This window comes from Wolbachia endosymbiont (group B) of Eupithecia inturbata (genome assembly GCF_964030915.1).
In the GTDB taxonomy this organism is placed as follows: Bacteria; Pseudomonadota; Alphaproteobacteria; order Rickettsiales; family Anaplasmataceae; genus Wolbachia.
In genome coordinates, this window is the sequence record NZ_OZ034987.1 from 1,440,661 (window position 1) to 1,556,003 (window position 115,343).

The 115,343-nt window shown below is 34.1% G+C and carries 88 protein-coding genes, 3 tRNA genes and 14 pseudogenes (1 of these 105 running past the window's edge); 37 read left to right on the top strand and 68 right to left on the bottom strand.

Going from position 1 to position 115,343, the window contains the following annotated elements; genetic code table 11:
- Positions 1-64: 64 nt before the first annotated feature.
- From ACQH21_RS06990 to ACQH21_RS07005, 4 genes and pseudogenes are all read right to left on the bottom strand, one after another.
- Positions 65-169, bottom strand: a pseudogene (locus ACQH21_RS06990) (threonine aldolase family protein); the annotation flags it as partial.
- A gap of 1 nt (position 170) precedes the next feature.
- Positions 171-1,865 carry an ABC transporter ATP-binding protein gene (locus ACQH21_RS06995; protein ID WP_425384134.1) on the bottom strand — a complete coding sequence of 565 codons (1,695 nt, stop codon included), beginning with the start codon at positions 1,863-1,865 and terminating at the stop codon, positions 171-173.
- Complete coding sequence (locus ACQH21_RS07000; RefSeq protein ID WP_425383942.1) at positions 1,858-2,730, bottom strand: IS982 family transposase; 873 nt, start codon at positions 2,728-2,730, stop codon at positions 1,858-1,860. The genes ACQH21_RS06995 and ACQH21_RS07000 overlap by 8 nt, the downstream gene beginning before the upstream one ends.
- A gap of 194 nt (positions 2,731-2,924) precedes the next feature.
- The gene (locus tag ACQH21_RS07005) at positions 2,925-3,089 is read right to left on the bottom strand and encodes a hypothetical protein (protein WP_425384135.1); all 165 of its coding nucleotides are present in this window, start codon (positions 3,087-3,089) and stop codon (positions 2,925-2,927) included.
- A 65-nt stretch (positions 3,090-3,154) separates the two neighbouring features.
- Between ACQH21_RS07005 and ACQH21_RS07010 the strand changes: the two genes are divergently transcribed.
- Positions 3,155-4,609, top strand: a complete 1,455-nt coding sequence (locus tag ACQH21_RS07010) for an IS4 family transposase (RefSeq protein WP_425384012.1) — start codon at positions 3,155-3,157, stop codon at positions 4,607-4,609.
- On the opposite strand, the gene ACQH21_RS07015 is transcribed toward ACQH21_RS07010, so the two are convergent.
- From ACQH21_RS07015 to ACQH21_RS07025, 3 genes and pseudogenes are all read right to left on the bottom strand, one after another.
- A complete protein-coding gene (locus ACQH21_RS07015) occupies positions 4,535-5,455 on the bottom strand; it encodes a phytanoyl-CoA dioxygenase family protein (RefSeq protein WP_425384136.1) in 921 nt (306 codons plus the stop codon). The genes ACQH21_RS07010 and ACQH21_RS07015 overlap by 75 nt on opposite strands.
- Positions 5,456-5,459: 4 nt before the next feature.
- The gene (locus ACQH21_RS07020; RefSeq protein ID WP_425384137.1) at positions 5,460-7,136 is read right to left on the bottom strand and encodes a WG repeat-containing protein; all 1,677 of its coding nucleotides are present in this window, start codon (positions 7,134-7,136) and stop codon (positions 5,460-5,462) included.
- A pseudogene (locus ACQH21_RS07025) lies at positions 7,097-7,936 on the bottom strand (radical SAM/SPASM domain-containing protein); the annotation flags it as partial. The gene ACQH21_RS07020 and the pseudogene ACQH21_RS07025, both read right to left, overlap by 40 nt.
- Before the next feature lie 87 nt (positions 7,937-8,023).
- Here ACQH21_RS07025 and ACQH21_RS07030 point away from each other — a divergent pair.
- Positions 8,024-8,896 (top strand): IS982 family transposase, encoded by an 873-nt coding sequence (locus ACQH21_RS07030; protein ID WP_425383942.1) that lies wholly within the window; start codon positions 8,024-8,026, stop codon positions 8,894-8,896.
- A gap of 15 nt (positions 8,897-8,911) precedes the next feature.
- On the opposite strand, the pseudogene ACQH21_RS07035 reads toward ACQH21_RS07030, so the two are convergent.
- The 8 genes and pseudogenes from ACQH21_RS07035 to ACQH21_RS07070 form a co-directional block, all read right to left on the bottom strand.
- A pseudogene (locus tag ACQH21_RS07035) lies at positions 8,912-10,404 on the bottom strand (glycosyltransferase); the annotation flags it as partial.
- Entirely contained in the window at positions 10,361-11,314 is a 954-nt protein-coding gene (locus ACQH21_RS07040; RefSeq protein ID WP_425384138.1) for an NAD-dependent epimerase/dehydratase family protein, read from the bottom strand. The pseudogene ACQH21_RS07035 and the gene ACQH21_RS07040, both read right to left, overlap by 44 nt.
- A 125-nt stretch (positions 11,315-11,439) precedes the next feature.
- Positions 11,440-12,189, bottom strand: a complete 750-nt coding sequence (locus tag ACQH21_RS07045; RefSeq protein ID WP_425384139.1) for an NTP transferase domain-containing protein — start codon at positions 12,187-12,189, stop codon at positions 11,440-11,442.
- 121 nt (positions 12,190-12,310) lie between these two features.
- Entirely contained in the window at positions 12,311-19,735 is a 7,425-nt protein-coding gene (locus ACQH21_RS07050; protein ID WP_425384140.1) for an ankyrin repeat domain-containing protein, read from the bottom strand.
- A 372-nt stretch (positions 19,736-20,107) separates the two neighbouring features.
- Positions 20,108-21,112, bottom strand: a complete 1,005-nt coding sequence (locus ACQH21_RS07055) for an ankyrin repeat domain-containing protein (RefSeq protein ID WP_425384141.1) — start codon at positions 21,110-21,112, stop codon at positions 20,108-20,110.
- A gap of 170 nt (positions 21,113-21,282) precedes the next feature.
- Entirely contained in the window at positions 21,283-23,883 is a 2,601-nt protein-coding gene (locus ACQH21_RS07060; protein ID WP_425384142.1) for an ankyrin repeat domain-containing protein, read from the bottom strand.
- A gap of 871 nt (positions 23,884-24,754) precedes the next feature.
- Positions 24,755-25,705 (bottom strand): patatin-like phospholipase family protein, encoded by a 951-nt coding sequence (locus ACQH21_RS07065; RefSeq protein ID WP_425384143.1) that lies wholly within the window; start codon positions 25,703-25,705, stop codon positions 24,755-24,757.
- Positions 25,680-25,898 carry a hypothetical protein gene (locus tag ACQH21_RS07070; protein WP_191110950.1) on the bottom strand — a complete coding sequence of 73 codons (219 nt, stop codon included), beginning with the start codon at positions 25,896-25,898 and terminating at the stop codon, positions 25,680-25,682. The genes ACQH21_RS07065 and ACQH21_RS07070 overlap by 26 nt, the downstream gene beginning before the upstream one ends.
- A gap of 148 nt (positions 25,899-26,046) precedes the next feature.
- On the opposite strand from ACQH21_RS07070, the gene ACQH21_RS07075 reads away from it, so the two are divergent.
- On the top strand, positions 26,047-26,553 hold the full coding sequence (locus ACQH21_RS07075) for an ankyrin repeat domain-containing protein (RefSeq protein WP_425384144.1): 507 nt from the start codon (positions 26,047-26,049) through the stop codon (positions 26,551-26,553).
- On the opposite strand, the gene ACQH21_RS07080 is transcribed toward ACQH21_RS07075, so the two are convergent.
- The 12 genes and pseudogenes from ACQH21_RS07080 to ACQH21_RS07135 form a co-directional block, all read right to left on the bottom strand.
- The gene (locus tag ACQH21_RS07080; protein WP_425384145.1) at positions 26,530-27,498 is read right to left on the bottom strand and encodes a phage late control D family protein; all 969 of its coding nucleotides are present in this window, start codon (positions 27,496-27,498) and stop codon (positions 26,530-26,532) included. The genes ACQH21_RS07075 and ACQH21_RS07080 overlap by 24 nt on opposite strands.
- Position 27,499: 1 nt before the next feature.
- Positions 27,500-27,673: a tail protein X gene (locus ACQH21_RS07085; RefSeq protein WP_255586148.1), complete on the bottom strand. Its 174-nt coding sequence runs from the start codon at positions 27,671-27,673 to the stop codon at positions 27,500-27,502.
- A gap of 10 nt (positions 27,674-27,683) precedes the next feature.
- Positions 27,684-28,100, bottom strand: coding sequence for a phage tail protein (locus ACQH21_RS07090; protein ID WP_191110947.1), 417 nt, complete (start codon positions 28,098-28,100; stop codon positions 27,684-27,686).
- Positions 28,101-28,103: 3 nt separating this feature from the next.
- A complete protein-coding gene (locus tag ACQH21_RS07095; protein ID WP_353271015.1) occupies positions 28,104-30,275 on the bottom strand; it encodes a phage tail tape measure protein in 2,172 nt (723 codons plus the stop codon).
- A 112-nt stretch (positions 30,276-30,387) separates the two neighbouring features.
- Entirely contained in the window at positions 30,388-30,639 is a 252-nt protein-coding gene (locus tag ACQH21_RS07100) for a phage tail assembly protein (RefSeq protein ID WP_015588509.1), read from the bottom strand.
- Positions 30,640-30,655: 16 nt separating this feature from the next.
- Complete coding sequence (locus ACQH21_RS07105; RefSeq protein WP_065094343.1) at positions 30,656-31,156, bottom strand: phage major tail tube protein; 501 nt, start codon at positions 31,154-31,156, stop codon at positions 30,656-30,658.
- Between the two features lie 14 nt (positions 31,157-31,170).
- Positions 31,171-32,328 carry a phage tail sheath subtilisin-like domain-containing protein gene (locus tag ACQH21_RS07110; protein ID WP_425384146.1) on the bottom strand — a complete coding sequence of 386 codons (1,158 nt, stop codon included), beginning with the start codon at positions 32,326-32,328 and terminating at the stop codon, positions 31,171-31,173.
- A 15-nt stretch (positions 32,329-32,343) separates the two neighbouring features.
- Entirely contained in the window at positions 32,344-32,901 is a 558-nt protein-coding gene (locus ACQH21_RS07115) for a hypothetical protein (RefSeq protein WP_191110944.1), read from the bottom strand.
- 6 nt (positions 32,902-32,907) lie between these two features.
- Positions 32,908-34,366: pseudogene (locus ACQH21_RS07120) on the bottom strand (hypothetical protein).
- Entirely contained in the window at positions 34,363-34,548 is a 186-nt protein-coding gene (locus ACQH21_RS07125; protein ID WP_425384147.1) for a hypothetical protein, read from the bottom strand. Before ACQH21_RS07125 ends, ACQH21_RS07120 begins: the two are co-directional and overlap by 4 nt.
- Before the next feature lie 2 nt (positions 34,549-34,550).
- The gene (locus ACQH21_RS07130; protein WP_425384148.1) at positions 34,551-35,735 is read right to left on the bottom strand and encodes a hypothetical protein; all 1,185 of its coding nucleotides are present in this window, start codon (positions 35,733-35,735) and stop codon (positions 34,551-34,553) included.
- A gap of 11 nt (positions 35,736-35,746) precedes the next feature.
- A pseudogene (locus ACQH21_RS07135) lies at positions 35,747-36,661 on the bottom strand (DUF4815 domain-containing protein); the annotation flags it as partial.
- 69 nt (positions 36,662-36,730) lie between these two features.
- Here ACQH21_RS07135 and ACQH21_RS07140 point away from each other — a divergent pair.
- The 3 genes and pseudogenes from ACQH21_RS07140 to ACQH21_RS07150 all read left to right on the top strand — a co-directional run bounded on the left by ACQH21_RS07140 (position 36,731) and on the right by ACQH21_RS07150 (position 42,170).
- Positions 36,731-37,884 (top strand): annotated as a pseudogene (locus tag ACQH21_RS07140) (IS3 family transposase).
- A gap of 714 nt (positions 37,885-38,598) precedes the next feature.
- The gene (locus ACQH21_RS07145; RefSeq protein ID WP_077188281.1) at positions 38,599-40,071 is read left to right on the top strand and encodes a hypothetical protein; all 1,473 of its coding nucleotides are present in this window, start codon (positions 38,599-38,601) and stop codon (positions 40,069-40,071) included.
- 8 nt (positions 40,072-40,079) lie between these two features.
- A complete protein-coding gene (locus ACQH21_RS07150; protein ID WP_425384149.1) occupies positions 40,080-42,170 on the top strand; it encodes a hypothetical protein in 2,091 nt (696 codons plus the stop codon).
- Positions 42,171-42,837: 667 nt separating this feature from the next.
- On the opposite strand, the pseudogene ACQH21_RS07155 reads toward ACQH21_RS07150, so the two are convergent.
- The 6 genes and pseudogenes from ACQH21_RS07155 to ACQH21_RS07180 form a co-directional block, all read right to left on the bottom strand.
- A pseudogene (locus ACQH21_RS07155) lies at positions 42,838-43,945 on the bottom strand (IS3 family transposase).
- A gap of 84 nt (positions 43,946-44,029) precedes the next feature.
- Positions 44,030-44,257, bottom strand: coding sequence for an ankyrin repeat domain-containing protein (locus ACQH21_RS07160; RefSeq protein WP_082246108.1), 228 nt, complete (start codon positions 44,255-44,257; stop codon positions 44,030-44,032).
- Positions 44,258-44,260: 3 nt separating this feature from the next.
- A complete protein-coding gene (locus ACQH21_RS07165) occupies positions 44,261-44,392 on the bottom strand; it encodes an ankyrin repeat domain-containing protein (protein ID WP_007551899.1) in 132 nt (43 codons plus the stop codon).
- Positions 44,393-44,689: 297 nt separating this feature from the next.
- Positions 44,690-45,064 (bottom strand): helix-turn-helix domain-containing protein, encoded by a 375-nt coding sequence (locus ACQH21_RS07170; protein WP_007549999.1) that lies wholly within the window; start codon positions 45,062-45,064, stop codon positions 44,690-44,692.
- 22 nt (positions 45,065-45,086) lie between these two features.
- A complete protein-coding gene (locus tag ACQH21_RS07175; RefSeq protein ID WP_425384150.1) occupies positions 45,087-45,416 on the bottom strand; it encodes a helix-turn-helix domain-containing protein in 330 nt (109 codons plus the stop codon).
- A 43-nt stretch (positions 45,417-45,459) separates the two neighbouring features.
- The gene (locus tag ACQH21_RS07180) at positions 45,460-46,383 is read right to left on the bottom strand and encodes a hypothetical protein (protein WP_425384551.1); all 924 of its coding nucleotides are present in this window, start codon (positions 46,381-46,383) and stop codon (positions 45,460-45,462) included.
- A gap of 198 nt (positions 46,384-46,581) precedes the next feature.
- Here ACQH21_RS07180 and ACQH21_RS07185 point away from each other — a divergent pair, with 198 nt between their 5' ends.
- The 3 genes from ACQH21_RS07185 to ACQH21_RS07195 all read left to right on the top strand — a co-directional run bounded on the left by ACQH21_RS07185 (position 46,582) and on the right by ACQH21_RS07195 (position 49,619).
- Positions 46,582-47,385, top strand: a complete 804-nt coding sequence (locus ACQH21_RS07185; protein WP_425384151.1) for a hypothetical protein — start codon at positions 46,582-46,584, stop codon at positions 47,383-47,385.
- A gap of 289 nt (positions 47,386-47,674) precedes the next feature.
- Entirely contained in the window at positions 47,675-49,339 is a 1,665-nt protein-coding gene (locus tag ACQH21_RS07190; RefSeq protein WP_264377312.1) for a recombinase family protein, read from the top strand.
- A 19-nt stretch (positions 49,340-49,358) separates the two neighbouring features.
- Positions 49,359-49,619 carry a hypothetical protein gene (locus ACQH21_RS07195; RefSeq protein ID WP_425384152.1) on the top strand — a complete coding sequence of 87 codons (261 nt, stop codon included), beginning with the start codon at positions 49,359-49,361 and terminating at the stop codon, positions 49,617-49,619.
- A 183-nt stretch (positions 49,620-49,802) separates the two neighbouring features.
- Here ACQH21_RS07195 and ACQH21_RS07200 read toward each other — a convergent pair.
- The 4 genes and pseudogenes from ACQH21_RS07200 to ACQH21_RS07215 form a co-directional block, all read right to left on the bottom strand.
- Positions 49,803-51,033 (bottom strand): annotated as a pseudogene (locus ACQH21_RS07200) (IS256 family transposase).
- A complete protein-coding gene (locus ACQH21_RS07205; protein WP_425384153.1) occupies positions 50,945-51,472 on the bottom strand; it encodes a helix-turn-helix domain-containing protein in 528 nt (175 codons plus the stop codon). Before ACQH21_RS07205 ends, ACQH21_RS07200 begins: the two are co-directional and overlap by 89 nt.
- A 34-nt stretch (positions 51,473-51,506) precedes the next feature.
- The gene (locus tag ACQH21_RS07210) at positions 51,507-51,839 is read right to left on the bottom strand and encodes a helix-turn-helix domain-containing protein (protein ID WP_041582615.1); all 333 of its coding nucleotides are present in this window, start codon (positions 51,837-51,839) and stop codon (positions 51,507-51,509) included.
- 103 nt (positions 51,840-51,942) lie between these two features.
- Positions 51,943-52,602, bottom strand: a complete 660-nt coding sequence (locus ACQH21_RS07215) for a JAB domain-containing protein (protein ID WP_012673223.1) — start codon at positions 52,600-52,602, stop codon at positions 51,943-51,945.
- Positions 52,603-52,929: 327 nt separating this feature from the next.
- Here ACQH21_RS07215 and ACQH21_RS07220 point away from each other — a divergent pair, with 327 nt between their 5' ends.
- The gene (locus ACQH21_RS07220) at positions 52,930-53,700 is read left to right on the top strand and encodes a polysaccharide deacetylase family protein (RefSeq protein WP_425384154.1); all 771 of its coding nucleotides are present in this window, start codon (positions 52,930-52,932) and stop codon (positions 53,698-53,700) included.
- A 20-nt stretch (positions 53,701-53,720) separates the two neighbouring features.
- Positions 53,721-55,277 carry a penicillin-binding transpeptidase domain-containing protein gene (locus tag ACQH21_RS07225; RefSeq protein WP_425384155.1) on the top strand — a complete coding sequence of 519 codons (1,557 nt, stop codon included), beginning with the start codon at positions 53,721-53,723 and terminating at the stop codon, positions 55,275-55,277.
- 99 nt (positions 55,278-55,376) lie between these two features.
- On the opposite strand, the gene lon is transcribed toward ACQH21_RS07225, so the two are convergent.
- From lon to ACQH21_RS07250, 5 genes are all read right to left on the bottom strand, one after another.
- Positions 55,377-57,833, bottom strand: coding sequence for an endopeptidase La (gene lon, locus ACQH21_RS07230; RefSeq protein WP_425384156.1), 2,457 nt, complete (start codon positions 57,831-57,833; stop codon positions 55,377-55,379).
- A gap of 15 nt (positions 57,834-57,848) precedes the next feature.
- Entirely contained in the window at positions 57,849-59,126 is a 1,278-nt protein-coding gene (gene clpX / locus ACQH21_RS07235; protein WP_010406852.1) for an ATP-dependent Clp protease ATP-binding subunit ClpX, read from the bottom strand.
- Positions 59,126-59,752: an ATP-dependent Clp endopeptidase proteolytic subunit ClpP gene (clpP, locus tag ACQH21_RS07240; protein WP_139686893.1), complete on the bottom strand. Its 627-nt coding sequence runs from the start codon at positions 59,750-59,752 to the stop codon at positions 59,126-59,128. Before clpP ends, clpX begins: the two co-directional genes overlap by 1 nt.
- A gap of 11 nt (positions 59,753-59,763) precedes the next feature.
- Positions 59,764-61,107, bottom strand: a complete 1,344-nt coding sequence (gene tig / locus ACQH21_RS07245; protein WP_139686894.1) for a trigger factor — start codon at positions 61,105-61,107, stop codon at positions 59,764-59,766.
- Positions 61,108-61,262: 155 nt separating this feature from the next.
- Positions 61,263-61,344: transfer RNA gene (locus ACQH21_RS07250), tRNA-Leu, on the bottom strand.
- A gap of 256 nt (positions 61,345-61,600) precedes the next feature.
- On the opposite strand from ACQH21_RS07250, the gene ACQH21_RS07255 reads away from it, so the two are divergent.
- A complete protein-coding gene (locus ACQH21_RS07255; protein WP_010406846.1) occupies positions 61,601-62,200 on the top strand; it encodes a BON domain-containing protein in 600 nt (199 codons plus the stop codon).
- Between the two features lie 284 nt (positions 62,201-62,484).
- Here the strand turns inward: ACQH21_RS07255 and ACQH21_RS07260 are convergent.
- The 4 genes and pseudogenes from ACQH21_RS07260 to prmC form a co-directional block, all read right to left on the bottom strand.
- A pseudogene (locus ACQH21_RS07260) lies at positions 62,485-63,715 on the bottom strand (IS256 family transposase).
- A 35-nt stretch (positions 63,716-63,750) separates the two neighbouring features.
- Complete coding sequence (locus ACQH21_RS07265) at positions 63,751-63,924, bottom strand: hypothetical protein (RefSeq protein ID WP_425384157.1); 174 nt, start codon at positions 63,922-63,924, stop codon at positions 63,751-63,753.
- Between the two features lie 30 nt (positions 63,925-63,954).
- The gene (locus ACQH21_RS07270) at positions 63,955-64,110 is read right to left on the bottom strand and encodes an IS5 family transposase (RefSeq protein WP_007301996.1); all 156 of its coding nucleotides are present in this window, start codon (positions 64,108-64,110) and stop codon (positions 63,955-63,957) included.
- A gap of 151 nt (positions 64,111-64,261) precedes the next feature.
- Positions 64,262-65,113, bottom strand: a complete 852-nt coding sequence (gene prmC / locus ACQH21_RS07275) for a peptide chain release factor N(5)-glutamine methyltransferase (protein WP_017532120.1) — start codon at positions 65,111-65,113, stop codon at positions 64,262-64,264.
- Positions 65,114-65,555: 442 nt separating this feature from the next.
- Between prmC and rpsL the strand changes: the two genes are divergently transcribed.
- From rpsL to ACQH21_RS07335, 12 genes are all read left to right on the top strand, one after another.
- Entirely contained in the window at positions 65,556-65,930 is a 375-nt protein-coding gene (rpsL, locus tag ACQH21_RS07280; RefSeq protein ID WP_010406837.1) for a 30S ribosomal protein S12, read from the top strand.
- A 5-nt stretch (positions 65,931-65,935) separates the two neighbouring features.
- Entirely contained in the window at positions 65,936-66,412 is a 477-nt protein-coding gene (rpsG, locus tag ACQH21_RS07285; protein ID WP_006014699.1) for a 30S ribosomal protein S7, read from the top strand.
- Positions 66,413-66,433: 21 nt separating this feature from the next.
- Positions 66,434-68,509, top strand: coding sequence for an elongation factor G (gene fusA, locus ACQH21_RS07290; protein ID WP_425384158.1), 2,076 nt, complete (start codon positions 66,434-66,436; stop codon positions 68,507-68,509).
- A 12-nt stretch (positions 68,510-68,521) separates the two neighbouring features.
- Entirely contained in the window at positions 68,522-69,694 is a 1,173-nt protein-coding gene (tuf, locus tag ACQH21_RS07295; protein ID WP_425384121.1) for an elongation factor Tu, read from the top strand.
- A gap of 12 nt (positions 69,695-69,706) precedes the next feature.
- A tRNA-Trp gene (locus ACQH21_RS07300) sits at positions 69,707-69,779 on the top strand.
- Positions 69,780-69,798: 19 nt separating this feature from the next.
- Positions 69,799-69,999, top strand: a complete 201-nt coding sequence (gene secE / locus ACQH21_RS07305) for a preprotein translocase subunit SecE (protein ID WP_007301991.1) — start codon at positions 69,799-69,801, stop codon at positions 69,997-69,999.
- A complete protein-coding gene (gene nusG / locus ACQH21_RS07310; RefSeq protein ID WP_425384159.1) occupies positions 69,989-70,825 on the top strand; it encodes a transcription termination/antitermination protein NusG in 837 nt (278 codons plus the stop codon). Before secE ends, nusG begins: the two co-directional genes overlap by 11 nt.
- A gap of 2 nt (positions 70,826-70,827) precedes the next feature.
- Positions 70,828-71,268 (top strand): 50S ribosomal protein L11, encoded by a 441-nt coding sequence (locus ACQH21_RS07315; protein WP_010406829.1) that lies wholly within the window; start codon positions 70,828-70,830, stop codon positions 71,266-71,268.
- Positions 71,269-71,272: 4 nt separating this feature from the next.
- Positions 71,273-71,926, top strand: a complete 654-nt coding sequence (gene rplA / locus ACQH21_RS07320) for a 50S ribosomal protein L1 (RefSeq protein WP_019236646.1) — start codon at positions 71,273-71,275, stop codon at positions 71,924-71,926.
- A 12-nt stretch (positions 71,927-71,938) separates the two neighbouring features.
- Positions 71,939-72,457 carry a 50S ribosomal protein L10 gene (rplJ, locus tag ACQH21_RS07325; protein ID WP_007301987.1) on the top strand — a complete coding sequence of 173 codons (519 nt, stop codon included), beginning with the start codon at positions 71,939-71,941 and terminating at the stop codon, positions 72,455-72,457.
- Between the two features lie 26 nt (positions 72,458-72,483).
- Positions 72,484-72,885 carry a 50S ribosomal protein L7/L12 gene (gene rplL / locus ACQH21_RS07330; protein ID WP_007301986.1) on the top strand — a complete coding sequence of 134 codons (402 nt, stop codon included), beginning with the start codon at positions 72,484-72,486 and terminating at the stop codon, positions 72,883-72,885.
- A 58-nt stretch (positions 72,886-72,943) separates the two neighbouring features.
- Positions 72,944-81,463 carry a DNA-directed RNA polymerase subunit beta/beta' gene (locus tag ACQH21_RS07335; RefSeq protein WP_425384160.1) on the top strand — a complete coding sequence of 2,840 codons (8,520 nt, stop codon included), beginning with the start codon at positions 72,944-72,946 and terminating at the stop codon, positions 81,461-81,463.
- Positions 81,464-81,497: 34 nt separating this feature from the next.
- Here ACQH21_RS07335 and dusB read toward each other — a convergent pair whose 3' ends face one another.
- Together dusB and ACQH21_RS07345 are read right to left on the bottom strand one after the other, a co-directional pair.
- The gene (gene dusB, locus ACQH21_RS07340) at positions 81,498-82,448 is read right to left on the bottom strand and encodes a tRNA dihydrouridine synthase DusB (protein ID WP_425384161.1); all 951 of its coding nucleotides are present in this window, start codon (positions 82,446-82,448) and stop codon (positions 81,498-81,500) included.
- Between the two features lie 12 nt (positions 82,449-82,460).
- Complete coding sequence (locus ACQH21_RS07345) at positions 82,461-83,948, bottom strand: hypothetical protein (protein WP_425384162.1); 1,488 nt, start codon at positions 83,946-83,948, stop codon at positions 82,461-82,463.
- Positions 83,949-84,075: 127 nt separating this feature from the next.
- Between ACQH21_RS07345 and serS the strand changes: the two genes are divergently transcribed.
- From serS to ACQH21_RS07360, 3 genes and pseudogenes are all read left to right on the top strand, one after another.
- Positions 84,076-85,356: a serine--tRNA ligase gene (gene serS, locus ACQH21_RS07350; RefSeq protein ID WP_425384552.1), complete on the top strand. Its 1,281-nt coding sequence runs from the start codon at positions 84,076-84,078 to the stop codon at positions 85,354-85,356.
- Positions 85,357-85,387: 31 nt separating this feature from the next.
- Positions 85,388-86,659 carry a phosphoribosylamine--glycine ligase gene (gene purD, locus ACQH21_RS07355; RefSeq protein WP_425384163.1) on the top strand — a complete coding sequence of 424 codons (1,272 nt, stop codon included), beginning with the start codon at positions 85,388-85,390 and terminating at the stop codon, positions 86,657-86,659.
- Positions 86,660-86,842: 183 nt separating this feature from the next.
- Positions 86,843-86,908: pseudogene (locus ACQH21_RS07360) on the top strand (WPE palindromic element domain-containing protein); the annotation flags it as partial.
- Positions 86,909-86,982: 74 nt separating this feature from the next.
- Here ACQH21_RS07360 and ACQH21_RS07365 read toward each other — a convergent pair.
- Complete coding sequence (locus ACQH21_RS07365; RefSeq protein WP_425384164.1) at positions 86,983-87,474, bottom strand: RDD family protein; 492 nt, start codon at positions 87,472-87,474, stop codon at positions 86,983-86,985.
- Between the two features lie 137 nt (positions 87,475-87,611).
- Between ACQH21_RS07365 and icd the strand changes: the two genes are divergently transcribed.
- The 6 genes and pseudogenes from icd to ACQH21_RS07395 all read left to right on the top strand — a co-directional run bounded on the left by icd (position 87,612) and on the right by ACQH21_RS07395 (position 94,020).
- Positions 87,612-89,039: an isocitrate dehydrogenase gene (gene icd / locus ACQH21_RS07370; RefSeq protein WP_425384165.1), complete on the top strand. Its 1,428-nt coding sequence runs from the start codon at positions 87,612-87,614 to the stop codon at positions 89,037-89,039.
- 66 nt (positions 89,040-89,105) lie between these two features.
- Positions 89,106-90,407, top strand: a complete 1,302-nt coding sequence (locus tag ACQH21_RS07375; protein ID WP_010402333.1) for a molecular chaperone DnaJ — start codon at positions 89,106-89,108, stop codon at positions 90,405-90,407.
- A gap of 21 nt (positions 90,408-90,428) precedes the next feature.
- Positions 90,429-91,075 (top strand): annotated as a pseudogene (gene nth / locus ACQH21_RS07380) (endonuclease III).
- 349 nt (positions 91,076-91,424) lie between these two features.
- Positions 91,425-91,622, top strand: a complete 198-nt coding sequence (locus ACQH21_RS07385; protein ID WP_063630617.1) for a hypothetical protein — start codon at positions 91,425-91,427, stop codon at positions 91,620-91,622.
- Between the two features lie 304 nt (positions 91,623-91,926).
- The gene (locus ACQH21_RS07390) at positions 91,927-92,826 is read left to right on the top strand and encodes a DMT family transporter (RefSeq protein ID WP_425384166.1); all 900 of its coding nucleotides are present in this window, start codon (positions 91,927-91,929) and stop codon (positions 92,824-92,826) included.
- A 39-nt stretch (positions 92,827-92,865) separates the two neighbouring features.
- Positions 92,866-94,020, top strand: a complete 1,155-nt coding sequence (locus ACQH21_RS07395; protein ID WP_425384167.1) for a UDP-glucose dehydrogenase family protein — start codon at positions 92,866-92,868, stop codon at positions 94,018-94,020.
- 170 nt (positions 94,021-94,190) lie between these two features.
- Here ACQH21_RS07395 and ACQH21_RS07400 read toward each other — a convergent pair whose 3' ends face one another.
- The 7 genes and pseudogenes from ACQH21_RS07400 to ACQH21_RS07430 form a co-directional block, all read right to left on the bottom strand.
- Entirely contained in the window at positions 94,191-95,393 is a 1,203-nt protein-coding gene (locus ACQH21_RS07400) for an MFS transporter (RefSeq protein WP_425384168.1), read from the bottom strand.
- An 83-nt stretch (positions 95,394-95,476) separates the two neighbouring features.
- Positions 95,477-96,520, bottom strand: a complete 1,044-nt coding sequence (locus ACQH21_RS07405; RefSeq protein WP_264704244.1) for a threonine aldolase family protein — start codon at positions 96,518-96,520, stop codon at positions 95,477-95,479.
- Positions 96,517-97,467 (bottom strand): annotated as a pseudogene (locus tag ACQH21_RS07410) (threonine aldolase family protein); the annotation flags it as partial. The gene ACQH21_RS07405 and the pseudogene ACQH21_RS07410, both read right to left, overlap by 4 nt.
- 46 nt (positions 97,468-97,513) lie before the next feature.
- A pseudogene (locus ACQH21_RS07415) lies at positions 97,514-98,667 on the bottom strand (IS3 family transposase).
- Positions 98,668-98,742: 75 nt separating this feature from the next.
- Positions 98,743-98,847 (bottom strand): annotated as a pseudogene (locus ACQH21_RS07420) (threonine aldolase family protein); the annotation flags it as partial.
- 1 nt (position 98,848) lies between these two features.
- A complete protein-coding gene (locus ACQH21_RS07425) occupies positions 98,849-100,624 on the bottom strand; it encodes an ABC transporter ATP-binding protein (RefSeq protein ID WP_425384169.1) in 1,776 nt (591 codons plus the stop codon).
- The gene (locus ACQH21_RS07430) at positions 100,625-100,789 is read right to left on the bottom strand and encodes a hypothetical protein (protein ID WP_425384135.1); all 165 of its coding nucleotides are present in this window, start codon (positions 100,787-100,789) and stop codon (positions 100,625-100,627) included.
- Between the two features lie 65 nt (positions 100,790-100,854).
- Between ACQH21_RS07430 and ACQH21_RS07435 the strand changes: the two genes are divergently transcribed.
- Positions 100,855-101,211: an IS4/Tn5 family transposase DNA-binding protein gene (locus tag ACQH21_RS07435; RefSeq protein WP_425384170.1), complete on the top strand. Its 357-nt coding sequence runs from the start codon at positions 100,855-100,857 to the stop codon at positions 101,209-101,211.
- Here ACQH21_RS07435 and ACQH21_RS07440 read toward each other — a convergent pair.
- The 3 genes from ACQH21_RS07440 to secB form a co-directional block, all read right to left on the bottom strand.
- Positions 101,189-102,157, bottom strand: a complete 969-nt coding sequence (locus ACQH21_RS07440) for an IS110 family transposase (protein WP_425384089.1) — start codon at positions 102,155-102,157, stop codon at positions 101,189-101,191. The two genes, ACQH21_RS07435 and ACQH21_RS07440, sit on opposite strands and share 23 nt — an antisense overlap.
- 228 nt (positions 102,158-102,385) lie before the next feature.
- Entirely contained in the window at positions 102,386-105,007 is a 2,622-nt protein-coding gene (acnA, locus tag ACQH21_RS07445) for an aconitate hydratase AcnA (RefSeq protein ID WP_425384171.1), read from the bottom strand.
- A 6-nt stretch (positions 105,008-105,013) separates the two neighbouring features.
- Positions 105,014-105,517: a protein-export chaperone SecB gene (secB, locus tag ACQH21_RS07450; protein ID WP_064085710.1), complete on the bottom strand. Its 504-nt coding sequence runs from the start codon at positions 105,515-105,517 to the stop codon at positions 105,014-105,016.
- Between the two features lie 164 nt (positions 105,518-105,681).
- On the opposite strand from secB, the gene ACQH21_RS07455 reads away from it, so the two are divergent.
- Genes ACQH21_RS07455 through ACQH21_RS07465 form a run of 3 tightly spaced genes read left to right on the top strand, consistent with a single transcriptional unit; the run spans position 105,682 to position 107,695 of the window.
- Positions 105,682-106,341, top strand: coding sequence for a Tim44/TimA family putative adaptor protein (locus ACQH21_RS07455; protein WP_425384172.1), 660 nt, complete (start codon positions 105,682-105,684; stop codon positions 106,339-106,341).
- Positions 106,342-106,355: 14 nt separating this feature from the next.
- Positions 106,356-107,060 (top strand): DNA polymerase III subunit epsilon, encoded by a 705-nt coding sequence (dnaQ, locus tag ACQH21_RS07460; protein WP_010404360.1) that lies wholly within the window; start codon positions 106,356-106,358, stop codon positions 107,058-107,060.
- A gap of 35 nt (positions 107,061-107,095) precedes the next feature.
- Positions 107,096-107,695, top strand: coding sequence for an SCO family protein (locus ACQH21_RS07465; RefSeq protein ID WP_010404358.1), 600 nt, complete (start codon positions 107,096-107,098; stop codon positions 107,693-107,695).
- A gap of 52 nt (positions 107,696-107,747) precedes the next feature.
- On the opposite strand, the gene rnc is transcribed toward ACQH21_RS07465, so the two are convergent.
- The 9 genes from rnc to ACQH21_RS07510 form a co-directional block, all read right to left on the bottom strand.
- Positions 107,748-108,440 (bottom strand): ribonuclease III, encoded by a 693-nt coding sequence (rnc, locus tag ACQH21_RS07470; RefSeq protein WP_029237654.1) that lies wholly within the window; start codon positions 108,438-108,440, stop codon positions 107,748-107,750.
- A gap of 92 nt (positions 108,441-108,532) precedes the next feature.
- A complete protein-coding gene (locus ACQH21_RS07475; protein ID WP_265022872.1) occupies positions 108,533-109,600 on the bottom strand; it encodes a quinone-dependent dihydroorotate dehydrogenase in 1,068 nt (355 codons plus the stop codon).
- A gap of 72 nt (positions 109,601-109,672) precedes the next feature.
- Positions 109,673-110,470, bottom strand: a complete 798-nt coding sequence (locus ACQH21_RS07480; RefSeq protein WP_006015735.1) for a hypothetical protein — start codon at positions 110,468-110,470, stop codon at positions 109,673-109,675.
- A 107-nt stretch (positions 110,471-110,577) separates the two neighbouring features.
- Positions 110,578-110,649 (bottom strand) — tRNA-Cys (locus ACQH21_RS07485).
- Positions 110,650-110,654: 5 nt separating this feature from the next.
- A complete protein-coding gene (locus tag ACQH21_RS07490; RefSeq protein ID WP_010404347.1) occupies positions 110,655-111,551 on the bottom strand; it encodes a class I fructose-bisphosphate aldolase in 897 nt (298 codons plus the stop codon).
- A 58-nt stretch (positions 111,552-111,609) separates the two neighbouring features.
- Positions 111,610-112,311, bottom strand: coding sequence for a hypothetical protein (locus ACQH21_RS07495; RefSeq protein WP_425384173.1), 702 nt, complete (start codon positions 112,309-112,311; stop codon positions 111,610-111,612).
- Between the two features lie 150 nt (positions 112,312-112,461).
- Positions 112,462-113,334 (bottom strand): IS982 family transposase, encoded by an 873-nt coding sequence (locus tag ACQH21_RS07500; RefSeq protein ID WP_425383942.1) that lies wholly within the window; start codon positions 113,332-113,334, stop codon positions 112,462-112,464.
- A gap of 36 nt (positions 113,335-113,370) precedes the next feature.
- On the bottom strand, positions 113,371-113,586 hold the full coding sequence (locus ACQH21_RS07505; protein WP_425384174.1) for a hypothetical protein: 216 nt from the start codon (positions 113,584-113,586) through the stop codon (positions 113,371-113,373).
- Between the two features lie 56 nt (positions 113,587-113,642).
- Positions 113,643-115,343: the 3' portion of an AAA family ATPase gene (locus ACQH21_RS07510; protein ID WP_425384175.1), read on the bottom strand. Its footprint extends 579 nt past the window's final position; 1,701 of the gene's 2,280 nt are visible here — the last part of the coding sequence; its start codon lies beyond the right edge, outside the window — the gene reads right to left on this strand; it ends in the stop codon at positions 113,643-113,645.

Below are 115,343 nucleotides of genomic sequence, written 5' to 3' on the forward strand. Positions count from 1 at the left end.
TTGAAAAAACGTTTTATTTTACTTCAAAAACGTCTTAACTTTCTGTCTACTTTTTCTGGGTAAGGTCACCATAAGCAAAATCTCCAACAGTTGCATTACTTATTGCATGTATAACGTTGGAGCTCTGCAGAGTTGTAGTGTCACTTCTCAGATCAATAATTTTTTCCATCTTATTTTTTGCCATTCAAACAACCAATTTGAGCATTCCAAAGTTCTTTATAAAGACCGTGCTTAGAAACTAGTTCAGCGTGTTTACCATCTTGGACAATTTTTCCTTTGTTAAATACTAGAATTCGGTCCATGTGTAAAAGTGTAGAAATACGGTGTGCTATAGTAATCGTAGTTTTATTTTTCATCAGTTTAAATAAACTCATTTGAATTGTTTTTTCTGTTATAGAATCTAACTGACTAGTTGGTTCATCGAGAAATAATATTGGAGCGTTTTTTAAAAATGCCCTGGCTATTATTATTCTTTGTCTTTCTCCTCCAGATAGCTTGATGCCTTTTTCTCCAACTGTAGTTCCATATTGATCTGGTAGAGTCATAATGAAATCGTGAATACCAGCCAGCTTTGCAGCTCTCATTATTTCTTCTATAGTAGATTGAAGTTTACCATATATGATGTTTGCTAAAATAGTATCATGAAATAACAATGGGTCTTGAGGTATTACAGATATTTGTTGCCTCAAAGAACTCTGTGTAACTTCTGATACTATTTGATTATCAATCTGTATATTACCTTTTTTAACATCAAATAGCCTTAGAATTAAGTTTATAAAAGTAGATTTACCACCTCCAGAATAACCAACTAGACCTACCTTTTCGCAAGGATTAATGGTAACTGAGAAATCTTGAAATAATGGCTCCTGACCTTCATAAGAAAAAGAAACATTGTTAAACGTTATTCTTCCACTTAATAAATTTAATTCTTTAGCATTTTCCTTATCTTGAATTTCTGGTACGGTAGTCAAGATTGGCAATGCATCTGAAACTTTGCCGAAATGAGTAGAAAATTGGGTAAGATTCCTAGTTAGATGGTTAAGAAACTCTATAATCGATATATTAATTCCAAGTACAAGAACAATATCTCCTATTGCGATTTTGTTCAATTGATAATCATGAATTAAAAAATACAAGTTTACTGCTTGGAGTATATCGAATGAATAGCCATATATAAACCAAAGACAAAAGTATGCCCATTGTAATTTTCTCTCTGCAATAGTTCTTTTCTTGCATATTTGAAAAAATTTGTGTCTCTCATGTGCTTGCTGAGAAAATAACCTTACTGATATAACATTTAAAATACTATCTGCTATACTAGCTATTACTTGTGAATTTTGTTTAGAGTAATTATCAGCTAGTTCAGTAAGTACACGAAAGCTGAAAATCGATACTAAAATAAAAATGCTTACCCAAGTGAATGTAGCGATTGCAAATTTTATGTTTACTAATGATAAGGTATAAATAGCTAAGACTAATGCTATGCTGTAACCGAAAAAACAATCTATAAGCAATCTTATTAACTCTATCACACTATCCATTAAGTTACTGACCTTATGTACTAAGCTTCCAGATAAATTGTTCTGATAATAGGAATGGTCGTGTTGGAGTAGCCTACAAAAAGACATATCAGCTATCTTTTGACGCATTAAGGTAAACATTCGAATGTCAACAAAATAGCCATAGAATCTAAAAGCAGTAGTGATAAGTAATGCCATACCAAGATAAGCGCTTACAGGTAATAAAAGATTTTCAATTACATTACCTTCCTGATATTTTACAGCTGTATCTAGAATATTTTTTACTAAATACTTTCTAAAAGACAAATCAACAGCTACCACCAACCTCAGTTGCGGATTAGCCAACGAAGTAAAGCTTAGAAATGCAGGGCTTTTTCGGCTGCATGGAATATGAAACAAGCGTAGAAAAAATGTGTACCAAAAAATTTATCGGTGATCTATGTCTTGTATGCTCAATCTCAAAGTTGTTTTTCAGAGAGCCAAAAACTGTCTCAATAATCGATCTTTTTCTTAACAAAATCTTCTCATTTAGCGCCATTAATGAGTTTTTCATACCCTTTTTTATACTGGTTACAAGCTTTAACCCTCTATCGAATAATTCGTGAAAAAGATCTTTTTTGATATATCCTTTATCTCCAAACAATAATCCAGTCAATTTCTGAGTTAAATTTGGCACAGGTTTTCTATCATCAATGTTGCCTTTTGTCACCGTAACCCCTTGAATTTCGCCAGCTTCGTTGATTACTAGATGTAGTTTAAAACCGAAAAACCACCCATAGGTAGTCTTTCCAATCTTTGCCAACCCTTTGAAAACTTTATTTCTCGAGGTCCTTTTTGGATGGCAAACAGCGATAGATGTTGCATCTATGTACGAAATCCCTGTCACTTTTGACTGTTCGCAAAACCATTGCATTAAGAGCACTAAATACCATAAAACCCTAGATTTTAGCCTAATAAACCTACTATAGGATGGCAATTTTGGAAACGCTGATTCGTATAATAATTTCAAATAATGCACATAGAAAATTTTAAAATTGTCGCACTTGGATTGGTGATATAGCAATATTATGGTAAGAATCTCTGAATGCGTAATCTCTGGCGTCCTGGTTGGTTTTTTGCTACTTGGTAGAAGTTTTTCTGCAAAATTCTTGTCAACTGAATTGCAAAAATCGTCGATCAGGCAAAATAATTCTGTTATATTTTCATTCATTGGTAACCTCTCTATTTTGTAAATAATTTTCCGAGGTTACCCTATTTTCCTGGCTTTTTCACTGATTTCTAATCCGCAACTGGGGTCACCAGGGCAACTAAAGACATTATAAGTACATTAAGTTTGAATTTAGATACTATATTCAGGATGAACATCAATACACATTTGAAGCTATCAACTCTACTTCTGTTCATTTATAATGCTAGCTCCACTACGTTGACTTTTTTATTGAGAAATACAAGTAGTGAAAACCATAAATTTTTGTATATTTTTCCTGAGATGTCTCCAGCATCATGTAGTGCTGATGCTTGATTGAGAATAAGTAGCTTATATAAATCTCGCTTAGCCTTAGTACTCACTTTTACCCACAAGTATAAAAAGCAAGTAAGATAGAGAAAAATATACTGAGTAAGATGAGGTAAAAATGTGTGAAGTAAATAGAAATGTACAATGTGCTGATGGCTTAGGAGATAAATGGCTAGAAAAAGAGTTGAGACATGTTAATCTGGGAGATGTAAGGCTTAATAAAAGACTTATTAAAACAAGCTATTTAATAGAGAATAAGGCGTCTGGGTCAATTAATCAAAGCTGTGTAGGATGGAAAGAAGCTAAAGGTGCATACAGATTATTTAGCAATGAAAAGCTTGAAGCTAAGGAAATTTATTCTTCCCATTATAAAGAAACTATAGAAAGGATAAAAGGAGATGAGATTGTATTTTCAGTTCAAGATACAAGTTATTTGGATTTTGACTCTCATATAAAGACTAAGGGTCTAGGTAGTATTTCTAAAGCCTATACAAAACATAAAAAGGGTTTGTTATTGCACAGTGCCTTAATAGTTAACAAAGACGGATTACCTTTAGGGCTATCTTCTCAACAGTGTTGGGCACGTTCTATCAGGGAAGAAACAGCGCAAGAAAAAGCAAACAGGAAATACCGTACTGCTATAAAGGAGAAAGAAAGCTATAAATGGATAGCGGCACTAAAAGAAACCCTAAATAACCTCGCAGAAGGTGCACAGCTTGTTACTATTGGTGATAGGGAAGCAGATATTTTTAAGTTTTTATGGACTATTGAATCATTGGATAGTTTTTATGTAATCCGCAACCGAACTAATAGGAAATTCATCTGTATTGAAGGGGGAAAAACGGATTTGCAAACACGTATAACTCAACTGCCTGTAAAAAGGGAAATTGTTTTGAATGTTGCTGAAAATAAATACCAAATCTCAAGAAAAGCTAACATTGAAGTCAGGTATATGAAAGGCTATATACCTATCAGATCTTCTTACATTTATGGATCGAAAGATACAGAGCATAAAATAAGTGATAAAATCGCTATATATGTAGTAAGTGCCAAAGAAACAAATCCTCCTGAAAGAGTAGAAGCTATTGATTGGACTTTGCTGACTAATGTACCAGTTAATAGCACTTTAGATGCTATAGAAAGGATCAATTGGTATAAGCTAAGATGGAAAATCGAGGAGTATTTTAGGATTTTAAAATCAGGATGTAAGGTAGAAAGCTCTCGTTTAGCTACAAAAGAAAGATTAGAGAAATTAATCGCTATAAAGAGCATTATTGCATTTAAAATTTTATATTTAACAAAAGTCGCTTTATCGAATCCCATGGAGGTTTGTACCAAGGTTTTAAGTAATGAAGAGTGGAAAACCCTTTACATACGTGAGCATAAAGTAGCCAAATTGCCAGAAGAACCTCCAAACATAAAACAAGCTATTATTTGGTTAGGAAAATTAGGTGGATTTATGAATAGAAAAAGTGATAATTTACCAGGAACTATGACTCTATGGCGTGGTTATGAAAACCTCAGGGAAAGCATGGTTATGCTTCGCATAATGACCTCTCAAAGTTGTGGGTAAAAGTGAGGCCTTAGTAGTGTCGATCTCAGAAATATTTGTAGTTGTGTCTGTAATAAAGGCTAACCAGCTCTTGATAAGTTCTTCCATGTTTTTTGCTTTTATACTTTCCTGGTAGCCAAATAATGACAAGCATTCTCTCAGTATAGATTCTGTTAACTCACCACAATTGAGTATACCAAAAACTGAAGGCTGAGGTTTTGGCACATAGGGAAGGTTTTGATCTTTTACAATCCACCTTGTTACATAAGCAAATCTATCTTTAGCATCTGTATTCTTATCACTACCATGCCATAACCGTGAATCAAAAATTATTGCATCTCCTGCTGAAATAGGTAGTGACTTAATTTTGTAATTTTCTCGGTTATTTGAGTACTGATCAAAAAAATATGGGTACCAAAAATCAACTAAAGGCTGTATTTTCCATTTATGACTGTTTTCTATAATTTGTAGTGCACCTGAAGTTTCACTGACATTATTCAAAGCTAACCAAACGGAAAAGTGGTAAGGATCATCGAAACTATAGGAGATGTCTTGATGGAAGGGAACTGCATCTATTAAATCAGCAGTTTTACATATAACATTTGATTTTTTCTGCAGTATCTGACACTGAAGTGACTTTTCAAGGTAATTTTTAATAATTTTATCTAATGCTTGAGAGATAATTCTAGTTACTTGAGATAACATGCCCCATCTGCCGGTACAGTTTAAGTAGTCAGAAGTTGAAACACTTAATTCTTGGGATAGCTTTGATATTTTATTTGTTATATCACTTAAAGACTGAGTTATTAGCTTTAAAGGAACCAGATTTTTGATAATAAAAAAACCATTTTTTTGTAATGTTTCCATGTGATTAACATCTGACATCAATAACTGATAAGTAATCTGTTAAAGGTAAAACAGCAAAAATTTTGAATCCTTTTACTTGTTTGAGTATTTTTTCCCAATCGTTTAATGTTCTTAGTTTACCTCCTGTTTCAACCATGACATTAATATCTACAGAGCCTCCAGTTGGAGAGCGGTAATCTAAAATAGTTTCTATCAATAAAATACGAGATATTCCTTTGACCAATTTTAAATAAGACAATACTTTATCATCATCATAGTGCTGTAGAAAGCGGCAAAAGACACCTAATTCATAATTTGTAACTGATAGTTCTTCCTGAGTTATAAGTTTGACTTTTAAATTTTCTACTAACTGTCTTGGTACTTTATGTTCGTTATATAGGCCTATAGAACCTTTATTGTGTATATCAGAATAAGCAAGAAATAAAGAGTGTACACCAAATAGCAATATATTCTTAGCATCATCTATATTAATTCTAGAATTAAACTCTTTAGTATCAAACCTAGAATATCCTAGCAATGCTTGGTAAAACGCTATTTTCTTATTTTCTGATGCTTCTCTTTCCTTAAAAGATTCAAATGAAGAGATTGACTTCTGTTTTAGTATATCGGCAATATTTAACCAATTCTTTTCAGCGGCAACTCTTGCCCACATCGTTGCTGCTTTTGGCAAAAATGGTATTCCCTTAAAACACTTACCTTTTGATGATAGTTGCCATAAGTCCTTGTCCTTATCGTAATCAATAAACCCTATTTCCCACAACGCCCTTAACAGCCTTTCTAGATTTGGTACGATAATGTTTAACTTTTTAGATAAAACTGGCGTAGTTGCAGGTAAAATATTTAACAAATCAAGTTCAATAGCAACGCTTGTTAGGTAAGTTTTCCAAAAGGCTGAAAGTTCTGCAGAAATCCTATGCACTTGAGATTCTTTACCTAAATCAAAAATACTAAACTTTACATTTCCGGTAATATCGATTTGTCCTAACACACCTTCAAAAGTTTCAACTTTTGCCATCCCATTATAAAATGCTTCTACCATTTTAAATCTCTGCTGGTAAACAGGATCACCATTAATATCTATATGAAACCAACCATGTTGATCTTCTGCAATAGAATACCCTTTATGAAAAACATTAAGTTTTTTATACCATTTATTATGTACTAACTTTCCATGATGATTAATATGTGTAGCTTTACCATCCTTATAGACTACAGCGATACCATCCTTAAAATCTCCAACATAATCATATTCCTCCTGATAAATCCTGTTGCCATTTAAATTAATATGAAAACATTTATCATGTCTTCTAACTACACAAGCATCTTCCTGATAATTTCCAATCCATTGATACGACTGTTTGTATACTCTACATCCAGATGAATCAATATGGTAACACCCTGTATCATCTTCTACGGCCGCTCTATTAAAGTAGAATCCAAAAGTTTTTAGAAATCTATGATGATAAACTGCTTCTCCTCTCACATTGATATGATAAGCGCCTATCTGATCATAAACCGGTGCAAGACCGGGCTCATGAAATTTACCAACCTTTATAAACCTATTTTCATACAAAGGATTTCCTAGCAACTCGTGAAACCTCTCACACGGTGAAATTTTAATAGATCTAAGATTATCTTTGATTAATTGATCAAAGGTTTTCTCATGTTGCATGTTTTGCATAATTTGTAATTTAAATAATTCTTTTGTAAGCTTAGGTACTCACTACTCTGCCATATTTCCTCGAGTTTAACCTCATTAACATTACCAAAATTTCCTAATGTCTTACGGAGTTCATCTGGAGCACAGCAAGGACTAAACTTTCCTTCATTGTTTATCCATGCTTCTTTACCTAAAAATGGGCATTGACCACCTGGAGCCAAATCCTTAATACCTTCTTGAGAAAGGATTGTGAAATTTTCTAATTTTATCTTTTTACCATTTGGCAATAGAATATTATCTCTAAGTTCGTATAACCTTCTCACCTCCGTGTTCCATCTACTAATTGCTAATTCATCTCTTCTCATAGATAGATCCTTAATTTCCTCAAAATGTGCCCAAAGATGATGTCCTTTAACTCTATCTATGCCATTTTTTATGGCCATCTTAACTATGTCATAGAGTTCATGTAAATTACTTTCCAAAAATGTTAATTGTAAAGTAACGGTACACCTTTCACCTGTATCGCTAAAGTATTTATCTCTAACTTCAAGGAAAGTTTTTAAATTTTCTGTCACTACTTCCCATTTTGAACCTTTCATGATTCTTTCATGAGTTTCTTTAGTTGCCCCATTCCAGGAAATCTTAACATCAGATAAAATTGGTACCAATAGTTCAGCCCATTTTCTAGCTCCTTTAATAGGAAAAGAACCATTGGTTGTGAGGTTAAGCTTAAGGCTGAACTCATGGCACAAATTGATTATTTCATCAAAGCTTTTATACATTAAAGGCTCACCCATAGTAGAAGGAATGATTTCCCTTAAAACCCCAGTTGCGGATTAGAAATCAGTGAAAAAGCCAGGAAAATAGGGTAACCTCGGAAAATTATTTACAAAATAGAGAGGTTACCAATGAATGAAAATATAACAGAATTATTTTGCCTGATCGACGATTTTTGCAATTCAGTTGACAAGAATTTTGCAGAAAAACTTCTACCAAGTAGCAAAAAACCAACCAGGACGCCAGAGATTACGCATTCAGAGATTCTTACCATAATATTGCTATATCACCAATCCAAGTGCGACAATTTTAAAATTTTCTATGTGCATTATTTGAAATTATTATACGAATCAGCGTTTCCAAAATTGCCATCCTATAGTAGGTTTATTAGGCTAAAATCTAGGGTTTTATGGTATTTAGTGCTCTTAATGCAATGGTTTTGCGAACAGTCAAAAGTGACAGGGATTTCGTACATAGATGCAACATCTATCGCTGTTTGCCATCCAAAAAGGACCTCGAGAAATAAAGTTTTCAAAGGGTTGGCAAAGATTGGAAAGACTACCTATGGGTGGTTTTTCGGTTTTAAACTACATCTAGTAATCAACGAAGCTGGCGAAATTCAAGGGGTTACGGTGACAAAAGGCAACATTGATGATAGAAAACCTGTGCCAAATTTAACTCAGAAATTGACTGGATTATTGTTTGGAGATAAAGGATATATCAAAAAAGATCTTTTTCACGAATTATTCGATAGAGGGTTAAAGCTTGTAACCAGTATAAAAAAGGGTATGAAAAACTCATTAATGGCGCTAAATGAGAAGATTTTGTTAAGAAAAAGATCGATTATTGAGACAGTTTTTGGCTCTCTGAAAAACAACTTTGAGATTGAGCATACAAGACATAGATCACCGATAAATTTTTTGGTACACATTTTTTCTACGCTTGTTTCATATTCCATGCAGCCGAAAAAGCCCTGCATTTCTAAGCTTTACTTCGTTGGCTAATCCGCAACTGAGGTTTAAAGGTGTGCCAGCTGCTTCCTTAATTACTTTTCTGATAGTTTCTATCGACAGTATCTTAGGTTTTATTCCTTTAGCTTTCTTTTCTTCTTTAACTTTGCTGTATGGTGAAAAACATTCGCACATTATACAAGCAAAATTACAGTAATCTGGATTAGTATCAAAAGTAATTCTCCAAGGACCGGGTTTAACAGCTACTGATTTGCCTTTCTTTTCAATAGCATTACGGTAAATCTTGTTAAGTTTTTCAGTATGCTCACTTATAGAAGGTATATTTCCATTTTCAGTATAAGGATAGCCTTTTTGGGTAAGTTTATTGTATAACTCCTGATTTGTAGATAGGACTTGCATTTTTTCTGACAAACTACTTGCATCTCTGTGCTTAAATAATAGTCCATCTCTTACATATTCTGCCATACCACCATAATCGGCTGTTATAACTGGTATTCTCTAAGTTGCTGTGCTTCATGTATTACTAACGGTGAATTTTCACCCCAAATTGAAGGAACGACTATTGCATCAACTTTATTAAATACGTCAGTAACTATATTCTTATTATCATAACTTCCCATCCACTCTATTCTTTCTTTAACAACAGGTGAAAACTGATCGGCAATTGCTTTTAAAGCTTTAGTTTCTTCTCTTGCTGCTCCCCAAATTCTAAGTTTTGCTTTAGATGGTAAGTGAGAAAAAGCCTTTAGTAATAGGTCAACACCTTTTTCGGGAGTATGAGTACCAATATAACCGAAAATAAACTCTTTTTCTTGTACTCTATTTCTATTCTTAAGACGATTGAGATCAAAACCATAATCAAGATAAGAAATTTTGTTTATCGGAACATTAAAATCCTGAGTAAATTTATCCATCAAGAATTTCGATGGGGAAATAAAGTAATCTATATAGTCTATTATTTTCCTTGTGTACTTCATTCTAGTTGCAACCCATTGTTCCCAATAATTTAGGTCTAAATTCAGGAATTCTTCATCTCCTGTAAAATATCCCTTGTAACATTGGGTTGCACATTTTTGATCCTTTTGTCCATCACAAAGCCGTAATAAATCTTCAGAATTGCGTTGAATAAACCTTCCTCTTGGACACATTAACCAAAAGTCATGTAGCGTAAAAATTGTAGGTATATTTTCTTTAAAAGCAATTTCTGGTAAAGTAATTGATAGATGATTAAGATGACCAAAATGTATAAGATCTGGCTGAAAGTTATCTATTACTCTTTTAAATTTTATATCTACTTCTTCATTAATAAATTTGTAACGATATTTAGTTATGGGTATATTAATTAAATGCAGTAAGATTCGTGAATCACTACGATCTAGTACTGTAGTGTAATAAAAATCAGGTAAAAAGCTATTTTCATACCTAGTAAATACTTGTACCTCATTGTTATTTGCTAGTTCATGAGCAAGAGTTTGGCTATAAACCTCTGAACCAGCACTATAATAAGGAGGGTAACCATGAATAACTTTTAATATTTTCATATATTACCATATCTATATTGTTAGGATATTCTTGTGTATTGTTTTGTAGACTTTTTATAAAATTGCTTAATCCTACTTCTAATGAATGCTTTGGAGACCAACCAAGTAGCTCTTTAGCTCTAGTAAAATCACCATGGAACTTAGTTACATCAAAATTTCTTGGAGGATAAAAATCAATTCTAGAATCACTTTTTGTGACTTTTAATATTGTTTTTGCTAAGTTTTCTAAAGTACATGGGCTATTAGTAGTAAGATGAATAGCAGGAAGAGAAGATTTTTCACTTTGTAAATATTTAACAGTTAAGCATATACCCTCTATAACATCATCCAAGTAGGTAAAATCAAAAACACATTCTTTACCTTCTATTTTAATTGGATCACCTCTTAATGCATTAATACAGAGTGCAGGAATTACTCTACTGTTATGATCTAGTAAACCACCGTATACATTTGAAAAGCGTAATATTGCTACATTAAAATCTTTTAAACTTGTTATTTGCTTCTCAATAAATGCTTTACCTTTGGCATAATTATTTATTGGATTGATACTAGCAGATTCTGTAACCGGCAGTTCCTTCTGCTCTCCATAGACTTCCCTACTACTTGCATATATAAACCACGGTTTATTTGGAAGTGAATTACATAACCCTAAAAACTGCATTGTACCATCAACATTAATTTTTTGACACAGTTGAGGATAAAGTTCACCATGTATAACTCGAGAAATTGCAGCCAGATGAATAATTCCTGTACACTTAGCAAGTAGTGGTACTACATCTTCTAAAAAAAAACTGAGTGGATTATCGCGAAACCTAATATCGCAGCTTATTACTTCATGGCCTTGGTTTTCTAACTTTTTCACCAAGGTCGACCCTATCAAACCTGCAGCACCTGTTATTAATATCCCCATGTATACCCTCTCACTACAACTAGGAAAATTTGTCGTACCAATTATCTTACAAGTAAGAATTAAAAGGTATTATAAAACCAGTATAAAACAAATGTCAACTTAAATTAATGAATAAAAAAATGTAGTTATGAAAGAAAAGTTGGCTGCCTTTTTTTTTGAAAATAGTGTTCGGCTTTAATCAAATCCTCTTTATTATTTACTCCCATTGCTTCTCTTTCATCAGAAACTACATAACCTACACTCAAGTTATTGGTTGCTGCAATGGGCACTATATCATTAAGACAATATTCATTGGTCGAATTATTAAATTTTATTTCTTTTACTAAGGTAAAGAGATCTTTAGCATATAAAGCCATTATTCCAGAGTTTGCAAGAAGCATTTTATCTCCATTTTTTAGGATTTTTTGAACATTTCCATAATTATCAATTACTAATCTTCCATATTGTTCATCTTGACTATTGAATCCAAGAAGAACTAAATTATTATACTTTAAACAATCAGTCATTTTCATAACTGTATCGCTAGATATAAAAGGAGTGTCTCCGTACTGTATTAAAACTATGTCTTGATCAGATAACTCCTCCAGATTTTCTAGAGCAATTTTAACTGCAGTGCCAGTGCCTGTAATATCTTCTTGAATTATTAGTTTTATATTGTATTGATCGATTATACTTTTTAGAGTATCAAAGTTTTCTAAATCTTTTAGAAGGGAGTTGTTAACAACAATTGATAAGCTTTTTAGACTCAGCGATTTTGCATTAGAAATTATATGTTCTAAAAGAGTAAGATTTCCCACTTGGTGCAACGCTTTTGAATATTCAGAATTCATTCTACTGCTCTTTCCTGCTGCTAATATTATCAAAATTTTACTCATACATAACTCAGGAATTGATTAGGTAGTAAGTTAATTTATAATTAGTAAGATGTAAAGTCCACTGTAATTTTTATATATTTTCTAGATCTTGGCACCCTCATTAGAGTTTCATTTAAGAGAGCTATAACTTTAAACTCTTTACTCGATTTTCTACGCTGACATCTTGTAAACTCTGATCTGGACTTTTTAATATTTCTAATAATCTACTTGCAAGGTTTGAGTGTTTATTGATTACTGCAACCTGGACTAATGACTTGTCTTGATCATTACGAGCATTTGTTACAGCTACGCGCTCATCAGGTTTTATTGCTTTCAGCTTACTGATAATTTCAACATTACCATTTTTTGCATTCTCAAACAGCTCTTCTACTAATTTCAATAGGTTAGTAATATTTTGGTCTCGAGAAAGATCAAGTGGTGCTTTACCTTCTTTATTCTTGATGTTATAAATTGCACCATGTTTTAATAAAGATTTTACAACTTCCAAGGAGCCACCTTTAGCTGCAACATGAAGTGATGTAGTACCACTAGAAGTAGTTTTAGCATTAACAAAGTCATTTAATTTATCACGACTGATATGTTGTAACAGAACCTCAACAATTTCTTTGTAACATTTGGAAGTAGCAGTGTGTAATGGTGTATTACCTTTATTAGTAACTTGACTAACATTAGCTCCATTTGTTAGTAAGATGTTTACTATATCTATGTGTCCATTGCTAACAGCGTAATGCAACGGTGTTCTTCCATCAATATCTTTATCGTTGGCATCAGCTCCATCTTTTAACAGACGCTGAACAGTTCGTATATCACCTTTACTAGCAGCAATGTTGATATCTTTCTGCAGATGCTGGAGAACCTCTGATGCTTCGCTACCCTCAAGCTTAAATCTAAAATTAATCATCTCTATCTTTTTTAAAATATCTAAAACACTCGGATGACTTGGTCCAAAAACAGCTTTTCTTTGATCAAAACTTTCTCTGTAGACTTTAAGTGCGCTGATCCATTTCCCTTGAGCAAAAAGTACATTTGCTATGTTGTATTGAGTATTCAAGGTTTCTGGGTGATTTTGTTGTAAAGCTTTTTTCTGGATATTTAAAACCTCTTGAAAAGCTTTCAAGGCTTCATGATGTTTATTTTGATTGAAGAGTACCCCAGCAATGTTATGTAACGTTCTCAAGGTATCAGCATGATTAATACCTAAAATTATTTTCTTCTTTTCAAAAACCTCTTTATAGATTTTTAAGGACTCTTCGTATTTACCTTGGTTAGCTAGTACCATTGCTATATTATTTTTGGCACTCACAGTGGCTAGATCATGTGTACCTAGTGTTTCTTTCCTCTTTTCAAAAACTGCCCTATTGATATTTAACGCTTCTTCATATTTTCCCTGTTTATCTAATACTAATGCCATGTGAAACTGAGTATTTAAGGTATCTGAATGATTTGACCCTAGTATTTCCTTTTGTCTCTGATAGACTTCTTGATAAATATTAAAAGCTTCTTCATCTTTCCCCTGTCTATGCAGCACTAAAGCGATTGTACTTCTTGTACTTAAAGTATCCTTATCGTTTAAACCCAGCATTTCTTTTTGTTTCTGAAAAATCTCTTCAAGCATATTTAAAGCTTCTTGGTAAATTCCTTGCTTATATAGCACTTTGGCTATATATGTCTGAATATCTAAAGTACCAGGATTGTCTGGTCCTAGTATTTCTTTTCTTCTTTCAAATGCGCTTCTGAAAATACTTAAGGCTTTTTGGTAATTGCCTTGATTCAAGAGCACTAAAGCTGTATCAATCTGAGCGGATACGTCACTTTGCGATATCTGCTTCAACTGCTCGACTTTTGAAAAGTTACTATGTACTGCAGCAACTACTAACGTTTTGTTCTCTCTATTACGAGCACTCATCACTGCTTTTACTGTATCAATATCCTTTATCTTATTTAGGTCATTAATAACTTGAGCATTACCATCTTTAACCTTTTTAAATGATTCACTGACTAGTTTAAATAAGCTAGTTATACTTTTATCCACAGTAAAATCTGATGGTGTTTTCCCACTGTCAGAGACAGCATTGTATACTGCACCATTAGACAATAGGGCCTTTACAACTTTTAAGTGAGAGAACTTAGCAGCATAATGCAGAGGAGTAAACCCCTTGTTACCAACCACATTAGGATTAGCTTTATTTTGTAATAGAATATTGACAACTCCATCATAGCCCTTCCATGCAGCATAATATAATGGTGTTACACTATCAGCATTTTTGGCATTAACAAACGCTCCTGCTTGAATGTAATTCTCAACCTCTGAAGAGCTATTACGTTTTACAGCCTCAAATAATTTCTCAGTTGATGCTAATAGATTGATAACGTCTTTATCGTTAGTCATTTCTAATGGTCTTCTACAAAGCTTGTCAACAGCGTTATAAACTGCACCATTTTTTAATAAAACTTCAATAACGTCTTTATAACCAAAATTAGCAGCAATATGCATAGGGGTTAAGCCATTAGTATCTTTAGCATTAACGTCAGCACCTTGTGCTATCAAATACTTTACAACTTCTAACCGACCTTTCATTGCAGCATAGTGTAGTAATGTCTGGTTAGCTGCACCAAGCTCATTAATACTCAACCCCTTGCTAAGGAAAAACTCTACGGTATTTTTATAACCTTCTCTAGCTGCAATGTGTATAGGCTTTGATCCAGAGGCATTTTTAGCATTAATATTAGACCCTTCATCTACTAGACATTTTACCATTTCCAAGTTACTTTCCTGTGAAGCAATGTGCAGTATAGTCCAATCATCATTGCCTTTAGCATTCATATCTACTTTTTTATACTGCAGTAACATTTTAACCACTTGCAAATGACCATGTGACACTGCTAATTCTAAAGATGTTCTACTCTTATTGTCTTTAACATTAATTTTTGCTCCATTACTTAATAGGACTTCAACAACATTATCATGGCCGTGTCCTGCAGCTATATGTAGCGGAGCACCTTCAACATTTACAATGTTAACATTAGCCCTATTTGCTATCAAAGTTTCAGCAATTTCCCCATGACCTTCTTGTGCTGCAAGATATAACGGTGTTGTACCATTAATAGTCATAGCATCAACATTAGCTCCTTTTGTTATCAGAGCATTTACTATCTCCTTATCACCTCTTTTAGCAGCCAAATGCAATAGTGTAGTATTTTCAGGACCTTTTGTGTTAACATAAGCTTTATTTCTTAGCAAAATCTCTACAATATCTCTGTAGCCAGCAAGAACTGCGAGTAATAAAGGTTCACCACCTTCTACATTAACACTAGCTCCATTTGCTATAAGAACTTCGACGATTTCCTTATGATTATATTTAATAGCAGAAAGCAATGGTGTTAGGTTATTGCTCTTAACATTAACATTGGCTCCATTTGCTACCAGAATCTCAACGATTTCCTTATGACCTGCTTCCACAGCTACATGTAATGGTGTACTGCCTGCAATACCTTCCGCGTTAACTTTAGCTTTATTTTTTATTAAAAGATTAACAACGTCTTTATGGTCTTCTACAACAGCTGCATGTAACGGTGTAAGACCATAATTAGCTTTAGCATTTACTTCAGCTTTATTTTTTATTAGGAAAACAACAGCATCTCCACGGCCATTTAGAGCAGCTGAATGTAATGGTGTCATACCATCATTAGTTCTAGCATCGACTTCAGCTTTATTTTTTATCAAGAGATCAATAACATCTTTGCTACCGTTCATAGCAGCTGCATGTAATGGTGTACTACCCTTAATGTCTTGAGCTCTAACTTCAGCTTTATTTCTTATTAGGAGTTCAATAATATCTTTGTGACCTTTCAGAGCAGCTACATGTAATGGTGTTAGATTATTATTGGCTTTATCATTGATTTCTACTCCATTTTTTATTAAAAGCTCAGCAACTGCCTTATGACCACTCTCTGCTGCATAGTGTAATGGCGTAGCATTATTTTTATCTTTAGCGCGAATGTTAACCCCATGCTCAAGAAGAGCAACAACTATCTTCAAGTGGCCACTCTGCACTGCAAAATGTAGTGGGGTTATACCTTCCACAGTGGCAATACTAGCATTTGCCTTATTTGTCAGTAAAGCCTTAACAATTTTCTCATGTCCATCTTTTGCTGCGTAGTGCAAAGGTGTGTTATTATAGGTTTTGTCAACAACATTAACATTAGCTCCATGCTTCAATAAAATATTAGCTATCTTTTCATGACCGTTTTCTATTGCATAGTGTAATGGTGTACAACCATTTATGACACTAGCATTAACATTTGCCCCTTTCAGAATTAAAGCGTTTACTATTTCCAGATGGCCATTAAACGCCGCTGCATGTAATGGTGTCCAATCTCTGTCATTTCTAGCATTAACATTTGCCTCATTTTTCAGTAAAAAATTAACTAGCCCTAGATAACCACTTTCTGCAGCTATATGTAGTGAAGTAAAGCCACCCATAGTTTCGTTGATGTCAACATTCGCTTCTTTTTCCAGCATAATCTTAGCAACATCAATATGATTGTTTTTTATTGCATAGTGTAAAGGTGAAAAACCAGCTATATCTTTGGTATTAGTATTAGCATTATTTTTTAGTAGAATTTCAACAGCATCTTTGTGACCATTTTTAGCTGCAATATGTAGTGATGTTTTGCCACTATTATCTAGATCATCAACATATACACCTGTTTTTCCTATAAAAAATTCCACAATATTTTTCCTTCCATATGCAGCAGCAATATGTAGTGGGCTTTGACCATTAATATCTTTAACATTAACGTCTAAGTTTTGATTAAGAACAAATTTTATAATTTCAAGACTAGGTCCCTTAGCAGCAAAATGTAATGTAGTCCATGAGTTAATACTTCTAGCATTGATGTCTGCTCCTTTTTTGAGATAACTCTTTAAGTCTTCAAGATTTCCTTCTTCCAACGCAGCAAACATTTTTTCCTGATTAGTAATAGTGATAAGGTTTTGATCGTATTTATCTTTCAGCTTGGAAGGATCATCTTTTACCGACTTGCCAATTTTCTTCTTACTTTTTATTACATTTTCTGAAATAAGTTTTTTAGCGTTCAAGATAACTGCTATTGAGGGATCAGATAGCAATACATCAACTAAGGTATTATCGTGTGCTAAATGATTACGCAAACATTTTCCAGTTAATAAAGGAGTGTTATCATCTAAAAAAAGTAGATTGTTTTCTAGATGCTTCTCTGATCTACCTAAAATTGACATTATATCCAGAACAAGCATTTCTACTACTGCTTGCAACTTTTTATTCCTCTTGTAGGAAGGAAGCTTTTCAGTTAACTTGCCACTTAATGCGTTATTCCTCAAAATACTTTTCAGTTCAGATAACTTCAGTTCAAGCTGGTTATTGTATTTTTCTTCTGTTATGTTGTAAGCCTTCCTTTGTTTATGTATAGGAATAAACGAACCTTTCTCATTCAACTTGTTTCTTAATTCCTCAATCCATTTAAGGTCACCTGTTCCAAGTTCAGCAATGTAAAAAATCTCACAAGTTAATCTATTTACTTTATCAAGGTTGTCATCCTGTATTCTTGACCTAACACTATGAGAAATTTTCATTGATAGTTCGGCTATTTCTTTAAGATTGTGAGACTCTATTTGGGAAGGAATATTCTCTAGTGTTTTATTAGCAAAGAATTTTATTCCTCTAATAACATTATGGTCAATCTTATTGTCATTCAAACCAACATCTAAGCTCTTTAATGATATAAACGCCGTAACATAATCAGTTCTGATATTTTTTGATTTAGTTTTTGCAAAATTGATTATGTTATCAATTTTATTAAACAGCTCCTTTTCATAATTCGTCTTTTCAGTTATATTATTGCTTAATTCTTTTATGAGTTTTTCAAGCTTATCATGTTCCATCACTTTAAAACTCTCTGTAATCATTTCATCTAATTCAACGTTACTAAATATTCCAGCAACTTCTTTTATCTCGTCTAAGTTTTCACTACTGGTAATTTTCTTTAGCAACATTATGACTATTTTAATCTTGTTATTGTAAAGAATATCAGTAATTACATTATCGATTCTTTTAGTATCATTTTGAACACCAATAAAAAAGTTAACATCTGTATTTTCCTCAATCTCTGTTCTTTTAGAGAGCGAGTAAGCATGTGACAGTGAATTACGTAAATCTATAATGACTTCTCTTGTGTTCTTTGGTAATGATAGTAGAAGAAGCTCGCTTGTAGTGCTAGATAACTTGGGAGATTCTAGAGTGTTTTTTAAATATTCACCAATAACCTGTAAAACCCTTGTAATAATTAACTGTCCTTCCCTTTCTTTAGGATTAGCTGATAATGCCAACTTTATATAATCACTTATTTTCTCTAAAGAATGAATATCCCTAATTTGTTGATAATCGCTATACAACTCTCCAAATTGAGGATAATTGCTAACGATCTCTGCAACAACCCTCTCACGTTTTAACTTCGGGAGATCAGCAAATTTACCAATGTCCACACCTTCTATAATATCTTTTTCTTCTTTAAGTTTCTTTGCAAAATTTTCCAAGTGGTCTAGTATTTTACTTTTATTCAATGTGGCATTATAGAATAGATTCATTTCCTGTCGTTTTATGTGAGAAGAAACAAAACTGATCAAACAAAATTCCATTTCTTCCCAAGGTAGTCTATCGTAGGTTGATTTCAACTGCCGCTTTAATATATGAATATTTTGTGCAATAAATTTTGCTATGAATAAAAACTTTTCATCTACTTTTTCTGTGTTTGAATACTCTGCCTTTAACAGGCTAATATTTTGAAGTACTAACTCAATCCGCTCTCTTATGTTATTAAGATAACTCTTCACATTCTGATCTTGTCCAGAAGCACTAGAGAAAAAACGGAGGTTTATCAATTTATTTTCAACAAAAATTTCTATCTCTTCTGATAATAATACGTTCTTTAGCTTTAATTCCTCATAAGCTCGTGAAAGAATTTCATCTAATTCCCTGAAATGAACAGCAAAATAATTACCTGGCCATTTATTAATGAGTGTATCAAGAAGTTCAACATTACCTGAACGTATAGCATAATAAAACGCATTATGGCATGTTTCATCCTCATCATCTGGTAATATAGTAGTTTCTCTGATGCCAACAGATAAATTACTGAGAATTTTACTATTATTGCCAAGTAGGTATTCTAAAATCTTTACCTTATTGTGTTTACAAGCTAAGATAACTAAGTTAGTACTCTTAACAGGATTGTTAGCATTATCATAATAGTCTCTCAAAGTTACTTGATCTTCTGAATCACTTATGTAATCAATAAAATTGCTTAATTTTTTTAAGCTGTCGACATTACCATCTGATATTGCCTCTTCAAGTTCAGTTAAAACCAGGAGATAAAGTTCTTCAGCTTTTGCTTTTCTGCGGTAGAGCTTTTTATATTCTCTAATAAACTCCTCTTTTGATGTGTAAGAACGTGATAAAAACTGTTTATCTTCTTGATAAAAACTGGTTTGTTGTTTAGGTACATGCATAAACCCTCTCTGAGATATATTTACACCAGTATTAGAATAGCAAAGTTTACTTAATATGGCAAAAATTAAAATAGCATCTTTTGTTAATAAAATATTTTTGAGAGAATATCTACTAATCCTGCAATTTCAGGACGAAAAGCCTTCACAACATTTGATTTTGGGTGTGGGAAATGTGTTGGTTGTTTAAATTTTTAGTAACACCTACTAATAATAACCCGTTTGAAAACAACAAAGAGAAATGATGATCAACTTACATAAAAAAGCACTAAGTTTAGTGTTTTGGCATTATAGCAATCTCTTATGTATCACCTCTCTGGAACCATACGACTAATTGTTGTTCATAAAAAACTCTAGTACTGACAAAAAATGTATTTATTCTAATCTTGCACGTTTGGTATCATTACTTATAGAAGTTTCATAAAGTCTTGTACCAGGCTCTACGAGATTATTTAAGGAACTTAAAGATTGAAAAGTACGTTTATTGGAATCATCAAACGCTACTATAAAGTTTAACAAGTTATCATTAGATAGATATTCAGTTATATTATATGTAGAATCATGATCCAGAATAATTTTCTTTTCTTTGGCATCTTGATCTGCCACATCTAATTTAGTATAAAATTGTATCTTACTTAACTTATTTAACAAATCTGCTCTTTCTAAAAAAGGTTTTACCTTATCTAATATGATATCATTATATATAGGATAGCGTATGGAATAATCAATTTTTGCTAGTCTTACAGATAATTGATTATTATATAGTACATGTATGTTGAAGTTATTTGTAACAAATTCATATAGTGGAAGGCTATCTTTTATTTCATCTGTTTTCATTTGAAGAATTTCACAAACACAGTCATCTAGATAACTTGATAATTTACTGTAATTACTGCATCCTTTATAAGGAGATAAGTCAATAATTTTTCCGTAATCCTTATTGAAGTTCCTTACTAAAGTAAATTTAATCAACAATTTAGCGCATGCTAGATCACTTACAGCGTTATCTAAAGATGTGGAACAATTATCATAAAGCCGTCGTTCACGATTTCTTATATTAATATCAGCTCCATATTCTAATAGTTCTTTAACTACTTCCAGATTTTTACCACTTTTTTTTACAGCATGGTTCAGTGCAGTATTGCCTTTACGGTTTGTTGCATTTACATCAGCACCATGTTTCAGAAGTTCTCTAACTAATTCTAATTCCTTCCCCAGTGTTATAGCAGAATGTAGTGGAGTTTCACTATACATGTTTCTTGAATTGACTTCGGCACCACCTAACAAAAGCTCTTTAGTAATTTCTACACTACTAGTAGTATGAAGTAACGTATCTCTATTCCTTTCTACTCTAAGGTTAGCATTAGCACCTGCAGACAAAAGAGCTTTAACTTTTTCTAAGTTTCATTCATAGACTGCTTTTTCTAATTCTTTGTTAATATTATTATTTAGCATATTTTTAAAATCCTCCTAAATTTCACTATTTTGTAACAAAATTTTTGTATATTTTCTAGATCTTGGCACCCTCATTAGAGTTTCATTTAAGAGAGCTATAACTTTAAACTCTTTACTCGATTTTCTACGCTGACATCTTGTAAACTCTGATCTGGACTTTTTAATATTTCTAATAATCTACTTGCAAGGTTTGAGTGTTTATTGATTACTGCAACCTGGACTAATGACTTGCCTTGATCATCACGAGCATTTGTTACAGCTACGCGCTCATCAGGTTTTATTGCTTTCAGCTTACTGATAATTTCAACATTACCATTTTTTGCATTCTCAAACAGCTCTTCTACTAATTTCAATAGGTTAGTAATATTTTGGTCTCGAGAAAGATCAAGTGGTGCTTTACCTTCTTTATTCTTGATGTTATAAATTGCACCATGTTTCAACAAAGACTTTACAGCTTCAAAAAAGCTATTTTCAGTAGCAACATGCAACGATGCAGTGCCTTTAACTATTGTTTTAGCATTAATAAAATCACTCAATTTATTGTGGCTTACACGTTGTAACAAAGCTTCAATAATTTCTTTATGACCTTTGGAAGCAGCAGTGTGTAATGGTGTATTACCTTTGTTAGTAACTTTAGTAGCATCAGCTCCATTTGCTAGCAAGATATTTACAACTTTTATGTGCCCATTATTAACAGCATAATGTAATGGCGTTCTTCCATCCACGTTTTTCGAATCAATGATTGCTCCATCTCTAATGGAACTCTCAATTCCTAAATAATTATTATCTTCTATAGCCTTAAATAACTTCTCAACCAATTTTAGTAATTTTATTACTTCTGGGTTTCCTCTTCTTTCCGCAAAGTGTAATGGTAAAACATATCTACCTCCTTCAGCTCTAGCATTAAAGTATGCTCCGCTCATAAGTAGAGACCTAACTATATCTAAATTACCAATTTGTGCCCCTAAGTGTAAAGGCGTAGCATTTTTATCCATTTTTGCATTAACATCCGCTCCATTTATAATAAGAGTTTTAACTACCTTAGGATGACCATATTGAGCTGCAAGATGTAGGGCTGTGCCTTTATTTTGATTTTCTTTCACATTTACATCAGCACCATGTTTCAATAGAACGGTTGCTATCTGATCATAACCTTTTTCTGCTGCAAAATGTAAAGGAGTCCAATTTGTGTGATCTAAAGCATTAATATCTGCTTCCTTTTCTAAGAGCAATTCAACCACCTCTAAATGATCATGGTCTACTGCAAAGTGTAGAGGTGTAGTACTTTTAACTGTTTTAGCATTAATGTCTGCTCCTTTATCAAGCAAAGATTTAGCAACTTCTAAATTACCATCATATGCTGCACAATGTAGAGGAGTCCAACTTCTGTTATCTAGAGCATTAATATCTGCTCCATTTTCAATCAAGAAATTCATTATTTCCAAGCGATTATGTTCTGCTGCCAAATGTAGAGCTCTTCTACCATCATCCATCTTTGCATTTATATTTGCTCCTTTTGCAATTAAGCTCTCTACTATTTTTAAAGAAAAACCATTATATGCTGCATTATGTAAAGGAGTCCAATTCTGATCATCCACGGTGTTAATGTTTGCTCCATTTTTAATTAAAAAATCACTCACCTCGAAATGACTTTGCTGAATTGCTAGATGCAAAGGTGTAAAACCTTCGTTTTTTTTAGCATTAACATTGGCTTTTTTCTCTATTAGTAGCTTCACTACTTCTAAGTGACCATTCTGAGATCCTATATGTAAAGCTGTGGAATTATCGTGGTCCTTAGCATTAACATCAATTCCCCTTACGAGAAGAAGAGACTTAACTACTCCAAAGTGATTACGTTCTGCTGCTAAATGTAGAGGTGTAAGATTCTCATAATCCTTAGCATTAACATTAGATTTTGCTTTTAGTAAAATGTCTACTAACTCTAAAAAGCCATTTTGAGACGCTAAATGTAGAGGTGTAATCTTATCATCTGTTTTTGCATTAACGTTTGCTCCCGCTTCAAGCAGAACTTTAACTATATCTAACCTACCAGTTTGTGTTCCCAGATGTAAGGGTGTAATGTTTGCATCAACTTTATGATTACCTATGCCTGAAGATCCAGCGTTAATATTAGACCCTTGTGAAATAAGAGCTTTAACTACTTCGAGGTTACCATTTTGTACTGCAGAATGCAAAGGTCTTGCTCGATCATTATTTACAGCATTAACATCTAATCCCTTTTCAATAAAAACATTTACTATATCTAGATGACCATTCTCTGCTGCTAGGTGTAAAGGTGTATTAAGTTTATCTGTTTTAGTACTAAGATCTGCTCCATTTGCAATCAAGGTGTTGACTATATCTAAATATCCTTGCTGGGATGCAAAACTTAAAGGTGTAAAGCCTAGAATGGTCTTATGGTTTACATCTGCTCCATGAGTAATAAGAAAGTTAACCATCTCTAAGCGATTTTTTGCAATTGAAAAATACAGTGGCGTAAAGGCATCGTACTTAATCTCTGAGTTAATATCTAAACCCTCTCCTAATAAAGTGTTGACTAAATCCAACTGACCATTTCCTGCTGCTAAATGTAGCGGCGTAAGACTAAGATGTTTCTGAGTTTCATAGTTTTCATTTAAAAACTCTACAAAAAATTGCAGCTGATCCAGATTATTAGATATTCTATTAGTAAACATAAAGGCCTCGCATGAAGAATTTATGTAAAATATAGTATCTACAAGTTTTTAAGCAAGATAAATCTTCTTCTTAAAAAAGATACTGTGATCCAATCTGTGTGCTTATAACTTTTTTATTTGATCATGAGTGATCAGCTGTCTCAGCTGCAATAGAGACACCTGCCTTAAGTAGTTACATCAATTTTCTCTGTTTTTGCCCCTTTTTTTTCTGATGAAGATGTCTTCATTCTTCTCAGTAGCCAACATTCTTTTTAAAGTATAATCGTTACGTGCACCAAAGCATTAATAATTATACACAATTGTGAAGAAATATTCAATCTTTTTATTGTTTTGAATGTGTTGATGAAAAAAACGTCTGTCAGAGATCATCTGAGAATTGCATTTTAGGCTTTAGATGTAGAAGGGGTCTTATCGTCTTTTTATAAATACTCTAAAAATAGGCTTAAATCGCCAAGAGATGGATATCATGAATTTAGTAGCGTAAAAACATCAAAGATACCTCATATCATAAAGTTTAATGTCAACATTTGGTGCAACATTCCTGATTTACAAAGCAGAGTCAATAAAGGTTGCAAATAATCTACTTATGTTGGACGTTTCTGTTAATGCTATTTCTAAAATAACAGATTTATCTATTGAGGAACTTGAAAATCATGCTTCCAAAACTTAACCTGAATTAAAAGCAACATTAGTTTACTGATTTCTACACAATATATTAAAATACCAATAAAGGTGATTACATAATTAATTATCTGCATTACTGGATGAAATTCTTGTGCTTCTGTATTCAATATATAATATTAAAAAAATATTTTAGTAAATTTATTAAAGTAGATACTAGAAACTCGCTTATTTTGTTTTTCTAGCTCAGTTATAGTTTTCGATTTTGCTTGCAGAATTTGTCTATCACTTTCTGGTTATCCTCTATCATTTTACTTGCCTCTTGCTGAAGAAATTTGATATTTTTGAGTGTAATATTGTCCATCTCAGTCGATGCTACTTTCAATTGCGATTGTATTCTTATGTATTTATCATCTATTACTTGTTCTAGTTGATAATCAACGCAATCCAATCCAGAAGCGAACATCACATTCAGTAGTGGCTTGATCCACCCTATTTTGCCAAATTTCCTTGAGTTAGCATACTTTATACTTCTATCTGTTCCACCAGTGCCTATTGATAGCAGTATAATCTCATCATTTGGAAATAATCTCTTGCCACTTGCATATGCACAAGCTGCTGGATTATTAGCAAACACTCCGCCATCTATCAACACTCTCTCTGTTTGGCTAATTTTCAGACGTTTTGGTGTGAAGTACGTTGGAGCAGCTGTTGTAGCTCTGAGTGCATCTTTCAACTTAATGTTTTTTTCTTTCCAACTTTTGAAGAAAAATTCACAACTATTGTGAATGTCATAACTGGTGAGCAGTAGATTACTTGCAACATCGGCCATAGTACTTTCACCAAAGTATTTGTTGAGAATAAATTCCATATTTCTATACGAGTACTGAGAACCACTCAGCCAAGAAGCAATTGATTTTCTCCAAAATGATGATTGAAAGATATAAGCTCCATACTCTTGGTAAAGTCCAACTAAATCATTGGCAGAGTATTGAGGTTTATTGCTTTTACAAAGTCCAGCAACAATAATCCCACCGGTTGAGGTTCCTGCCATTAAGTCAAAAATCTGGGAAATTGGCTTTCTTGTTCTAGATTCAATTTCTGCTAGAATAATGGCAGGAATGATTCCTCTAATTCCACCTCCATCAACGGATAAAATATACTTTGCTACTTTTTTATTTGTGTTTCTGCTCAAGTTCATTAACTTCTTCAGCAAGATTTTTAACTCTTTCTTCAAGGCGATAGATGATTTCTGTAGTCCTTTGATTTTGCTCTATAAATTTATCATGCATATGCACTCTTAAGTCGAGCTTAGCTAGCCACCAGATCAATGCTATTGTTTGTATCACCATAGTAGCAATTACTGCCATAGGAATCTTTCCTGTGTTTGTCATCTTTTTTAAAGGAAAAGTTGTATATATACATATACAAGATTCATCAAAAATACGTCCAAAAAATCTTTTCTAAAATAAAGTTAATTAGTTGCACTAAACAAGCGATGTAAATAATATAATCAACATGAAATCTAGCCTTTTTTGGAAATTGTTAACAAGTTCAATAATACCGATGATATGCGTTATTGTTCTGTATCAGCACTTTAGTACAGACCAATTATCAAAAGATGTGCCAATAAAAAGTAAGGCAAGTGGCAATGATCTGGAAACATTATCTACTGCAGCTGAAAAATGTAATTTAGATACTGTAAGATCCTTAATAAAAAATGTAGTAGATATCAATGCTACTCATCATTTTGGTGCAACATCATTACACTATGCTACAAGCGGAGGCTGTTTGGAAGTTGTAAAATTTCTAATTGAAGAAGGCATTAATGTAAACACTACTGATGCTTTTGGCTGGACAGCTTTGCACTATGCTGCACAGGAAGGACGCTTGGAAATTGTTAAATTTCTACTGAAAAATGGAGCAAATCCTCTTGCTAAAAACAAAGATAAAAAAACTCCTTTAGATCTTGCTGTAGAGGAATTAAACAATAATAAAGAAGATATTTATGAGGAAATTATCAATTTATTTTCCCATAACTACTGTTAATATAGTACGATAGCCAAGGTTATCAATTACATGCTCAGCCCTATTTATTATCCATTTACCATAAACTCCTTTGCGAAATCCAGAAAGATTAATCTTTGCTTCAGCAAATAATTCAGGATTTCCTGGCATTGTGACATTGAGTGTTGCTGCATTACTCATCAGCTGATTCAACTTCGCAGATGCTGCACTTTGTGCCAAATCACTACTTGCATAAATATCTCGCAAAATATAGCTTGGTTCTTGATCACCTACTTTTTCCGTTATTGTCTCTGCTTTTTCATAATCATACCAGTAAGCAATAACCGAGCCATATTGATTACGCTCATTAAATTTTACTTTCCAATTTGTAATATCTCTAGGTGTTAAAGTAATAGTGCTTAAAGTTTTTCCGGTAACTGACTTTGCTTTTCCTTTTGAAACAAACAGTAAATACCCTCCAGCAGGTTTTGCTATTGCTCCATAAATTTGAGCAAGCCTGGTTAAAAAATGCATATCGCTCTCTGCAGTCTGATCAATATGTGATATCATGATATTTGCAAACTCTGCAGCAACCTTAGCTTGATAGCCATGTTTGTCTGCAATCTTTTTTACCAAATCATTTAAGGTGATTTGATGCCACTCATTAAACACTTGTTCCTTTAATGACTCTTTTAGATCCGCTGCATGACTTTTAATCTTTAGTGATTGTGGCGGGCCTTGTAGCGTAATTTCATTCACTATGTAATCTCCCATCGGCACAATGCCAGTTTCTTTATACCCAAGTAAAATATTTAGCTTTGCCCCAGTTCTAGGAATTTCAAATAATGAATCACGGTCATCAAGATGAATTACAGCAGTATCACTTATTACTCCAGCTTCATCAGTAATATGCATTGATACTAACCGACTTTTTATCAACTCAGTGATTAAAATTCCCTCTACTGAAATACTAAAGTCTGGTGTCATTTTAATCCCATAGTTTTACTACTTGCTTTTGTGTCTCTTTTTGAATAACAGGAAGTTTAATGATTAATCCTGCAGGAAGAAGTTCGTACTCTGAAAGCCCAGGATTAGCTCTTAACACAATCTCAACTGCTCCTGAGCTGAATCCATAGTAGTTCCAGCAGATTAAATCTAACATATCATTTTCCTTAGTTTTGTAATATATCATTATCAAGTTGTATATCATCAACTGGATTATTTAGTGATCCGTCTGACAACACGTTATCATAGTGCTTCAAACTTAAGTGAAACTCAATCTTTCTTGCTTCACCATTTGGAAAAAAATATCTCTGCGTTTCTTCTATTTTCACAATAACAAAATGGCCTAAAATGTTACCTTGGCCATCAATGAGTAAAAGAGGTTTCGATAAATTTCGCATATTATTTATTTGCCCCAGTCCTCCTGAATAGATTACTCCCGCAAGCTCAATAACGTCCTCTCCAGGACCAATACTTTGAAGTAATGGCTTTTCTCCAATACGCTCAAGTGCAGGCCAGCGATATTCATTCCTGCGTGTGAAACCTCGCTCAGTTAATGAAAATCTATATGGACCAAGAGACAGCATAATTTAATTTATATCATAAAGTGCGCCACTAAATTGCTCTCTAATTCGCTCCATTACTTCATCAGCAATACTACGTACGTCTTGTCCAGAGCTTGGGTGAATATTAACATTAAAGTGATTATTGTGTGTTTTATTCTCTATAGTCTTATTGTGCGCTGCAATTGGGTGCTTAAGGGCGTCGCTTATAGTATTACTTACAGATCTAACTTCTAGTTTAGCCTCATTTTTTTTGCTCCATAGATTATTGATTGTTTTAAAAGGCTGAGTAATATTATTCCAAAACTTTCCTACCCAATCAGAAAAAGATTTCCATACAATTTTTACCGATTCCCAGATAGTAACAAAAAAGTTCTTTACCACTTGCCATTTGGTAATTATCAAAGTTGCAGCAACAGCAAGACCACCAATAATCAGCCCCATAGGGTTGCTCATTACGGCAATTGTCAATGCTTTAAATCCAGCAATTATTGCTGGAAAAACTGCAGAAAGACCTATTTTTACCAAAGTAACAACAGATCCAAACATTTTCCAAGTAGATAAAAGAGCAAATAAGGAACCTTTTACAAAAGTCCAAGCATATCCAAGAGATATGGCTGCTATTTTAATACTAATCAATGTTGCAATCGTACTTATGATCACTGTAGTCAGTACTGGATATTCCTTGGCACAAAGTGCTACTTGTGTAGTTGCTGACCTCAGAAGATTAACAGTAAAATTTAAAGGTGGTAATAGTACAGAACCAAGATTCATTCCTACTTCTGCTATTGAGTTTTTAAGTAACTGAAGGTTGTTTGCTGTAGTATTTGCTCTATTTTCAAACTCCCTTTGCATTGAGCCCTTATATTCCCCGTTTATTAATCGTAAAGATTTTTTGTATTCATCAAGACTACCAATAAGTAGTGCTATATCATCTTGATATTCAAGGCCAAAGAGATCAAAGAGAACGCTAGAACGTTCTTGCTTATCTAGTTTTGCAATTGTTTCTAAAAACTTAACTAATGTGCCTTGTGCATTCTTGCCAATTGCTTTCTCAAATTCCTTAGCATTTATTTTTAGCTGCTGAAAAGCTTTTTGAAAGTTTCCACCCTGTTTACTTGCTGTTTGCAGCTTGCTAAGCATTGCATTGATTGCCGTACCTGCTTTTTCAGGAGTTTTGCCAAGACTAATGAAGCTACTTGCCAGAGCTCCTGCTTCCGCTACAGTTAAGCCAAATTGCCTTGCCGTACCACCAATTCTGTTTAGTGCAGGAACAATGTCCTTAGCTTTTGCGGCAGTGTTATCAGAGATATGATTTATCGCATCACCAACGCTTTTCATTTCACCAATTTTAATTTGGTAAATATTAGAGAGCTTAGCAATAGCATCTCCTGCCTCTTCTGCTGACATATCAAATGCAGTTGCCATCTTGGCCACAGTGTCTGTGAAAACCGTAAGATCCTTAGCTTCAATACCAAGCTGCCCACCACTTGCAGTAATTTGCGCAAGTTCTGCTGCAGATAGCGGAATTGTTCGTGACATCCCCTTTAATGTTTCACCAAGTTTTGTCAAGCCATTTACATCTGTATCTTCAAACTTTACAACTTTCTTTACATCAGCCATGGCACTCTCAAAACTAATTGCAGCCTTAAGTGGTGCTGCAAGGGTGAGGCCAAGTGCCACAGCATCCATCATTTGAGCTTTGAAATTTGCTCTTTGCGCTAAAACTCCTTTACGTTTTTGCATTACGGAATTTAAAGCTGTATAGTTATTTTTAAGCTTTTCAATAGAAGAGCCAAGTTTAACTTGATCTCCAATAAGAGATTTTATATCTCTACCACTTTTACTGAACTCAGTGCGTAGTAGGTGGAGAGCACTTCTTTTTTGTAAATAAGCCGTTTTAGCTTTCAGTGCTGCAGCTTTGGATCTTGTAAATTCATTTTGCAGGCTCTTACTTGGTGCTTCTACATTTTTTATCTGTTTAGCCAGAGATTTTGTTTTTATTTCCAGTTCATTCCAAGAACGCCTAGCAAGCAGAGCATCGTGGCTTAATTGTTTAAACTTGAATACTGATTTACTTGATGATTCAAGTTGTTTTATCGTACTACCAATACGAGAAAGTTGCTTCGTGCTACCTGCTATCGTACTATTAAAACTGCTTTGCAGTGTTGCTCCAATTACTATAGAAATTGCCTTCATTTGTATAATTTTCCGCTACTTTCAAACCAAGTAATAAATTCTTCAATATCCATATCAAGCCACTGATTGATTCCACCACCAACCATTGAGCTAAGTGATAATATGCTCAACCTCAATTCTTCTGCTGAGACAAAAAACCTTGTAACGTTTCTTGAATCTTATTGTAGTCTGCTAAATCAAATTCTTCTACTGCTTCTCTTGAAATACTTGCAAGATTTGCAATCAGTGCTACTTCTTTCTCTGCATCGCTATTACCCATACGTTCAACAGCTAAACGATCTCGAACTTTTGGACGGCGTAGAGTTAGCTCTGAAACTAAAATTCCATCGATTTTTATTGGTTCAGTTAATTTAATTTTTTGCATTGTTTTACCCTTTTAGTTAAATTCCTAAAGCTGTGCGCATAGAAGTCATTTGATCAACACCATCGATCTTGCGAATCATATTCTCAGCGTCAATTTCAATCAATTCTCTGCCATCAATGGTAAGCTTATAATAGTTGGCAGCAATTATACATTTTAGTGTTGCTTTTTCAGCAGCCTTCCAGTTACCAAAATCAAGTTCCTTAAAGAGCCCTCTTAAGTTAATTACTACTGATTCGGCATCACTACTTCCCTGCAAACCTCCTCTTAAAGTAAGAGAAACAGCATTATTGTTTATCAATCCGAAAAGTCTAAAGAGCTCAGAGTCATATTCAGAAAAAGTGAAATCTGCTTCAAGCTTTTCCATGCCCATATCAATATTTATTGGAATATCCATACCACCAGCTCTGTATTCTTCTGTTTTTATGGTAAGTTTTGGCAAGGTTACTTCATCTATTTTTCCTGCATAGCCACGACCATCAACAAATACGTTAAAATTCTTTAGGATCTTTGGTAACATCTCTCTTTCTCCTTTTACAATATTGCGCCACTCACAAGGTGTGACCTGAAAGTAATCTGTTCAGCTGGATATGGTGGCGTGAACTCAAAATCAAAAGACACTTTTCCGCTTGCAATATTTGTTGGTGTATTGAGCTCTGGAGTTGCATAACATTTTCCGCTAATAATCGCCCCTTGCGCTTTTAAATTTGCAAGATAAGAATTTACCCCCTCAATCACATCATCTATATAAGTTTTGGTAATATTGCGATCAACTGCCCATAAATGAGCTCGAAGTAGACTATCGTTGATTAAATCTGCAGTCCTTCTCACTGACAAAAAAGCCCATTTTGAGTCATTTGAACATGTTCTATTTCCCCAAAGCCTATAGCCATTTTGATGAATTATCGTTGTTACTTCATTTTCATTCAAGTGGTTTGCTCTACAATTTATGTTACCGAGCGTAAAATCAATAGGCCTGCTTGTTCCAACAATACCATTTATCTCTTTATTTGAAGGTGAGTGCCAGAAGCCTTGCTCGCTATCTATCTTAGCTATTAAACCAGCTACAAATGAACTTGGAGGGAGAATTTCTTCTTTTCCTTCAATAAAAACCTTAACCCACGGATCAACAACATAAACTCTTGAGCTGCCTACACTTTTTCTCCATTTTATTGCTTCTTCATCATTGGTATTTGGTCCATCTGCTACTATTATTGCTCTTAGCTTTTCTGCTATAGGAATTAAAGCGCTAACCACTGGATTTCCAGCATCTCCAGATAATTGATGAGTAAACTGAGGTGCAATTAGTATTCTTGGCGCAACATGAACTATGCTTTCACTGCTTAAGAACGCTTGAATTCCCTGATATTCTCCAGTTTCTTCGTTAACTCCACCAATGACATTGCTGAGCGTCTCTTCTACTTTCTCCTCAACTCGAATAACTACTACTGTTGCACCAATTTGGGAAAAAATTGCATTAATAGCTGAAGGCAAAGTCCCAGATTGACCAAGTTTTGCTGCTTCTTTTAAGCTTCCTGCAACTAACACTGGTTTATTTAGTGGAAATTTTTGCTCGTCAGCATCAGGTGCAGTACCAATTACTCCAATTACCGATGATTTAGCTGTTCGTACTGTCCTCGCTCCTGAGGTAACCTCGATAACATTTACTCCATGTAGAAACTGTTCTGTCATTTCTTTTTCCCCTTTTCAACTTTCTTGCATTTTTTGTTTACAATCATCTAGCAAAGTTTGCAGCTCTTCCTTACTTTTAGCTTCACCGATTTCCCTTTCAGCTATATCCACCAATTCTTCGCACTTGATTATTGCTTTTTTCGCTCTTTTTGCTTTTTCCTGAATTATTCTTGCCATTTCTACTACTGAAATTCCTCGGACTTTTGCTAATGGCTCTATAATTTCTGCATCTTTTTTGTCTATAGATTCTGGTGCTGCTAAAATGTTCTCTGCGGCTTTTGCTTGTATTTCGTACGACTTAGACTTCTGATGAGAATATCCTGCGTATTGGTGAGTATAGTTATCATAATAAGCATGAAGGTTAGAAAGTGCAGAAAACTTCGCATTTTGTAGTAACTCCAATTCAATATCTTCTTGATTCCGCTGAGCAATTTTGCCTCCTTCTGTTAAACAATAGCTTTTTTGCCAATCAAAATCTTCTGGTGCTTCATACCAATCATTTTCAGTTGGCTTGCTTTCAAGTGTTGTTGTTTCTACTTGTTTATCATTTTCAAATCTAACGTAGATAGACATTGTTTGTTACCTCCAAATCTCATACGTGTTAGATAATCCTGGACATTGCCAAGCTTTTAGCGTTCTCTCCACATCTACTTCAAGTCCTGTAGTTAGAACATTGCTACGTATGTTATAAATCCCCCACTGAATAAATTGACCATAGTTGTGTACATAATTTGATGCAAGCATACCTTGACTAACTTGTGTTCTGGAATACAGGTAAGATGATGTGTAAAGTAATATTGCAACTGTTTTTCCTGCTGGAATCTCCACATTACCAGATCCAGCTAATTTGCTATCAGAACTCGTGTATTGGTAAACATTTTTCCATATTATTCTTGAAATTCTTGATTTATTAGAATTGGTATTATCTGGTGTTCCCACAAATAATCCTGCTCCCCCATACTCCGTACTCGAATACGATGATCCAACAAATTCCATTGTCTTATTTATGTTCACATTGGTTGTATTTTTTACAAATACTACTCCAAGTGCAGCATACGGGTAATAGTATATCTCATCATAACTACCCGAAAAACTTTTTGTGCATAACTCTCCGTAAATAAATGTTCCTTTACTTCCCTCTATAAAACTTAGTTGTCTTGGCCGATAAAAACTAACGTAATCTGTATTGTACGTATGGCTACCTGCTAGTAGTTGTAACATATAGTCAGTTTTTGTTATATCACTACTCCACTTTCCAAGCTCTGTCGTAAAAGTTCCGTGGCCAAAATAATTATTTTTTCTGCCAAGTACACCAAATAAGAAAGGTAATGACCCTGGTTCAACCATGTTGCGCTTTCTTATTTCTTGTGTAAGCGACACTTTCAGCTCATCATCTCTAGTTTTTATCTCGTTTATAAGGGATGTTTTTAATTCGAGTTTCTATTTCTCCTATAATTGATGAGCCAGGTGGTACATTATTAACAGCACGAAAATCTTCTACTAAACCTTTAAGACCATCTTTATGACTGTTACTAATGCTATTTATTGCTGCAATATTGGCATTCTTTCTCGTATCAAGTAGCGATATATGAGAATCTGATGATGCTTTTAAAGTATTTAAAGAATTATCCCTAAGCTTGTTAATTTCATTGACAGAATCTGTTTTCGCTTCAGTTATTGCAGATATTGAATTTTCCTTATTGCTATTTATGTCACTTAAGTGCGTCCTTGCAGCGCTCAAGAGTTCTTTTAACTTACCATCTGTCATCTGTACAATTTCAGAAACCGCACTTTTGTCGATTATTGATTCCAGTGCTTTAGCAAGATATGCTAGTTGATCTGGTGTACTACTTCCTGCTAAATCTTTAAGCCTTCTCTGTAGTGCATCAATTATCTCTTTTACTTCAGTTATTTGTACAATGTCAGCAATAGCTTTTTTATCTGCTATCAATTCCAGCGATTTTGCAAGATATGCCAGTTGATCAGCCGTGCTATTTGCTGCTAAATCCTTTATCCTTTGGTATATTGCTTCTTTCATTCCCAAAAATTCAAAAAAGTTTCAAATCTAAATCGTTCAAAATTATTTTTAAGTTCATCTTCTCTTTCACTCATATCTTCATCTATTTTTTCTATGCTTGTGCGGATACGCACTACATCTTGTGCAGCTATGTTCTCTGGATGTGGCAAAGGATATCCTCTTTTGGTTTGGTCATCTGGCATTTCTACGTTACAATAACTCGTAGATTTTTGACTTTTGGCCGATAGACAACTGTTCCACTTAAAACCAATTTTATCCTTGTCTCATTGGCGTTAAAGTTTGATAGCACATGAGTTCTCTCTACCCAATTTTCCCCTATTGGTTTTCCTGATGTTAAATTTACTAATTGCCAATCACTGTTGCTTTTTTGTACATAAGCTTTAACATCTGCAGTGCCAGGTATCAGCGCATCGTACGTTATGGTGATTTTAGTATTAGCTCCTGCTGTAATACTTCTTGTAACATAATCTCCTTTTTCCCCTATATTACCCATAACTAGCTGTAACCCAGGATATAGCACTGGACTTTTTTCTCGCCCTCCTTTTAGGCTTGCCTTTACTGTTAGCTCTCCAGATAGTCTTTCACGCAGTGCAAGTGGCAAGTTATCAGATAGAAAATTTTCTTTTCCCTCTTCATCTATTAAGATAAATTCTACATTGGTATCAAATGCTACTTTTTCGACGTTTGTCAAAACAATTAAATCTGAAGTATTGGTTGCTGTAACTTTGCCAAGATCAATAACGTAAGAATTTTCGCTAAATTTTGTAGCTAGTAGTCGAAACGTTAAATCTAAATTTTGATGTGGAGTCCAGGTGCTTGCATTGCTAGATGAAAGTAATACTCCTACTTGATATGGCTGACTTGTTACCCAACGGCTATTTACTGCATCATATTTGCCAAGCTCTGCTACCTTTATTTCAGTACAAGGATCATCAGTAAGCAGTACTATTGCATACTCTTGTCCTGCATGGCAAAACACTGGTGGCCATTCTATACGTGTTGCTGTGCCATCTACTTTTATATCTTTCGGCTCAATATAACTTTCAGCAATGACAGTCTGCGAGGGCATTCCCACTGCTGTTTCTCTAATCTGCACAACAACACGTTTTTTGCCTTTATTTACAAACCATAGCTCCACGCCTCCTATGTGCCTACTTTCATTTAGAGTAAATGTTTGCGCTAAAGGATCAACTCTTCTTGCTGCGATAACTCTTCTTCTTTCCTCTATGGTAATTGTTTTTTTACCAGTATAAGTTGCTTCTCCATAACTGCCTTTATCACCGAAGAACTGTACTAATTTAGTACCTGCTGGAATATTTGCTGGTACTTTCACCTTTCCCTTTAATTTTCCCTGGTTGTTAGCTTCCACTTTTTTTCCCCCTATGCCACGGGTTGAATGACGATGCCATCGAATTTTATCTCTTTAAGCTTCTCATTTGGCTCAAAACCTTCAATTTCAAAATTCTGTACTGCTTCTCTCATAAATTCAGCTTCGTATGAAGTACTTGACAGCAGCTCTGTTGTTTCTTTAACATTAAATACTCTAGTTACTGGACTTTTCCAATTCGTGGTAACCTCTGTCCAGTGGTCAATGTTTTTATTTAGAGTAATTTGCGCCGGGACTGGATCAAAAGCTTGATATGGATTGATCTTTTCTCCTTTAGTCTGTAAAAGCTGCTCCAGTACCGGTTCAAGTTTATAAGGCAAAAGATATCTTTCCCCACCTTTTTCAATATCTGCAACTTCTACATCTATTGGCAGAACTAGCTCTCTATTTACTATTGCTGCAGACTGCGAAATTCCTTGATCACGCATATCATCATCAAAGAACGAATCAACAAATACTCCTTTTTTGGTGGTAGGTTCTCTTGAATTTGCATCATTGCGTAAACGTTCCTGTGCAACTAGAGCATAAAGATCATTTATTCCTTTTTTCATTGCTTCAAGCTCATTCATCGGTACAGCATGAATAGCATTATTCACTATTTTTACCCCTTCTTTTTCTCCGTTTTTCCACGTCTGATGAATGTAGCAGAGCAAAAGTTGTCCAGAGGGCGCTTTAGGCATCGATGGTCGCCAAGGGTGAGCTATACCTTTTATTCTCCTTACTGCTCCTTTGCTATCGATAGTAATTAAATCATAGCGGGGCATTTTCCAGGTGTAATCAATCAGAACCAAGCTGTTATCAACTGCTCCTTTTACTTTGCATCCCTGTTCACTTATATCTTCAGGGCTTACATGAGTACGACAGCGGTAAGTTATTTGATAACTACTTCCAGGAGCTGTGACCTTACCCAGAAAAAGTAGACAGAAAGTTAAGACGTTTTTGAAGTAAAATAAAACGTTTTTTCAAAGAGGTGTGGTATGACAAAAAGAAAAGAATATACAGCAGAATTCAAAATTGAAGCTATAAGACTAGTAAAAGAAACAGGTCAATCATCAGCAAAAATAGCAAGAGATTTGGGTATTAGCGGTGATTCATTAAGCAGATGGGTAAAAACATACAATGATAGAATGTCTGGAGTAGATGCGTTTCCAGGAAAAGGGAAAGTAGCTCATTGTGACAAAGAAAAGTTTGATTTAAAGAAAGAGCTGGCAAGAGTAACGAGGGAAAGAGACATTTTAAAAAAAGCCCTGGGATATTTTGCAAACCAAAAAGAGTAAAATATTCTTTTATAAAAGAACATGAAAACTGCTATAAAATACGGGAATTATGCAGATTTTTGAACGTATCTGCTTGTGGTTATTATAAATGGATTACTAAGGAAAAAAACAACAAAAAATCAATAAGAGAAGAGCTCATACAAGATATTCAGAAGGTATATCGAGCATCACAATGCAGATACGGAGCTCCTAAAATTCACGCTGAATTAAAGGCTTTAGGTAAAAATTATAACATCAAAACAGTGCAAAATGTTATGCAGAAAAATGGCATTCAAGCTAAGCTTAGACGAAAGTTTAAAAGTAAAAAACCACAAATAGACAATAGAGTTATAACTCCTAACATATTAAATCAGAATTTCATCGCTGATCAACCTAACAAGATATGGGTAACTGATATTACGTACATAAAAACTAATGAAGGATGGTTATATTTGGCAGCAATAATAGATTTATATTCACGCATGGTGATTGGCTGGTCAATGAGTAATGCAGTAAATAGGCAATTAGTTATAGATGCGTTATTCATGGCTATTGGTAGGCGCAAATCTGCTAAAAATCTACTATTTCATAGCGATCAAGGATCGCAATACACCTCTAAAAATTATCAATTTTTACTAAGTACAAAAAATATTACTTCTAGTATGAGTCACAAAGGTTGTTGTTATGATAATGCTGTTTCAGAGAGCTTTTTTAGTTCACTTAAGAGAGAGTTACTCATTGATACTTCACAACACTCTGCACAACAAGCTAAAACCGCAATATTTGAATATATAGAAATTTTTTATAATAAACAGCGTAGACATTCTACTATTAACTATTGCATTCCTGAGCTTTTTGATTCATCATTCTCATAGCAAAAACGTCTTAACTTTCTGTCTACTTTTTCTGGGTAAGGTCAGTCATAAGAACATTCCACAAAACAACAATGCACCTCTAGTTATTTGAATAGATATTTGACTTGTTTTAAAAGCTTCCATTCCATAGTAAAACATAAAAGGTACAAGGGTAATAGTGGTAAACAGAAAGCGGAAAAAAATTATTTCAAAACTCTGAAGATGTAAACTTAGATATTTTGATATAGTATCATTAGCTACACTACTAAGTAAGCTAAGTATAAACCAGATAACCCCAAACAAATAAGCTCTCAATCTGTAATCCATAAAGCTTCTGATTTAATAGATACGATGTACTCATATAATTTTACTACAAAACTAATAATATAAAAGTTTTCTGATGTACGTCCCCAGAATGTGATCGTAAGGGTTCATTATAAATAATTCGGGAAATTTCGTCTCTTTAGACATATTAAGAGCTATGTAACGAACGTTTATATTTGTGAGTAATAGTAAGGCTCAAGGTAAGGAAAATGCTAGTGAGGTAAAGTAGAATAACGTTAATTTGATAATTTAAGCTCATTCCCTCTTGCTACATCTCTCTTTAATATCTCCTCTTTTGCAGCAGGTCTATAATTACTGCTTAAATTTAGGTGCACACTAATTTTTCGATTTATATATTATTCTAATGCTTGTATAATACCTTCATTGAATATTTGATTTTGAGGTAATTAGATGCCAAAAAGTAAAACTAAACGTGGAACGGAAGATTTGAAGGGTAATGCAGGCCCAAGCAAAAGATCTCGTCTCAGTTCTGATCCTAAAAAAAATAAAGAGATTATCTCTAGCAAAGTAATAAGTAAGCTGAAGGATGTTGTTAAAGGTGATAGAACTTCAGCTATTGAGGAATGGGTCAAGGCTCACCCTGTAACAGTAGAGGGTCTAACCGTTGAGCAATCGGACCTCTTATGTAATGCGTTTCGTGATGAATCTTGTTGGTCAGGTGCGACACTAGATGTTGCTAAATTGGTAGGAGAATTAGCTAAATCAGGTGTGTTGAATCCATTTGCTATATATAAAATAGCATGTATTGAGTGTGTAGAGAGTGAAATTAAGCAATTATTTGACAAGGCGTTAGAGTCTTTTAGATCTGACTTATCTCATAAAGGTGCATGTGAGGAAGATAGGAATTTAGCTTGCAGTGATAAGCTTGCAAGAGTTGAATTGTTAAGTTCCATGGGAAGACGTGATCCTGTTTTCAATTTCTGGATTGATCAAGAATCAGGTAACCTTAGAGAAAATATAGAAGCAGAAGATGGATTTAATAAGGCTGTAGATTTCAAGTGGAGTAAGGGAGTGGAACACTTCTATAATCGTCTGTGTTCTGAAGAAAAATTAGTGAAAGAAGAGAGAGAAAAATTGCTAGTTTCTGCTATTGCAAAATTATCTCCATTGCAATCTAGCTATAAACTTGCTTCTACCTTAAGTTCCCTTCTAGGTAAAGTCATAAGCGCAAAAGTAGATCATAAGTCACTACTTGGGCTACCGAATAAGAAAGATAGGGGTGTGATCTATCGTCCTCTTAGTTACTTAGTAGAGCACGGTTTTCTTTGCACAACTAAGTATGTTATCCAGTACTTGAGCGAGGGATGTTCAAGATCTGAAGTAGAGAAAATGCTTTCACCTAGAGGATATGCACATCTTCTCTCATCGCTTTCATTTGTTGTAGTTTCTAAAGATTATGACTTGGATAACAGGAATGAAGCAAGGTCAGCTATTAGCAGTCTTTGGGAATCTAGTGTATTTAACCAAAATAAAATAAATGTTGTCGATCCTTTTAAAGATAGGATTGCTTTTGTTGCAATGGAAAATGCAATTTCAAATTTGATTGTAGATCAGGAGAACAGCAAGGATACTCAAAGTGCTGGCGATGGTGAAAAAGTTGATTTGGTCTTGAGTATTTTAAAGTTTGCTAAAGATTGTTGTTCAGACAAAAGCTTTAAATCATTAAAAGAGAGGATAGCAAATAGTTTAGATAAAACAAGGAATTCTAAGATGATAGATGCAACTAGCTCCTGCAATTTAATAGAAGAGTTGTGTAAGTCAGCGAGAAATTTGAATTTATTCTCTGCTAGCACTGAAGGTCCTCAATCTACGTTAGTGGGTACTAATGTTAGTATTTCGCCTGCTGCAGTTGTTAACAAATAGGAGTATTTATGCATGGTAATAATGAAGATCGTGAATTAGTTAGGGCTTTATTAAGTGGAGGTTGTGATGAGTTTAGTAGACAATTTGTAGGTTTTTTAAACAACTGTCCATCTTTTTTGCATTCGGCTAATAAGCCTGGCTTTTTTCCTACATTCTTTTTTGGTATGTTTTCTACTGCACATGATGCAGGTATATTAGTTGAAGATGAAAGAGTCTATTTTCGTTTTGACAATTATGGAAATCTAAAAGTTGCTGTTCTCACTAATAAAGAAAATAGAAGAATAGTCAGGTGTTATACTGTTGCTGATAATGAGAACAGCCCTGGGTCAAGGTTTAGTGCAGAAGAGAAGCAGCAGGTAGAAGAGAATCTTCCACAAGAATTACAGGAAGATGAGGATCTGGATTGGGAAGAGTATAAAATATTTCGGTTTGGAGAAGAATGTAGGTTTATTCATGAAATAGATAGATTTCCTCAACGTGATGAACCTGGAGCTCCAATTTTTCATGAAATTAACCCAATCAGAGAACAAGGTGAATTGTTAGACCTGATGAGTGAGTTGGCAAATGATGATACAGGAGAAGTGCGTACTAATGTTAAAAGAATTTTGGAATATGTTATTGATATCCATGATGAACATGAAGATAGCTTAGTGTTTCGTGCAGAGTCTGATTACCACGGTTTTCTGTGTGGGTTTTTAGTAAATTTTAGATACCGAGCTGTGGCTGATTTCTACCCAGAGCTACTTATAGGAAAAGGTTATGCAGATGTTGTTTTGCTTGTTCGTGGTGTTGATCAGACAAATGATTCGGTTCCAATTATAATTGAGTTGAAGGTTGGTGATGAGGAAGGATTAGAGCAAGCTAAAGATTATGCTAAAAGTTGTTCTGTTTCGTCTTTGCCTATTCATACCTCATCACCAAGTGCTGTTTGTGTAGCGTTAAATTTTCAATTACGTGGAGGTGCTGGTCTCCGAACTTCTGTGCAGGCCTTTTCAGAAGGTGGTCTTTCCTTAATACCGGGTTTACTACATCCTCATGGAAATGGAGTTAGGGGAAATGTAAAACGTTTTTTACAACCCATAGCATCAGAGTTCACTCAATCGCCTCATTGTAACACTTTTTCCTGTACGTCATCGTTTGTTTTTGGAAATGTTTTATCTACAAGGAGGGACTTAGAAACAAATGATGGGCGGGAGGTAAGGGTTACCAAGTATCTATTTAACCACTCTCAGGGAGAGAAAATGAAACGTACAGGTGGTAGGGGAGATGCAGCAGATATTGTAAGCCATGCGTTAACTTTAGCTCTATTTTTATCAAATATTGGTTTTGTTGTGCTTCACATTTTTCGTCGTTTAAAGTGGCAGACTTTACCAGACAAGGCATTGAACCTGTCGTTACTGCCTCAAGCCACAGATGATGCTAAGGTGCGTCAAGTACTTTGTGAAGTAGATGTCCAGGGTCATCTGGAAGTGGCTTCTGCAAAGAAATTCGAATCACTACGTGCTTACTCACGTTCTCATAGTGAAGGTTATTTCGAGGGAAGGTTTTCAGAACAAATGGGTAATGTTAGGAATTTACATCAACTTGCAGATCAGTTGATGAGTGCTGAGCCTAATTTTGGTAATGATGGTAATGTTAATGGTGAGTACAGGGCTAGGTATGAAGTTTTATTTAATGAGATTTCTCGTCTGTTGTCTCCGTTATTAAATGGAAACCGTCTACTCGTGAACAATGAAGCTAAATTTCAGGCTTTGTTGCGTGGGATATTTCAAAGTTGCGATAATCCTGCCAAGGTAATTATTGAGTTCCAGCTACAGAGAGGAAGGAAAATAGACCTAGTATTATCAAAATCTGCGGAAAATGATGATACTCATCCAATTGGAATAGAGTTGAAGTATGCTAACACCGCAGAACAAGTTGAACGAAAAAGGGTGGAGGCAAATCGACAGTTAAGTGAATACGAATTTTGTGGAGGATGCAAGCGTATTACTGGGGGAGATGCGATGGTTTTGTTATACGCTATATTAAATGCTGTAGGACAAAAGCAGGATCTGATATTGATTGGTGGGCTTCGTAGAGCATCTGGGTTTTCTAGATGACTTGTAACTAATAAAAGTACCAAAGATAAGGTTGTTTATGGGTAAAATTATGCATTAAGCTAGAGTACGTTTGAGTAAGGTTGGAGAAAAAGCAAGGTCTTTGAGCAAGAAAATTTGATTTATGTTTTCTTAAGTTAAAGTTAACCTGATGAAGTTTGTATAATTTATTGTTGGAGTTTTTTTGTTCTATTTTTACTGTAAGTTCAATCTGCTCTATCTTTGGTCTTTTTTTCTTAGTTTTGCGGCAAGTCTAATATTTTTACTACTTAATGGAATAACTTGCAGAAAGTGGAGATATAATGCTAAGGCAGAGGAGCTCAGACAGTTATCTTAAACAATAAAGAAATACTAAAGGCAAAAGATACGCTTGCGTAGTTCGAAAGCTTTCTATAGGATAAGCCTCACCTGATTTACAAATAGAATTGTTATGTTAGATGTTTGCTATTTATTCTTAAGCTCATTTTAACAGCATTTTGCTTTTTTTAGTATGTAGGGGTTTTCTAGGAATTATCCTACTGAATTCTATGATATTATTTTTTGTAACATTATTATACATTATAATGCACCCATTTGTCTAGACCATTTTTTTCAAAGTGATCCGATTTTTAAAATGAATATGTTGATAAATACGTCGACACATATTTAAAGTATTTATGAATATATTCATTTACTGTTTATGATAATAGAGATCAGCAGGAACTTTATAATGTAGAGTCTGATGTCGCCTTCTATAGTTATACCAAGCAACAAAATCGTTTATTATAAGATTCAAATCTCTGATACTATTTGGTCTATAATAATATATAGCTTCTTGCTTTAAAGTTCTCCATAAGCGCTCAACAAATATATTGTCGAAGCAACGTCCTTTATGGTCCATACTGATTTTAATATTAGCACGCTCTAATTCCATAATAAAGTTGTAGCTAGTAAACTGCACCCCTTGATCACTATTAAAAATCTCAGGTTTACCTTGTTTTAGAGCTTCTTTGAGAGTATAAAGGCAAAATCCAGCATCGAGATATGGTGATAATGAATGAGCAATAATATAGCGACTATACAAGTCCATTATTGCCACAAAATAGACAAACTTACCTTCTACCATAATATATGTTATATCAGTAGCCCATACCTGATTAACTCTACAAATAATCAAATCTTTGAGTAAATAAGGATATATTTTATGCTTTTTTTCTTTAATACTTGTATTACATCTTTTTCTACAATACAGCCCACTAATCTTCATTTTTTTCATAATTCTTAAGATTTTTTTGTGATTGACTACTACTCCACTCGCTATGATTTCAGCAGTAATTTTACGATATCCATAACGGCAATCAGAAGCCAAATATACTTCTTGAATCAAATTTCACTTTCGTTATTAATTATAGGCCTATAATATAGGCTAGATCTGCAAATCCCCAGTAAATCAGCCTGTTTCCTAATTGACAGATCAGAATCTTTTTCTATAAATCTTACTCTATCTTTTTTGCTTATTTCAGTAATTTTTTTTTCAAATAGCTATTTTCCACTGTCAATTCTCCTATTACTTTATGTAAACTTTCTATTTCTTGCGCTAAGATTCTTTGTTTTCTCGCACTTTCACTTTCTTCAACAAATAGGTCTTTTAACCTTGCCAATACTCTATCACGCCAATCATATAGATTTGTTGATGGTATTTTATATTCACTACATATCTCAGCTGTGCTTCTTTGATTTTTTATTGCTTCCAAAGCTATCTTTGCTTTTAACTCTGGTTCATATTTTTTTGTTGCCATACTTTTACCCCTTTACTTTCCTACTCGGATCAACCATTTTTTTTTGGTCTAGTTTATGGGGTGCATTATATTCTATGAGAAATTCTACAGATGGTAAATGGCCTTCCTTGGCAGCATAGTAGACTGATCTGTAGTTTTAGAATTATTAATATTAGAATTATTAATAAATGATTCTTGTTGTTGCTTTTCTATTAGAAGCTTTACAATTCCTAGATATCCTTTATTGGTAGCATAATGCAAAGGAGTCCAATTGTTTTTACCTTTTGTACCAACTTCTACTCCCTTATTAAGAGAAAATTTTACAATATCGATATTTCAAAAATCAGCTGCAATATGAATAGGCTTGTTTTCGTCATTAGTTTTAGCGTTAAAACTTACACCTTTATTATTTACTAAAAATTTTGTTACTTCTAAGCTATCAAACTTAGCTGGATGGTGCACAGCCACCTTGACCAAAAAATCATCCCCCTATCGCGTTCTTATCATTATGCCTTATACGCTGTATTACACCTTCAGATATAGTCATTGCTAACCTCCAACATCCTTGCTAATAAACCCTCGCTAAAACTGCCGAAAAGACTTTATAAGTTAATATTCTAAATCTCAATATTTTATGGTGCAGGTTTTTATTTTTAAAACATTATACTTTGTGTAGGGTATAACTACACGCATCAAAGTGAAAGAAAAGCAAAATGATGAAGAAAATGAAAGTTTAAGTTTTCTTCAACGACTCAAGGAGAGAATTTATGCTTTAAAGCCTGTATTAGCAAGAGCCTTAATCACTAAATGAACAATGTCACGCAGAGTTTCATCCTCAATTTTTCTATATTCCCTCACTAGCCTTGATATTTCTTCGCTGCCTACATCGCTATGGAAGGCCTTATCATGTAAGTCTTCAGAGGCTTTGGTAAAAAAATACGACATATCAACCGATAGTACTTCTGCTAATTTATATAACCTATCAACTACAAGCCTAATCTCTCCGCTTTCATATCCTTGTACATGCTGAAATGAAATTTCAAGCTTTTTTCCTAAGTCTCTTTGACTAAAACCACACATTAGCCTTCTTTTCCTTATTCTTTCACCTATTTGTTTATCGATAGGATGTTGTATAGTCATTTTACGTATCAGGTAATATTAACTATGTATTATCACTCTGAGAAAAAGATTTTACCAATATATAAACTGCACTACGTAACCTTTTGCTCTTAATTTCGTTATATCCTTTGACTAACTTTAGTATTTCTTCATCATAAGCTTCATGTGAGTCAGTATGCATATCAGTAAAAAAGTTAGCAACATCTATCGATAGTACTTTTGCTAAATCATATAGTCTACTGGCCAAAACACAATTTGAACCATTTTCGTACTTTTGTATCTGTCTATACGAAACACCTATTCTCTTTCCCAATTCGGTCTGTGTCAAAGCACGATCTAACCTAAGTTGTTTTATTTTTTTACCTAAGTGCACTTTTCACCTCTTATTCAAATTTACAACAAATTTTATGAAAAAGCTAGCAAAGTAATTGCTTTAATAATTTCTGCCTCTCGCTAATTAAATCGCTTGGTCTTATGTATTTTTTCTCAATCTCCCTCATCTCTTTTTCTCGTTCTGCAATGCTATTTCGTATTACTTCAGCCGAATATCTGCTTTTGCCACATGCAAACTCTGATCTTAATCTTCTGACCTTATATTCAAGCTCAGCAAATCTTTCATGCTGCTCAAGAAGCTCTATCATGTGTTTGATTTCAGAATTTAGCTTTTTTTCCTCAACATCTCTCACAATAAAAGAAAGCAGAAGCTTATCTATTTGGTAATCAATATTTGGTTGAGCAGCAAATAGATCAATCATGGCTTTTACATAAGTGGGATTTGCAACTAATAAGCTAAAATTACTACATAAAAAACTATAGAACTTTATCGTCTTCTCAAGATAATTTTTCATATCTTGTGATAATTGTAATTCTTTGTGAATTCCTGACAGCAATATTTTTAATTCTTCCAAGTATTTCGTGTCAAAATTACTTACTTCTTCAGGTAGAAGAATCATGAGCAGCTTTTTTACGAGCTCAACATCATTTGATTTTACTGCATTATAAAGAGCTTTATCCTTATCTTCTTTTAAATCATAAAGCTCTGACGAGTTATCTATGCTGAATAGATATTCAGTATTTCCTTGAGGAGAGTAGATTAAAATGTCCACTTCTCTTAGCGGGTGGTCATCATTAAACTTTTCTAGTAACTGCTTATCGGTGGTTTCCTCTATTGCTACAGCAGCTTTACTGATCTTTTTCAGTTCAGAAACATTATCTCCTGAATTTTCAAGTATGTCTTTAGCCTTGTCTAGCAGCTGCTCATATAAAATTATTTTTTCTTCATTATCAAGTAGCTGACAATGCTTCTTCAACTTTTCAGTGGAGTAAGACAAGAGATCCATTTCTTTCAGTTTTACAATCACAATACCCAACTTTGATTGAAATTGAAATAATTTTTACAAGATGTGTTTTTCTAGTGTAAATGCCCGTAAAACTTGTTATTATAATATACAGTAAATTAATAAGTCGTACAATATTAACAATTAAATAATATTTATCACGATATGATCGAATAGTAATTAGATTAAGTGAGGGTTACAATGAAAAAAATAAATGGTAAAAAATTGTCCAGTAAAATGTTAAAAGCGGTAGAGCGAATAGCAAAAGAAGGGTTATTACCTAATTTTATAAAAGCTGCTCCAACAGCAAATAAAAAGATTAGTAAATTACCTGTCTTAACATATCCTGAGGAGCTCAATCCATTTCAATCAGCTTTATGCAAGATAAGGCTAAGTGAATATGAAAATATGAAACTAAATGAATTTTTGGAAAAAGCTATTGCAGCTAAAAATATAGATGAGTTAAGTAAAGTTGTCGATGAAGTTTTGAACTTAGGAATAAGAATAAATGCTCCCAATGAAGATGGCTTTAGTTTCGCTAACGTTACAATGTTTAAGATGCATCGTGATGAATTCAAAGGAAATAAACAAGAAGATATAATCAGAAAGTTAGCCTTACATGGAGCAGATTTTAATGTACAAGTTGATAAGAAAATAACTGAAAAAGTGCAAAAAGAAATTGAGCCACAAATATATAGTAGGCTCAAGAAACTTAGGGAAGTTGGAGAAGACGCTACTATAGAAGGAACTGTTGAAGATGTAGAAATTGATAATAAGACCTTCTATATTGAATTTTCACATAGCTGCATAGTTGATGTTGCCAAAGTTGTAGAAGGTGCAAAAAGTTTAGGCTTAAGTAAAGGAGACTTAAACCTTGGTGGCAATATCATAAAAATAGGTGATGGTGAAGTTGAAGTTAAAACTGGGAAGGACGGCAAAAGAAATTACGTGGATATATCCGATAACAGCGCTTTTACACTACCGACAATGTTGCAAAAAACATAAAAATAAAACTAGAGAAAACCATTTCTCGAAAACTTCTGTGTCCAGAACCAAGAGTCCGATTTACTTATAGCGCTAATAATCAATTAACCATCGGCTTTAAGGAATGATATGAACATATTATTTCAAGGAAAAGTCATGAGAAACAAGAGATTAGCTATCCAAATTAGCTGTAGCTATGAACCTAATCGGTTAGCAGAACAATGCTTATCAGATGCTTATGAAAAGGTAGTGTCAAAGGAAATAAGTCAAAAAAACTTAAAACATAAAAATGGGATTCAAGGAGGGTCAAATGGTAACAGTATGTTTATATGCGAGAGTTTCTTCGGGGAAACAAGTAGAAGGAAATACGATAGAAAGTCAAATTGCAGCTTTAGAGAAGCAAATTAATCTGGACGGATACAGATTGTTAAGTGAGTATAAATTTATTGATAACGGCTACAGTGGATCTCATTTAGTCCGCCCTGATTTAGAAAAATTACGTGATAAAGTAACAGAAGGTAAAATTGATAAGATTTACATTCATTCTCCTGATCGTTTATCTAGAAAATATGCATATCAAATGGTGCTGATTGAAGAATTTGAAAAAGCAGGAGCAAAAGTGGTTTTTTTAAATTATGAGATTAACGGTAACCCAGAATCTCAATTACTGTTACAAATGCAAGGTATGATAGCAGAATATGAACGTGCGAAAATTATGGAACGAAGTCGTCGTGGTAAAATCTATGCAGCTAACAAAGGCTATGTAAATGTAATGGGAGGAGCTCCTTATGGTTATCGTTATATAGATAAGCATATGGGAGGAGGACAAGCTTTATTTGAGATTAACGAAAAAGAAGCTGATGTCGTTCGTAAAGTATTTTTGTGGATAGGCAGAGAAAGAACAAGTATTGGGGAAGTATGTCGTCGGCTAAATACTATGTCCATTAAGACACAAAAAGGAAAAGAACGCTGGAATAAAGGTACAATTTGGAGTATGTTGAAAAACCCTGCTTACAAAGGACAAGCAGCTTTTGGTAGAAGAAGGTTAGGAGTAAGATTAAAGCAAGTAAGACCACAGAAAGGCTCTTGTGAGCAGCCAAAAAGTAACCACTCTGTCTATCCTGTTGAAAAAGCAAATTGGATTTATATTAAAGTGCCAAATATAGTAGATGAAGATATATTTGATATTGTTCAAGAACAATTAGCTGAAAATAGAAAAGTAGCAAGGACAAGAAAAAGAGGAGCAAAGTACTTACTACAAGGTTTAGTCATATGTAAGCGTTGTAATTACGGATGTTACGGAACTTGCATGAGAAGTAGACGAGAAGAAGAAGGTGGTCATTATGCATATTACCGTTGTAGTGGTAAAGATTCTTACCGTTTTGGTGGTAATAAGATTTGTGACAATAAACCCATTCGCTCAGATGCATTAGAAACAGCTGTGTGGGAAGAGGTTAAGCAGTTATTGAAAAATCCAAACAGGATTTTAGAAGAATACAAGCGTAGGCTTTCAGAACTAAAAAAATCATCATTGGATCAAAAAAGTGACCTGCTAGAGAAACAAGAAAATAAATTAAAACGTGGTATTGCTAGACTTATCGATAGTTATGCTCAAGAATATATCAATCAAGAGGAATTTGAACCACGAATTAAAGCAATGAAACAAAGCTTAAAAACAATTAAAGAAGAGAAGAAAAAGATATTTTATCAAAAGGAATTAGAACAGGAGGTAACTCTGGTTGTGGCCAATTTAGAAGACTTTTCTTCCAATATTACGTTAAACCTTGATAACGCAGACTGGTTAACTAAACGTGATATTATCAGAACATTGGTCAAGAGAATTGAAATTAACCTTGAGGACGTAAATGTGGTATTTCGCGTAAAAGAGCTACCGAACTCTTCTGGACATAATGGAAAGGAAAATAAAAATTTGCAACATTGTCGTAGGTGTATTTACAGTAACACTTTGCACTAGCCTAGGAGAGCTAAATTTAATGGTATATCATGACACAGAAGACTATCATCAAGTACAAATTGAGGTAGAAAACGAAGAAAGGTGGGATGAGTTACAAAAAATAGGAGAAATCGTAGGAAAGGGTTGTTTATTTGGTGGAATGTCTGTTAAAGAAGCAGTAGAAAAAGGTGGTTTTACTAGATGTGGGAGGTGGGGTGATCAAAATTCTAAAAGTAGTGAGACCTTTTCTTGGGTGAGCAAATTAAAAGATACCAAAACGACATCTGTAGGACGTTCTTGATTGGTGGCTATGTTTTTACATAGCCATAATTATTGCAAAGTAAAGTAGTTCTTGAAATTTAATCAAAATTACCATAAAAAATTTACCTTAACTAGCATTGCTTGTAGAAGTGGATTGAAGATATATTCAGGCAATATTATTTATTGGCAGGGAATGTTCAAAAAAGTGTGTCAAAGCGAATTTTTAGTTCAACTCAATTTTTAACCTATCAGGAAAAAAGATATCAAGTTGAGATATAGTTAGAGCCCAATTAGGCAAAGCCATAGCCCATTTTTGCTCTATCTTTTTTATAGCACAATATACCAATTTGTACAAGGCATTTGTACTGGTAAATGAACCTTTGGTTTTAGTAAATTTTCTGATTTGTCTGTGCAACCCCTCAATTGGATTGGTGGTATAAATTAGCCTTCTAACAGGGCCAGAATACTTAAAATAACTAGACAAATTTTCCCAATTGTTTTGCCACGATTTTATGACTAAAGGATATTTTTCACCCCATTTTTCCTCCAGTTCAAGTAAATAATTTTCGGCGATTTCTCTACTTGTAGCACGGTATATTTTTTTCAAATCATTCATAAAAACTTTTATATCTTTGCTGGATACGTATTTTAGTGAATTTCTTATTTGGTGCACAATGCATAACTGTACCTCAGCATTGGGAAATACGCTATTTATAGCTGTAGGGAAGCTTTTCAGACCGTCAACACAAGCTATCAAAATGTCTTCTACTCCTCTCTCTTTTAAGTCATTTAATACGCCTAGCCAGAAGTTAGCTCCCTCACTTTCTGCTAAGTAAAAACCCAGTACTTCTTTTCTGCCATTTTGGTCTATTCCTAATATATTGTACATGCATTTACTTATGCAATGTCCATTCTCTTTGACCTTAAAAAACATCCCATCCATAAATACTATCGGGTATACTGATTGTAGGGGACGACTCCTCCATTCATTGATTATAGGCAGTAATTTATCTGTAATTCCAGATATCTCTGCTGCAGATATTTTATGGTCATAGATTTCTTCCACATAGGATGCTATATCCCTGTATCCCACACCGCTTGCAAACATGTTCAAGACCTTTGTTTCAAGTTCTGGATGTAAGCTTGTTTGCCTTTTTTTCACTATCTGTGGTTCGAAACTTCCCTCTCTATCTCTTGGTGTCAATAGTTCAAATACTCGTCTTCAAAGTTTTGCCATTCTTTCCGTTTCTTCGATTCTTTTCTTCTCTTTCATTGGATAAATGATGCTCTATTTCACCTTCTAGACTTGCTTCCAGCAGCCTTTTTACAAATGGTGTTAATGCTCCATCTCTCCCCATCAATGGTTTACCTTCCCTTATTGATGACAGTATATTTGCTTCCAGCTCTTTGTAATCTACCAGGCCAGTCGTTCCATTTTCTATTTTGTAACTCATATATCAAACCTCTATTTTTTGTTTCTATTTTATTTTTATTTCTCGGTTTGACACACTTTTTTGAACATTCCCTATTGGCAAGCGCTTTTATCACTGAATGCACAATATCACGCAACGTTTCATCCTTAATTTTCCTGTATTCCCTCACTAGCCTTGATATTTCTTCACTACCCACATCGCTACAAAAGGCCTTATCGTGTAAGTCTTCAGAAGCTTTGGTAAAAAAATATGACATATCAACGGACAAAGCTTCTGCCAAATTATACAATCTATCAATTACAAGCCTTACCTCTCCAGTTTCATATCCTTGTATATGCTGAAATGAAATTCCGAGCTTTTTTCCTAAGTCTCTTTGGCTAAAACCGCATATTAACCTTCTCTTCCTTATTCTTTCACCTATTTGTTTATCAATAGGATGTTGTTCATCTTGTACAATCATTTATTAATATATTAACTGAGGTATTGAAGCAATACTAACTCTCATTGTAACTTTGAGAAAAAGATTTTACCAATATATAAACTACGCTACGTAACCTTTTGCTTTTAATTTCATTATATCCTTTGACTAATTTTAGTATTTCTTCATCATAAGTTTCATGTGAGTCGACATGCACATCAGTAAAAAAATCAGCCACATTAATCGATAGTGCTTTTGCTAAGTCGTATAGCCTACTGGCCAAAATTTGGTTTGAACTATTTTCGTACCTTTGTATTTGTCTATACGAAACGCCTATTTTCTTTCCCAACTCAGTTTGTGTTAAACCACAGTATAATCTAAGTTCTTTTATTTTTTTGCCTAATTCCACCTTTCATTACTAATTTTAGCTGCTCAAGCTTATATTGAATTTTTTAATTTATGAAGTGAAAAAAAAGAAGGAGAGCTAGAGAACTCTCCTTCCAGTCTACAGATTACAATAAACCACTGTCATAAAAACTAAAGTGGCTCTTCTGTGTTACGATTATATGATCTATCAATTTCATCCCTACATTTTCACAGGTTGCAGCTAATGTAAGTGTGTTATCCTCATCCTCCTTTGATGGTTCTGTATCTCCACTTGGATGATTATGTGAAATTGCAATAGATGATGCATCGATCAGTAATCCCTGTTTGATTATTTCTCTCACATATAGAGGTACTCTGTCTATAGTTCCACAGTCTTGAATATACTCGTATATCAAATGACCACTTCGATCTAAGTATATTACTCGCAAGCTTTCCTTTCGTGACTGCCCTATTGCTGTTTTAAAGTATTTTAGTAGCTCTTCTCTGTTATCAAGAATCGACAGCTTTTTTAACTTACCTTTCAGTATCCTATCGAAAATCTCTTTCAGACAAAAGATACTTGCTATTGCTCCATCATTCATTCCTGTAACATTTTTTAGCTCATGAAAGTCAGCGTTAATTACCCTTCCTAAACTACTAAAGAGCTCTATTAGCTTTTTGGCCACTTCTCTTCCTTCTTCACATTCAGATAGAGTACGTTCCAGTAGCTCATGGTCAAGTAAAGACCTGCCTCTACTTGATAAAATGCGAGTTTCCAATTTTTCTTTTCTCTCACTATTATTCATAAAAACCTCCAAGGTCAACATTATATACAAATTCAACGCCAGCTTTCTGACGCAGTAGTTCTCGAGGAATAACCCTTTTGAACTCTAAATTTGCAATGTTGTCCTTGTTGCTTTAAAAGCTGGAATACCATTTGCCATGTGAATTTGTGCATTAACATTTACTGTGCTGGTTCCCTGAAGAGCAACGGTATTTATATTTGCAATCATACTATATTATATAAAGTTATTAATATAATATATTGACAAAGTAACGAAGTAAACAGTAGCTGTTAAAAGTGGTTTAATTTAGCAAAAAAGTGTAGTACTCTATCACTTTGCTGATTATATATGTTTATAAGAATAATCGCTTTTCTTTTGCTATATTCAAGCGCAGTTTTCTGTAGTGATTGTAACTTTAACTTACCGTATCGTGGGCTCAGTTGTGATTTGGATCTATCATATAGAAATTTAAGTAATATAAAGAAATTATTGAATAACAAAGATAAGTTTGTTGCACTTACGTTTGATGATGGTCCATCTTATAATAGATCAGGAGATATTATTAATATCCTGGAGAGCAATAAAACAAAAGCGACATTTTTTTTGCTTGGTGAACGCATAAATAAAAAAACATATGAGATAGTAAAGAAAATCCATGAAGCAGGTCATGAATTAGGTAATCATTCTTGGTCGCATAGGAAGTTGACATCACTTTCAAGTGAGGAGCAATTGCAAGAACTGGAAAAGACAAATGTGGCAATTAAAAATGCAACAGAACAGAATGTAAAATGGTTTCGCCCACCATATGGATGTCATAACGATAATTTGATCGAAAATACTAATCGATTAAATATTTATTCCATATTATGGACAGTCGATTCTCTGGATTGGCAAGGTGATAAATCAGAGATTTTGGTTGAAAGAGTTTTAAGCAATGTACATAATGGAGCGATTATATTGTTCCATGATCACGATAACAAATCAAATACAGTTGAAGCTTTACCTCAGATTATTGAAATACTAAAAAAATCGGGTTACAAACTTGTTACCTTAAGTGAGTGGGAAGAAAGGGTTTGTGATGTAGTGAAAGCTAGAAATGTGCCAATAAAAGGAGGATGAGTGCGTTCTAAAGGAATTCTATGTGGACAAAAAACAAGGTCTTCAACCGTAGGTCATTCATATTAGGTGGTATTCAGCTTACTATTTCTGCTATTTTTAGTTGTAGGTTGTATACTTTACAAGTACGAGATAGACAAAAATATGAAGTGCTATCCAATAATAATAGGATAAAAGTTGTTACTATTGTGCCTAAACGAGGCAGGATTTTGGATAGGAATAGCGTTGAACTCGCAGTAAACAAAATTTCGTATATTGTTTTATTTGATGGGCAGAAAACCTTTACTAGGGAAGTTGACTTGCAGATGTTATCAGAAATTAAACCTGATGCGATAAAATCATCAGAAAGAAGAATAACTGCTCTTTATAAACGTTACTACCCATTTGGTTCGATATGTTCTCATATAATCGGATACACGAAAAGACAGCAAGGCATAAACGAAGCAGGGGTTAGTGGCATTGAATATACATATGATGATATATTAAAAGGCAGGACAGGCAAGTCTGAGCAGGAAATAAATTCTAAGAAGCGTATCATGAGAGAGTTGTCTAGCATACCTCAACAAGACGGACAAGATGTACAGCTGACAATTGATGTTGATTTACAGAAAAAAATCGCAGAGATATTTAAAGACCACCAAGGTTCCACAGTGGTAATTGATGTAAATAACGGAGAAATTTTAGCATTGTATAACTCACCTTCTTACGATAATAATCTTTTCACTAGCAGATTATCAAATGAAACTTGGGAAAGTTTAAATATTCCTTCGTTACCGCTTGTAAACCGTGCATTATCATATCAAATTCCACCTGGTTCAATATTTAAAATAATAGATGCGCTTGCGGGTTTAAAAGATGGAATAATAACACCAGAAGAAAAATTCTCGTGTAGGGGATATATGAAGATAGGTGAGCGGAAATTTCGTTGCATGAAAAGCAAAGTTCATGGATATGTATCTTTAAATGAGGCAATGGCTCTCTCATGCAACACTTACTTTTATAATATAGGAAAAAAAATAAATGTAGATTCTCTACTAGAAATGGCTAGCAAATTTGGTATAGGAAGTGGACCATTAATTGGAATGTTTAAGGAAGAAGCTCCGGGATTGTTGCCTGACATGAATTGGCGTGCACGCAAGCTATATTCAGAGTGGTATTTAGGTGATACCATTAACTTAGTTATAGGACAAGGGTATTTACTTACAACGCCATTACAGCTTGCGGTTCTTGCAGCGAGGGTTGCAACAGGAAAGGAGGTAATTCCCCACATTGAGATGAGTAAATCAGGGCAAGACTTTCTTGATATTGATGTGAATCATGAGCATCTTAGTGTGGTTCGAAAAGCTATGTTTGACGTGGTGAATTCTAACTATAGAAAAGGACTAGGCAGTATACAAATTGCTGGCAAAACCGGAACACCAGAGATAAACTCTAAAGGTGAAAGTCATAAATTGTTTATCGCTTATGGCCCCTACCATGATCCGCGCTATGCAATCTCAGTGTTTATAGAACATGGTAAAATTCCACGCCAAGATGTTGCAATTGCTAGTGAGATATTGCAATATATGCTTGAAAAATGAACTTATGAAATTGCCATATATGTTACTTGTAATTTATATATTCAAATCAGAGCTTTGAGGTTAAAAAAAAGAAACGAAAATTGCATAAACCTTTTCAATTTAGTGCTTTAATGTTTCTGATGAAGGGAAGGTATTATCCTTATTTTCTATGGAGCTAGACACACTAATTTCGTTATTATCATCAATTGAAGTAATAGGGTGCATCAAAGCAACTTTTATAACTTCATCAATATTCTCAGCAAAAATTACATTGATTTCTTCTTTTATATTTGCAGGAATCTCTTGCATATCTTTCTCATTTTCACTTGGTATAATCACAGTTTTGATTGATCCTCTTAGCGCAGCAAGCAATTTTTCTCTCAAACCCCCAATAGCCAACACTCTACCACGCAATGTTACTTCACCTGTCATAGCAACACTTTTGTTAACTGGTATATTTGTCATAAGAGAAACAATAGATGTACATACTGCACTGCCAGCAGAGGGACCATCTTTTGGCACAGCACCCTCAGGTACATGCAAATGTATATCATTATTTTGAAATTTTTCGGGTTTTATACCGAAAAATAAACAATTTGATCGCACATAACTATACGCAGCTTTTATAGACTCTTGCATAACCTCTCCAAGCTTTCCTGTGTATTTTATTTCCCCCTTGCCCGGAATTAGGACTGACTCTATCATTAAAATATCACCACCTGTTTCAGTATAGGCGAGACCAGTTACTACCCCTACCAAACTCTCATTTTCTGCAATGCCAAAGGTATACTTACGTACCCCTAGGTAATCTTGTAAATTACCAACCTCTACGGATATTTTCTTATTTTTATCAGTTAATATTGCTTTAACTGCTTTTCTCATGAGCTTTGCAAGTTCCCTTTCCATGCTTCGCACGCCGCTCTCACGTGTATATAAACGTATCAACTCGTATAATGCTTCATTAGTTATTTTCCACTCCTTCTGATGCAAACCATGCTCTTTTTTTAATTTTGGAATAAGGTGATGCGTAGCAATACTGATCTTCTCATCTTCGCTATATCCAGATAATTGTATAATTTCCATCCTATCACGCAAAGGATGTGGCAAATTTAAGCTGTTTGCCGTAGCTACAAACATTACACTTGAAAGATCAAATTCAACTTCCAAGTAATGATCCGTAAAGTGTTTATTGTGCTCAGTATCCAAAACCTCAAGTAATGCAGATGCAGGATCACCACGCGAATCAGAACCCATCTTATCTATTTCATCAAGCAGAAAAAGCGGGTTGCATGAATTAGCTTTTTTCATGTGTTGAATGATTTTACCAGGCATTGAGCCAATATAAGTTTTTCTGTGTCCTCGTATTTCAGACTCATCACGTATACCACCAAGAGATATGCGAACAAAATCTCTTCCTACTGCTTTTGCCATAGACTTAGCTAAAGAAGTTTTACCAACACCAGGTGGTCCAACTAAGCAAAGTATAGGACCCTTTATCTCTTTTACTCTCTTTAATACTGCTAAAAATTCTATTATTCTATCTTTTACTTTCTCTATGCCATAATGATTTTCATCTAAGATTTTTTTAGCCGCATTTAAGTTAATTTTTGCATCTTTGTACTTTCCCCATGGCAAATCAAGCAACCAATGCAAGTAACTAGATATAACTGTTGCTTCAGGAGAAATGGGATTCATTTTCTTATATCTCTTTAAGTCAGTTATGGCTTTCTCTTTTGCTTCCTCAGAAAGCTTTGTTTCATTTATCTTTTTTTCAAATTCATTGAGTATATTCCCTTCATCTCCATTTTCAAACTCACCTAATTCTTTCTGTATAGCTTTTAATTGCTCATTAAGGTAGTAAACTTTTTGAGTACTTTCAACCTGTGATTTAATTGTCTTATACAAGCGGTTTTGTGCACTCAAAATACTTATTTCTCTCTCAATAAGAGCAAAAACTTTTTTTAAACGCTCTTTTGGGTTATAAACTTCAAGTATGTTTTGCTTATCTGATACCTTTATATTTAAGTGCGAAGCTATCATATCTACAATTTGATTAACCTCTTTAACTTGATCAATGGGGTCAATAATAATCTCGGGTCGACTTTTCTTGCTTAGTTTACACCAATTGTCGAATGCATCTATAACAGAACGCCTTAAAGCTTCTAAATCAATATTATCTTCATTTTCTCCATACTCATAATGACCATCTAACTCTACTCTGGCCTGTAACAAAGTGTGAGAGCTAATATATTCTATAACTCTTCCCCTTCTTACCCCATGAATCATGACTTTTACTGCATTGTCAGGCAGTTTTATTAATGGTTGTATAATGTTTGCTAACACGCCTACTTCATAAAGATTCTCTGGCTCTGGATTATCAATAGAACCATCTTTTTGTGCTATGAGAAAAATCTCGTTTTGGTGACTACTGCTACTTATTGCATATTCTAGTGCATGAACAGATTTTTCTCTACCTACGAATAAAGGCAACATTATATTTGGAAAAATTACTACATCTCTTAGAGGTAATACTGGTAATACAGTAGAATTAAAGTTTACAGCACGTCCAATACTCATAATATATGCCTCAAATTAATCATTAACCGTTATAACACTACCCTTATTATTATGATTAATCGTCGCTTTGCCTAATTCTACCATTTTCTTAGTAACCGTTATAGTGCTACCTTCAAAACCTCCATTGCCGGATATATACATAACATCAAGCAAAAGTGACTCTAAGATAGCACGTAACATCCTTGCACCTGTTTTATAGCTTATAGCTTTTTTAGCAATAGCTGATATTGCTTCATCTGAAAACTCAAGGTTTACTTTACTAAATGCAAGCAATGCTTTATATTGTTTTACTAGCGCATTTCTTGGCTCTGTCAACACATGTATTAAATCCTCGTGATCCAGCTCATCTAGAACAGCAGTTATTGGAACCCGTCCTACAAATTCGGGTATCAAACCGAATTTGATTAAGTCCTCAGGTTGAGCATCGCGTAAAGCATTTTTTTTCTTTTGTGCTTTAGACTGACTTATATCTGCTCCAAAGCCAACTGATGTTCCCTTTTTTCTTGCCTCAATAATTTTATTTAGGCCTTCAAAAGCTCCTCCACAAATAAATAGTATGTTACTAGTGTCTACTTGTATAAACTCTTGTTGCGGGTGTTTTCGCCCTCCTTGTGGAGGAACATAAGCAACCGTACCTTCCATGATTTTTAGTAGAGCTTGTTGGACCCCTTCACCTGAAACATCACGGGTTATTGAAGCGCTTTCAGACTTTCTTGTGATCTTGTCTATTTCATCGATAAACACTATACCATGCTGTGCCTTTGCAACATCATAATTTGCAGCTTGTAATAGACGTGACAACACGCTTTCTACATCATCACCTACATAACCTGCCTCAGTCAAAGTTGTCGCATCGGCCATAGCAAATGGCACATCTGAAACTTTAGCAAGTGTTTTTGCTAGCAAAGTCTTACCAGAACCAGTAGGGCCAATAAGCATTATATTTGACTTCTCAATTTCAATATCACTTATAGAATGAAGTTGCACCATGGATTGACAATGGTTATACATAGCCACAGATAAAACGTGTTGCGCATGTTCCTGACCTACAACATGCTTACTAAGAAAATTTTTTATATCTTCAGGTTTCTTTAGTAATAGCTTCATATCAGATATATGATCTGAATTAAAAGCTCTCTCTTTCTTTTGACTTATTGCTTTATGGGATAACTCTATGCATTCATTACAAATGAACACCTTTAAACCATCTGAAGAGTTAGTAATCAATTTATCTACTTCGTTTTGTGCCTTGTTACAAAAAGAACAGTAGTGTAAATCATTATTGTTATCCATTAAACTACCTTTTGTTTAACTTTAATATTTTCAATCTTCATATCTTTACGCTCAGCTATTACTTTATCAATCAAGCCAAGTTTCATTGCTTCTATAGGATCCAAAAATTTATCTCTTTCCATCATTCCTTCAATCTTCTTGAGTGAATGCCCAGTATGTTTTTCATAAATTTGATTTAGCTTTTTCTTAATTCGCAAAATTTCCTTAGCATGTATTTCTATATCAGTTGCTTGACCTTGATAACCACCAGATGGTTGATGTATCATAATTCTTGAATGAGGTAGAGAGTGGCGCTTACCTTTCGCACCAGCTGCAAGCAACAAAGAACCCATAGATGCAGCTTGACCTATACATAAAGTTGAAACGTCTGGACTTATGTACTGCATTGTATCGTAGATTGATAAACCAGCAGTTACAACACCGCCTGGCGAATTAATATACATATGAATGTCTTTATCAGGATTTTCCGATTCTAAAAATAAAAGCTGTGCTACTATTACGCTGGCCATGTTGTCTTCAATAGGGCCAGTTACGAAAATTATTCTTTCTTTTACTAGCCTTGAATATATGTCATAAGCCCGCTCACCGCGACTAGTTTGTTCAACTACAATTGGTATAAGAGTCATACCTTTTCCTATCAAATATTATCAAATAATTCCTTTAATTCTTTCACAGAAACAATCTGTTCTTCTTTACTAGCTTTTTCTATCATATAATCTGTCACTTTATACTCAAGCGCTTGCCCTCTAACTAATTCCTGAAATTGTCCGTCTGATTTAAAATGTTTAAATACTCTGTCAAATGATACATCTTTACTGACATATTGATTTACAATAACATTCATAATATCACTTTGAGTTAATGATATTTCATGTTCTTTACTGAACTCCATAAATAGCATTGCAAGCTTTACACGTCTTTCAGCTTCTTTACAAGAATCATCTTTAGCATTCAACTCTCTTTCCACTCTCTGCTGTTCCTGTTTTACTACTTCTATAGGCAAATCAAAACTATAACTAGCATCCAAACAATCAAATAGCTCTTTCTTAATTAAGAGATCTCCCATTTCTTTACACTGATTATCAATTACTTCTTTTACATGATTTATTAGCGAAGAATGATCTTCAAAACCAATTCTCCTAGCTATTTCATTATCACTTTGCAAATCTTCGGCAATCTGAATATCATTAACTCGAACAGAAAAAGCAGCCTCCTGCCCCGCAAGGGAAATTACCTGGTAATCTTCAGGAAATCTCAACTTAAAGCTTTTTGTTTCCCCTTTTTTCATGCCAATTAATTGATCTTCAAAACCATTTATAAATGTTCCAGATCCTAAATTAACAGTAAAATTTTTGCCACTTCCACCTTGAAAGAGCTTATTTCTAATTCGCCCTTCAAAGTCAATTATCAGTTTATCCTCGTTTTTTGCTTGATAAGAAGCATCATCAACAGAGACAAAGTTAGGAAATTTTGTTTTTATAGAATCAATAAATTCTTTTATGTCTCCCTCTTTGATTTTTGCCTTAACTTTCTTCAAATTTATTTTATCAAGATCTATTACTGGCACTTTTGGCATCGATTCAAAAGATAATTTGTACAGAAAGTCGCCTTTTTCATCCTTTTTATCCAGGTTTGGTAATGACATAATATCAACCTTAGGATGGATGTGAGACTTAACTTCGATTTTTTTCATTAAATCACTTGAGCAATAGTCAATCGTATCTTTTATCACATATTCCAAAGCTTCGTTTTTATAATTTGTAACAACAAGATCGTAAGGCATCTTTCCGGATCTAAATCCAGGCAATTTTGCATCCTTCGCTATTTCTTGTAATCTAGAGTTTATCTTTTGTTCTATATAATCACTACTAACTGTGATTTCATACTCATACTTTAGTTTATCTACACTAAGTTCCTTATAGGTATATATATTACTTAATGTATCTGCTTCGACTGCATTTTGAGTTATATTACTAGACATTACAACCTGTTATCAATATTTTATTTATGTTTTAATAAAGCCATTTTACCAGAATTTAAGTTAAATACAATCCTTAAGAACAGGTTCTTATACAAACAAAAGTGTACTTAGTGATTATAAATTTTCTCTTAAAACCTGAGTTACATGACTTTAAGTGCGGATAGAGGGACTTGAACCCCCACGAGCAAGCTCACCAGGACCTAAACCTGGCACGTCTACCAATTTCGCCATATCCGCAAGAACCCTTCATTAACTTATAGATAACCACTTCTGTCATCTTATGCAATTTAAAGATTAGATTTTAGTACCACAGACTGAACTTATAATACTGGTTAACTCCACTATGAATCTAAGCCTGAATTACTTTAACTAACATTATTGAGATAAGTACTGTCTTAGAAATATTCAAGGCTTATTCAATTTATAGTATTTACACAATAAAAAAAGCTTATTAATATTCTTTAATTAAAGCTCTAAACTCTGGAAATTAATAATGAGATTAATAGCAAGCTTCTTACTCGCAATTTTTCTGATTACACAGAGTGGCTGTACGACTCTTGTGAGTGGTATAGTGGTAACAGCAACTGCAGCGGCTACAGCAATAACAATGCAAGATAAATCCTTGGGAAACATTATTGATGATACAACTATAGTAATAAGAATCAATAAGGGACTCTTAAAACACGGACTGTTCTCATCTATAAAAGTTAAAGTGAGTGAAGGAAGAGTATTACTCATTGGAAATGTTGATAATCATGAAAAGCAACTCACAGCAGAGAAAATAGCTTGGCAGCAAAAAGAGATTAAAGAAGTGATAAATGAAATAAGAGTCACACCAATTAAAATGGCTTCTATGCTAGATGTTACTGTAGATGGTATGATAACAGCAGAGATAAGCACGAGGCTTCTGGGAAAAAGAAATATTAAATCAATTAATTATAGCGTTAATACAGTTGATAGAGTCGTTTATTTGATGGGTATAGCTCAAAATAAGGCGGAATTAAAAGCTGTAATAGCAATTGCAAGAAAAGTAAAAGGAGTAAAGCAAGTTGTAAGCTATGTGAGATATAGACATAGCAAATTGCGTCATTGATGAAAATTTACTTGAGTGTTAGTACCATGTAGCTAAGCCATAAAACTCCTTTACAAATTTCGTCAGTTCACTCTTATGGTATGTATAACAATGTTACAAAAAATAATATCATAGAATTCAATAGAATAATTCCTAGAAAATCTCTACATACTAAAAAAAGTAAAATGCTATTTAACACTCCCAAGCTTAAGAATAAATAGCAAACATCTATATCTTGTGCGATATGGCGTTTTATTCCTGAGATTTTTTTGGGAATGTTCAAAAAAGTGTGTCAAAGCGAATTTTTAGTTCAACTCAATTTTTAACCTATCAGGAAAAAAGATATCAAGTTGAGATATAGTTAGAGCCCAATTAGGCAAAGCCATAGCCCATTTTTGCTCTATCTTTTTTATAGCACAATATACCAATTTGTACAAGGCATTTGTACTGGTAAATGAACCTTTGGTTTTAGTAAATTTTCTGATTTGTCTGTGCAACCCCTCAATTGGATTGGTGGTATAAATTAGCCTTCTAACAGGGCCAGAATACTTAAAATAACTAGACAAATTTTCCCAATTGTTTTGCCACGATTTTATGACTAAAGGATATTTTTCACCCCATTTTTCCTCCAGTTCAAGTAAATAATTTTCGGCGATTTCTCTACTTGTAGCACGGTATATTTTTTTCAAATCATTCATAAAAACTTTTATATCTTTGCTGGATACGTATTTTAGTGAATTTCTTATTTGGTGCACAATGCATAACTGTACCTCAGCATTGGGAAATACGCTATTTATAGCTGTAGGGAAGCTTTTCAGACCGTCAACACAAGCTATCAAAATGTCTTCTACTCCTCTCTCTTTTAAGTCATTTAATACGCCTAGCCAGAAGTTAGCTCCCTCACTTTCTGCTAAGTAAAAACCCAGTACTTCTTTTCTGCCATTTTGGTCTATTCCTAATATATTGTACATGCATTTACTTATGCAATGTCCATTCTCTTTGACCTTAAAAAACATCCCATCCATAAATACTATCGGGTATACTGATTGTAGGGGACGACTCCTCCATTCATTGATTATAGGCAGTAATTTATCTGTAATTCCAGATATCTCTGCTGCAGATATTTTATGGTCATAGATTTCTTCCACATAGGATGCTATATCCCTGTATCCCACACCGCTTGCAAACATGTTCAAGACCTTTGTTTCAAGTTCTGGATGTAAGCTTGTTTGCCTTTTTTTCACTATCTGTGGTTCGAAACTTCCCTCTCTATCTCTTGGTGTCAATAGTTCAAATACTCGTCTTCAAAGTTTTGCCATTCTTTCCGTTTCTTCGATTCTTTTCTTCTCTTTCATTGGATAAATGATGCTCTATTTCACCTTCTAGACTTGCTTCCAGCAGCCTTTTTACAAATGGTGTTAATGCTCCATCTCTCCCCATCAATGGTTTACCTTCCCTTATTGATGACAGTATATTTGCTTCCAGCTCTTTGTAATCTACCAGGCCAGTCGTTCCATTTTCTATTTTGTAACTCATATATCAAACCTCTATTTTTTGTTTCTATTTTATTTTTATTTCTCGGTTTGACACACTTTTTTGAACATTCCCATTTTTTTACCAGCGTCATAGCCTTTTTCTTCATCAGTGTCTGCGTTCTTTACACTCTGAGTGTCAATTATGCAAAAGCTGATTTTTTCTTTCCAAACATTGTTTTGTCGGACCACACTAACTATTTTTTTTAACATGCACTCCAAAATACTTTTTTTTATTTCCTTTTACTTTTTCACTCCATTTTTGAAATAATCATAACAATTGCGCCATTTTGGAAACTCTTTTGGTAGCATCCTCCACTGATAACCACTTTTTAGGGCGTACAACACTCCGCAAAATATATCATACAAATCAAGTTTTCTTGGTTTTGTTTTTTCCACAAGACTCCAGATCTGGTGAAATAATCTCAAACTTCTCTCGACTTATGTCACTTGGGTATACACTCCTCATATATCCTAATTTATACACTCTATTTCTTACTTTATGCCTTTCTTGAGATTATGAACGGGTTCTTAGAAAGCTAGCGTTCTACTAGTCATGTTCTTTATCTTGCTTTACAACAATGCATCTTTTCATTCCAGCCAAGTCGTATACGTATTCCTGAAAAGCCAGTCCATATAAGGGTATTATTTTGTCAATATTGCTTTGATCTTCGCCTATTTCCAATATCGCAAACCCATCTTTTTTAAGGCACTTTTTCAATATTGGAAAAATACTCAGGTAACAGCTCAATCCATCGATACCGCCATCAAGAGCAATTCTTGGCTCTTTTTGCACTTCAGCTTGCAGATCTTTTAACTTACTTCTTTTAATATATGGAGGATTGCTTATTATGAGATCAAATAAATCTCTGCATTCTATCCACGAATTTGGAAATATTTTAGCTCTGTTGAGAAGATTATGTTTCTTTGTGTTCTGGTAGGTAATTTTGTATGCTTCCAGGCTTTTTTCAAAACCAACTCCAATAGCATATTCATACTCACTAAGTACGGAGATCAACAAACAGCCTGTGCCTGTGCCAAAATCTGCAATTTTTATTTTTTGCTTCTTATTTTGGTAATATTTTAACACTGTTGAAATTACTGTCTCACTATCTGGTCTTGGATCTAGAACATGTTGGTTAACTATAAAATTTTTACTCCAGAATTCACGATTACCTATTATTTGCGATATTGGATATCTTTCTGCTCTTTTTTTTGTTAATTTCCAGAATAGAAGTTCTTTGTTTCTTGGTACCTGATTGATGTGATTCATGATTGTGAATGATCTTTCTACTCCAAGTACGTACTGCATGATGATTTCACAATCCAAATGTGGTGATTCAATTCTATGTGATGATAGTAGCTTTGACCCTTCTTTAATTAAAGCGCTGATTGTTTTCATTATTCTAAAAACGTGTTCCTTGTATGCAAGAACAGCAAAATTGAGTATAGAATTTTGAACTTAGGGTAGCTGCATTAAATCTAAGTGTCAAGAGTAGGATTGTAAAAATCATCCGGCTTTACTGGTAATTCGGTTAGTTCGGTTGGTATTTTTGCATTAATGTTAGAAGCTCTTGGCTCTATTATAAGCATTATTTTCTGCATATTCTTTGATAGCCATCACAGTATATTACTTGTTCCATATCTATATTAATTCGACCACAGCAAGTGATAATTTCTTAATATTAAAACCAATATGCGCTTTAGCATATAATTATCAGTAGCTTTCAAAGCAATTAGGCTGAGATTATTAGAGTAGTAATGTTTATTTTTATATTGACTATTGAGGTTTATTATTTTATAACTAAGACTTAGTTATTTTTAGAGTTTTAAGTTTACAGTATATGCCTACGATAAATCAATTAATATGTAAAGGTAGATCAGGGTTAACTCGCAAGAAGAAGGTGCCAGCTTTGGGAAAATGCAATCCTCAAAGAAGGGGTGTTTGCACTAAGGTATATACTACAACTCCTAGAAAGCCTAATTCAGCACTACGTAAGGTAGCTAGAGTAAAGATTAGTGGATACGGTGAAGTGACGGCTTATATACCTGGCGAAGGTCATAATTTACAAGAGCATTCCGTTGTTTTAATACGTGGTGGGCGAGTTAAGGATTTGCCGGGTGTACGTTATCACATAATAAGAGGTGCTCTTGATCTACGTGGTGTGCAAAATCGAAAGAAAGCTCGTTCAAAATATGGTGTAAAGAAATCTGGTTAAAATTTATGGCACGTCGTAATAAAGCAAAAAAAAGAACAAGCCCTGACTCTCGTTATGGTAGTGTCTTGCTTATGCGTTTTATTAATATAATTATGAAATGTGGTAAAAAATCTATTGCAGAAAAGATTGCTTATAGTGCTTTGTCCTTAGCTGAAAAGAAAATAGGCAAAGATGCCTTATCAATTTTTGAAACAGCAGTAGAAAATGTTACCCCTTCTATAGAAGTACGCTCTCGGCGTATTGGTGGTGCAACTTATCAAGTCCCTGTTGAAATTCGTCAAGATAGAGCAATTTCTTTGGCATTAAGGTGGATTGCTAGAGCAACTTCTGCTGCTCGAAAAAAGAGCGGTAGAACTACTGTTTATTGTTTGCAGTCTGAAATATTAGATGCTTATAATAAATGTGGTGGTGCATTTAAGATGTGTGAAGAAAAGTATAAAATGGCTGAAGCTAATAAGGCATTTTCTCATCTTCGTTTTTAATATTAGCTGATTGATTGTGGTATGGAAGTTTTAATATCTAGGTATAGAAATATAGGAATAATGGCTCATATAGATGCTGGCAAGACCACCACAACAGAGCGTATTTTATTTTATACTGGCAAACAAAATAGGATTGGTGAAGTGCACGATGGTGCAGCTTCTATGGATTGGATGGAGCAAGAGAAGGAGCGTGGCATTACAATTACCTCTGCTGCAACAACATGTTTTTGGAATGATCATAGGATTAATATAATAGATACTCCTGGTCATGTTGACTTCACTATTGAAGTTGAGAGATCTTTGAGGGTTTTGGATGGTGCGGTTGCTGTATTTGATGGAGTTGCTGGAGTTGAGCCTCAGTCTGAGACAGTTTGGCGTCAAGCTGATAAATATAACGTTCCTCGTATCTGCTTTGTTAATAAAATGGATAGAATCGGGGCAAATTTTTATCGATGTGTCGATATGATAAAAACGAAGCTTGGCGCATCACCTTTAGTTATTCAGTTGCCAATAGGAAGTGAGAAAGATTTTAAAGGCATAATCGATCTTATTTCTATGAAAGCTATTATATGGCAAGAAGAAACATTAGGCGCTAAATTTTCTTATGAAGATATTCCTTCTGATTTGCTTGATAAGGCTCAAGAGTATCGAAATCTTTTATTAGATGCTGCAGCTGAAATGGATGATGAGGCGATAAATACTTACTTTGAATCTAACGATCTGCCAATTGATTTGTTGAAAAAGTGTGTGAGAAGCGGGACCATTAAAGGAAAGTTTGTCCCTGTATTATGTGGGTCAGCTTTTAAAAATAAAGGCGTGCAATCACTTTTAGATGGTGTGGTTGATTTTTTACCCTCTCCTATTGATGTTGATGTAATTATTGGAACTGATCCTAAAGATTCAGAAAAGAAAATTGAGATCAAACCTTCAGAAAAAGAGAAATTCGTTGCTCTTGCGTTTAAAGTGATGACGGATAAATTTGTAGGTAGCTTGACGTTTATTCGTATTTATTCCGGTAAGTTAAAATCTAAATCTGCTGTGTTAAATGCTGGAAAGAATGAGACTGAAGGAATTGGTAGAATGTTGCTTATGCATGCAAATAACAGAGAAGATATAAACGAAGCTAAAGTTGGTGATATAGTTGCCTTAGTTGGATTAAAGAAAACAATTACTGGTGATACTTTATGTTCATCTGATTTTCCTATACTATTAGAGCGTATGGAATTTCCTGATCCTGTTATTGAAATTGCTATAGAACCGAAAACCACCTCAGATCAGGAAAAATTAGGTGTTGCTTTGAATAGATTGGTTGCAGAAGATCCTTCTTTAAGGATGTCAGTAAATGCAGAGAGTGGGCAGACTATATTGAAAGGTATGGGTGAGCTGCATCTTGAGATTATTATTGATAGAATGAAGCGCGAGTTTAATGTTGAAGCTAACGTTGGTGCGCCTCAAGTTGCATATCGTGAAACTATCACTAAATCTGTTGAAATTGATTACACTCATAAAAAACAATCAGGTGGTGCTGGTCAGTTTGCTAAAGTTAAAATAAAATTCGAACCTCTTGAGCCTGGTTTTGGCTTTCAGTTTGAAAGTAAAATTGTAGGCGGTGCTATTCCAAAAGAGTATATACCTGGAGTGCAAAATGGCTTAGAGTTGATAAAAGAAGGTGGTATAATTTCCGGCTTTCCATTGATTGATTTTAAGGCTACTCTTCTTGATGGTGCTTTTCATGATGTTGATTCTAGTCCTTTGGCTTTTGAACTTGCTGCTAAAGGTGCTTTTAAGGAAATGGCAAATAAAGCTGGTCCAAAAATGCTAGAACCTATAATGAAAGTGGAAATCATTACTCCTGAAGAATATATGGGTGATGTTATGGGTGATATAAATAGTAGAAGAGGCAGTGTTGTTGATGTGCTGGATTTAGGTAATAATAGCAAAATAATTACTGCTTCGGTTCCTCTTGCAAATATGTTTGGTTATATAAATGTTTTGCGTTCTATATCTCAGGGAAGAGCTCAGTATAGTATGCATTTTTCTTGTTATGAACAAGTGCCACAATATGTGGTTGATGAGTTAAAGTTAAAGTATAATTAAAGGTTAGTAATTATGACAGCGATAGTAGAAGCATTTGGAAAGCCGCATGTAAACGTGGGAACGATAGGACATGTGGATCATGGGAAGACAACGTTAACAGCGGCGATAACAAAGCATTATGGTAATTTTGTAGCATATGATCAAATAGATAAAGCGCCAGAAGAGAGAAAGAGAGGTATAACAATAGCAACAGCGCATGTTGAATATCAAACAGAAAAGAGACACTATGCACACGTTGATTGCCCTGGACATGCTGATTATGTAAAGAATATGATAGTAGGTGCAGCACAGATGGATGCAGCGATATTGGTAGTGTCAGGGGTTGATGGGCCGATGCCACAAACGAGAGAGCATATATTGCTGGCAAAACAGGTGGGTGTTGGATATATCGTGGTATATATAAATAAAGCTGATGTTGCTGATGCTGATATGATAGATTTGGTAGAAATGGAAGTGAGAGAGTTGCTGAGTAAGTATGGATTTCCAGGTGATGAAGTGCCTGTGATAGTTGGGTCTGCGTTAAAAGCATTAGAGGATGATAGTAGTGAGTATGGAAAGAAATCAATAGATAAATTGATGGAGAAGTTAGATGAGTATGTGGCAGTACCTCCAAGGCCTGTAGATTTGCCGTTTTTGTTGCCAATAGAAGATGTATTTTCAATATCGGGCCGAGGGACGGTAGTAACAGGAAGAATAGAGAAGGGGGAGATAAAGACAGGGGATGAGATAGAGATAATAGGTCTGAAAGCGACGCAAAAGACGATATGTACTGGTGTTGAGATGTTTAAGAAGTTGCTAGATAAGGGAAGTGCAGGACTCAATGTAGGAATACTACTAAGAGGAACAAAGAGAGAAGAAGTGGAGAGAGGGCAAGTATTGGCAAAACCAGGGACAATAACCCCGCATAAGAAATTTAATGCGGAGGTGTATATATTGAAGAAAGAAGAAGGAGGAAGGCATACACCATTTTTTGGAAATTATCAGCCACAGTTTTATTTAAGGACAACGGATGTAACTGGGAGCATAAAATTGCTAGATGGAAAGGAGATGGTAATGCCAGGGGACAATGTAAGTATAGAAGTGGAGTTGCAAGTACCAATAGCAATGGATAAAGGATTACGTTTTGCGATAAGAGAAGGTGGTAGAACTGTTGGTTCTGGCGTTGTTTCGGAAATTTTAGAGTAAACTTTGAATTATAGGAGTGTAGCTCAATTGGTAGAGCGCTGGTCTCCAAAACCAGAGGTTGTAGGTTCAATTCCTATCGCTCCTGCATTAATATTATGGTAGAAATGTTAAAAAACCTGTATGTTTTTTTTTGCGATATAAAGCAAGAAATAAGGAGAATTGCTTGGATAAAAAAACAGCAGGTATTGTCATCTTTGTTTATTGTAATAACTGTTATATTATGCTTTTCGATTTTCTTTTGCTTCGTAGATTTTATGTCTCTTTACGTAATTAAGACTTTATTTGGAATTATTTATGGAATATAAGTATAAATGGTATATCATTAAAGTCGATTACGGGTATGAGAAGGATATATGCGAGTTGGCAACCAATACTGTTTACTTTAAGGAGGTGTTTATTCCTTATCAGACAGTATGTGATGTAAAATTTGATATAAAAGAGTTATGTGAAGTATATATATGTATGCATCTGTGTGATGAAAGCAAAAATATTTTGAATCAAATGACTGGGTTTTGTGGTGATGAGTCTGGTCATTTTGAGATGATTTCAGATGATGAGGTAATTTTAAAACGTAAGGAATTTAATAGATATAAGTGGTACATTTTAAGAGTTGCCTCTAATTATGAAGAGAAAGTGCGCCAATATATATTAGAAAATTCTATGAGATTGAATATTAATAATTATTTTAATAGGGTTTTTATTCCTTGTGAAGAATTAAGTGAGATGGATTTAAAATCTAAAAAAAATGCTAAACGAAGGAAGTCCTTTCCTGGTTATGTCTTTTTATACATGAATTTATGCGATGAGGTATTAAATTTTATTAATAATATACCAAAATCTCTTAAGGTTTATGGATTTTTGAAAAATGGTAATGTTCCAAAGGTGATTGAGGATAATGAGATTCGCTCAATGTGTAGTGCGCTTTACAATGCTCAAGAAACGAAAAAGTTGAGTTATGGTTATGAGAAAGGTGAAAAAGTAAAAATTAATGATGGTCTTTTTCAAAATTTTACTGGTAAGGTAGATATGGTAAATGATGAGAAAAAAATTATTAATATTGAAGTATCAATCTTAGGTAAGCCAACAATAATAGAGCTTGATTTGGCTCAAGTAGAGAAAATAGAGGATTAATTATGAGTAATGTAGTTGCTAAGATTAACTTGCTTATGGAAGCTGGAAAAGCAGTTCCAGGACCGAAAATTGCTTCAGTACTTGGCCCGCGTGGTATACCTGTTCCTAAATTTTGTGAAGCTTTTAATAAAGCTACTAGCGCTGCTAACGCTAGTTATAAAGTAGGTGATTTAGTAACAGTGAGAATTTCCATAAAGGATGATCGCTCTCATGATTTTACTGTCAGCGGTCCGCCTGTGGCTTATTTGCTTAAGCAGGAAGCTAAATTAAGTAAAGGTTCTGGTAATTCTGGTAAAGAATTAGTGGCTAAATTATCTATGTCTGCTATCATTAAAGTGGCAAAGTGTAAGATGGTTGATATGAAAGTGGATAATGAAGATTCAGCAGTGAAGATGGTTATAGGCACTGCAAAATCTATGGGTATAGAAGTTGTGGAAGGTTAGGTAAATGAGTACATATAATGATGATTCTAAGCGGTGTTTGGAGAAGATTGTTGAGTCTGCTTCAGCAAAATTTAATGAATCAGTTGATATCGCAGTCAATTTAGGTGTAGATTCACGTAAATCTGAAGAGCAGGTGCGTGGTACAGTAGTGTTGCCTAAAGGTATCGGGAAGAATATTAAAGTAGCTGTTTTTGCTCAAGATAAACATTTATTAGAAGCTGAAAAAGCTGGTGCTGATATTACAGGAGGAGAAGATTTAATTGAAGAGATAAAAAAAGGTAGAAAGTTGAATGTTGATTGGTGCATCACTACTCCTGATTTCATGGCAAAAATCACTCCTATTGCAAAAGTATTGGGTGCTAAAGGGCTGATGCCTAACCCTAAATTTGGTACTGTGACTTCTAACATTGCGGAAGCTACTAAAACCATTAAGTCTGGTCAAATAAAATTCAGGACGGATAAAAATGGGGTTATTCATGGTAAATTAGGAAGTATTAAATTTGATATTGATGATTTGCTGGAAAATTTAAAAGCCTTTCTTAAAGTAATTAGAGACAATAAACCTGCTTCTGTGAAAGGAGTTTACTTTAAAAGCGTTTTTTTAAATTCAACTATGGGTAAAGCTCATAAAATAAACAAAGTAGAAGATATAATTTAAGGGAGCGAAATTGTGAAGCGTAAAGATAAGGATGAATTTATACAAAACATAATGAATGTGTTTGTAAATAATGATTTCTTAATATTGGTAAATTTCAAGTCTATGAATGTTAGCAATTCATTAATTCTTAGGAATAGTCTAAAATCTGTAATGGGTGGGATGTTAGTAGTTAAAAATACTCTAGCTTGCTTGGCTTTGGAAAGGACTGGTAAATTTTCTTATTTATCAGGTAAATTTTCTGGTTCTGTTGCTATTATATATTCTAGTGCTATAGTAGAAGCTGCAAAGTTAATAGTTGATTTTATTAATGCTAACAAAGAAAAAATGTCTGTGATTTGTGCGGCTCATATAAATGAATTGTTAACAGTGGAAGATGTTAACAAATTGGCTAAGCTTCCCTCTCTGGATGAATTGCGTGTTAAAATTATGCGTTTAATATCTTATGATATTCCTGCTCGGTTAGCATTGTCTATTAATTCATCTTCTATGAGGCTTATGAGAGTTTTGGATTACTATAGTTCTAAAAAATAAATTTGTTGTTAAATAAGGTGGTCAGTATGAATAATGTAACAAGTGATTTGGTTGATAAAATATTATCTTTAAATCTATTAGAAGCTTCTGAACTTGTAAAAGTTCTAGAAGAAAAAATAGGGTTGCCTAGTGGTTCTTTTCTTGGTGGAGCTGTTGGTGCTGGGGTGCCTATTAGTGATAATGCTAATGCTCCTGTTGCTCAAGAAAAAGCTGAATATAAAGTTGTAATCAAAGAGATTGATGCAAGCAAAAAAATAGGAGTGATTAAAGCTATTAGAGAAGTTAATTCTACATTGAATTTAAAAGAAGCGAAAGAATTAGTTGAGTCTTTACCCAAAGATTTGACTGCTAATGTTTCTAAAGACGAAGCAGAAAAAATAAAGCAAAAACTTATTGAAGCAGGAGCAACTAAAGTTGAGCTTGAATAAAATGTTAGTATATTAATTTTATGTTGATATAGCTCTTTTAATTAGTGAAGGTATTTTAATGGTTGATTCTTCTTATATGTGTGCTTCTAGTGCTTTTGTTCCTAGAGTTTCTTATTCCAGGTCGATTGATTTAAAAGATTCTTTGTTGGATTTGGTTAAAGTCCAAAAGGGGTCATATAATTCCTTTACTCCTAATAATGAGAGTAATGAAAGACTTGAAGCTATCTTTCATACAATTTTTCCAATATCTGATCCTTTGCATAGGGCTACTATCGAATTTTTGAATTGTAGGGTAGATGATCTTAAGTATAGTGAGTCTGAATGTATAAAACGTGGTATAACTTTTTCTGCTCAGGTTATTGCTTCTATACGTCTTGTTATTATGCAGGATGGTGTTTCTCTTGAAAAATATCAAGAGATTAAAGAAGATGATGATCATTCTAAGCTTGCAACTGTTATAAAATCTGCTGAAGAGCAGGAGGTTCGCTTTTGTGAACTGCCTATGATGACTGATAAAGGTACTTTCATCATCAATGGCGTAGAGAAAGTTATCGTTTCACAAATGCATAGATCTCCTGGAGTGTTTTTTGATAGTGATAAGGGAAAAACTTACAATTCTGGCAAATTGATCTATTCTGCTAGAGTTATTCCTTATAGAGGTTCTTGGCTTGATATTGAGTTTGATGTTAAAGATCATTTGTATTTTCGTATTGATAGAAAGAGAAAGTTGCCAATATCAGTTTTATTAAAGGCTTTGGGCTTATCAAATAATGACATACTTAATAAATTTTATGAAAAAATAGAGTATATAAAACATAAAAGTGGCTGGAGAGTACCTTTTTCCCCTGATAAATTCAAGGGAGTGAGGCTTCCTTTTGATTTAAAGAATGTTGAAGGCAATGTGTTACTTAAAGCTAATGTTCGTATTACTTCAAAATTAGCTAAAAATCTATATGATAACGGATTGAAAGAGTATCTAATTCCTTATGATTCTATATGTGGTTTATTTCTTGCAGAAGATTTAATAGATAGTGCTAGTTCTACAAAAGTCTTATCTGCTGGTGAATCTATAAAATTAGAGGATATAAAAAAGCTTGAATTATTATCTATAGATAAAATATCAGTGTTGAACATAGATAATGTTTCTGTTGGACCTTACATATTAAACACACTTTTCTTAGATGAAAACATGTCTTATGAGAACGCTCTATATGAAATATATAAGGTCTTGCGTCCTGGTGAAGTTCCTGTTTTAAAGATAGTAGAGGAGTTTTTTCGTAATCTTTTCTTCAGTTCGGAATATTATGATTTGTCTAACATTGGTAGATTAAAACTTAACTCTTGCCTTGGGTTAAATTATGAGGAAAATTTAACTACTTTAACACATGAAGACATTATTGAAATTATAAGAAAAATAGTATTGTTACGTGATGGTCAAGGATCTGTAGATGATATTGATCATTTAGCAAATAGAAGAGTCCGTTCAGTTGGAGAGTTTATAGAAAATCAATTTAGAACTGGATTATTAAAATTGGGACGGGCAGTAGTTGATTCTATGTCTACTTCTAGTTTAGATAAAGTCTCTCCATCTGATTTTATAAATCCAAAAGTGTTAACCAATGTCTTAAGAGATTTTTTCAACTCTTCCCAATTATCTCAATTTATGGATCAGACTAATCCATTATCTGAAATAACACATAAAAGAAGGTTGTCAGCGTTAGGTCCTGGTGGTTTAACAAGAGAGAGGGCGGGATTTGAAGTGCGTGATGTTCATCCAACTCATTATGGAAGAATTTGCCCTATTGAAACTCCTGAGGGGCAGAATATAGGCTTAATTAACAGCTTAGCTATATACGCTCGTATTAATAAATATGGGTTCATTGAAAGTCCTTATAGGAAAGTAGTTAATAAGGTTGTTACTGATCAAATTGAGTATCTGTCTGCTATAGATGAAGGTTTATATTATATAGCCGATACCAGCGCAAAGCTTGATGAGAACAACTGCTTTGTTGATGATATGTTATACTGTAGGTATGCTGGTACCTTTGTAATGGTAAATAGTAATCAAGTAAGTTACATTGATTTATCTCCTAAGCAGGTAATATCGGTTGCTGCTTCTTTAATTCCATTTTTAGAAAATGATGATGCTAATAGAGCGTTAATGGGTTCAAATATGCAGCGTCAGGCTGTACCTTTATTGAAGCCTACTGCTCCTTTGGTTGCTACTGGCATGGAATCTTTCGTAGCTTCTGGCTCTGGTGCTGTAGTTTTAGCAAAACGTGGTGGCATAGTTGACAGCTCAGATAGTAACTCTATAGTTATACGTGCTTTTGACAAAGGAGGAATTAACTACTTGGATGTAGATATTTATCATCTAAGAAAATTTCAGCGTTCTAACCATAATACTTGTATTAACCAGAAACCACTGGTGCATGTAGGTGATTGTGTTAAGGAAGGTGATGTGATAGCTGATGGTCCTGCTATTAATAACGGTGAATTGGCACTTGGCCAAAACTTGCTAGTCGCTTTTATGTCTTGGCAAGGTTATAATTTTGAAGACTCAATCATTATTTCTAGTGAAGTTGTTAAAAAAGATCTATTTACTTCTATTCATATAGAAGAATTTGAATGTGTTGTACATGACACTCCTTTAGGGTCGGAAAAAATAACTCGTGCCATACCCGGTGTTAATGAAGAAAATCTTTATCACTTGGATGATAGTGGTATAGTAAAGGTTGGTACAAGAGTTGGTCCAGGTTATATTTTGGTGGGGAAAGTTACACCTAAGCATTCTCTTTCATTGCCTCCTGAGACAAAATTGTTAATGACAATTTTTGGTGAAAAGTCATTTGATTGTGTGGATTCCTCTTTATATACATCTCCAGATATTGAAGGGATAGTGATTGATGTGCAGGTCTTTACACGCAGAGGGGAAGAAGAAAACGAAAGGGCGTTTCTTATTAAACAAAAAGAGGCAAACGACTTTGAGAAAGAACGAGACCATATAATCAATGTTATTAATCAATATTTCTATGATGAATTAAGAAAAATTCTTATTAGTTCTGGCTCTCAAGATCGAGAAAGTATTAATTTTATTGAACGTGAGGGATGGTGGGATATAGGATTGAAAAACCAATCTATTTCTAAGCAAGTTGAGAGCTTAAAAAAAGATTTTGATGAAAAAGTATCACATGCGATAGCAAACTTTAAGCGAAAAGTAGAAAAATTGCATGAAGGCTATGATCTGCCTCAAGGTGTGTCGATGTCAGTAAAAGTTTTTATTGCTGTAAAACATAGTTTGCAGCCAGGGGATAAAATGGCTGGTAGACATGGAAATAAAGGTGTGATTTCTCGAGTTGTTCCAGTAGAAGATATGCCTTATTTAGAAGATGGTACTCCTATTGATATTATTCTTAACCCTCTTGGCGTTCCTTCGCGAATGAATGTAGGTCAAATATTGGAAACGCATGTAGGTTGGGCTTGTAAAAAATTAGGAGAAAAAGTAGGCAATATTCTTGATGAGATCAATAAAATCAAACGTGCTTTTTGTGAGGCAATTAGATCTCTCAGTGATGATGATTTTGAAAAATTTGCAGCATTATATCTTGATAATAAAAAATTTGAGGATATTAATGATGATGAAATAACGGCTTCTATTTTAGATACGCCTAATAAGGATGAATTAAATAATGAATTGACTACATTAGTAGAGAATTATTTCAACTCTTGTAAAGATGCACACAGTAGTTTACGTCACTTCCTGATTGAGGTTTATAGTTGTGGCAGTAATTTATCTATTTGTAATAACATTCGCGATATTAATGATAATCACCTCATTGAATTTGCGTATAAGTTGCGTGATGGCATTCCTGTTACTGCACCTGTATTTGAAGGTCCAAAAGATGAACAAATAGTAAAGCTATTTGAACTTGCTGGATTGGATAACTCTGGGCAAGTTGTATTATATGATGGTTGCTCGGGTGAGAAGTTTGATCGCAAAGTTACAGTTGGTTACATGTACATGCTTAAGTTGCATCACTTAGTAGATGGTAAAATTCATGCGCGTTCAGTAGGACCTTATAGTTTGGTTACTCAACAACCTCTTGGAGGAAAGTCTCATTTTGGTGGTCAGCGTTTTGGTGAAATGGAATGTTGGGCACTGCAAGCCTACGGTGCTGCTTACACTTTGCAGGAAATGTTAACTGTGAAGTCTGATGACATTAATGGCAGGGTTAAGATTTATGAATCGGTAATAAAAGGTGACAGTAACTTTGAATGTGGAATTCCTGAATCCTTTAATGTCATGATAAAAGAGTTGCGTTCCTTGTGTTTTAATGTGGATTTGAAGCAAAATGACATAGTAATTGAAGATATATCTCACACTAATATCGCACAATCTTTTAATGAGGTTAGCATTTCCATTGCTAGCCCTGAAAGTATTAAACGTATGTCTTATGGAGAGATAACAGATGTTTCAACTGCAAACTACCGTACATTCAAAGTTGAGAAAGGTGGATTATTTTGTCCTAAAATTTTTGGTCCTGTCAATGATGATGAATGTTTATGTGGAAAGTACAAAAAAAGAAGACATAGGGGCCGTATATGCGAAAAATGTGGAGTAGAAGTTACATCTTCTAAAGTAAGAAGAGAAAGAATGGGTCATATAGAGCTTGCATCTCCTGTTGCTCATATATGGTTTTTGAAGTCACTTCCTTCAAGAATTGGAGCATTATTAGATATGTCTCTTAGAGATATCGAAAGTATTTTATATAGTGATAATTATGTTGTAATAGATCCTCTTGTTTCCTCTTTTGAAAAAGGTGAAATTATTAGTGAGAAAGCTTATAATGAAGCTAAAGATAGCTATGGGGTCGATAGCTTTATAGCTATGCAAGGTGTTGAAGCTATAAGAGAATTGCTAATACGCCTTGATTTACATGAAATTAGGAAGAATTTAAGACAGGAGTTAGAGTCTGTTGCTTCTGAAATGAGAAGAAAGAAAATTATAAAGAGATTACGTATTGTTGAAAATTTTATCAAGTCTGGAAACAGACCTGAGTGGATGATACTTACAGCTATACCTATTTTACCACCTGACTTGCGTCCCTTGGTATCGCTTGAAAGTGGTCGACCTGCAGTTTCTGATTTAAATCATCATTATAGAACTATTATTAATAGAAATAATAGATTGAGAAAATTGTTAAGTTTGAATCCTCCTGAGATTATGATTCGTAATGAGAAAAGAATGTTACAAGAGGCAGTTGATTCTCTTTTTGATAATAGTCGTCGTAATGCTCTGGTAAATAAAGCTGGCGCTACTGGATATAAAAAGTCTATTAGCGATATGCTGAAAGGAAAGCAAGGTCGTTTCCGTCAGAATCTTTTAGGAAAAAGGGTAGATTATTCTGGACGTTCTGTAATAGTTGTTGGTCCAACTTTAAAACTAAATCAGTGTGGATTACCGAAAAGAATGGCTCTTGAGTTATTCAAGCCTTTTGTTTACTCAAGGCTTAAAATATATGGAATGGCTCCAACTATTAAATTTGCTAGTAAGTTAATAAGAGCAGAAAAGCCAGAAGTCTGGGATATGCTTGAAGAAGTAATAAAAGAGCATCCTGTTTTGCTAAATAGAGCGCCTACGCTACATAGGCTTGGTATTCAGGCTTTTGAGCCAGTCCTTATTGAAGGTAAAGCAATACAGCTTCATCCACTTGTTTGTACAGCATTTAACGCTGACTTTGATGGTGATCAAATGGCGGTACATGTGCCAATTTCATTGGAAGCTCAACTTGAAGCTAGAGTGTTGATGATGTCAATTAATAACGTTTTAAGTCCTTCTAATGGAAGACCGATTATAGTTCCTAGTAAAGATATAGTGCTTGGTGTATACTACCTAACTTTACAGCAACTTAAGGAGGATGATTTACCACTTTTCTGTTCTTTTTGTGAAGTTGAGCATTCCTTAAACAACGGTACTCTACATATTCATTCTCATATAAAGTACAAAATGGAATACATCAATAGCGATGGAAACATTCAGTATAAAACTATTTGTACAACTCCTGGACGTTTAATATTATGGCAGATTTTTCCTAAACATGAGAATCTAAGCTTCGATTTAATAAATCAGGTATTAACAGTTAAGGAAATAACTAGTATTGTTGATTTAGTATATCGTAGCTGCGGTCAAAGTGCTACAGTGGTATTTTCTGATAAATTGATGACACTTGGCTTTGAGTATGCTACATTTTCTGGTACTTCTTTTAGTCGTTGCGATATGGTCATACCTGAAACTAAAGCTACACACGTTGATTATACAAGGGGTGAAATTAAGAAATTTTCTGCACAGTATCAAGACGGACTAATCACTAAAAGTGAGAGGTATAATAAAGTTATAGATGAGTGGTCTAAGTGCACAGATATAATAGCGAATGATATGTTAAAAGCGATATCTGTGTATGATGAAAATAGTAAGTACAATTCAATATATATGATGGTTAGCTCAGGTGCAAGAGGTTCTACTTCCCAGATGAAGCAGTTAGCAGGAATGCGAGGGTTAATGACCAAACCTTCTGGTGAAATTATAGAAACACCTATAATTTCTAATTTTCGCGAAGGATTAAATGTATTTGAATACTTTAATTCTACTCACGGTGCGCGTAAAGGTTTAGCTGATACTGCACTTAAAACTGCAAACTCTGGATACTTAACTCGTCGCTTGGTTGATGTATCTCAAAATTGCATAGTTACAAAACATGACTGTAAAACGAAAAATGGCCTTATTGTAAGAGCTATAGTTGAAGGTAGTACTATAGTTGCATCTCTAGAGAGTGTTGTACTGGGTAGAACAGCTGCAAATGATATATATAACCCAGTAACCAAAGAGTTATTATTAAAAGCAGGGGAATTAATTGATGAAGGTAAAGTAAAGCAAATCAACATTGCAGGTCTTGATGCTATAAAAATTAGATCGCCTTTAACTTGTGAAATAAGTCCTGGTGTGTGTTCTTTGTGTTATGGAAGAGACCTTGCAACTGGTAAAATTGTTTCAATAGGTGAAGCAGTTGGTGTTATCGCTGCTCAATCTGTTGGAGAGCCAGGTACTCAGTTAACGATGCGTACTTTCCATATAGGTGGGGTAATGACTAGAGGTATTGAATCCTCAAATATTATAGCTTCTATTAATGCTAGAATAAAACTAAACAATAGTAATATAATTATAGATAAAAACGGAAATAAAATTGTGATAAGCCGTTCCTGTGAAGTCGTTTTAATTGATAGCCTTGGTAGTGAAAAATTGAAGCACAGTGTGCCTTATGGTGCTAAACTTTATGTAAATGAGGGTGAGTTAGTAAAAATTGGTGATAAAGTTGCGGAATGGGATCCGTATACACTACCTATTATTACGGAAAAGAGTGGTACAATATCTTACCAGGATTTAAAAGATGGAATTTCAATCACTGAAGTGATGGATGAATCTACAGGAATATCAAATAGAGTAGTAAAAGATTGGAAATTGCACTCTGGTGTAGCTAATTTACGTCCTCGTATTGCACTGCTTGATGATAATGAAAAAGTAATAACACTTTCAAGTGGTGTGGAAGCATGTTACTTTATACCAGTTGGTGCAGTGCTTAATGTACAGGATGGCCAAAAGGTTCATGCAGGTGATGTTATCACAAGAACGCCGAGAGAGTCAGTTAGAACTCGTGATATTACTGGTGGCTTGCCTAAGGTCATAGAATTATTTGAAGCACGTCGTCCTAAAGAGCATGCTATCGTTAGTGAAATAGATGGCTATGTAACGTTCTCTGAAAAAGACCGTAGAGGAAAACGCAGTGTAGTAATTAAACCTGTAGATGAGCAAGCTTCTCAAGTTGAGTATTTAGTATCAAGAAGTAAGCATGTAATAGTCAATGAAGGTGATTTTGTGCGTAAAGGTGATTTATTGATGGATGGCGATCCTGATCTTCATGATATTCTACGTGTGCTTGGGTTAGAAGCGTTAGCACACTATATGATTTCTGAAATACAGCAAGTTTATAGATTGCAAGGTGTGCGCATAGATAATAAGCATTTAGAAGTGATCTTAAAGCAAATGCTACAAAAAGTAGAAATTACCGATCCTGGTGATACTATGTACTTAATTGGAGAAAATATCGACAGGCTGGAAATTGATAGAGAAAATGATGCTATGAATAACTCTGGAAAACGACCTGCTCATTATCTTCCTATTCTGCAGGGAATTACTAGAGCAAGCCTTGAAACTAATTCCTTTATTTCTGCTGCCTCTTTCCAAGAAACAACAAAAGTACTTACGGAAGCAGCATTTTGCGGAAAGAGTGATCCTTTGAGTGGGTTAAAAGAAAATGTTATAGTAGGAAGGTTAATTCCTGCTGGTACGGGTCTGATTATGAATAAGGTGAAAGCACTTTCGCTTTGTGAAAATATAGATAAATATGAAAAATATTTTGATATTGAGACTTATGACGAAAAATTGCTGAGTGATAATAGTTATCAATTACATTCTGATGAAGAAGAGAGTGTGGTGGCATCGCACTATGATCAGTCAAATTGAATATATCTAATGAGGTAGTATGTTTAATCTGTTTTTAACTAAAAAAATCAATTATATTTTCTTTCACCTCTGTGCTGTCTATTATGTTATTTACTCTTACACGAAATTCAGATGAGTTTTGAAGCCCGCTACTGTACCATCCTATATGTTTGCGGGCCATCTTTATTCCTGTATCGCTTCCATAGTACTCAAGAATACTGTCATAATGCTTGAGTATTATGCTTAATCTCTCTGAGGCTGTTGGCTCACAAACTTTATTTCCACTCAAAAAGTTTATTGCTTGATTAATCAGCCAAGGTTTGCCGTAAGCACCACGACCTATCATTACTCCATCTGCCCCAGATTCTTTAAGTGCACTTTGAACATCATTCAAACTCTTAATATCTCCATTTACTATAACTGGAATTTTTACCTGCTCTTTAACATTTCTAACGAATTTCCAATCTGCTTGACCATTATAAAGCTGTGCCCTTGTCCTTCCATGTACAGTAATCATCTTTGCTCCCAAATCTTCTGCAATTTTTGCCAAGCGCGGAGCATTACGATTTTCGTCATTCCATCCAGTAAGCATTTTTACTGTAACTGGCACACTCACTGCCTTGACTACAGCTTCTATTATCTCAGCAGCCTTTTTTTCATCACGCATAAGTGCTGACCCTGCGTAACCGTTTACAACTTTTTTAACTGGACAACCAAAATTTATATCTATGATTTTTGCACCCATGCCCTCATTTAACTTTGCAGCTTCCGCCATAACATCAGGCTCACAACCAGCAAGTTGTACAGCGGTTAGTTCATCGACTTTTGCTTTTTGCATGCTCTGGCGAGTTTGCATGATCATAGCTCTGCTTGCAATCATTTCTGAGACTAGCAAACTTGCACCAAGTTTCTTTACAATACTCCTAAATGGATAGTCAGTCACTCCAGACATTGGCGCTAAAATAACTGGAGAATCAATCGTCAAACTTCCTATTTGTAGGGACATAGATTTTATAGATTAATTACTTAAGCCCAAACGTCTTGCACACGTTGTAGTAACATTTTGAATAATCGAACTTATGGTAGATTGTGCCTCCTCTTTCTTACTATCTTCAGAAATGAGCTGCTGTATAGTATCATGTAAAATTCCACCTTCAGCAATGGATTCTTTCCACTCTTCATCCTCCATAAGTGCTTTTGCGAACTCTCTTCTCTTCTCGTGCAATTGTCCTGGCCTAGGCTTGTACTTTGATAACTCTCTGTCAATTTCATCAAATGATTTATCCTCGTTGAGCATTTCCGTAATCCTATGAGCATTTTCTAAAGCAAATACTCCACAATTACAGCCATCTTTTTGCTGATCAACCGCAGAACTCTTTATGCTATCATTTCCTATCTCTAAGGTTTCCTGCAATATGCCCACTATATAACTAGTATCAATTGGCTTACTAACTAACTTATTTCTATATTCTCTTGCATGACCTAATGTTTTTTCAACATCATCTTTTTTCTCTTTAAGGCTAGCATTATCTGGATTATTTTCTCTTTTCCGTATTAAACTTCCCACCTCATTATTTAAGGGTACTAGACACTTCTCAGCAATCTCATTAGCAAGACTTATATCGTCTTTTACCTTTCCTTCAACCTCATTTGGTAATTTATTACCAAATGAGTCACAATAATAAGCTCTAAATTGTCTGTTACCATTACATGTGACTATCAGTGTTACCCAGTGATTTCCTCCTAAATTAATAATCGAGGCAAAGATTTTTTTTGTGTTCCCTTGTTCTATTTTATACTCTTTCAGTTTTGAGTTTAAAGTACTCACATCACCAGGAATACAAAAAGCTACATTGCCACTTGAATTTTCTGAATAGTTATATACAGCTCTTGCAATATGAGAAATATCATGTTCTTGTAGCCAGTAATAGTAATTTTCTCTATTTGTCTGATGCATAAGAGTTTGTAAATCTTCATGAAACTCTTTGCCACCCAAACCACTATCTCCTGAAGCATTAGAATTTCTACGACTATTGTTACTTGAGGCAGGTTCACTTCCTGGTACAATACCACTATCTGTAGATGGAGAATAGGAATTTCTACGTACCCTCTTATCCGAATCATTTGTTTGTCTTGATATAGTATCTAGTCCACTATCCAGTGATTTACTTCTTGTGAATTTTTGCTCTTTTGGACTCTTTTCTTCCTTTACAGTTCCTTTTTCATCAACATAACCTTTTACCAAGTAAAATAAAGGTTCAATAACCATCTTGTATGTCGCTGCAAGCACTATTCCCATTAAGATCCAAGCTATAGGGTTGGAGATGAGCATAGCAAGTGGTAAGGTTAAGAGGAAAGATCCCATTATCAATCCCAAACAGCCAATGGTAAATGTAGTCGCCAAATATATACAAAAAGCGTAGACAGCAAATCTTCCACTAGCCTTAAGTTTAGTGAAGTGAGTACTCTCTTTAGATTTATTGTATCTTTCTATGATGGCTAACATATTATATTTCAAGTTTATCAATTCTAGCAAATTATGAAGGTAAAATCAATATTAGCATTTATATGTAAAAATATTGAGCATTCAAAGCTTTTGAAGTAGAGTAATGATGTTAGTAATAGCACAACATATGCATGATATAGAACATATACGCAAAAACCCTAAAGGATTTGAAAAAGCAATAAAAAGCAGAGGGGTGAAAGAATTTACTGCAAAAGAAATATTAGATGTTGATGATGAAAGAAGATTACTGACTACTACATTGCAAGATTTAAATAGGCAGCGCAATGAAATCACAGAGGAAATAAAGAAGCTTAAAATGAGCAAGAGCCCCTGTGAAAATGATGTAGAAGTGTCAAGAAACATAACAAATGAGATAAAAGCAATCAGCTTAAACGAGCAAACGGAGAAAGATAACTTAATGAAGATCTTATCTAACTTACCAAATATCCCTGCACAAAACGTGCCAATAGGTGAAGATGAGAGCTCCAACGTAGAAATCAGAAAATATGGAGAAAAAAGGCAATTTAGTTTTATGCCAAAATTTCATTATGAACTCGGAGAAAGGTTAGGCTTGATGGATTTTGAACAAGCAGCAAAAATTTCTGGATCAAGGTTTACAATACTAAAAGGACAGTTAGCTAAGCTTGGACGAGCATTAATAAATTTTATGCTGGAAACACATGTTAATGAATTTGGTTATACTGAAGTGCATCATCCAGTTTTAGTAAAGGATAGGGCGATGTATAATGTTGGTCAACTACCAAAATTTTTTGATGATTCATATTTAACTACCGATAAATTAAGATTAATTCCCACAAGTGAAGTAGTTTTAACAAATTTAGTTGCTGACAAAATAATAGAAGAAAAAGAACTGCCTATTCGTTTTACTGCATATTCAGAATGTTTTCGTAAAGAAGCTGGTAGCGCAGGACGAGATACAAGAGGTATGATAAGGCAACACCAATTTGGTAAAGTGGAGTTGGTAAGCATCACAACTGAAGACCAGTCAAATGATGAGCTTGAACGCATGACAAATGCTGCTGAGGAAATATTAAAAAAATTAGAACTACCGTATAGAATAATGCTGCTTTGTAGTGGTGATATGGGCTTTGCTGCACAAAAGACTTATGATATAGAGGTATGGTTACCTGAGCAAAATAAGTACAGAGAAATATCAAGCTGCTCAAATTGCGGTACGTTCCAGGCAAGAAGAATGAACACTAAATACTTCTTAGAAATTGACAGAAAAACAAAAAAATACGTTCACACTTTAAACGGCTCAGCTTTAGCCATAGGAAGAACAATTGTTGCCATAATGGAGAACTATCAAAATTCCGATGGGTCAGTTACAATACCAAACGTGTTGCAAAGATACATGAGTAATGATACTGTTATAAGCAAACAATAATTTTGACATATAGAAAAGCGAGGAAATAAAGATGAAGGTTTTGGTTATAGGTTCTGGTGGGCGTGAGCATGCTTTACTTTGGGCTTTAAAGAAGTCTCCTACCTTGACTAAGTTATATGTTACTCCTGGTCGCCCGGCCATGGAAAATTTTGGAGTTCTTGTGAATATAAATATTCAAGATTCAGTGGATGTTATACAATTTTGCAAGAAAGAAAATATAGAGCTAGTAATTATTGGTCCAGAGCAACCGATAATTAATGGACTTGCTGATGATTTAGCTGCAGAGGGAATAAATGTTTTTTCTCCAAGTCAAGCAGCTGCAAAACTTGAGGCATCAAAGTCTTTTACGAAGGAACTATGTAAACAGTATGGTATACCAACTGCAAAGTATGAGCGTTTTATTGATGAAAGGTTAGCTAAAAATTTTGTCCGTAGTAATAAAATAAAATTTCCGCTTGTAATTAAAGCAAATGGAATTGCAGCAGGGAAAGGCGTCATAATATGCCACACAGAAAATGAAGCTTTTTCAGCAATAGATTCAATGCTAGTGGAGAAAAATCTTGGTGAGTCAGGTGAAGAAATAATCATAGAAGAGTTTTTAATTGGAGAGGAAGTAAGTTTTTTTGCTCTTATTGATGGGTTGAAGGTAGTAACCCTTGGGTGTGCAAAAGATTACAAGAGAGTTGGTGAAAATAACGAGGGACAAAATACTGGAGGCATGGGGTCATACTCATCACCTTCGATTATAAGTAAGGAGATGGAGCAAAAAATTATCCAAAAAATAATATATCCTACAATTCAAGCACTGACTAACATGGGAACATCCTATAAAGGCGTACTCTTTGCTGGTTTAATGATTTGCAAAGATAGTCCAAAGCTTCTTGAGTATAATGTTAGGTTTGGGGATCCGGAAATACAATCTATTTTACCTAGACTTGATCCAAATTGTGATTTGTTAAAGTTGATGTTGTCAGTTGCAGAAGGCAAGTTAAATACAAAAATGGTGGAGTTTAATCACAAAACTACAGTTTGTGTAGTTGTTGCAAGTAAAGGCTATCCTGGTGATTATCAAAAAGGAGAGGTAATTAAAGGATTGGATAAAATTGAAAACATTCCTGGTGTGCTAGTTTTTCATGCTGGTACTAAGTTGGATGAAAGTGGTAATTGGATTTCCGATGGCGGAAGGGTGCTAAATATAGTAGGAGAAGGAAATACTGTGGAAGAAGCTAAAAGTAAAGTGTACTCAGCGTTAAATTTTCTAGAATGGTCAGGTGGGTTCTTCAGGTATGATATTGGTAGTTAATTTAGCTCATGCAGAAACAAAAAAAGTCACTTTGCAAGTAGTAAACTAAAGAAAAACATCGTATTTGTTCAGATTCATGTGAAACCAGTGCTTCTTTTCTTGTCATGAAAGTAGCTGACACTGGGATCCAGGTTGATGAAAGCACACTAGCATAGAAAGTGGTTACAACGTTTTCGATGAGATTATATGGAAAACTGGATTCCAGTGTCAAGCACTGGAATGACACCGTCTATTATGCAAATTACCTGCTAATTGCAATGTTCGTACAGATGTGGGTCACGCGCTGGAATAACACCCTTGGTGATAACAACTAAAGAAAAACATCAACTAGGTTTATAGTCTATCACTACTGTTTTTGCAATTTTGTCATTAAGGAACTGTTTATACTTATCAAATGTTGCAAACAATATGATAATAATTGGTAAAATTATAAATAGACTAGAAATACTCAATATTGTATAAAAAATTATAAAATATAACACTCCAAAAGTTCCTGTTCTGATTATTGTTTGTGTTATAGTGATTTTTTCAAGTGTATTTTTGTCTTTTATATGCATACGAAGCAATAATTGTCCCGGAGTTCCGCCGAATTCTATTATCGTAAATGCATAAAATGCTAATGCCAATATTAGCGCTGTTACATTAAGAATTGTTGCGTTGTCTGAAATTATTTTAACCGCATTGGGTGTTAAAGAACCTAAGGTACATCCAACGTTAAATCCAATAAAATACTTTATCGCCGTTAATAAAATATGATCAAACGCAAATGCAAAAATGCGTCTCGTAACTCTTGCATAGCTTATTTTAGTATCCATACAACCCCACCCGCATTACTAACTGACATAAGAACATGTTATTAAATAACTGTAAATATGTCAACTTGTACAGTACTAGCTGCTTGTGCCACTATATTATTTGAATTAACATTAAATCATTTACAGTTAAGGAAGTTATGTCAACATCAGTCACAGTTGCGTATGGTGATGGTATCGGACCAGAAATTATGGAAGCGGTGCTGTCGATATTGCGTGAAGCGAAAGCAAAGATTTCAGTAGATATTATTGAAATAGGAGAGTGTGTTTATAGTAAAGAATGGTCTCACGGCATTTCTCCAAGTGGTTGGGAATCTATTGAAAGGACAAAGATATTACTAAAATCTCCGACGACAACTCCTCAAGGCAAAGGGCACAAAAGCCTAAATGTGGCGCTCAGAAAGAACCTAGGGTTATATGCAAATATCAGATCATGCATTTCATATCATCCTGTTATAGAAAATAAATTCGGTAAGTTTGATATCGTAGTAATACGCGAAAATGAAGAAGATGTTTACACCGGAATAGAGCATAGGCTCACTGGTGACTCGTACCAATGCACTAAAATTATTACTAGATCTGGCTCAGAAAAAATATGCAGGTACGCTTTTGAATATGCGAAAAAACATAACAGAAAGAAAGTAACTTGCCTGACTAAAGACAACATAATGAAAATGACTGACGGCGCTTTTCATGCAGCGTTTGATCGTATTGCAAAAGAATATCCGGATATAAAGGCGGAACATTATATAGTTGATATTGGAATGGCACGTGTTGCCACAGAACCCGAGAATTTCGATGTTATAGTAACTGAAAATCTATATGGCGACATATTATCAGATATAGTGGCACAAACCTCAGGTTCTGTAGGGCTTGCAGGAAGTAGCAATATAGGTAATGAATATGCAATGTTTGAAGCGGTTCACGGCTCTGCTCCTGATATTGCAGGAAAAAACATAGCTAATCCTTCTGGTCTTTTAAATGCTGCAGTGCATATGTTGGTCTATATCGGTCAAGTGAGTACTGCAAAGCTAATTTACAATGCATGGTTAAAAACCTTAGAAGATGGAATACACACTGCTGATTTATATAAGGAGAAAAAGAGCAAGCAGAAGGTTGGGACAAAAGAATTTGCACAAGCTGTTATAGATAATCTAGGAAAGGAACCTGCAACATTACCTGAGCTTATAATTAGCAGTGATTTGGATAGTAAAATAAATAAAGTACAAGACCATTACGAACAAGATTACAAAGTTAAAAAGCTAGTGGGTAGTGATATAGCGCTTGCTTGGGACAAATCCAACAATTTTGATCAAATAGTAAGATTATTTGAATCGAGTAATCTGAAAATGATAGCAATATACTCAAAAGGACTTGCAATTTGGCCAGGAGGCTCAAAATCTTCAAGTGACCAAATAACCTGCAGGTTTATCGCAAATAATGAAAAGCAAGCTATTACAAATATTGATGTGAATAACTTGCTAATCAAACTTGAAGAAAATAGCTTTGACGTGGTGAGAATGGATAAATTGTATTTATATGATGGAAAAGAGGGTTTTTTCTCCTGATTATTGTTTAATGTTTTTGTGTTTGCGTAAAACACTAAATATGATATATTTATGTGAGGAATAGTAATGAGTCAACATTTTAAGTTAACTAATCAGGAGTTTCGTGATAATGCTAATCTGTTCGACATATTAGAAATAGAAGCTAAGCAAGTTGTAGACAAGAATTATGAAGAGCTTAGCGCAATTTTGAAGAAGCAGCATAAGAAGTTAATTCTTGTAAACCATCCTGACAAAGGTGGAGACAAAAATAGATTTGATCAGATTTATAAAGCTTATCAAGAGCTAAAAAAGTACATTGAACCTTTGGAGTCAGGAAATCCTTGTGTTAAAGTCAGTGTTGGTGCTGAAAGTAATGGACGTTTAACGGCAAGAGAGTTTCACTATAGGAGAAAGTTGTTTAACGAGCTAAAAATCAGTGAGGAAGAAGCTGTAGGTAAAGATTTTGATGGGTTGATTGCTATACTAAAAAGAAATGATTGTTCGTTTGGAGAAGACCTAAAAAGCTATAATGAACTTCAGGCTCAAATAGAGAGGATTTTGCTAAATCCAAATTTAGATAATTTTCAGAAGAGTGTACAAAGTGCAAAGTTAATGCAAGAGTTATATCAATATATAGCAAAGCCAAGCATACAATTATTCAATTATATTACTCCTCTAAAAGAAAAGAGAAGCCTAATTGAAGAAGATAAAAAGACATTAGCATTGAAATTTATAGAGCGCAAAAATGCTCTAATGTTAGTACCAAAAATAAGTTTTCTGCCTTTAGCTATATTAACTACAATTACTATAGGTTGCTATTTTTCATGGTGGATCATAGCACTTAATATCATTATTAATAACGCCTCTCGTTTATTAGTAGGTCATTATATGAAAAAGTATGCCAATTCAGAAATTTCTACTGATGAATTCATAAGTAAGATGAGCTATATCGAGCTAAGCAGTAAACTTCTTATCAACTATCCTTTAGCTGCTTTTTCTGTTTATTTAGTTACAATAAATTTCATTGCTAATGGATTAACTGTTGGTGGAGCTGTACTTGGTCCACTATTGTTATTGGCAGTATTAATTGAAGCATTAGCTCCTATTTTCTCAAAAGGCTGTGAAATATATGCTGACAAGCACACAAAAGATTTACTAGAAGAGGATCCAAGAGATAGAGTGCAAAAGGAGACTGATCTGTTAGGACGGTATGATCCACGAAAACTGTTAATGCCAATTATCATGCCTCTTGTTAGAAAATGTTTTGCAGAAGTGGCAAGCGAGTTTGCTGAAAGGAATTTTGATGAGGTAAAAACTGATATGTCTGATGTTAATACTGAAGGACTACCTCATCCTCGAGCAATTGAATTTGCACAGCAAACAGTATAGTATAAGCTTTTAGCTCTATGCATGGACTCAAAAAAAGTAGAATTAATATTTGAAAAATTTCAACAGTCAAATCCTGCGCCAAAAATAGAGCTAAATTATACCAATCATTTTACGTTATTAGTTGCAATAGTTCTGTCAGCGCGGACGACCGATATAAGTGTTAATAAAATTACAAAGGAGCTATTTAGTATCGCTGATACGCCAGAAAAAATGTTGAATCTTGGGCAAAGTGAGCTGAGAAAATGCATAAGCAGTATTGGTTTATATAATTCCAAAGCAAAAAATATAATCGGGCTCAGTAAAATATTGATTGAGAGGTACAATAGCAAAGTGCCTACTAATTTCGATGATTTGGTATCTTTACCAGGGGTTGGGAGAAAGAGCGCTAATGTGTTCTTAAATTCAGGGCTTGGTATTCCAACATTGGCAGTTGATACTCACGTTTTTAGAGTGAGCAATAGAGTTGGGCTTGTGAAAGAAAAAGATGTACTTAAAACAGAGCAGTCTCTTTTGAATGTAGTGCCAAAAAATACCTACTTTATGCTCATCATTGGCTAGTTTTGCATGGTAGATATGTTTGCAAAGCGCAAAAACCTTCGTGTGAAACATGCATAATTCATGATTTATGTGAGTTTGAATGCAAGAGGTTAGTATCTCTTCTTTTTTAATTCAAGTAGCTCACAGAGGTGAAAAAGATTACTTTACACATTTTTCCATTTTCCTTATCATGATATGTATAACAATGTTACAAAAAATAATATCATAGAATTCAATAGGATAATTCCTAGAAAACCCCTACATACTAAAAAAAGCAAAATGCTGTTAAAATGAGCTTAAGAATAAATAGCAAACATCTAACATAACAATTCTATTTGTAAATCAGGTGAGACTTATCCTATAGAAAGCTTTCGAACTACGCAAGCGTATCTTTTGCCTTTAGTATTTCTTTAAACCTGCTGCAAAAGAGTGGGAATGGTTATAAAATAGGGAGGTATAGCAAGAGAATAGAGAGGGAAGATGAGCTTAAACTACCATAATCTAAAAGAACATCCGAGAAATTTTCGAGATGTAACAGGTTTGAAAATAGAAGAATTCGAAAAGATTGTAGAAAAAGTGCGCCCAGAGTGGGAAAAAGTTCAAGAACAGAAGAAATGCCATGGAAGAACGTCAAGATTGCCTGTATTGGAAGATAAAATACTCTGTATAATTCTATAGACCTGCTGCAAAAGAGGAGATATTTAAAGAGAGATGTAGCAAGAGGGAATGAGCTTAAATTATCAAATCAACGTTATTCTACTTTACCTCACTAGCATTTTCCTTACCTTGAGCCTTACTATTACTCACAAATATAAACGTTCGTTACATAGCTCTTAATATGTCTAAAGAGACGAAATTTCCCGAATTATTTATAATGAACCCTTACGATCACATTCTGGGGACGTACATCAGAAAACTTTTATATTATTAGTTTTGTAGTAAAATTATATGAGTACATCGTATCTATTAAATCAGAAGCTTTATGGATTACAGATTGAGAGCTTATTTGTTTGGGGTTATCTGGTTTATACTTAGCTTACTTAGTAGTGTAGCTAATGATACTATATCAAAATATCTAAGTTTACATCTTCAGAGTTTTGAAATAATTTTTTTCCGCTTTCTGTTTACCACTATTACCCTTGTACCTTTTATGTTTTACTATGGAATAGAAACTTTTAAAACAAGTCAAATATCTACTCAAATAACCAGGGGTGGGTTGTTGTTTTGTGGAATGACCTTATGGACTTACGGGTTGACTGTTTTCCCCATAGTAACTGCAACGATTATAAGTTTTTCTATACCATTATTTGTTATACTTCTTGCAATCCCTTTACTAAACGAAAATATAATTTGGCAAAGATGGATAGTAACTATTATTGGTTTTGTTGGTATTGCTATTACCACCAAAGCTCATAGTGAAGACTTTAATCCTAAAATTCTTATTTTTATTGTATCTGCGTTAATCTTTGCTATATTAGACATACTTAATAAGAAACTTGTGATAAAAGAGTCAGTAATAAGTATGTTATTTTATTCAGCTCTAACGACAACTATTTTTTCTACTCCACCTTTGTTATTTTATTGGCATATGCCTTCCTTGTTGGAATTAATATTACTGCTGATTCTGGGAATTAATTCAAATCTAATTTTGCTCTTTATGTTAAAAGCTTTTACTCTTACTGATGCTACTGCACTTGCACCTTATAGGTACATAGAGCTAATAATTTCTGCAATAGTAACATACGTTATATTTAATGAATTACCTGATAAAAGTGCTTTATATGGTACTTTGATATTAATACCATCAACCTTATTTATAATTTATTCGGAAGGTAAGGCAATTAAGCAAAATAATGTAACAACAAAAGTTTATAATTGTTAATGGTATTTATTTAAGCTACATTTTTAAGGTGATAGTAAAATGCACATAACTATTATAGGAGTAGGGTATATAGGATTAGTATCTGGTACAATGTTATCGGAGCAGGGCCATAAAGTTGATTGCATTGACATAAATACTGAGAAGATTGAACTTTTGAAATCAGGGAAAATTCCCTTATATGAACCTGGATTAGCAGATTATTTAGAGAATAATATAAAGTCACAAAGGATAAGATTTTTTGATTCGTATTCTCAAATAAATCCCAATGCAGAAGTAGTATTTGTAACTGTAGATACTCCATCAGACTCCCTAGGAAATGCAAATTTAAAGAATGTATATAATGCAGTAAGTGAAGTTTCTGAGAGAGTTAATCAAGATTGCTTAATAGTGATAAAGTCAACTGTTCCTCCTGGTACTGCAGAAAATATACATAATTATTTATCTAATAAGGGCTATAACTTTGATTTAGGAGTTAATCCAGAGTTTCTCAAGCAAGGCTCTGCAGTATCAGATTTTTTATACCCAGATAGGATAATAATAGGAGTAAAAACTAAGCTAGCTAGGGCAAAACTAGAAGTTATATATAGATCATTTATAGATAAGAATATTCCGTTAATAGTCACTGATACAGTTACTGCTGAAATGATTAAATATGCTTCTAATGCCTTTCTAGCAACAAAGGTTGCTTTTATCAATGAGATGGCAGGTTTATGTGAGCTATTAGGAGCAGACATTGACCTTTTAGCTAACAGTATGGGAATGGACCATAGAATAGGTAAGGAATTTCTCAAAGCTGGTCCAGGATTTGGAGGATCATGTTTTCCTAAAGATTTGTCAGCTTTAATAAGGCTTGCTGAAGACCACAATGTTAAGCTACAAATTTTAAATTCAGTTAAGGAATCTAACTATAATCATATAACAAACATTGCTAAAAAGGTAGAATATGTATTAAATGGAGTCCAAAATAAAAAAATAGCGATATGGGGGCTAACTTTTAAGTCTGGTACTGATGATGTAAGAAATAGCCCAGCTATAGATATTGCACAATTGTTAGTGAATAACAAGGCTAAAGTTACTGCATATGATCCAATGGGGATGGATAATGCTAGGCAAGTTCTAAAGGATATAGAGTACGCAGACAATGCTATAGGGGCTGCAAGGGACGCGGAAGCCTTGTTATTGTTAACGGAGTGAAAAGAATTTAAAAATCAAGATTTTGCAAGTTTAAAGAGTATTATGGCTGCACCTAATGTTTTTGATTTCCGTAATTTATTAGATAGTGAGCTGTTACTAAGATATGGTTACCATGTTTATTCCTTGGGTAAAAAATCTATCTACAAAGTTTAACTGTTGAGAAATGTTTTTTACACCGCTTTACTTAGTTTTTTAAGGCCTTTGCTTGATAGTATGGAAAAGCAAACGAGTGCAACAACAGAGCAAATGGAAAAAAATGAAAACATAATACTGTTACCACAGTGCTTAACAAGCACTCCTAAGAGCACGCATGAAAATATTGAACTTGCAATATACCCAAATAATCCTGTTAAGCTTACAATTGCACATACATTATTTTGTGGAGCAATTTCTACAGCTATAACACCTGTCAGTACTTGCACTCCAAATATAAAGAATCCTGATAAGATTGCACCAAGGTTCATAAGAATTATATTTTGACCAAAGTTCATTGCAATAAAAGTGAGTGCTATACCCAACATATAAAGTGATGCCAGCAAGCTTCTATTTTGAAAGAAGTACATATCACTAATTCTTCCTGTGATTAAAGTTCCAAGGATTCCACCTAAATCATATACGCCTGTTATTAGTGAGGATTGTACAAGAGAAATTTGTAATTTATCCTTTAAAATTATAGGAAACCAAAAGAAGATTCCCATTTTTATAATATAAGCACAAAAAGTAGCACAACATAGAAACCATATAGAACTTTTCACTTTGATACCTATCTGAGATTTTTGCACCTTATAATAGGTAGTAAAGTTGGCACTTTCTTTGTAATATGCTTTTAATATTATATAAATTCCAAAAAGTAAGCATAAGAGACCAGAGTACAAAAATGCACTTTTTGCATCATAAATTTTAATTATGCTTGGTAATATAATCAAAGTAACACAAGAACCAAGTTGCTGAGATGCGCTCATAACTCCCCATGATGATGCAATTGAAGAGATGCTAGAGTTTGTAACCATAAACTTGGTAATAGCTGGCCAACCTAACCCTTGTGTCCAAGCTAATAATATTAATGTTAACAGTAATAAAGTTAGATTATTATATGATAAAGTTATACCAATGGTTAATAATCCAGTTGCAATATTGCATAGCCCAAACATAAATAATGGATTATTTTTGGAGTCCATGATTATTCCATTAACGAATTTTGATACTCCATAAAAAAAAGAAAAGCAGGCAAAAAAATAGCTTAATTTTACATGGTCAGTATCTATTAACAGTGGTAGAGCAATTGGTATACTTTGTCTTGATAAATAAAGCAGCATATATCCACAGAAGAATAGCAAATATTGAAAGAAGACAAAGTTCACACCTATTCCCAAATAGCTCTATGCAGATGCTAGCATAATACTATATTGGTATAATATTGTTTGACAAGAAGTTTGCAAACAATTAGTGCAGAAAATTACTTACTTAGTATCTTTCTTATAGCAGATACAGTAGTATTAATATCTTCATAGCTTATATCTCTATGTGTTATAGCTCTGATTTTACCTCTTATGTTAGCCATTCTAATTCCATAATTTGTAACTAGTACGTTTATTAATTCTTGAGTAGATATACAATTAGTACGTAATGAAAAATACGCTATATTAGTTTTGTATAGGTCGATATCAATTATAACTTGATCTATGGAGTCTAGGCCTTCTATAAGGTGCTTCATCTTTTTATGATCTTCCTCTAAACAATTTATATTATTATGTAAAGCATATAAACATGCAGCTGAAATAATGCCAGCTTGGTGCATACCTCCGCCAATTTGAAACTTATAGTACCAAGCTTTTTCAATAAACTCTTCACTTCCAAGCAATATTGCGCCCATTGGAGCACCTAATCCTTTACTAAAATCAATGAATACCGAATCAAAATAACTTGCATACTCTTTTGGAGATATTTTAGTATGAGCACAAGCGTTGAACAGTCTTGCTCCATCTAAATGAGTGAATACGTCATTCTCTTTGCAGAGACTTGAGATCTCTTGAATATATTCTAAAGGCCACACAGCTCCACCACCAAAATTTGTCGTTTGTTCGATAGAAACAAGCCCAACTCTCGGAATATTTCTTAAACTAGGACGAGTAATAAACTCAACAATTTGTTCTCCAGTAAATATTCCTCTCGTACCTTTGATGGGCAAAGGAGTGGCATGTGCCTGGGCTGCGATCAAGCCAGATTGTACTATGAGTGGATGTGAAGTTTCATCAAGCAGCAAGTAATCACCAGGTCTTTGAATGTGTACTTTATAAGCAATTACATTGGACATCGTTCCTGAAATCAAAAAGATTCCTGCAGGTTTACCTAATATTTTACATGCGGTTGCCACTAATTCGTTTACAGTTGGATCTTCACATGCAGCTTCGTTTCCAACTTTTGCTTTAGCCATCGCTTCCCTCATTTTAGCTGAAGGGTCAGTGTTTGAATCGCTAAAGAAATCTATTTTTATTCTCATATTAAATTTAACACAACCTCCTTTATAATTTCAGCAGCTTTCATGATGTCTGTTTCCTTTGTGCCAAGATGGGTAACTGCTCTTATATGAGACTCGAGCCAAGGAAAAAGTAATAAACCATAAGCTTGGCACTTACTCAAGAAAACCTCATTAGTTACATTTAGTGCTTTTATACTAAAGCTTACTATATTAGTTTCTGGATAAGGTAGTACCAGTTTTATGTGTGGAATTTCCTTAATCTTGTCTGCAAACAGTTTGGTGAGTTTATTGTCTTCTTTAAGCCTAGAAATATTGTTCTGTAGTACATACTTTGCTGCATTAGCACAATACCCTATCTGATGATAACCACTACCTAGCCAAACCTGTAGCTTTTTAGCCCTTTCAATTATCTCTCTTTTACCCATAAGCATTGAACCAAAAGGAGCGCCAAGTCCTTTAGTAAAAGAAAAGCTCATTGTATCCACATATTTAGCATAATCTGCTAAAGCAATATTTGTTTCGATATGAGCATTAAATATTCTTGCACCGTCTAAATGAAGATTTACATTGTGAGCTTTTAAAAAGTGATATAACTCAACTTGTTTTTCAAAAGGATAAATTTTACCATTAAACCCATTTATACTATTTTCTATAGAAACAAGACTCACCTGAGCAAAAATTTTATACCTCGGCTTAGAATTAATAGCATATTCTACTTCATCAACATCTAAGATTCCGCTATTATTTCTAATACAATTAAATACGATATTATTTACTTTTGCATTACCTGCGCTATCGAAAAAATTAACGTGATAATTATAATGAGTTATTAGTTCATCACCAGGACTTGTTTGACTGGCAATGGCTAATCTATTTGCAAGCATACCGCTGGTTACAAATAATGCTTCTTCTACTTTGAATAATTGTTTGCAATATTCTGATAAGTCATTACAGCTTTTGTCTTCACCATTGACCTTACCCAGAAAAAGTAGACAGAAAGTTAAGACGTTTTTGCTATGAGAATGATGAATCAAAAAGCTCAGGAATGCAATAGTTAATAGTAGAATGTCTACGCTGTTTATTATAAAAAATTTCTATATATTCAAATATTGCGGTTTTAGCTTGTTGTGCAGAGTGTTGTGAAGTATCAATGAGTAACTCTCTCTTAAGTGAACTAAAAAAGCTCTCTGAAACAGCATTATCATAACAACAACCTTTGTGACTCATACTAGAAGTAATATTTTTTGTACTTAGTAAAAATTGATAATTTTTAGAGGTGTATTGCGATCCTTGATCGCTATGAAATAGTAGATTTTTAGCAGATTTGCGCCTACCAATAGCCATGAATAACGCATCTATAACTAATTGCCTATTTACTGCATTACTCATTGACCAGCCAATCACCATGCGTGAATATAAATCTATTATTGCTGCCAAATATAACCATCCTTCATTAGTTTTTATGTACGTAATATCAGTTACCCATATCTTGTTAGGTTGATCAGCGATGAAATTCTGATTTAATATGTTAGGAGTTATAACTCTATTGTCTATTTGTGGTTTTTTACTTTTAAACTTTCGTCTAAGCTTAGCTTGAATGCCATTTTTCTGCATAACATTTTGCACTGTTTTGATGTTATAATTTTTACCTAAAGCCTTTAATTCAGCGTGAATTTTAGGAGCTCCGTATCTGCATTGTGATGCTCGATATACCTTCTGAATATCTTGTATGAGCTCTTCTCTTATTGATTTTTTGTTGTTTTTTTCCTTAGTAATCCATTTATAATAACCACAAGCAGATACGTTCAAAAATCTGCATAATTCCCGTATTTTATAGCAGTTTTCATGTTCTTTTATAAAAGAATATTTTACTCTTTTTGGTTTGCAAAATATCCCAGGGCTTTTTTTAAAATGTCTCTTTCCCTCGTTACTCTTGCCAGCTCTTTCTTTAAATCAAACTTTTCTTTGTCACAATGAGCTACTTTCCCTTTTCCTGGAAACGCATCTACTCCAGACATTCTATCATTGTATGTTTTTACCCATCTGCTTAATGAATCACCGCTAATACCCAAATCTCTTGCTATTTTTGCTGATGATTGACCTGTTTCTTTTACTAGTCTTATAGCTTCAATTTTGAATTCTGCTGTATATTCTTTTCTTTTTGTCATACCACACCTCTTTGAAAAAACGTTTTATTTTACTTCAAAAACGTCTTAACTTTCTGTCTACTTTTTCTGGGTAAGGTCACCATAAGCAAAATCTCCAACAGTTGCATTACTTATTGCATGTATAACGTTGGAGCTCTGCAGAGTTGTAGTGTCACTTCTCAGATCAATAATTTTTTCCATCTTATTTTTTGCCATTCAAACAACCAATTTGAGCATTCCAAAGTTCTTTATAAAGACCGTGCTTAGAAACTAGTTCAGCGTGTTTACCATCTTGGACAATTTTTCCTTTGTTAAATACTAGAATTCGGTCCATGTGTAAAAGTGTAGAAATACGGTGTGCTATAGTAATCGTAGTTTTATTTTTCATCAGTTTAAATAAACTCATTTGAATTGTTTTTTCTGTTATAGAATCTAACTGACTAGTTGGTTCATCGAGAAATAATATTGGAGCGTTTTTTAAAAATGCCCTGGCTATTATTATTCTTTGTCTTTCTCCTCCAGATAGCTTGATGCCTTTTTCTCCAACTGTAGTTCCATATTGATCTGGTAGAGTCATAATGAAATCGTGAATACCAGCCAGCTTTGCAGCTCTCATTATTTCTTCTATAGTAGATTGAAGTTTACCATATATGATGTTTGCTAAAATAGTATCATGAAATAACAATGGGTCTTGAGGTATTACAGATATTTGTTGCCTCAAAGAACTCTGTGTAACTTCTGATACTATTTGATTATCAATCTGTATATTACCTTTTTTAACATCAAATAGCCTTAGAATTAAGTTTATAAAAGTAGATTTACCACCTCCAGAATAACCAACTAGACCTACCTTTTCGCAAGGATTAATGGTAACTGAGAAATCTTGAAATAATGGCTCCTGACCTTCATAAGAAAAAGAAACATTGTTAAACGTTATTCTTCCACTTAATAAATTTAATTCTTTAGCATTTTCCTTATCTTGAATTTCTGGTACGGTAGTCAAGATTGGCAATGCATCTGAAACTTTGCCGAAATGAGTAGAAAATTGGGTAAGATTCCTAGTTAGATGGTTAAGAAACTCTATAATCGATATATTAATTCCAAGTACAAGAACAATATCTCCTATTGCGATTTTGTTCAATTGATAATCATGAATTAAAAAATACAAGTTTACTGCTTGGAGTATATCGAATGAATAGCCATATATAAACCAAAGACAAAAGTATGCCCATTGTAATTTTCTCTCTGCAATAGTTCTTTTCTTGCATATTTGAAAAAATTTGTGTCTCTCATGTGCTTGCTGAGAAAATAACCTTACTGATATAACATTTAAAATACTATCTGCTATACTAGCTATTACTTGTGAATTTTGTTTAGAGTAATTATCAGCTAGTTCAGTAAGTACACGAAAGCTGAAAATCGATACTAAAATAAAAATGCTTACCCAAGTGAATGTAGCGATTGCAAATTTTATGTTTACTAATGATAAGGTATAAATAGCTAAGACTAATGCTATGCTGTAACCGAAAAAACAATCTATAAGCAATCTTATTAACTCTATCACACTATCCATTAAGTTACTGACCTTATGTACTAAGCTTCCAGATAAATTGTTCTGATAATAGGAATGGTCGTGTTGGAGTAGCCTACAAAAAGACATATCAGCTATCTTTTGACGCATTAAGGTAAACATTCGAATGTCAACAAAATAGCCATAGAATCTAAAAGCAGTAGTGATAAGTAATGCCATACCAAGATAAGCGCTTACAGGTAATAAAAGATTTTCAATTACATTACCTTCCTGATATTTTACAGCTGTATCTAGAATATTTTTTACTAAATACTTTCTAAAAGACAAATCAACAGCTACCACCAGGGCAACTAAAGACATTATAAGTACATTAAGTTTGAATTTAGATACTATATTCAGGATGAACATCAATACACATTTGAAGCTATCAACTCTACTTCTGTTCATTTATAATGCTAGCTCCACTACGTTGACTTTTTTATTGAGAAATACAAGTAGTGAAAACCATAAATTTTTGTATATTTTTCCTGAGATGTCTCCAGCATCATGTAGTGCTGATGCTTGATTGAGAATAAGTAGCTTATATAAATCTCGCTTAGCCTTAGTACTCACTTTTACCCACAAGTATAAAAAGCAAGTAAGATAGAGAAAAATATACTGAGTAAGATGAGGTAAAAATGTGTGAAGTAAATAGAAATGTACAATGTGCTGATGGCTTAGGAGATAAATGGCTAGAAAAAGAGTTGAGACATGTTAATCTGGGAGATGTAAGGCTTAATAAAAGACTTATTAAAACAAGCTATTTAATAGAGAATAAGGCGTCTGGGTCAATTAATCAAAGCTGTGTAGGATGGAAAGAAGCTAAAGGTGCATACAGATTATTTAGCAATGAAAAGCTTGAAGCTAAGGAAATTTATTCTTCCCATTATAAAGAAACTATAGAAAGGATAAAAGGAGATGAGATTGTATTTTCAGTTCAAGATACAAGATACTGTCTCTCATGTCAACTGATTATTTCACTAAATCACCATTAAATGGTTGATTATTTTTTAAAATACCAAAAACCACATGCATTAATTTTCTCATTAATGCGACAATTATTACCATTGGACATTTTCCTTTGCTTGCTAAACGTTGGCAAAACTTTTGAAAGTGAGAATTATGATTCTTGACTACTATAGCTGGCATATAAAGAGTTTTGCGAATACGTTCCGACCCTATTTTACATATTCTACTTTTTTTACTGACAGATGAACCTGATTGGTAATATTCAGGATTTAGACCGGCAAAGGCTGTAAATTGTCTAGCATTATCAAAATTATCAACAGATGGCATTTCTGCAACGATAGCAACAGCAGTAAGATGTCCTATACCTTTTACAGTCTTGATGTTTTCTATCATATTTTTTAGGTGTGAATGGTTATTAACATGCTCACAAATCTCTTTTTCTATAGCAGAAATTTCTGTTTCTATTGTAGCAACTACTTCAAGTATGGCTTGCTTACAACGGGAATCCATATTTTTATTTTCCAAGCGATTCATCTGTTGTAACTTGTCGTCTTTAAGTGCTTGCAAACAACGATAGAGATCTCTTAAACGCTTGACTTCAGTAGGCGCAGGTTTCCAAAGATTAGGTTTATTAGCAATACAAAACCTAGCAATCATGGCAGCATCTGACTTATCTGTTTTGTTTCTGAGTAGCTCACTTTTGCCAAAAGCTTTGATTTGAGCAGGGTTTACCACACTTACATTATGTCCAAGGTCATACATAAAATTAACTATATTTTCACTATAACAACCAGTCGCTTCTAGGCAGAGATGAATAAGGACTGCTCCGTGATTATTACACCAAGCTACAAGCTTTTCAAAACCTTCCTTGTTATTGTGAAAAACTTTATGTCGTTCTTTGTTGTCTATCAATAAACAAGCATCAAGTTTCTTTTTAGAAATGTCTACACCTAAAATAGCATTGACTTGCATAAAATTTCCTCTAGGACTATAACGAATTGAGAGTTTAGACCAACCTTGTAATACGGGATATAATTCCAAAGATACTGTTCTGTCTTTTAACTCTATATGGGAAGGGAGCAAAATCTTTTTGTCAGCCTTTTTGGCATAAGTAATCTATCGGCTTCACCTTCCCTGCAAGACATTTTAGCTACAATGCCCTACTCCTTGAAGATACAAGAAGTCTAGTACTTACTTTTACTAAGTCGAAAGAAGTATGTAGCTTAAAACTCCACCACTCATTAAGTATTTAATCTCAGTTGCGGTTTGTACACAGCATTTGAGTTGTATTGATTGCTTTGAATTATCCTGTCTTTTAATGATACATTCTAGATTTCCATTTGATACTATTTCACCTTGTATGCTTATTATCTCACTACCATCAAATATCTTTCTGGTTATTCCATTTTGGAATATAAGTGGAAGAACACCCATGCCGACCAAGTTGGACCTATGTATGCGTTCAAAACTTTCTGCAATCACAGCTTTAATTCCCAGTAATGCAGTACCCTTTGCTGCCCAATCCCTACTTGAACCTGTACCATATTCTTTTCCTGCAATGACAACTAATGGAACAGCTTCTCTTTTATATTGCATTGCTGCATCAAAAATTGACATAGTTTCTTGAGAAGGAATATGTTTTGTATAGCCACCCTCAGCGCTCACCATTTTATTTCTTATTCTGATATTAGCAAAGGTTCCACGCATCATTACGTTGTGGTTACCGCGGCGAGATCCATATGAATTGAAATCTTGCGGTTCAACTCCAAGACCTTTTAAATATATGCCTGCAGGACTATTTGAGGCAATATTTCCAGCAGGGGAAATGTGGTCGGTAGTGACGCTATCGCCAAACATCGCTAGTATTTGCGCATTCTTTATATCAACTATGTTGCTTCCATTGTTCTTAGTCGATAAATTATCAAAATAGGGAGGGTTTTGTATATAAGTGCTTTTCGCGTCCCAATCATAGATTTCACCTTTCTCACACTTTATCTTTTGCCAATGCTCATCACCAGAAAAAACATCCTTATACTTTTGTATGAACATTTCACGCGTCACAACACTTTTAACACAGCTCTCAACTTCATTATTTGTTGGCCATATATCTTTGAGATAGACATCATTTCCATTCTTATCTTTGCATATTGAATCTTTTGTCAAATCAATTTGCACAGTGCCTGCAAGTGCATATGCAACAATAAGTGGCGGAGATGCCAAGTAATTAGCTTTGACTAACGGATGAATTCTTCCTTCAAAGTTACGATTGCCAGACAAAACTGCAGCAACAGTTAAGTTTTTGTTTTTTATATCATCCTCTATATCCTTATTAAGTGGACCAGAATTTCCAATGCAAGTTGTGCAGCCATATCCAACTAGATTAAAACCCAAAGCATTTAGATCTACCTGCAATCCAGACTTTTCTAAATATTCTGTCACAACTTGTGACCCTGGAGCAAGAGAAGTTTTAACCCAAGGCTTTGATTTTAATCCAAGTTTAATTGCATTACGAGCTACAAGACCTGCAGCAATCATCACACTTGGATTTGAGGTGTTAGTGCAGCTTGTTATTGCTGCAATCACTACGCTGCCACTCTGGAGCTGATCGCCATAGATAGGTTCCAACGGAGGTCTGTTTGTCTCATTAATAGGCAAAGATGTAGAAAAAGATTCCGCTACTTCTGAAAGGAAAATCTTATCCTGTGGTCTTTTAGGACCAGCCATCACTGGCTTTACGCTTGATAAATCAAGCTCTAGTGTGTCAAAAAATGCTAACTCATTACTGCTACGCCACAATCCCTGCTCTTTTGAATAGACTTCAACTAATTTGATCAGCTCTTCTGGTCGCCCTGTTAAATGTAAATAATCGAGTGTTTTCTGATCAATTGGAAAAAACCCACAAGTTGCACCATACTCTGGGGCCATGTTAGCTATAGTGGCCCTGTCTGCTAGAGATAAATAATCTAAACCATCACCATAAAATTCTACAAATTTACCAACAACACCTTTTGTTCTTAGGATACTGGTAACCGTCAGCACTAAATCAGTCGCAGTTACTCCTTCCGGTAGTCTGCCAATTAATTTAAATCCAACTACTTCTGGAATCACCATACTAATTGGTTGACCAAGCATCACAGACTCAGCTTCTATGCCTCCAACACCCCAACCAAGGACTGATAACCCGTTAATCATTGTAGTGTGACTGTCAGTACCAACTAAAGTGTCAGGATATATGACCCCATCATTATTACACACAACTTGCGCTAAATACTCAAGGTTTACTTGATGGCAAATTCCAGTACCTGGTGGTACTACTCTAAAATTTGTGAAGGACGACTCTCCCCACTTTAAAAATTGATATCTCTCCAAATTTCTTTTTACTTCTAGCTCAACATTTTTACTGAATGCGGAAGTGCTTCCATAACTATCTACTTGAACAGAGTGATCGATCACAAGATCAACAGTTACAGATGGATTTATTTTGCTTGGGTTACCTCCGTTTTTCTTCACATAATTACGCATTGAAGCTAAGTCAACGACAGCAGGAACTCCTGTGAAATCCTGCATCAAAACCCTTGCTGGCTTGTAGCTAATTTCGTGATTAATGTGTTTCTTGACGCAATTTGCTAATATCTTTATGTCATCTAATTTAACGCTTACTCCATCTTCGTTGCGCAATAAATTTTCAAGCAATACCTTGAGTGAACAAGGCAATTTGGTTAAATTTACTCCTAAGAATTTACCAGCGTTACTTAGGTTAAAGTAGTTATATAACCTTCCATCAATATTTAAAGTCGTCTTTGCATTTAAAGAATTGTTCATCCTGTATTAGTTAAAATTGGAATTACTAGCGCTACTTTTTTGTTGTTGACTTTGCTGCTGATACATAGTTTCAAAATCTATAGGATCTAGCATAAGTGGAGGAAACCCACCACTACTTGTAGTTCTTGCAATTACTTCTCTTGCAAAAGGAAAAAGAAAAGTAGGCCCGCCAATAAACAAAGCTTGTCTTACTTCCTCTTCACTCAACTCTTTCAAATTTTCTATTGAAAAAATACCACAATACTTTATCTCACAAATGAAAGCTATACCATTTTTTATATCTTCATCTTTTACCGTCGCTTTGACTTCTATATGCAAAGTAATTTCATGAAAAGGTTTTTCTTCATTTATTCCTTCTTTGCTTTCCGTTCCTTCTAATTTTGCTGAATTAATATTAACCGTTACATTAATATCGGGGGCTTTACTAGAAGGAAGGAATGGCGAATTTGGATTCTCAAACGAAAGATCTTTGACATACTGACCATGAATTTTCATTTTGTGTTGTAACATTTCTTACTTCTCCTTTAATTAAGTTGAGATATTTAATACTTTCTTATATAATATATTCATTTATAAACGAATAGCAAACCTAACTATAGGCTAATATGCAAAACATATTTTTATCAATAATTAATAATATTTAGATACTTTATATACCAAGGGGTTAAGTTACCATGATAGAGCTTGTAATATATGCTTTACTAGCGGCGTTTATTTTTTCACGCTTATACAATTCTTTAGGAAGATCAGCCAGTCTCAACCTAAAAAAGCTAACAGTTGTATTGGATGCAAGTCAAAGTAAAGAGGATGTGGTAGAAAATATCGAAGATTATATTTATAGCAACGACAAAAGTTCAATAGAAGCTACTTATAAACAAATATTACAAAAAAACAGAGAGTTCTCTATTTTCAATTTTATAGAAGGTTCAAGCATAGCTTTTGAATTAATAATTAAATATTTTAACCAAGGGAATTTACCTCAATTAAAATCCCTTCTGGACAAAGATTTGTATAACAGCTTTGTGGATAAGATTAAGCATCGTAAAGAGATACACGAGTCTATAATTGTTTCTATCGTTTCACAAAAGATCTTAGAAATAAAGCTAGTAAAAAACGTAATATTTATTGCAGTATATTTCCTTTCAGAGCAAATTAACTTCGTTAAGAATAATGAAGGAGATATCATATCAGGTAGTATGTCTACTATTAACAAAGTTGAGGATGTATGGCAATTCAAAAAAAATATTAATTCATCAGATCCAACCTGGTTGCTTGTTTCCATTAACTACAAGAAGGCAAGTACCGATAAAAATTTAACAGCAAATGACAAGTAAGATTAGTTACACCGATGGAAAGTAGGCTACGAGAAATAGTACTTGATACTGAAACTACAGGTCTTGACACTGAGTCTGGCCATCGAATTATTGAGATAGGATGTGTAGAACTAATTAACCGTATTCCAACAGGTAAAACATTTCATCGATATCTTAATCCAGAGAGAGATATACCTTACCACTCATTTAAGATTCATGGTATTAGTGAGGAGTTTTTGGAAGATAAGCCACTATTTTCAGATGTTGCACTTGAATTTCTTGACTTCATATCTAATGACATCTTGGTAATTCATAATGCTGAGTTTGATATTAAGTTCCTTAATATGGAGTTAAACAAGTTGAATGCCGGGTTAATTTCCTCAGATAGAGTGCTAGATACATTACCACTTGCAAGAAAAAAGTTTGTAGGATCACCTGCTTCTTTAAATGCATTATGCAAGCGTTTTGATATATCGCTAGAAGGTAGAGAGTTACACGGAGCATTAGTTGATGCTCAATTGCTTGCAAAGGTCTATGTTGAGCTTACAGGAGGATTGCAAACCTTTTTATTTAATAATGAATGTGCTCAGGACAATAACTCTACGTTTATTCAGCATAAAGTGCGTAATTTAGCTCGCAGAGAACATTCACCAAGTATTAAAGAAATTGATGAGCATAAGAAATTGTTAGATAAAATTAACAACCCACTTTGGAAGGAATATATTGAATCAATCAACTAATCAATATATGATTTAACTTTATTGGAAACGCTTTAATGATAAAGTTTATAAGGTTATTGTCTAGTTTGCTAATAACAGTAGCAGCTATCTTCTTAGGTTATTGTTATTTTACCAAGCAAGGCATATTTGTTTCACAAAATACAGAAATTAAGGTAGGTGGAGATTTTTCTTTGATCAATCAAGACGGACAAACAGTACGCAGTAGTGATTTTAAAAATAAGTATATGATGATTTTTTTCGGATTTTCCTCATGCAAAAGAATTTGCCCTATGAATCTCGGCATAATTTCAGAAACACTTGCAAAGTTAGATAAGAAAACTGACAATAAGCTACAAACATTTTTTATCACAGTTGATCCTGAGCGCGATAACACAGAAAGGCTTAAAGAATTTCAGCAGCAATTTGACCATAGAATACAAATGCTAACTGGTGAAAGACAAAAAATAGATGAAGTAGTTGCAAAGTATAAAGTATATGCAAGTAAAGTAGATGGAGAAGAGGAAATTAACCATTCTTCAATGATATACCTTATTAGCCCTGAAGGAAAATATGTCACACACTTTGTAGCTGATTTAAATTCAGATGAAAGTCAATCTGATAAGATTCTGGCTGAGATAAAAAAATATGTAAGCTGAACTAAAGAGCTTAGCTTACTTTAAATTTATGCTAACAGCTATTTTGATTAAACTAAGTCGTTTTTTTAATTTTTTCTAGGATCAACTCAGCAGCTTTTTGTTCAGCAATTTTCTTACTAGAAGCGCATGCAGAAACTTTGCCATAATTCTCTATGAAAATTGATATAGTAAACTCAGGATTGTGTGCTGGTCCAGTTTGTTTTACAAGTTCATACTCTGGTAAAGGTAATTTGTTTTTCTGAGTCCACTCTTGCAGTGAAGTTTTAGGATCTTGAGGAGGATCGAGGATGTCTTTAGCTAGCTTTTCCCAATGTCGGATAATAAATTTTTCAACACTCTCAAGTCCACCGTCAATATAAATTGCACCTATTAGTGCCTCAAGCGAATTTTCTAAATTTTTTAAGTTACATTTCCCTCCGTTGCAACGTTCACTATTATTCATGATGATAAAGTTACCTAACTCTATTTCTTTAGCAACATTAGCAATGGTACTGCCACAAACTAGATCCGTTTTTCTTTTTGCCAATGCTCCTTCTTTTTCTTCAGGAAACATTTTAAACAGCATAGCAGATACAACCATGTTCAAAATACTATCACCCAAAAACTCTAGCCTTTCGTAGCTTACGATCTGGTCTTCGCTATTCCTTTTATTTACGCTTGGATGGGTTAATGCCTCTTCTAATATTGCATGATCTGTAAATTTATAATTAATAACTTTAGATATTATATCGTTCAAAACTTTCATGTTCATCATTCAAAAGAAAAGCACTCCCTATCATACCTTTACACTAAAAAGTTAGCTCTACTTTACTAAAACAATATCAATAACTTCCAAAATTAATGTATACAACCCACTGCTTCAGTAATGTTACTAAATCCATCTCTTTTTACCAATTCTGCAAGCTCCAGATTGATTTTGTTCACAACTTGATGCCCCTGATATACGAGAGCAGTGTACAGTTGTACTAAAGAGGCTCCTGCCTTTATTTTTTCATATGCGTCAATACCACTTGAAACTCCCCCACATCCTATCAATAGAATCCTGCTCTTAGTAAGCTTGTACATATCACTCAATAACTCGGTTGAAAGTTGAAACAATGGTCTGCCGCTCAACCCACCACTCTCATTATAGTAAGAATCTCGACTTATCGTAGTGTTGCTTACTATTAAGCCGTCAATTTTATATTCTAGTGTAAGCTCAGCGATATTTTCTTTTGTTTGCTGATCTATATCTGGAGAAATTTTTAATATTATCGGTATGGATTCAGAGCTATCGATTGATTTTCGGGTTAGAGTGATAGATTTCAACAATTTGGATAATTCTTGTTTATTGTGCAAATCGCGCAAGTTAGGTGTGTTTGGGGATGAGATGTTCAGTACTATATAATTGCTCTTTCCATATACTATCTTTATTAAGTCAACATAATCGCTGATTTGGTCCTTTGATGTACTGTTTCTTCCTATATTTATACCAAAAATACAATCACCAAGTTTAGTTTCACTTATCTGTTTAAGAAAATAGTCTACTCCTTTATTATTAAATCCCAATCTATTAATTATTCCTTCATCTTTAATTAATCGAAAAATTCTCGGTTTTTTGTTTCCATATTGGGGATGTTTAGTTACAGTACCAGCCTCAATAAATCCAAAACCAAATGAGAGCATCGGCTTTACAACTTCCGCATTTTTATCAAAACCTGCAGCAAGACCTACAGGACTCCTAATTTTATTACCAAAAAAGTTTACATTTAAAGACTTAGGTAGTTCTATAGGTTTCCTATAGGGCATCTTTTTTAACGCCGTTATTACCAAGGAGTGAGCAATTTCAGGCGGCAGTAAAAACAATAAATTACGTAATATCATTTTGTAAAACACTTTGCTTATTTTTAGTTTATTTTTTACCATGCAACAAGAATAACTTAGAAAGCTTGAGGTTTATCAAAATAGTAAGTATATAGTTTCTATGAGTAGTAAAAACTAATTTTTCTGAAGGGAAACCAGAACTTGATCAGTATTTTTATCTACTAATTCGAGGTAGCCAAATTTGTTAATTTGAGATTTTATTAGTATAGGAATCTTATTTCTATTTAAATAAAATCCCTGTTTTGATTGTTTATTAATCCGCAACCTTACATCCCCATTTTTCCAAGCAAGCATCTTATTTATTCCAGATTTTTCTTTACAATTATCTTCATTTACAAATCCTAAGTATTCATCTTCTGAAGAAGATATTGCAATCTTGCATATTCTATACCCTACCCAATTCCCTAGATATGGATCAGTATCGTCTTTTTCGTGAAGCTTGAACTCTCCTTTGACATATTCCCATGGAGCTTTTGCATCACCTACCTTTTTTAGAAAGAGTACGTCCTGATCAAAGTTTATAATGGTCCTTGTATGAAATGTTGTTAAGCTTGTGTCCCATAATAGTTTTTCTGTGATGCTAAAATGCTCTTTATCCTTTTGCATATTTTGAAATGATACGATTATCACATCTGCTCCAACTTCTCTTCCATAGTTAACATATTGACTAGCACGCCCATGTTTGGCTGTGAATGATGACTTACCTATTAACAGAAAGTCATTAAATAACGCATTATATATAGTCTGTGCACTGTAAGCTGTACCGACGTAAACCGGCTGTTTGTTGGATGAAGGGTACTTTTCTGGTGCAAGATGAGTATACGAGCTCTTTAATAAATAGTGAAAAGTGCAACTGGTAAGCAAGAAGGGCAAACCAATCAATAATAAAACTTCTGTTAATCTCTTTGGCATTTTACTGCTTATATTTTGAATATAGTATCTTATTTTTTTAAATATTTCATTAAAAGCCACACTTCTTGTTAAAATTTCAGAAGAAAAAACGATCTAATTGGAGTAAGAGGCCGGGACCGGAATTGAACCGGTATAAAAGGATTTGCAGTCCTCCGCATAAGCCATTCTGCCACCCAGCCGTTTTTTATGCATAGATATCCATTATATCTTTTAGCATAGATAAAGCATCCTCTCTTTTTCTTTGAAAAGTGTTACGCCCGATAATTGAACCATTACCACCGCCTTGCTTAATTTCTTTCGCTTCATTGCATATGTCATTCACTGATTTCGACTCGCCACCAGAAAAAACTACTATTCTTTTCCCTGCAAAACAAGATCTTTTAACATATTCAATTCTTTTAGATAATGACTCAATATTTTCTGTTTCTATTTTCTCCCTTTCCAAATAGTTAATTGGAAGTTTTACTTTGATTATATTAGCGCCAAGTAAAGCTGCTATGTGCGCAGCATAGGCAATAACATCAACTGCTGTTTCGCCTTCTTTGGAAATTCCTTCACCGCGTGGATAAGACCATAGCACTACGGCAAGGCCGCAAGACTTAGCCTCAGCTATAATTTCGCGAGCTTCTTCCATCATATCGAAGCACTTAGCAGAACCAGGATATATAGTAAACCCAACAGCTACGCAACCCAAACGCAGCGCATCTTTTACAGAAGCAGTTATTGCTTGATCAGAAGTTAAGTTTTTCGAGTGCAAGGAGTTAGCACTATTAAGCTTCAAAATAAGTGGTAGCATTCCAGCATAAGTTGAAGCACCAGCTTCGATCATACCAAGCGGAGCAGCATATGCGCTTACTCCCGAATCAACTGCAAGCTGAAAATGATAATGCGGATCGTAAGCATCAGGATTAACTTCAAAACTTTTTATTGGCCCATGCTCAAATCCTTGATCTACAGGAAGAATTACTAACTTGCCAATTCCACTAAGTTTTCCATGCATAAGAATACGAGCAAGATTTGCTTTTACTCCAGGATTTTCACTTTCGTAATAACTTAGGATTTGTTTTACTTCTTCACTCATTAATATCTTCAAATTTACTTAAAGTGTAGCAAAAACTATAGTTGAAGCAAAGACCTTTTTATACTCTTGCTCCTACACCTATATTTAAAGGTGTAACTTTAGGATCGGTGGTGTGCTGTTGTGGTTTTTCTTGAATTAAATCTTCAAAATACATTTTAACAATAGGAAGAATGAGTGGCATAAGCACTAATTTGTAGTCATACCATGCAAATTTTTCCTTGTAGCTAAATTCTGTGTCTTCTTCATATAAACGCTGAATGCAGTGTTCGCTATATAATTCAGAAGCTTTCGTAAAAGTTCTAAGTAAAGCAATAAGTAATAAATCCAATGCCAAATTAACTATCAGCATTGTTCCATATTGAACAGGCCAGCCATTTTGTGCAATTTCCGATGCTAAACTGCACACAGCAAACGCTACTGCAATACATATCACATAATTATCAGCAGCAATAAGTAAATTAAACCTTCGGTTGAATCTATCCATATTTCCTTCTTGTGAGCCTCTTTGTTTACTTGCTGCATAGATAATACTACAAAAGGATATAATAAATAACCATGGCCAAACTCCGATGCTGAATGCATAAAATTTATAAGCAATATTTTGCACTTTGCCACTGTTAGCAAGTTGTGATAAGCAATATTTGACTTGAGGCGACGGACCAAGTACCACATTTGCTAATATAAAAAATAAACATGCTCTATTCACAGCTTTCTCTCTACGCAATAGAATCTCATTGATTCTCCTTTGTTTTTCCTGCACTTCTCGCTGTAATGTTATAGATATGCCAGCTGCTTTTAAGTCGTTAAGATATTTCTCTAGCTTATCTTTATCTGCACTAAGTTTTTTAAACTTTTCTTCAGCTATTTTTTTCTCTTTCTCTCCTACTACTCTATCAACCTCAGTTGCGGATTAGCCAACGAAGTAAAGCTTAGAAATGCAGGGCTTTTTCGGCTGCATGGAATATGAAACAAGCGTAGAAAAAATGTGTACCAAAAAATTTATCGGTGATCTATGTCTTGTATGCTCAATCTCAAAGTTGTTTTTCAGAGAGCCAAAAACTGTCTCAATAATCGATCTTTTTCTTAACAAAATCTTCTCATTTAGCGCCATTAATGAGTTTTTCATACCCTTTTTTATACTGGTTACAAGCTTTAACCCTCTATCGAATAATTCGTGAAAAAGATCTTTTTTGATATATCCTTTATCTCCAAACAATAATCCAGTCAATTTCTGAGTTAAATTTGGCACAGGTTTTCTATCATCAATGTTGCCTTTTGTCACCGTAACCCCTTGAATTTCGCCAGCTTCGTTGATTACTAGATGTAGTTTAAAACCGAAAAACCACCCATAGGTAGTCTTTCCAATCTTTGCCAACCCTTTGAAAACTTTATTTCTCGAGGTCCTTTTTGGATGGCAAACAGCGATAGATGTTGCATCTATGTACGAAATCCCTGTCACTTTTGACTGTTCGCAAAACCATTGCATTAAGAGCACTAAATACCATAAAACCCTAGATTTTAGCCTAATAAACCTACTATAGGATGGCAATTTTGGAAACGCTGATTCGTATAATAATTTCAAATAATGCACATAGAAAATTTTAAAATTGTCGCACTTGGATTGGTGATATAGCAATATTATGGTAAGAATCTCTGAATGCGTAATCTCTGGCGTCCTGGTTGGTTTTTTGCTACTTGGTAGAAGTTTTTCTGCAAAATTCTTGTCAACTGAATTGCAAAAATCGTCGATCAGGCAAAATAATTCTGTTATATTTTCATTCATTGGTAACCTCTCTATTTTGTAAATAATTTTCCGAGGTTACCCTATTTTCCTGGCTTTTTCACTGATTTCTAATCCGCAACTGGGGTTATCAGGGTGACATTTTAATGAAGCTCTTCTAAAGTGCCGCTCAACTAACTTAAGTACATCATCAAACTCCTGGCTTATTACTTCTTCTGCTTTTATTCCCAGCCTTGAAAATAAGTTCTGTAAATCTTGATTACTGTAATATTGATTTCTAGTTAAACTTGCCACTATAGCCTCATTAAAAAATAGTGACTATACTACAAATTTAATACTCAAGCAAGAATTTAAACTATATTAAAAGCAATTTCTTGTTTATCCATATAAATCCTTAATTTCTTTCCTTTGATTAATTGACGATTCAGCATTTCTTCAGCCAAATGACTTTTTATCTCTTTTTCAATCAACCTCTCTATCGGACGTGCTCCCATTTCTTTGCTGTAGCCAGTTTGTGCAAGATAAAACTTTACTTCCTCTTCGACTGAGCAACTTATGCCCTTTTGCATAAGTTGCTTTTTCAATTCTTGAACAAATTTATCCACAATATACAAAATGACATCTAAATTGAGGTCAGCAAAAGAAATGACTGCATCCAAGCGATTACGAAATTCAGGGCTAAAAATCCGTTCTACTGCTTTTTCGCTATCACCAATATTAAAGTCCTTATACCCAAAGCCAATAGAACTTTTGCTACGCTCAAATGCACCTGCATTGGTTGTCATAATTAAAATTGTATTGGAAAAATTAACTTTACGCCCGTAAGTATCTGTAACATAACCATAATCCATGACTTGTAGTAATATATTGTAAATATCACTATGAGCTTTCTCAATTTCATCAAGAAGTACCACACTATATTGATTGTTAGATACAGATTCTGTAAGCAATCCACCTTGGTCGTAACCCACATATCCAGGAGGGGAACCAATCATTCTAGATATTGTGTGAGGTTCCATATACTCGGACATATCAAATCGTATAAGGTTCATACCCATATTCTGTGCTAATTTCTTTGCAAGCTCAGTCTTACCTACGCCAGTTGGTCCTGCAAAAAGATAATTTGCCAAGGGTTTACTGTAACTTCTCAGACCAGATTTAGCAATTTTAATAGAATTAACAAGAGACTCTATCGCTTGCTCTTGACCAAAAATGGCTTTCTTGAGATTTTCTTTCAAAGATTTTACTCTTTGCACATCATCAAGCTCGCAAGGTACGTTTGTAATCCTAGTGATAGTATTCTTAATATCTCTACTGTTTATAATTTTTCGCCTGTTTTTTTGTAACTTACAATATGCCCCTGCTTCATCTATAACATCAACTGCTTTATCAGGTAATATTCGCCCAGTAATATACTTGTGTGAAAGTTCAGCTGCAGATTTAATGGCATGTTTCGTGTAATACACTCCATGATACCTTTCATAGTAATGCTTTATACCATCTAGTATCTTTACTGTATCATTAATAGAAGACTCTTTTACATTAATTTTTTGAAACCTCCTTGCTAATGCTTTATCCTTTTCAAAGCTATTGCTATATTCTCTATATGTAGTTGCACCTATACAACGCAATGCACCTCTTGCAAGTGCAGGTTTGAGCAGATTGCCAGCATCAAGAAAGCTGCCACTTGTTGAACCCGCTCCAATAATAGTGTGTATTTCATCAATGAAAAGAATAGCGCCAGGTTTTGCCTCAATTACTTTTATTATAGATTTTATTCTCTCTTCGAAGTCACCTCTATAGCGTGTTCCTGCAAGAAGTGATCCTAAATCCAAAGCATAAATTATGCTGGATCTCAGTGCACTCGGAACACTACCTTCAATAATTTTCAATACCAAGCCTTCAACTATTGTTGTTTTACCAACACCTGGTTCTCCGACATATAAAGGGTTATTTTTTCTGCGTCTTAGCAAGATTTCTATAGTGCGATTTAATTCATAATCACGACCAATGACATAATCTATTTTTTTGCTTCTTGCATAATCATTTAA

Bases quoted from the DNA above. Each gene is read 5' to 3' on its own strand.
- ACQH21_RS07000 (WP_425383942.1), bottom strand. From the start codon at position 2,730: ATGAATGAAAATATAACAGAATTATTTTGCCTGATCGACGATTTTTGC.
- ACQH21_RS07010 (WP_425384012.1), top strand. From the start codon at position 3,155: ATGTGTGAAGTAAATAGAAATGTACAATGTGCTGATGGCTTAGGAGAT.
- ACQH21_RS07015 (WP_425384136.1), bottom strand. From the start codon at position 5,455: ATGGAAACATTACAAAAAAATGGTTTTTTTATTATCAAAAATCTGGTT.
- ACQH21_RS07020 (WP_425384137.1), bottom strand. From the start codon at position 7,136: ATGCAAAACATGCAACATGAGAAAACCTTTGATCAATTAATCAAAGAT.
- ACQH21_RS07030 (WP_425383942.1), top strand. From the start codon at position 8,024: ATGAATGAAAATATAACAGAATTATTTTGCCTGATCGACGATTTTTGC.
- ACQH21_RS07040 (WP_425384138.1), bottom strand. From the start codon at position 11,314: ATGGGGATATTAATAACAGGTGCTGCAGGTTTGATAGGGTCGACCTTG.
- ACQH21_RS07045 (WP_425384139.1), bottom strand. From the start codon at position 12,189: ATGAGTAAAATTTTGATAATATTAGCAGCAGGAAAGAGCAGTAGAATG.
- ACQH21_RS07050 (WP_425384140.1), bottom strand. From the start codon at position 19,735: ATGCATGTACCTAAACAACAAACCAGTTTTTATCAAGAAGATAAACAG.
- ACQH21_RS07060 (WP_425384142.1), bottom strand. From the start codon at position 23,883: ATGTTTACTAATAGAATATCTAATAATCTGGATCAGCTGCAATTTTTT.
- ACQH21_RS07065 (WP_425384143.1), bottom strand. From the start codon at position 25,705: ATGAACTTGAGCAGAAACACAAATAAAAAAGTAGCAAAGTATATTTTA.
- ACQH21_RS07070 (WP_191110950.1), bottom strand. From the start codon at position 25,898: ATGACAAACACAGGAAAGATTCCTATGGCAGTAATTGCTACTATGGTG.
- ACQH21_RS07080 (WP_425384145.1), bottom strand. From the start codon at position 27,498: ATGACACCAGACTTTAGTATTTCAGTAGAGGGAATTTTAATCACTGAG.
- ACQH21_RS07085 (WP_255586148.1), bottom strand. From the start codon at position 27,673: ATGTTAGATTTAATCTGCTGGAACTACTATGGATTCAGCTCAGGAGCA.
- ACQH21_RS07090 (WP_191110947.1), bottom strand. From the start codon at position 28,100: ATGCTGTCTCTTGGTCCATATAGATTTTCATTAACTGAGCGAGGTTTC.
- ACQH21_RS07095 (WP_353271015.1), bottom strand. From the start codon at position 30,275: ATGAAGGCAATTTCTATAGTAATTGGAGCAACACTGCAAAGCAGTTTT.
- ACQH21_RS07100 (WP_015588509.1), bottom strand. From the start codon at position 30,639: ATGCAAAAAATTAAATTAACTGAACCAATAAAAATCGATGGAATTTTA.
- ACQH21_RS07105 (WP_065094343.1), bottom strand. From the start codon at position 31,156: ATGTTACCAAAGATCCTAAAGAATTTTAACGTATTTGTTGATGGTCGT.
- ACQH21_RS07110 (WP_425384146.1), bottom strand. From the start codon at position 32,328: ATGACAGAACAGTTTCTACATGGAGTAAATGTTATCGAGGTTACCTCA.
- ACQH21_RS07115 (WP_191110944.1), bottom strand. From the start codon at position 32,901: ATGTCTATCTACGTTAGATTTGAAAATGATAAACAAGTAGAAACAACA.
- ACQH21_RS07125 (WP_425384147.1), bottom strand. From the start codon at position 34,548: ATGCCAGATGACCAAACCAAAAGAGGATATCCTTTGCCACATCCAGAG.
- ACQH21_RS07145 (WP_077188281.1), top strand. From the start codon at position 38,599: ATGCCAAAAAGTAAAACTAAACGTGGAACGGAAGATTTGAAGGGTAAT.
- ACQH21_RS07150 (WP_425384149.1), top strand. From the start codon at position 40,080: ATGCATGGTAATAATGAAGATCGTGAATTAGTTAGGGCTTTATTAAGT.
- ACQH21_RS07170 (WP_007549999.1), bottom strand. From the start codon at position 45,064: ATGACTATACAACATCCTATCGATAAACAAATAGGTGAAAGAATAAGG.
- ACQH21_RS07180 (WP_425384551.1), bottom strand. From the start codon at position 46,383: ATGGATCTCTTGTCTTACTCCACTGAAAAGTTGAAGAAGCATTGTCAG.
- ACQH21_RS07185 (WP_425384151.1), top strand. From the start codon at position 46,582: ATGAAAAAAATAAATGGTAAAAAATTGTCCAGTAAAATGTTAAAAGCG.
- ACQH21_RS07190 (WP_264377312.1), top strand. From the start codon at position 47,675: ATGGTAACAGTATGTTTATATGCGAGAGTTTCTTCGGGGAAACAAGTA.
- ACQH21_RS07195 (WP_425384152.1), top strand. From the start codon at position 49,359: ATGGTATATCATGACACAGAAGACTATCATCAAGTACAAATTGAGGTA.
- ACQH21_RS07205 (WP_425384153.1), bottom strand. From the start codon at position 51,472: ATGATTGTACAAGATGAACAACATCCTATTGATAAACAAATAGGTGAA.
- ACQH21_RS07215 (WP_012673223.1), bottom strand. From the start codon at position 52,602: ATGAATAATAGTGAGAGAAAAGAAAAATTGGAAACTCGCATTTTATCA.
- ACQH21_RS07220 (WP_425384154.1), top strand. From the start codon at position 52,930: ATGTTTATAAGAATAATCGCTTTTCTTTTGCTATATTCAAGCGCAGTT.
- ACQH21_RS07225 (WP_425384155.1), top strand. From the start codon at position 53,721: ATGTGGACAAAAAACAAGGTCTTCAACCGTAGGTCATTCATATTAGGT.
- lon (WP_425384156.1), bottom strand. From the start codon at position 57,833: ATGAGTATTGGACGTGCTGTAAACTTTAATTCTACTGTATTACCAGTA.
- clpX (WP_010406852.1), bottom strand. From the start codon at position 59,126: ATGGATAACAATAATGATTTACACTACTGTTCTTTTTGTAACAAGGCA.
- clpP (WP_139686893.1), bottom strand. From the start codon at position 59,752: ATGACTCTTATACCAATTGTAGTTGAACAAACTAGTCGCGGTGAGCGG.
- tig (WP_139686894.1), bottom strand. From the start codon at position 61,107: ATGTCTAGTAATATAACTCAAAATGCAGTCGAAGCAGATACATTAAGT.
- ACQH21_RS07255 (WP_010406846.1), top strand. From the start codon at position 61,601: ATGAGATTAATAGCAAGCTTCTTACTCGCAATTTTTCTGATTACACAG.
- ACQH21_RS07265 (WP_425384157.1), bottom strand. From the start codon at position 63,924: ATGTTAAAAAAAATAGTTAGTGTGGTCCGACAAAACAATGTTTGGAAA.
- prmC (WP_017532120.1), bottom strand. From the start codon at position 65,113: ATGAAAACAATCAGCGCTTTAATTAAAGAAGGGTCAAAGCTACTATCA.
- rpsL (WP_010406837.1), top strand. From the start codon at position 65,556: ATGCCTACGATAAATCAATTAATATGTAAAGGTAGATCAGGGTTAACT.
- rpsG (WP_006014699.1), top strand. From the start codon at position 65,936: ATGGCACGTCGTAATAAAGCAAAAAAAAGAACAAGCCCTGACTCTCGT.
- fusA (WP_425384158.1), top strand. From the start codon at position 66,434: ATGGAAGTTTTAATATCTAGGTATAGAAATATAGGAATAATGGCTCAT.
- tuf (WP_425384121.1), top strand. From the start codon at position 68,522: ATGACAGCGATAGTAGAAGCATTTGGAAAGCCGCATGTAAACGTGGGA.
- secE (WP_007301991.1), top strand. From the start codon at position 69,799: ATGTTAAAAAACCTGTATGTTTTTTTTTGCGATATAAAGCAAGAAATA.
- nusG (WP_425384159.1), top strand. From the start codon at position 69,989: ATGGAATATAAGTATAAATGGTATATCATTAAAGTCGATTACGGGTAT.
- ACQH21_RS07315 (WP_010406829.1), top strand. From the start codon at position 70,828: ATGAGTAATGTAGTTGCTAAGATTAACTTGCTTATGGAAGCTGGAAAA.
- rplA (WP_019236646.1), top strand. From the start codon at position 71,273: ATGAGTACATATAATGATGATTCTAAGCGGTGTTTGGAGAAGATTGTT.
- rplL (WP_007301986.1), top strand. From the start codon at position 72,484: ATGAATAATGTAACAAGTGATTTGGTTGATAAAATATTATCTTTAAAT.
- ACQH21_RS07335 (WP_425384160.1), top strand. From the start codon at position 72,944: ATGGTTGATTCTTCTTATATGTGTGCTTCTAGTGCTTTTGTTCCTAGA.
- dusB (WP_425384161.1), bottom strand. From the start codon at position 82,448: ATGTCCCTACAAATAGGAAGTTTGACGATTGATTCTCCAGTTATTTTA.
- ACQH21_RS07345 (WP_425384162.1), bottom strand. From the start codon at position 83,948: ATGTTAGCCATCATAGAAAGATACAATAAATCTAAAGAGAGTACTCAC.
- serS (WP_425384552.1), top strand. From the start codon at position 84,076: ATGCATGATATAGAACATATACGCAAAAACCCTAAAGGATTTGAAAAA.
- purD (WP_425384163.1), top strand. From the start codon at position 85,388: ATGAAGGTTTTGGTTATAGGTTCTGGTGGGCGTGAGCATGCTTTACTT.
- ACQH21_RS07365 (WP_425384164.1), bottom strand. From the start codon at position 87,474: ATGGATACTAAAATAAGCTATGCAAGAGTTACGAGACGCATTTTTGCA.
- icd (WP_425384165.1), top strand. From the start codon at position 87,612: ATGTCAACATCAGTCACAGTTGCGTATGGTGATGGTATCGGACCAGAA.
- ACQH21_RS07375 (WP_010402333.1), top strand. From the start codon at position 89,106: ATGAGTCAACATTTTAAGTTAACTAATCAGGAGTTTCGTGATAATGCT.
- ACQH21_RS07385 (WP_063630617.1), top strand. From the start codon at position 91,425: ATGAGCTTAAACTACCATAATCTAAAAGAACATCCGAGAAATTTTCGA.
- ACQH21_RS07390 (WP_425384166.1), top strand. From the start codon at position 91,927: ATGGATTACAGATTGAGAGCTTATTTGTTTGGGGTTATCTGGTTTATA.
- ACQH21_RS07395 (WP_425384167.1), top strand. From the start codon at position 92,866: ATGCACATAACTATTATAGGAGTAGGGTATATAGGATTAGTATCTGGT.
- ACQH21_RS07405 (WP_264704244.1), bottom strand. From the start codon at position 96,520: ATGAGAATAAAAATAGATTTCTTTAGCGATTCAAACACTGACCCTTCA.
- ACQH21_RS07425 (WP_425384169.1), bottom strand. From the start codon at position 100,624: ATGAACAGAAGTAGAGTTGATAGCTTCAAATGTGTATTGATGTTCATC.
- ACQH21_RS07435 (WP_425384170.1), top strand. From the start codon at position 100,855: ATGTGTGAAGTAAATAGAAATGTACAATGTGCTGATGGCTTAGGAGAT.
- ACQH21_RS07440 (WP_425384089.1), bottom strand. From the start codon at position 102,157: ATGCAAGTCAATGCTATTTTAGGTGTAGACATTTCTAAAAAGAAACTT.
- acnA (WP_425384171.1), bottom strand. From the start codon at position 105,007: ATGAACAATTCTTTAAATGCAAAGACGACTTTAAATATTGATGGAAGG.
- secB (WP_064085710.1), bottom strand. From the start codon at position 105,517: ATGTTACAACACAAAATGAAAATTCATGGTCAGTATGTCAAAGATCTT.
- ACQH21_RS07455 (WP_425384172.1), top strand. From the start codon at position 105,682: ATGATAGAGCTTGTAATATATGCTTTACTAGCGGCGTTTATTTTTTCA.
- dnaQ (WP_010404360.1), top strand. From the start codon at position 106,356: ATGGAAAGTAGGCTACGAGAAATAGTACTTGATACTGAAACTACAGGT.
- ACQH21_RS07465 (WP_010404358.1), top strand. From the start codon at position 107,096: ATGATAAAGTTTATAAGGTTATTGTCTAGTTTGCTAATAACAGTAGCA.
- rnc (WP_029237654.1), bottom strand. From the start codon at position 108,440: ATGAAAGTTTTGAACGATATAATATCTAAAGTTATTAATTATAAATTT.
- ACQH21_RS07475 (WP_265022872.1), bottom strand. From the start codon at position 109,600: ATGGTAAAAAATAAACTAAAAATAAGCAAAGTGTTTTACAAAATGATA.
- ACQH21_RS07480 (WP_006015735.1), bottom strand. From the start codon at position 110,470: ATGCCAAAGAGATTAACAGAAGTTTTATTATTGATTGGTTTGCCCTTC.
- ACQH21_RS07490 (WP_010404347.1), bottom strand. From the start codon at position 111,551: ATGAGTGAAGAAGTAAAACAAATCCTAAGTTATTACGAAAGTGAAAAT.
- ACQH21_RS07500 (WP_425383942.1), bottom strand. From the start codon at position 113,334: ATGAATGAAAATATAACAGAATTATTTTGCCTGATCGACGATTTTTGC.